Consider the following 114,612-nt stretch of genomic DNA (forward strand, 5'->3'; position numbering starts at 1 on the left):
TCGTCCAACAGCCACACGTACCCGTGCACCACCCCGCGGTGTCGTACGGGGAGACAGATCCGGCCTTTGAAGACCCCGGCCGCCGGATCCGGGGGAATCCGCAGCGGGGACGTGGCGCGGGCGATGCCGAACGCCTCGAACCACGCGCGCACCGCCGCCGAGGACCGCCGCTGGAGGATCGAACGGGTCCGCACCGGGTCCATGACCTCGTCGTCCTCGCTCTCGTGCGCGCCGAACGCGATGAGTCCGAAGTCCCGGTCCTCCAGCGTCGCCGGCGCCCCGAGCGCCGCCGAGATCTCGTCCACCAACTGTTGGTAGTCCCCGCGCACCGCCGCCCGACCCCTCTCCTGTCGCTGCCGTCACCTGCCTCCCATTCTCATACATCTGTCTGAGATGCCGGCCACGAAGGCGTGACAGCTGTCGATGGCCGGAAAGTGGCGAGATCCTTAAATTTCAGGTGGCTCATCTTGCCGCCGCGACCGCCCGATCGGCGTCCGCCCCGGCATTTGTCATCCTGAATCGTGGAGGTGCCCCATGCTGGGTCCCGTGCTCCTCGCCGCCGCGCGCAGCGACAGCATCCGCCGCGTCGTCGCGGCCGCTCCGGTCACCCGCCCCGTGGTCGAGCGGTTCGTCGCGGGCGAGCGATTGGACGAGTCGATGGCGGCCGTGCGGCAGCTGGCCGCCCGCGGCATGGAGGTCACCCTCGACCACCTCGGCGAGGACATCACCGATCCGGCGGAGGCGCTGCGCAACCGCGACGCCTACCTCCAGCTCGCCGGCGCCCTCAAGGAATTGGGGCTCGGCGCCAAGGCCGAGATGTCGGTCAAGCTCTCCGCCTTCGGGCAGGCGCTGTCCGGCGGGCACGACCTCGCCCTGCGCAACGTCACTCCGGTGGTCGAAGCCGCCGCCGAAGCCGGCACCACCGTGACGCTGGACATGGAGGACCACACCACCGTGGACTCCACCCTCGCCATCCTCGGCGCGCTGCGCGAGCGCTTCCCCCAGACGGGCGCGGTGCTCCAGTCCTACCTCTTCCGCACCGAGGACGACTGCCGCGCACTGTCCGGCGAAGGCTCCCGGGTGCGGCTGGTCAAGGGCGCGTACAAGGAGCCCGCGACGGTCGCCTTCCAGGACAAGCAGGAGGTCGACCGGGCCTACGTGCGCTGCCTGAAGATCCTGATGGCCGGGCAGGGCTACCCGATGGTCGGTTCGCACGACCCGCGGATGGTCGCCATCGCCCAGGAGCTGGCGCACCGCAACGGCCGCAAGCCCGCAGACTTCGAGTTCCAGATGCTGTTCGGCATCCGCGAGGCGGAGCAGCAGCGGCTGGTGGAGGAGGGCCACCGGATGCGGGTCTACATCCCCTACGGAACCGACTGGTACGGCTACTTCATGCGCCGCCTCGCCGAGCGCCCGGCCAACCTCGCGTTCTTCCTGCGGTCCCTGGCCACCCGCGGCTGAGGACCTCCCCAGACCTGCGGCCGGGGGCGACCCCGGCCGACCCGCGAGCCGCCTTTACGGTTCTTTTGGGACCGTATGGGTGGATCCTGGGGGACGGGGGAACGTACCGGGACGGCACACCTACCGCCGGTCCCCCCGGCCACCCGCCGTGGCAGCGGCCTCGGCACGACCGACGTACACCGACGTACGACAACGGAAACGATCGCGAACCGACGATCGCAAGCGTAAGGAGACACGGCCACCATGGACGCTGTGACCCAGGTCCCCGTGCCGGTGAACGAGCCGGTGCACAGCTACGCCCCGGGCAGCCCGGAGCGCTTCCGCCTGGAGGCCAAGCTCAAGGAGCTGGCCGGCAACCCCATCGAGCTGCCGATGACCATCGGCGGCGCGCGGCGGATGGGCGGCGGCGAACGCTTCGACGTCGTACAGCCGCACCACCACTCCGCCCGCCTGGGCACGTACGCCAACGCCACCGTCCAGGACGGCCGGGACGCGGTCGACGCCGCGCTGGCCGCCGCCCCCGCCTGGCGCGCGATGTCCTTCGACGACCGGGCCGCGATCATCCTCAAGGCCGCCGACCTGCTGGCCGGCCCCTGGCGCGAGACGTTGGCCGCCGCCACCATGCTCGGCCAGTCCAAGACCGCCCAGCAGGCCGAGATCGACACGCCCTGCGAGCTGGTCGACTTCTGGCGCTTCAACGTCCACTTCGCGCGCCAGATCCTCGCCGAGCAGCCCCCGGTGAACTCGCCGGGCGTCTGGAACCGCTCGGACCACCGCCCCCTCGAGGGCTTCGTCTACGCGATCACGCCGTTCAACTTCACCGCGATCGCCGGCAACCTCCCCACCGCCCCGGCCCTCATGGGCAACGTGGTGGTCTGGAAGCCGTCCCCCACGCAGACCTTCGCCGCGGTGCTGCTGATGCGCCTGCTGGAGGAGGCCGGCCTGCCGCCCGGCGTCATCAACCTCGTCACCGGCGACGGCAAGGACGTCTCCGAGGTGGCCCTGACCCACCCCGAGCTGGCGGGCATCCACTTCACCGGTTCGACGAAGACCTTCCAGTACCTGTGGAAGACCGTCGGCACCAACATCGAGAAGTACAAGACGTACCCGCGCCTGGTCGGCGAGACCGGCGGCAAGGACTTCATCGTCGCCCACCCGTCGGCGGACCGGGCCGTGCTGAAGACCGCCATGACCCGCGGCGCCTTCGAGTTCCAGGGCCAGAAGTGCTCCGCGGCCTCCCGCGCCTACGTCCCGGCGTCCCTGTGGAACGCCGGCTTCAAGGAGGAGTTCGCCGCCGAGGTTGACGCCCTGACCATGGGCGACGTCACCGACCTGGCGCACTTCATGGGCGCCGTCATCGACGAGCGCTCGTTCGCCAAGAACAAGGCGGCGATCGACCGCGCCAAGGCCGACCCGACCGTCGAGGTCGTCGCCGGCGGCACCTACGACGACGGCGTGGGCTACTTCGTCCGCCCGACGGTCCTGGTCTCCACCGACCCGGAGAACGAGATCTTCAAGGACGAGTACTTCGGCCCGATCCTCGGCGTCCACGTCTACGACGACTCCACCGAGGGCGGCTACGAGGCCATGCTCGACCAGATGGAGTCCGCCTCGGCCTACGGCCTGACCGGCGCCGTGATCGCCCAGGACCGCGCGGCCGCCGCCGCCACCTGCGAGAGGCTGCGCTTCGCGGCCGGCAACTTCTACATCAACGACAAGCCCACCGGTGCCGTGGTCGGCCAGCAGCCGTTCGGCGGCGGTCGCGCCTCCGGCACCAACGACAAGGCCGGCGCCAAGCAGAACCTGATGCGCTGGACCTCCACCCGCTCCATCAAGGAGACGCTGGTCCCGCCGACCGACTACCGCTACCCGCACATGGGCTGACGCCCTCCTGCCCGCCCGCGGCCCGGTGCCCCTTCCAGGGGTGCCGGGCCGCGGCCGTGGGGGGAGTCGGACGCGCCCGGAGCCGGCCCGTTCATGATCGCCGTCTCAAATAGTAGGAAGCCCAAGTAATTGTGCAGACATCACGGCCGGGCTGTCCTAGCTTTGTAGGAGCCGAACGTATCGCTCCACCAGCGAATGCGGATGCGGCCCCGGTGCGCCCGCGCAGGTGACCCCTGCGGCGCCGCGGCCCCCGCCCTTGCGGCCACTCGCACCACCCCACCCCTCTTCTTCGACGCACCCCAGCTTTCGCTCTCGGGGCATTGGCATTGGAGACGCGCATCATGGCCGACACCACCGTCCGCAGGACCCGTCACTCCTCCCGTCAGACCAACGACGCCGACCGCCGCAACGCCGCGGCCGCCCTCCAGCGCGCGCTGGACCGCCGGGACAACGGCGGCTCCACCGGTCACTGAGCAGCGCCCACCGCGCACCCGCACGCAAAGGGCGCCCGGGACCGTGGTCCCGGGCGCCCCTGGCGCGGTCGTGCGGGCGGTCAGCCCCGGCGGCGGGAGCGGGTCACCTCGAAGTGGTCGACGCGCTCACCCGACTCGGCGAGGGCGGTGACCGCCATCGTGGGACGGGCGCCCGGGGTGACCTCGACGGCGATGAACGAGTAGCCGGTGTAGCGGACCCGGGACCACTCGACGCTCTCCTTGGTCTTCCCCTGGCCCTTGACCCAGTGGTAGGTGTCCACGTGGTCCAGGTCCTTGACGTGGCCCTCGTAGCTGTCCGGCACGGGGAAGTCGTAGAGCGACTTCCCGGCCCCGCCGGCCGTCACGTAGACGATGCCGTCGTGCGCGGCGTCCACGGTCTCCCCGATCGGGACCCGCTTGGCGACCCGGCCGCCCTTGATGGCGTCGGTGCGCTCGTAGACGTGGTTGTGGCCGTTGACCACCAGGTCCACCTGGTGCTTCTCGAAGAGCGGCAGCCATGCCTCGCGGACCCCGCCCTCGGAGGCGTGCGAGTTGGTGGTGGAGAACGCGCAGTGGTGGAAGAAGACCACCACGAAGTCGATGCCGGCGGTGGCCCGCAGCTCGCCGAGCCGGCGGTCCAGCCAGCGGGTCTGCCGGCCCTGCGTGTAGCCCGCGTTCGCCGGGATCTCGTGGGAGACGTCGTTGGCGTCCAGGGCGACGACGGCGACGTTGCCGTAGGTGAACGAGTAGATGCCGGGCGCCCGCTCCGGGTCCGGGCCGTTGGTCGGCAGCGACCAGCGGGCGGACTGGCCGCCGTAGCCGTTGGGCGAGTACCACGCCTCCATGTCGTGGTTGCCGGTGGTCACCATCCACGGCACCGACTTCGCGACCGTCTCCGTCTGGGCGAGGAACTGGTCCCAGGCGCGGGCGTCGTAGGTGTCGTGCTCGGACCCCTGGCCGTCCGGGTCGGCGTAGCAGATGTCGCCCGCGTGCAGGTGGAACGACGGGTTCTGGCCCAGGATCAACTGGTCGTTGGCGAGGGCGTGGTAGCTGACGCCCTGGTCGCCGAAGGCAGTGAAGACGAACTTCTCGGCGCGCGCCGGCGCGGTGCGGAAGGTGCCGACGGTGGAGAAGTGGCGCACCTCGGCCGGGTCGAAGCCGTCGTGGCCGACCCCGTAGTAGTACGTGGTCCCCGGGCGCAGGCCGTCGAGCGCGGCGTGCAGGTAGAACTGGTCGACCGCCGGCAGCTTGGCGGACAGCGCCGGGGTGTGCAGGTGGCGCACCTCGGCCGGCACCTTGCGGCCCAGGTCCCACGGCGTGAGGCCGACCCGCAGGTACGGCCGCCGGACCGCGAACGGCACCTGCCAGCCGATGCGCATCTGGCTCCGCGGGTCCGCGCCGAAGGCGAGGTGGCGGCCGAACGGGGCCACCAGGTGGCCGTCGACGGCGGTGGTGGCGGGCGCGGACAGCAGCACCGGCCCGGCGGCCTGCGCGGCCGGCGCTGCGAGCAGGCCGCCCCCGGCGACCATGCCGGCGGTCACCGCGGAACTGCGCAGCAGCCCCCGGCGGGTCAGCTTGGTGCGCAGGTACTCGTGTTGCTCGGGCATGGTCATCCGGGCCGCGAGCTGCTCCGGTATGCCGACGCGGGGGGTGTGCGAGGGCAGCGGGCGCTCCCCCCGGGGAAGTGCAGTCATGTGGCCGAATCTCGCAGCGCCGGCAGACGGTCGTGCGGCGCCGGGGTGAACGCGGGATGGCCGCTGCTCGTGCGCCGGGCAACGCTGTCCGCATGTCGGACGTCACGTGTCAATCACTGGGACGGAGAGTAGGGTCCAGGCATGTCTCGCAGCATTCGCCTCGCAGTGATCCCCGGTGACGGTATCGGCCAGGAAGTCGTGGCGCAGGGCCTGAAGGTCCTCACCGCGGTCCTCCCGCAGGACGTCAAGCTGGAAACCAAGGAATACGACCTCGGGGCCAAGCGCTGGCACCGGACCGGCGAGACCCTGCCGGACGCGGAGCTGGAGGCGCTCAAGCAGCATGACGCGATCCTGCTCGGCGCGATCGGCGACCCGACGGTGCCGTCCGGCGTCCTGGAGCGCGGGCTGCTGCTCAAACTCCGCTTCGCCTTCGACCACTTCGTCAACCTGCGCCCCTCGAAGCTGTTCCCGAACACCGCGACCCCGCTCGCCGGCCGCCCCGACATCGACTTCGTCGTCGTCCGCGAGGGCACCGAGGGCCCGTACACCGGCAACGGCGGCAGCCTGCGCACCGGCACCCCGGCCGAGGTCGCCACCGAGGTCAGCGTGAACACCGCCTACGGCGTGGAGCGGGTCGTCCGCGACGCCTACGAGCGGGCCAACGCCCGGCCGCGCAAGAAGCTGACGCTGGTCCACAAGAACAACGTCCTGGTCTACGCCGGCCACATGTGGAAGAACATCTTCGACCGGGTCGGCCAGGAGTACCCCGACGTCACCACCGACTACCTGCACGTCGACGCGGCGACGATCTTCCTGGTCACCCAGCCCGAGCGGTTCGACGTGATCGTCACCGACAACCTCTTCGGCGACATCCTCACCGACCTCGCCGCGGCCGTCACCGGCGGCATCGGCCTGGCCGCCTCCGGGAACATCAACCCCACCGGCGCCTTCCCGTCGATGTTCGAGCCGGTGCACGGCTCCGCACCGGACATCGCGGGCACCGGCAAGGCCGACCCGACCGCCACGATCCTCTCCGTCGCGCTGCTGCTGCGCCACCTCGGCTTCGAGGAGCAGGCCGCCCGCATCGAGGCGGAGGTGGCCACCGACCTGGAGGCCCGGGACGGTGCGGCCCGCACCACCGACGCGATCGGCGACGCGATCGCCGCACGCGTAGCGGGCTGACGCCCGACGCACCAGCAGCACCCACAGCGCCGGGCCGGTCCACGGTCCGGCGCTGTTCGCATTGACCCGGCCCGGACCACCGGCGGGTCGGATGCCACCATCTGACGCGGGCCGCGCACACCGGTTCCGACGGCGGACACCCACGAGCGATAATCGGACGAGGGCCCGCCGTGCGGCGGGAAAGTTGGACGTCCCAGTAACGACCGGTACGACCGACTACCCACAGTGCGCGCGGCCGCTCCCCACCGCACCGGTGCCGCGAGCGGCCAACCTCCCCGACCCCCGGCCGGAGGGCTGGGCCGGCGACCCTCCCCAGCGCACGCTGGTGGGGAGCGCCCCCAGGTATCGGACCACCGCAGTGAAGGACACGCATACATGACGACGCCGACGATCGAGCTCAAGCCCTCCTCGCACCCGCTGCCCGCGGCGGAGCGGGAGCAGATCCTGGCCGCCCCGGGCTTCGGCCGCCACTTCACCGACCACATGGTGACGATCAAGTGGACCGAGGGCCGCGGCTGGCACGACGGGCAGCTCGTGCCCTACGGGCCGCTCTCCCTCGACCCGGCGACCAACGTCCTGCACTACGCGCAGGAGATCTTCGAGGGCCTGAAGGCGTACCGCCAGCCCGACGGCAGCGTCGCCACCTTCCGCCCGGACGCCAACGCCCGCCGCTTCCAGGCGTCCGCCCGCCGGCTGGCCATGCCCGAGCTGCCGGTCGAGACCTTCATCGAGGCCTGCGACCTGCTGGTCCGGCAGGACAAGGACTGGGTGCCGGCGCACGGCGGCGAGGAGTCCCTGTACCTGCGCCCCTTCATGATCGCCACGGAGGTGGGGCTGGGCGTCAAGCCCGCCAGCGAGTACCTCTTCGTCGTGATCGCCTCGCCGGCCGGCGCGTACTTCCCCGGCGGCGTCAAGCCGGTCTCCATCTGGCTGTCCGAGGACCGGGTGCGGGCCGTCCCCGGCGGCATGGGCGACGCCAAGACCGGCGGCAACTACGCCGCGTCGCTGCTCGCCCAGGCCGAGGCCGCGGCGCGCGGCTGCGACCAGGTCGCCTACCTCGACGCGGTGGAGCACACCTGGGTCGAGGAGCTCGGCGGGATGAACCTCTACTTCGTCTACGGCGCCGCGGACAACGAGAAGCCGGTGATCGTCACCCCGAAGCTGACCGGTTCGCTGCTCGCCGGCGTCACCCGCGACTCCCTGCTCTCCGTCGCCCGCGACCTGGGCTTCGCGTCGGAGGAGGGGCGGGTCTCCATCGACCAGTGGCAGAACGACTCCGCCAACGGCACGCTCACCGAGGTGTTCGCCTGCGGCACCGCCGCGGTGATCACGCCGGTCGGCACGGTCAAGCGCGAGGGCGTCGAGTGGACCCAGTCCGGCGGCGAGCCGGGCAAGGTCACGCTGAAGCTGCGCGAGGCGCTGCTGGACATCCAGCGCGGGGTGACCGCCGACGACCACGGCTGGATGCACCGCATCGGCTGACGCGTGGGCCCCTGGTCCGTACGCACACCGAGGCCGCCCCGGCACCGTGCCGGGGCGGCCTTCGTCGATGCGCCGCGCGCCGCGGGAGGCGGTCAGCCGACCTTGGTGGGCGTCTCCGCGGCGGCGGGGGACGGCACGGTGGCCGCCGCCGCGCGCAGCGGCGGGACCGGGCGCGGCTGCCGGGCGACCAGCAGCAGGTAGACGACCGCGGCGGTGGCGGCGGCCAGCAGGAAGCTCATGTCGATCCCGCCGGTGTACTTCAGCAGCGGCCCCTCGTAGGGGGAGCCCACGGCCAGCAGGCCGACCGCGGAGCCCAGCGCCCAGGCGACGGTGGCCTGGACGTTCCAGCCGGCCTTGAACCAGTACACGCCGCCGAGCGTGCCGCGGTTGTAGACCTGGAGCGAGTCCGGGTCGTAGACGCCGCGGCAGCGGACGAACCCGATCACGGTGATGACCGCCCACGGGGTGCCGATGGCGGTCATCAGCAGCACGAAGGCGGTCATCGCGTTCTGCGCGTCCCACAGGAAGTGGCCGACGTAGACGAGCGCGGTGGAGAGCGCGGCGACGACGTAGGTGGCCTGGGTGCGGGTGGCGCGCGGCAGGATCGCGTCCAGGTCCAGGCCCATGCTGTAGAGCATCAGGCCGGAGTTGCCGGCCGAGCCGGCGGAGGCGTTGAGCAGCAGGAAGACCAGGTACCACAGGGGCGCGCCGGCGACCAGCGGCCCGGCGTAGTCGGAGCCGGCGCCGACCGCGAGCGCGCTGAACGTCCCGAACAGCTGCGGCACCAGCAGGCCGAGCACCAGGCCCAGGTAGGTGGCGCCGAAGACCGCCTTGGAGCGGTGCCGGCGGGGGGAGATGTAGCGGCTGTAGTCGCCGAGCAGGGTGATGAAGGCGATCGGGCCGCTCAGGCCGGCGGAGACCGCGGCGAGCAGCCAGGTCTGCCAGTAGCCGCCCAGCGCGTAGTGGACGCCGGGGATCGATCCGGTGCTGAAGTGGTGCGAGAGGGCGAAGACGCCGATCGCCAGCAGGATCGTCAGGCCGATCGAGAGCACCTTGCTCAGCCGCAGCAGCACCTTGTAGCCGTAGACCGCGCCGATGGCGGTGGCGGCGGCCAGCACCGCGTAGACGATCGTGTACGCCGCCCCGTCGGCCGGCAGGCCGATGAGGCGGTGCAGACAGCCGACCATGGCGTCCCCGCCGACCCAGAGGGTCAGCGCGGTGTAACCGAGCGAGAGCAGCAGGCCGATCACCGAGCCGATGAGGCGGCCGCGGACGCCGAAGAAGGCGCCGCTGCTGGTGGAGAGGTTGGTCGCGCTGCGCAGCGAGACCAGCGCGAGCGGTGCGGTCAGCAGCGCGCCGACCAGGGTGCCGGCCGCCAGGGAGCTGACCGAGCCCCAGAAGTCGAGGCCGAAGGAGACGGGTAGCCAGCCGAAGATCACAACGCCGAGTGCGAGGTTCGAGCCGAGCAGGATGGAGACGAGGTCGCGAGGGCTACTGGTGCGCTCCTCGTCCGGGATCGTGTCGACTCCGCGTTGTTCTATCGGCATGAGGGCTCCCCTGAGAGGCCGGAACAGATGTGAGAAGCGGTGCTGGGCGCGGTGCTCCGTCGGTGGACAAGGGCTTCGTTCGGCGGTGCCTACGAAGCGCGTGCTCGCTACTGCGAGATCATTTGAGTGATGCTCTAAAAACGATCAGTTCAAGCCATGTTCTAGAGCGACGCTCAATATGAAGCACAGATGGCGCCTGGGTCAATGCTTTCGGAATGACTGGTTCCGAGTTAGAGTGATGCTCAATTCGAGCGGGAGGAAGGGACAGGATGCGGCTCACCCCCACGGAACGCGACCGGCTGCTGCTGTTCGGTGCGGCCGAACTGGCGCGGGCGCGCCGGGCCCGCGGCCTGAAACTCAACGTCCCCGAGGCGACCGCGTTGATCGCGGACACAGTCTGCGAGGCGGCGCGGGACGGGCGCCGCCTCGCTCAGGCCATCGAGGCGGCCCGCAGCGCGCTGGGCCCCGAGGACGTCCTGCCCGGGGTGGCCGACATCGTCACCGAGGTGCACGTGGAAGCGGTCTTCGACGACGGCTCCCGGCTCGCGGTGGTCACCGACCCGATCGGCGCCGAACCCGCCGCACCGACCGACGGTGCGGCGGCGACGCTCGCGCCCGGCGCCGTGCTGCCCGGCCCGGCCGACCCGGAGGCCCAACCCGCGGCGGTGCTCACCGTCCGCAACACGGCGGTCGTGCCGATCAGCGTGACCTCGCACTTCCACTTCTTCGAGGCCAACCCGCGGCTGGAGTTCGACCGGGCCGCCGCCTACGGCATGCGGTTGTGCGTGCCGGCGGGTTCGTCGGTGCGGTTCGACCCCGGTGGTGCGGCGCAGGTGGGGCTGGTGCCGATCGGCGGGGAGCGGATCGCGATCGGGTTCGCGGGTCTGGTCGACGGGCCGCTCGATGCGCCGGGCGCGAAGAGCGAGGCGCTGCGGCGGGCCGCGGCGTGTGGCTACCTGGGAGCGGAGGAGCAGGCATGAGCCCGGGCATCGATCCTCACGAGTACGCGTCGGTGCACGGTCCGCGCGCCGGTGACCGCGTGGTCCTGGGCGATTCCGGGCTGGTCGTCCGCGTCGAGTCCGACTCGCAGAAGCCGGGTGAGGAGTTCCTGGCGGGTTTCGGCAAGACCGCCCGCGACGGGATGCACCTGAAGGCCGCGTCGCTGCGCGAGACGTGCGACGTGGTGATCAGCAACGTCCTGGTCATCGATGCGGTCCAGGGCATCCGCAAGACGTCCATCGGCATCCGCGAGGGTCGTATTCACGCGATCGGGCGGGCCGGGAATCCCGACACCCTGGACGGGGTCGACGTCGTGGTGGGCACCGGGACGTCGATCGTCTCCGGCGAGGGCATGATCGCCACCGCCGGTGCGGTGGACACCCACGTGCACCTGCTGTCGCCGCGGGTGATGGAGGCTTCGCTGGCCTCCGGGGTGACCACGATCATCGGTCAGGAGTTCGGCCCGGTCTGGGGGGTGGGGGTGAACTCGCCTTGGGCGTTGCGGCATGCGTTCAACGCCTTCGATGCCTGGCCGGTCAACATCGGTTTCCTGGGGCGTGGTTCGTCCTCGGGCGAGGCGCCGTTGGTGGAGGCGTTGGCCGAGGGAGGTGCGCTGGGGTTCAAGGTGCACGAGGACATGGGTGCGCACGCCCGGGCGCTGGACACGGCGCTGCGGGTGGCCGAGGAGTACGACGTACAGGTCGCGCTGCACAGTGACGGTCTGAACGAGTGCCTGACGGTGGAGGACACCCTGCGGGTGTTGGACGGGCGGACCATTCACGCCTTCCACATCGAGGGGTGTGGCGGTGGGCACGTGCCGAACGTGTTGAAGATGGCCGGGGTGGCGAACGTGATCGGCTCCTCGACCAATCCCACGTTGCCGTTCGGGCGGGACGCGGTCGCCGAGCACTACGGCATGATCGTGTCCGTGCACGACCTGAAGACGGATCTGCCCGGTGACGCGGCGATGGCCCGGGACCGGATCAGGGCCGGCACGATGGGTGCGGAGGACGTGCTGCACGACCTCGGGGCGATCGGCATCACCTCCTCCGACGCGCAGGGGATGGGTCGGGCCGGTGAGACGGTGCGGCGGACGTTCGCGATGGCCGGGAAGATGAAGGCCGAGTTGGGCCCGATGGACGGCGACGGCGTGCACGACGACAACGCCCGCGTCCTGCGCTACATCGCCAAGCTGACCATCAACCCCGCCATCGCGCATGGCCTGTCGCACGAGATCGGGTCGATCGAGGTCGGCAAGATGGCGGACGTGGTGTTGTGGAAGCCGCAGTTCTTCGGCGCGAAGCCGCAGTTGGTGTTGAAGTCCGGGTTCCCCGCCTACGGCGTGACCGGTGACCCCAATGCCGCCACCGACACGTGCGAGCCGCTGGTGTTGGGGCCGCAGTTCGGGGCGCACGGGGCGACGCCGGCGGAGATCTCGGTGGCCTTCGTCGCCGGCGCCGCCGTCGAGCAGGGCGGCGATGCGATGCCCACCCGCCGACGCCGCGTCGCGGTCCGCGGCACCCGCGGCATCGGCCCCCGCAACCTCATCCACAACGCCCGGGTCGGCGACGTCCAAGTCGACGAACGCAGCGGACTGGTCACCCTCGACGGCGACCCCATGCGCTCCGAACCCGCCGACACCGTCTCCCTGTCCAGGCTCTACTTCCTCTGACGAGCCCGCCGCAGCCCGGCGGGCACCGACGAGACACCCCCGACGACGCCCGGAGCCGCCGGACCACCCGCCCCGTAACACCGTTACAGGCGCACCGGCAGGCGGCCCCACCCACCCCCTTCCGCTCCGCGACCCCCGCGCGCACCACCCGAGGACCGAGGACCCCGTATGAACACGCCCGCCGCCGACGGCTTCCGCATGCCCCCCGAGTGGGCCCCGCACGAGCGCACCTGGATGGCCTGGCCCGGCCCCAACTTCACCTTCGGCACCGAAGGCGGCGACACCCTCGCCGAGGCCCGCACCGCCTGGGCCGCCGTCGCCCGCGCCGTTGGGCAGTACGAACCCGTCACCGTGGTCGCCGGCCCCGGCCAACTGGACGGCGCCCGCGCCCTCCTCGGCGACGACGTCGACCTGGTCGAACGCCCCCTCGACGACGCCTGGATGCGCGACATCGGCCCCACCTTCCTCACCAACGACCACGGCGAACTGGCCGCCGTCGACTGGGTGTTCAACGGCTGGGGCGCCCAGGAATGGGCCGCCTGGGACCGCGACGCGAAGATAGCCGAACAGGTCGCCGACCTCGCCGGCGCCCGCCGCTACGCCACCTCGCTCGTCAACGAAGGCGGCGGCATCCACGTCGACGGCGAGGGCACCGTGCTCCTCACCGACACCGTGCAGCTCGACCCGGGCCGCAACCCCGGCCGCACCAAGGAAGAGGTCGAGGCCGAGATCCACGCCCACCTCGGCACCACCAAGGCCATCTGGCTGCCCCGCGGCCTGTACGCCGACTACGGCCAGTTCGGCACCCGCGGCCACGTCGACATCGTCGCCGCCTTCGCCCGCCCCGGCGTGGTGATGGTCCACACCCAGCCCAACCCCGACCACCCCGACCACGCGATCTGCAACGAGATCGTCAAGACACTGCGCACGGCCACCGACGCCCGGGGCCGCCAGCTCGAAGTGGTGGAGGTCCCGGCCCCCACCGTCATCGAGGAGGACGGCGAACTCGTCGACTACTCCTACATCAACCACCTGCAGTGCAACGACGGCATCGTCCTGTGCGCCTTCGACGACCCGCGCGACGAGGAAGCAGCCGCCCTCTTCCGCCGGCTGTTCCCCGGCCGCACCGTCACCCTGGTGGACGCCCGTACGATCTTCGCAGCGGGTGGCGGCATCCACTGCATCACCCAGCAGCAGCCGAAGGTCTGAGGCGCCTCGGCACCCACCCCGTCCCGACCCAGGAGGTCCCCGTGTCCGGTCCCGTACGCCGTCCCCGGCGGCGGCTCAGCCAGCCGCGCGAGCAGGTGCTGGCCGCGGCGATGGCCACCATCGCCGCCGAGGGACTGGACCGGCTCACCATGGCGGGACTGGGCCGCGAGGTCGGCATGAGCAGCGGCCACATCCTCTACTACTTCGGCACCAAGGACGAACTACTGCTCCAGACCCTCCAATGGAGCGAGGAGCAGCTCGGCGCCGAACGCCGGGCCGCCCTCGCCCGCCGCGGCCCCGTCCGCGAGCGCCTGGACACCCTCGTCGACCTCTACCTCCCCGTAGGCCACCGCGACCCCCGCTGGACGCTGTGGCTGGAGGTCTGGGTCCGCTCCCAAAACGCCGACGACGAGACCCGCGAACGCCAACTCGACCTGGAACTCGCCTGGCACCGCGACCTGGTCGCCCTCCTCGTCGAGGGCGCCTCCAAGGGCGAGTTCCGGTCCGTCGACGCCGAACGCTTCGCCACCCGCACCCGCGCCCTCCTCGACGGCTTCGGCACCCACCTCGTCGTCGGCCTCCCCGGCACCGACCGCGCCCAGGTGGGCCGCGAGGTCCGCCAGTTCCTCGACGAAGGACTCGCCCCGCCGAAGGACTGACCGCCCCGGCCGGCCCCCCGCCGACGCCCCGCGCCTATGACCACAACGCACGCAAGTAGGCGCGATCGTTGCCGCCCCGACCCTTGCCGAGCGGGCCGCTCTCCGCGACCGTGATCGGCTATGGGACGAGAGCAATGGAAGAAGATCTGGGTCGGCTCGGCCGGCAACATGGTCGAGTGGTTCGACTGGTTCGTCTACGCCAGCTTCGCGGTGTACTTCGCCGACGCGTTCTTCCCCAAGGGGAACGACACCGCCAACCTCATGAACACCATGGGGATCTTCGCCGTCGGCTTCTTCATGCGCCCGGTCGGCGGCTGGCTGCTCGGCCGGATCGGTGACCGCCGGGGCCGCAAGGCCGCACTCACCCTGACCGTGAGCCTGATGTCCGCCTCGGCCGTCCTCATCGCCGTCGCCCCGACCTACGCGGTCGCCGGCTACGGCGGCATCGCCGTGCTCCTCGTGGCCCGCATGCTCCAGGGCCTCTCCGTCGGCGGCGAGTACGCCGCCAGCGCCACCTACCTCACCGAGGCGTCCGCCCCCGACCGCCGCGGCTTCGCCTCCAGCTTCCAGTACGTCTCGATGACCGCCGGCCAACTGGTGGGCCTCGGCCTGCAGATCATCCTGCAACGCAGCATGTCCGAAGAGGCACTGCACAGCTGGGCCTGGCGCATCCCCTTCATCGTCGGCGCACTCGGCGCGGGCATCGTCTTCTACCTGCGCCGCAACATGCTGGAGACCGACGTCTACGCCGACGACGACCACGCCCAGACCGACCCCGACCGCGGCACCATGAAGGCCCTGTGGGCCCACAAGCGCGAGGCGTTCCTCGTCATCGCCCTCACCATGGGCGGCACCGTCGCCTACTACACGTACACCACCTACCTCACCAAGTACCTCTCGGGCACCGCCGGCCTGTCCAAGCCGACCGCCTCCCTGGTCAGCTTCTGCGCACTGTTCCTCTTCATGTGCCTCCAACCGCTGGCCGGCCGGCTCTCGGACCGGATCGGCCGCCGCCCGCTGCTCATCACCTTCGCGATCGGCTCGACCTTCCTCACCGTGCCGATCATGACGCTGCTCAAGCACGCCGGCTCCTTCTGGCCGGCGCTCGGCCTGTCCATGCTGGCCCTGGTCGTGGTCACCGGCTACACCTCGATCAACGCCTGCGTGAAGGCCGAACTCTTCCCCACCGGCATCCGCGCCCTGGGCGTCGCCCTCCCGTACGCCATCGCCAACGCGCTCTTCGGCGGCACCGCCGAGTACGTCGCCCTCTGGTTCAAGAACGGCGGCATCGAATCCGGCTTCTACTGGTACGTCTCCGGCTGCGCGGCGGTCTCCCTGATCGTCTACCTGACCATGCGGGAGACCCGCACCATCGACCTGCAACGGCTCGGCAAGGGCACCGCAGACGGCACCACGGACCGCGTGCTCGCATCCTGAGACGGACCGGATGACGGGGGCGGTCGTGTGCCAGACTGCCCCCGTGCTCACGTTCGCCATGATTATTGGCAGCAGGCGCGCCGGTCCGCAGTGACCGCCCGTACGACCCCCGTACGCAGCGGCCATCGTCGTCCCAGACCCGCGCGCAGACCTCTCGCACCCGCGAGGGGTCTTTTCGTTTCCCGGACCCACCCGACGCCGGGAGCGCAGCGCGAGGGATCATGGAGGGACGGTGGAACCGGGCATTCCGGTAGACCGAGACCCGACAGGAGCCAGACCAGCATGACGGACGCACCCGAAGCCGCCGTCTCCGACGACTTCCACGTTTTCGACACCACGCTGCGCGACGGCGCACAGCGCGAGGGCATCAACCTGACCGTCGCCGACAAGCTGACCCTCGCCCGGCACCTGGACGACTACGGCGTCGGCTTCATCGAGGGCGGCTGGCCGGGCGCCAACCCGCGGGACACCGAGTTCTTCCAGCGCGCCCGCGCCGAACTCGACCTCCAGCACGCCCAACTCGTCGCCTTCGGCGCCACCCGCAAAGCCGGCACCCGGGTCGAGGACGACCCCCAGGTCGCCGCACTGCTGGACTCCCAGGCCCCGGTCATCACCCTCGTCGCCAAGTCCCACCTCGGCCACGTCGAACTGGCGCTGCGCACCACGCCCGAGGAGAACCTCGCCATGGTCCGCGACACCGTCGCGCACCTGCGCTCCCACGGCCGCCGGGTCTTCCTCGACTGCGAGCACTTCTTCGACGGCTACGCCCTGGACCCGGCCTACGCCAAGCAGGTCGTGCGCACCGCCAGCGACGCCGGCGCCGACGTCGTGGTCCTCTGCGACACCAACGGCGGGATGCTCCCGGCACAGGTGACCGCGGTCGTCCGCACCGTCCTCGCCGACACCGGCGCCCGACTCGGCATCCACGCCCAGGACGACACCGGCTGCGCCGTCGCCAACACCCTCGCCGCGGTCGACGCCGGCGCCACCCACGTCCAGTGCACCGCCAACGGCTACGGCGAACGGGTCGGCAACTCCAACCTCTTCCCCGTCGTCGCCGCCCTGGAGCTGAAGTACGGCCGACAGGTGCTGCCGCCCGGCAAGCTCACCGAGACCACCCGGATCTCGCACGCCATCGCCGAGGTCGTCAACCTCACCCCGTCCACCCACCAGCCCTACGTCGGGGTCTCCGCGTTCGCCCACAAAGCCGGACTGCACGCCTCCGCGATCAAGGTGGACCCGGACCTCTACCAGCACATCGACCCCGCCCTGGTCGGCAACACCATGCGGATGCTGGTCTCCGACATGGCCGGCCGCGCCTCCATCGAACTCAAGGGCAAGGAACTCGGGATCGACCTGAGCGACGACCGGGAACTGGTCGGCCGGGTCGTCGCGCGCGTCAAGGAACGGGAACTCGCGGGCTACACCTACGAGGCCGCGGACGCCTCGTTCGAGCTGCTGCTCCGCGAGGAGGTGAGCGGCAAGTCGCTGCGCTACTTCACCGTCGAGTCCTGGCGCGCGATCGTCGAGGACCGCCCCGACGGCACCCACGCCAACGAGGCGACCGTGAAGCTCTGGGCCAAGGGCGAGCGGATCGTGGCCACCGCGGAGGGCAACGGCCCGGTCAACGCGCTGGACCGGGCGCTGCGGGTGGCCCTGGAACGGATCTACCCGCAACTGGCCAGCATGGAGCTGGTGGACTACAAGGTCCGCATCCTGGAGGGCGCCCTGGGCACCGGCTCGATCACCCGGGTCCTGGTCTCCACCAGCGACGGCCGCGGCGAATGGTCCACGGTCGGCGTCGCCGAGAACGTCATCGCGGCGTCCTGGCAGGCACTGGACGACGCCTACGCCTACGGGCTGCTGCGAGCCGGGGTCGAGCCCCAGGCGTGACCGCACCCCTCGCCGCGCGCCACGGTTGTCCACAGGCGCCGGCGAGGGACGTCACGGAGGACTACGTTCGCCGCATGCGCGGTGGAGGTGGGGGAGGGGCCTTGCCGTGGGGGTGGGGGCTCGTGGGGGCTCCGCCGGTTGGGGAGAGGGAGGGGCCCTGCCAGGAAAGCGGCCCGAGCCCACCCCTCCCACCCCCCCTTCACCCCGCCTTCACCGCCGAGATGTCGAACGTCAGCTTGACCTTGTCGCTGACCATCACGCCGCCGGTCTCCAGTGCCGCGTTCCAGGTCAGGCCCCACTCGGAGCGCAGGATCTCGGCGCTGCCCTCGAAGCCGACGCGCTGGGCGCCGTAGACGTCGGTGGCCGCGCCGTTGAATTCCAGGTCGATGGCGAGCGGGCGGGTGACGTCCTTGATCGTCAGGTCGCCGGTGATGCGGTACGTCTCGCCGTCCAGCTGCTCGACGGCGCTGGAGCGGAAGGACATCAGCGGGAACTGCTCGGCGTCGAAGAAGTCGGGGCTCTTGAGGTGCCCGTCGCGGTCGCCGATGCCGGTGTCGATGCTGGCGATCTTGACGTCGAGGCGCGCGGTGGACGCGGCCGGGTTGCCGCCGTCCAGCTTCAGTACGCCCTCGTGCTCGCCGAAGGAGCCGCGGACGTTGGTGACCATCGCGTGCCGGACGGTGAAGCCGATGCTGCTGTGGGCCGGGTCGATGGTGTAGTCGCCGGTCAGGGCGGCCAGTGCGGGGTCCACGTCCAGGACGGCGGCAGCCGCGGGGGCGGCGGCGGGGGCGGCAGGGCGCTTGCGGAACAGCGACATGGGGTTCTCCTCGGGGACGGAGCGGGGGAGGGAGCGGGCGGCGCGTGCCGCCGGTCGTCGAACGTGCCGTGGCCGACCCCATCGCCGACTTGGTTTAACGTTCAACGAGATTCACGGTAGCGGGATCTCGTTCAATTTTCAACCTTTCCTTCCGGGGTTCCTCCGAACGGGTGTCGCGGTCGCACCCCGGCGCGGTCATTGCCGCCCCGCGCGCCCCCGTGCTAGACCATCGGGAACTCCCAAGTGCGCAGCGCCACGGCCCAGTTGACGCCACGGAGAGGAGCGACCATGTCGCCCGCAGCCGCCCCGCCCCCCTGGTCGCGCCGGGGCTTCCTCACCGCCTCCGGCGCGAGCGCCGCGGCACTCGCCCTGGGCGCACCGGCCGGCCGCACCCCCGCCGCGGCCGCCGCCCGCACCACCGGCGCCGCCCCCGACGACCCCTTCGCCACCCTCCGCCGCCGCTGGTGCGACCTCGCCCTCGGCACCGGCTACGACCCGGGCGCCGCCCCCTACGCCACCGCCCTTCAGGAGACCGGCGACCTGGCCACCCGCTACCAGCGCACCCTGGCCCCCGCCGCCGGCTCCCTGTGGCCCGACAGCCCCTACGACCCGCCCTCCGGCATCACCCGCAGCTACGACCGGCTCGCCACCATGGCCCGCGCACACGCCCAACCCGGTACCGGCCGCACCGGCGACCCGGACCTCGCCACCGCCGTCCGCACCGGCCTCGACCACCTCGACCGCACCGTCTACCACCCCGCCACCACCCCCTACGGCAACTGGTGGGAATGGCAGATCGGCAGCCCCAAACTCCTCCTTGACACCCTCGCCGTCCTCGACGAACACCTCCCCGGCGGCAGCGGCGACGACCTCCGCGCCCGCTGCCTCGCCGCCGTCGACCACTTCGTCCCCGACGGCGCCCTCGGCCCGTACACCGGCACCAGCACCGGCGCCAACCGCGTCGACCTCTGCCGCGTCGTCGCCCTCCGCGGGGTCCTCGGCCGCGCCCCCGCCAAGATCGCCCTGGCCCGCGACGCCCTCTCCCCGGTCTTCCCGTACGTCACCCGGGGCGACGGCCTCTACGCCGACGGCTCCTTCGTCCAGCACACCTGGGTCGCCTACTCCGGCACCTACGGCGCCGTCCTGCTCGACGGCCTCGGCCGCCTCTTCACCCTGCTGCGCGGCTCCGCCTGGGAGGTCACCGACCCCCACCGGCAGCTCGTCCTCGACAGCGTCGAGCACGCCTACGCCCCGCTGCTCCACGACGGCCTGATGATGGACAGCGTCAACGGCCGCGCCATCAGCCGCGGCCACCTCCGCGGCGACGAACGCCACGTGCTGCGCAGCGACCACTACCACGGCCACGCCCTGATCGCCGCCGTCGCGCTGCTCGCCGAAGGCGCCAGCAGCGCCGAACGGAACCGCTGGCACGCCATGATCAAGGGCTGGATCGTCCGCGACCGCACCCTGCCGGTGCTCACCGACCGGCAGTACGCCGTCGCCGACCTCGCCCGCCTCGCCGCCGTCGACGCCGGCCCCGCGCCAGCCGCCCCCGAACCCGTCGGCCACCGCCTCTTCCCCGCCATGGACCGCGCCGTCCACCGCCGCCCCGGCTTCACCGCGGCCCTGGCCATGGCCTCCGACCGCATCACGTACTACGAGAACGGCAACGGCGAGAACCGGCGCGGCTGGCACACCGGCGCCGGAATGCTCTACTACTGGCCCGCCGGCCGGGCCGGCGACCAGTACACCGACGCCTTCTGGCCCACCGTCGACCCCTACCGCCTCCCGGGCACCACCGTCTCCACCCGACGGCTGGCCGACAACGAGGGCGGCGGCTGGGGCGAACCCAAACCCGCCGCCCGTTGGGTCGGCGGCACCACCGACGGCACCTACGCCGCCGTCGGCCAGGACCTGCGCGGCCTCGCCGCCACCCTCACCGCCCGCAAGTCCTGGTTCGCCCTCGCCGACTGCGTGGTCTGCCTCGGCGCCGGCATCACCGCCCGCGACGGCGTCCCCGTCGAAACGATCGTCGACAACCGCAACCTGGGGGAGCACGGCACCGCCACCCTCACCGTCGACGGGACGCCCCAGCCCACCGCCGCCGGCCGCAGCACCGTCCGCCGGCGCGCCCACTGGGCCCACCTCGCCGGCCACGGCGGCTACGTCTTCCCCGGCGGTGCCCCCCTTCACCTGCTCCGCGAGGACCGCACCGGCCACTGGTCCGACATCAACACCACCTCCACCACCACCCCCTACACCCGCCGCTACGTCACCCTCTGGCACGACCACGGCACCGACCCCACCGACGCCGGCTACGCCTACCTGCTGATGCCGGGCGCCACCCGCCGTGCCCTCGCCGCCCGCGCCGCCGACCGGCACTGGTTGCGCGTCCTCGCCAACGACGCCGACCGCCAGGCGATCGCCGTGGACCCGCTCGGCGTAACCGCCGCCAACTTCTGGCGGGCCGGCACCGCGGGCCCGCTCACCGCCGACGGCCCGGCCAGCGTGCTGATCCGCGAACGGCGCACCCCCGGCCGACACGACCGGACCGCAACCGTGTGCGTCGCCGCCCCCACCCGCACCGGCGACCCCCTGGCACTCACCTGGTCCCGGCCGGTCCGCGCGGTCCTGCACCACGACCCGGACGTCACCGTCCTGGCCGCCGAGGACGCCCTCCACCTGCGGCTGGCCCCCGGCACCGGCTGCGCCACCCTGACCTGCACCGTGCTGCTGCGCTGAGGGGCCCGGCCCGCCGCAAACCCGCGGACGACACACCATCACCCGGGTGGCGTTTGTCGGCACCGCACAGACGCTGGACACCGCGTCCACCCCGGCACGGCCCAGTAGTCGGGCCGCGTGCAGCGCGGTTCTGTACCGCCTGCCCACGAAATCGCGCTCGACGTTGTACGAAACCGACATCGGTGTGCGGGCCCTCGCCCACGTACCGTCGATACATGACCACTGTCGAAGATGTGCCCGCCGGCGCCAACGATGCCCGCGGGCGCGTCGCCGAACTGCACGCGATCCGTGAGCAGGTGCGGCGAGGCCCCAGCGAGCGAGCCACCGAAGCGCAGCGTGCCAAGGGCAAGCTCACCGCCCGCGAGCGGATCGACCTGCTGCTGGACGAGGGTTCCTTCAACGAGGTCGAGCCGCTGCGCCGGCACCGTGCCACCGGTTTCGGCCTGGAGGCCAAGAAGCCGTACACGGACGGTGTGATCACGGGTTGGGGCACGGTCCACGGCCGGACCGTCTTCGTCTACGCGCACGACTTCCGGATCTTCGGCGGTGCGCTGGGCGAGGCGCACGCCACCAAGATCCACAAGATCATGGACATGGCCATCCAGGCCGGTGCCCCGTTGGTCTCGTTGAACGACGGCGCCGGGGCCCGCATCCAGGAGGGCGTGTCCGCGCTCGCCGGTTACGGCGGCATCTTCCAGCGCAACACCAAGGCGTCGGGCGTCATCCCGCAGATAAGCGTCATGCTCGGCCCGTGCGCCGGCGGCGCGGCCTACTCGCCGGCGCTGACGGACTTCGTGTTCATGGTCCGGGAAACCTCGCAGATGTTCATCACCGGCCCGGACGTGGTCCGCGCGGTCACCGGTGAGGAGATCACCCAGAACGGGCTGGGCGGCGCGGACGTGCACGCCGAGACCTCCGGCGTCGCGCACTTCGCCTACGACGACGAGGTCACCTGCCTCGAAGAGGTCCGCTACCTGCTGTCGCTGCTGCCGGCCAACAACCGGGAGAACCCGCCGGCGGTGGCCTGCGAGGACCCCGCCGACCGCAGCTGCGAGACCCTGCTCGACCTCGTCCCGGCGGACGGCAACCGGCCGTACGACATGCGCAAGGTCATCGAGGAGATCGTCGACGACGGCGAGTACCTGGAGGTCCACGAGCGCTGGGCCACCAACATCATCTGTGCGCTGACCCGCTTCGACGGCCGGGTGGTCGGCATCATCGCCAACCAGCCGCAGTCGCTGGCCGGCGTCCTGGACATCGAGGCGTCCGAGAAGGCCGCCCGCTTCGTCCAGATGTGCGACGCGTTCAACATCCCGATCGTCACGCTGCTGGACGTCCCCGGCTTCCTGCCCGGCGTCGACCAGGAGCACGGCGGCATCATCCGCCACGGCGCGAAGCTGCTCTACGCGTACTGCAACGCCACCGTCCCGCGGATCTCCATCGTCCTGCGCAAGGCGTACGGCGGCGCGTACATCGTCATGGACTCCCAGTCCATCGGCGCGGACCTGACCTACGCCTGGCCCACCAACGAGATCGCGGTGATGGGCGCCGAGGGCGCGGCCAACGTCATCTTCCGCAAGCAGATCGCTGAGGCGGACGACTCCGAAGCCATGCGCACCCGCATGGTCAAGGAGTACAAGTCCGAGCTGATGCACCCCTACTACGCGGCCGAGCGCGGCCTGGTCGACGACGTCATCGACCCGTCGGACACCCGCCACACGCTCGTCCGCGCCCTGGAGATGCTGCGCACCAAGCACGCGGACCTGCCGGCCCGCAAGCACGGCAACCCGCCGCAGTAGTCCCCGCCACGACCGTCCTTCCCCCTCTCACCTCCACGGAGAATCGAGACCGCAGTGAACCCTGCCCATGCCAGTGCCGTCACCGCCGCTCCCATCCGCGTCGAGAAGGGCCAGGCCAGCGAGGAGGAGCTGGCCGCGCTGACCGCCGTCCTGCTGGCCCGCGCCGCGCACCGGCCGACGACCGGCTCGACCGGCCCGCGTCCCACGGCCGCCCGCTGGCGCCGCCTGGAGCGGCAGCTGGGCTTCCACGGCGCCACCAGCTGGCAGCGGTGACGCAGCGCCCGCGCTAGCGCACCACGCGACGGCCCCCACACGTTCGGTGTGGGGGCCGTCGCGCGTGGGGGGCCGCGCCGGGGCGTGTGCCGTTCCGCCGCGGGCCGCCCTCGGCCCGCCGGACCGGCGAAACCCTCAACTCCGCGCCACCGCAACGGGGGAGGCCCCCTCGGGCGACTCCGGCACCCGCACCTCCGCCGGCTTGAGGTACAGCGTCAGCACCGCCGCCACGACGTACAGCCCGGCGAAGATGAGGACCACGCCGGCGGGGCCCAGCGGGTCGAGGAACACGCTGACGATGGCGGGCCCGACGAACGCCGCCCCGCCGGCACCGAGGTTGAGCAGGGCCATCGCGCCGCCCTTGTTCTCGGGTGCGAGCGCCGGCACCAGGGCGGAGATGGGCACGAAGCCGGCGAGGGTGACCCCGTAGAGCATGCCGACGCCCAGGGCGACCCAGTAGTGCGGGCCGACCGCCAGCGGGACGAAGTACAGGGCGAGGGTGGTCACGGCGCAGCCCAGGCCGCCGAAGGTGGCGATCGTGCGCCGCCAGCCGATTTTGTCGCCGATGGCGCCGAAGAGCAGGTTGCAGAAGACGTTGGTGCCGTAGATGACGGCGAGCAGGGTCAGCCAGCGGCCCTCCCCGAAGCCCAGTTCCTTGCCGAAGAACGTGGGCAGGAACACCAGGAAGCCGAACTCCGGTGCGGTGTTGATGATGCGGACGACGCAGCCGACGGCGACCTTGGGATGCGTCCAGGCGATGGAGAGGCTGGAGAGCAGCGATTGGACGGGGTTGACGCCGGGCGGGGCGAGCCGCGCGAAGCCGGTGCGCTCGCGGAGGCCGAGCAGGCAGCAGACGCCGCCCAGGGCGATGATGCCGAGCGCGACCCAGAGGGTGCCCATGGGGCCGAACCAGGGGTTGGTGACGCCGGCGACGAGCGAACCGAGCGTCGGCAGCCCGCCGGTGAAGGCGACGTAGAACCAGCCCACCGCGGTGCCCATCCGGGCCGCGGGCGCGGTGGCGGTGATCCAGACCAGGAAGCCGAACGCGAAGAGCGGGTAGCCGAAGCCGCGCAGGCCGTAGAAGACCAGCATCAGCGGGTAGTTCTGGGGGCCGAGCGCGAGGGTGAGGTAGAGGACGTCGAAGACGATCCAGACGACCAGGCCCAGTTGCATCACCCGGCGCGGGCCCCACAGGTCGGAGAGGGCGCCGGAGAGCCAGGAGGCCAGCATCACCGTGACGCCGTAGGCGGTGATCACGTACGAGGCGCGGACCTCGGTGCCGGCGCCGTGGTCGGCCATGAACGGGGCGATGAAGCCGGCCTCCACCCCGTCGCCGACCATGAACAGCAACACGCCGAGATAGCCGAAGACCAGTGCCTTGGGGATGCCGATCCGGTCGAGGAGAGTGGGTGGTGCCATGGCGCGCCTCCGGCGGTTGCGGGTGGGGCGGGTGTGATGGGAGCAGCATGAATCCTGTGAACTTCACATGCAAGGTGTGATGCATGGGTTTCTTGGCGGCACTTCTCACATAGTTACGGGCTTATGCGCCCGCCAGGGGTGACGTATCTGTGATCTGGGTGTTAAATCCAACAGGGACAGAAACAAAGGAGTGTGCCTGATGACCACCGAACACGCCGGCCTCGGACACCACCCCGAGACCTTCCGCGAGGACTGGCTGGAAGGACTCGCCGACGCCTACGCACGCACGGTGCGCCGGGTCCCGGGCGCCTACGGAGTGGTCGGCCGGCACGCGCCCCGCCCCGGCAAGGTCGCACTCGTCATCGGCGGCGGCTCCGGCCACTACCCCGCCTTCGCCGGCCTCGTCGGCCCCGGCCTGGCCGACGCCGCCGCGATCGGCGACGTCTTCGCCAGCCCCAGCGCCGAGCAGATCTACCGCACCGCCCGGGCCGCGGACGGCGGCGCCGGCGTCCTGCTCAGCTGCGGCAACTACGCCGGCGACGTCATGCACTTCGGCCTGGCCGCCCGCCGGCTCGCCGCCGAGGGCACCGCGACCCGCACCGTGCTGGTCACCGACGACGTGGCCAGCGGGCCGCCGCCCGTCGAGGGCCAACCGATCGACCCGTCCCGCGACCGACGCGGCGTGGCCGGCGACTTCTTCGTCTTCAAGGTCGCCGGCGCGGCCGCCGAACGCGGCGACGACCTGGACGCGGTCACCCGCATCGCCTCCCGCGCCAACGCCCTGACCCGCACCTTCGGCGCCGCCTTCGCCGGCTGCACGCTCCCGGGCGCGACCGAGCCGCTGTTCACCGTCAACGCCGGCACCACCGAACTCGGCATGGGCATCCACGGCGAACCGGGCCTGCGCAGCACCCGCCACCTGACCGCCGCCGAACTCGCCGACGAACTCGTCGGCAACCTGCTCCCGGACCTGCCCGAACCCCCGGCCGGCGGCCGCGGCCGGGTCGCGGTCCTCCTCAACGGCCTCGGCCGCACCAAGTACGAGGAACTGTTCGTGGTCTACCGGCAGGTCAACCGCCGGCTGCGGGCGGCCGGACTGCACCCCTTCCGGCCCGAGGTCGGCGAGTTCGTCACCTCCTTCGACATGGCGGGCGTCTCGCTGTCGCTGATGCTCCTCGACGACGAACTCGCCGCGCTCTACGACGCCCCGTGCGACACCCCGGCGTTCCGCCGCCTGCCGCGGACGCCCGGGGAGGGCGACGACGAGCGGACGGCGGGAGCGGGCGAGCCGCGGCCGGCCGCCGCGACGACCGGACACCCCGGCTCCCTACGGGACGGCGTGGCCCCCGGCGGGGGGCTGCCCGTGACCACGGCGCTGCACGCCGCGCTGGAGCTGGTCGCCGCCAACGAGGACGAGTTGGGGCGGCTGGACGCGGTCGCCGGGGACGGGGACCACGGCATCGGCATCGTGCGGGGGCTGCGCGCGGCCGCCGCGGCGGCCCGCAACGCCGAACCGGGACCGGCCGGTGACCCGCGGTCGGCCGGCGCCGCCCTGCTCGCCGCGGGACTGGCGCTGGCCGACGCCTCCGGCGGCGCCTCCGGGGCGCTGTACGGCGTGCTCCTCGCCGAGACCGGCGCGGCCCTCACCCGGGCCTCCGGGGACGCCGCCGGCGCGCTGCTGCTCGCGGACGCGGTGGACGCCGCCCAACGGGCCGTCGGCGAACTCGGCGGAGCCCAGGTGGGGGAGAAGACCATGCTGGACGCCCTCGACCCGTTCCGGCGCGAGCTGCGCGCCCGCGCCGCCGAGGGCCTGGCCAAGGCGTGGCAGGCCGCCGCGGAGGCCGCCACCCGGGGCGCCGCGGACTCCGCCCACCTCACCCCCGCCCGCGGTCGCGCGGCCCGCATGGGGACCCTCGGCCACGGCCACCCGGACGCCGGCGCGGTCTCGCTCGCCCTGCTCCTCACGGCCGTCGGCACCACGCTGCGCTGACCGCTGACCGCCTGACGCTCGATGCCCGCCGAGCGTCAGGCGGAGCGCTCCCGGGGGCCCTGCCACGCCTTCGGCCAGATCAGCCAGGACTGCGTTCCCGCCGGCCCCCTGAACCACCGCACCGCACTCTGCGGCGACCTGAGGCTGAGGTGCGCCCGGCCGCTGACGCTGATCACCTGCGCCCGCCCGTCCTCGTACGCCAGCCCCCAGGCGGCGATGTGCCCGTCCATCTCCCCGCCCCCGACGGGGTACTGCTGCGCGACGGCGAACAGCCTCGGCGCCAACTCATCGGCCATGGTGACAAGTTCGGGGTGCAGGCTGCCGACCGGGTGCGGGTTGCTGGTGCGCTCGGGGCTGTTGGCCTGTGACGCTACGGTTTCCATGAGTCCTCCTGTGAGGGGTCGAAGCCCTGATGGAGAGTGGCCTTGGTCACAAGGTAGCGATCCAGTGGGATGTAGTCCATTGATTCTGTGGAATAGAGGTCAACGACCCTCGTGTGGGGGATGATTCAACGTGGTGCGAGAGAAGAGAGGGAAGGCCATGCCCCCAAGCGGTGTCCCGCCAACGGCACGACAGCGGCGGCTCGGTCGAGAGCTGCGCAGGCTGCGTGAGCAAACGGACATGACTGCCACGGAGGCAGGGGTATTCCTTGGTGCCTCTCAAGCGCGGATGAGCAGCATCGAGGCCGGACGCTATGCGGTGAGCGCTGACCGGGTCCGTGCGCTCGCCCACCACTACAGCTGCACGGACCAGGAGTTGATCGAGGCCCTGGCTGCAATGACCGGCGGCAGGACGCGCGGATGGTGGGAGGAGTATCGGGAGATTCTTCCGCTTCACATGTTGGATCTCGCTGAACTCGAACACCATGCCATCGCGTTCCGGATTGCTTCGATGCTTGTGGTACCTGGATTGCTGCAAACCACGGAATACGCCCGCGCGATCTTTGCCGCATGCGAGCCACGTTTCCCGCCGCCCGAGGTGGAACACCGCGTCTCGCACCGGATCAAGCGGCAGGCGGTTCTGTATGGGGAACGGCCTCACCCGTTGACCGTCATCCTCCACGAGGCTGCCTTGAGACTGGGTGCCGGCGGCCCTGCGGTCATGCGTGCGCAACTTGAGCACCTGATGGATATGAGTGAACGCGACGACATCACGCTCCTGGTTATCCCCTTCGGTGCAGGGGCGTTGCCCAACTCCGGTCAGTCCATCGTCTACATCGCCGGAGCTCTCCAACAACTGGACACCGTGCAGCTCGACACTGATCACGGGCAGGAACTTGTCGACGCGGAAGCGAAATTGGCGAACTATCGAATCATCTTGGATCGCATGGAATCGAGTGCACTGAAACCGAACGAGTCCCGCAGTCTGATCCATAGCATCGCCCGAGAACTCTGAAAGGGACGGCACATGCCAACGTACGACTGGCAGAAGTCTTCGTTCAGCGGCCAGGCAGCCAACTGCCTCTACGTCGCGGCCCCCGACAACTCCACCATCAAGCTCCGCGAGAGCGACGACCCCGACGTCATCCTCACGACCACCCCCGCCAACCTGAAGGCGTTCATCCTGGCCGTCAAGGCGGGGGAGTTCGACCACCTGGTTGACGACTGAGAGGAACGCGTGCCCGTGTATGAGTGGCAGAAGTCTTCGTTCAGCAACAACGCGGCCCAGTGCCTCTACGTCGCCGCCCCCGACCGCGACACGATCAAGCTGCGCGAGAGTGACGACCCGGACGTCATCCTCACCACGACCCCCGCCAACCTGAAGGCGTTCATCCTGGGCGTCAAGGCGGGGGAGTTCGACCACTTCGTCGAGGAGGGGGGAGCGCGTGGCGGAGGAGAGGTCGCCGGGTGCTCCCGTGCGCCGCACCTGTGACCTTGTCCGTGCCGTTCGCCGACGGTGAGGGTTGAGCGACAGGTCACACCGTGCGGGCGGAAGTGAGGGAACCATGGGAAAAAGGGGCGGGGACCACTCGGGCAAGCCCGACACCTCAGGGAGCGACGGGCACCGCGAGAAGCCGCCGGGCCCGACCAAACCGTACGAGCCCCCGAAGAAGTGACGGTGGGATGACCACTCAGGAGCACCTGGTCCGGACGCTGTGGGGCAAGAAGGTGTTGCCGCCGGAGTGGCAGAAGGCCGTGGCCTCGGTGGATCGTGCCCTCTTCATTCCCGACGTCATCGAAGAGGGCGACGTCACCAGGGACCCCGAGAGGTGGTTGCGGGCGGTCTACTCGGACGCGCCGGTCGTGACACAGGTCAACGGTGGGAAGAGCGCACCGGACGGGGCGTTCCGCCTGTTCACGTCGTCCTCCTCGATGCCCTCGATCATGCTGGAGATGCTGGGGCTGCTCGATGTGCACGAGGGGCACCGGGTGCTGGAGATCGGGACGGGCACCGGGTACAACGCCGCCTGGCTCTCCCACCGGTTGGGGGAGCGGAACGTGACCAGCGTCGAGCTGGACGAGGCCGTGCTGTCCCGCGCTGTGGACAATCTGCGCCGGGCCGGTTTCCAGCCGGCTACCGTGCTGGGGAACGGCCGCGACGGGTACCGCCGGGGCGCGCCGTACGACCGTGTCATCTGCACCTGCACCATGCGCGACGTGCCGGCGGCGTGGTTGGAGCAGTGCCCCGACGGGCGGATCGTCACTCCGTGGGGCAGCAGCTTCTTCAGCGGCTCGTACGCCACGTTGGACGTGGTGGACGGGGTGGGCCGCGGGGCGTTCTCCGGCTATCCGGGCTTCATGTGGGACCGCACCCACCCGGGGGGCGCCGGCCGGGTGGGGGACGTCTACCACCAGGAGCAGGGGGCGAAGAGCAGCACCGACATCGCGCCCCAGCACGTCATCCAGGATGGGCCGGCGTTCTTCACCGGTCTGCGTCTCACGGACGTCTGGTACCGGTGGTGTGCGGCGGACGACGACAGCGGGGAGGCGACGCTGTGGCTCTTCGCCGACGACAGGAAGTCCTGGGCCGCGGTGGAGTACGCACCGGATCAGGAGACGTACGAGGTGGAGCAGTTCGGCACCCGTGCCCTCTGGGACGAGGTGCGGGCGGCGTTCCTCCAGTGGTACGAGCTCGGGCAACCGGACCGGTCGCGGTTCGGCCTGTCGGTCGACGGGACGGGGCAGCGGGTGTGGCTGGACGACCCGGACAACATCGTCGGACGGCCGTAGGCGGGCGCACCGCACGAAAAGAAGCCCCCGTATCCGGCAGTTCGCCGGATACGGGGGCCTTTCGACGTGTGGGGCTGGCTACCGCAGCCGGGCCATCAGCGCGTGCTCGACGAGCGTGATGAGTGCGCTCTTCGCCTCGCTGCGGTGGCGGGCGTCGGTGGTGATGATCGGCGCGTCCGGGCCGATCTGCAGCGCCTCGCGGACCTCGTCCGGGGTGTAGGGCTGGTGGCCGTCGAAGCCGTTGAGGGCGATGACGAACGGCAGGCCGCTGTTCTCGAAGTAGTCGACGGCGGGGAAGCAGTCGGCGAGGCGGCGGGTGTCGACCAGGACGACGGCGCCGATGGCGCCGCGGACCAGGTCGTCCCACATGAACCAGAAGCGGTCCTGGCCCGGCGTACCGAACAGGTACAGGATCAGGTCCTGGTCCAGGGTGATCCGGCCGAAGTCCATCGCCACGGTCGTGGTCGTCTTGTCCGGTGCGTGCGTGAGGTCGTCGATGCCCGCCGACGCGGAGGTCATCACGGCTTCGGTGCGCAGCGGGTTGATCTCTGAGACGGCCCCGACGAACGTGGTCTTGCCCACGCCGAAGCCGCCCGCCACCACGATCTTCGCCGAGGTGGTGGAGCGGGCTGCACCGCTAGAGCTTGCGAAGTCCACTGAGCACCCTTTCGAGCAGTGTCACATCTGGCTGTCCGCCGGCGGTCTCGTCCCCGCCGGGCTGATGGATGGCGACGAGTCCGGCCTCCGCCAGGTCGGCGACGAGGATCCGGGCGACGCCGAGGGGGATGGAGAGGAGGGCCGAGATCTCGGCCACTGATTTGATCTCGCGGCAGAGGTGGCAGATGCGCTGGTGCTCCGGCAGCTGGCCCTGCAGCTTCGCGGGATCGGCGGTCGTGCTGACCAGCGCCTCGATGGCGAGCTGGTAGCGCGGCCGGGTCCGGCCTCCGGTCATCGCGTACGGCCGCACGAGGGGGTTGTTCATCCCGCCCATGGGGGCGGGCTCGGGCGCCGGCCGCGGCGGCTGCACCGGCTGGATGCGCGGCGGCTGCGGCTGGTCGTACGGCGAGGGCTGGGTCGGCCGGGGCCCGTAAGGCTGGGAGCGGTACGGGCCCTGCTGCTGAGCGGGGTGCTGCGGCGGCTGGGGCCGCTGCGGCCTGCGGCTGGGCGCCGACGGGAAGTTGAAGCGGTTGTGATGGGTCTCGCCCTGGGGGCCGGACTGCTGTCCGGATCCATACGGGTAGCCGCTCGGGGGCGTTGCCACGTCTCCTCCTCCAACTTGCCTGTCTGACGCCGGTCGCGCCACCGAACCCTATGGTGCGGTGGCGGGAAACGCACTGCCTGTCTGCTAGTTGAGAAGGCTCCCCTGCAGTTCTGCGCGCAGGTCGGGCGTCAGGACGCTGCCCGCGCGGTCGACCAGGAGGGCCATCTCGTAGCCGACGAGGCCGATGTCGCACTCGGGGTGCGCCAGTACGGCCAGCGAGGATCCGTCGGAGACGGACATGATGAAGAGGAAGCCGCGCTCCATCTCCACCACGGTCTGGTTGACCGTCCCGCCCTCGAAGATGCGGGACGCGCCGGAGGTCAGCGACGTCAGGCCGGAGGCCACCGCCGCCAGCTGATCCGCTCTGTCACGGGGGAAGCCTTCGGACATCGCGAGGAGGAGACCGTCCGCGGAGACCACGACCGTGTGGGACACCCCGGGGGTGTTCTCCACGAAGTTGGTGATCAACCAGTTCAGATTCTGCGCCGCCTGGCTCATCGGGCTCACACTAACGCTCCTGATCGTAGGTGCTGCCGGGGCCGAAGCCCTGTTGGTCATTCTGGGGGACCCCCGAGGAGGGGTCCGTGCCGGTACCGGCGCTGCGCCCCTGCTGGACACCGCGGCGCAGATTGCTCAGCCTGCCGCGGACGTCCTCCGGAGCGCGGGAGACCTGGGGGCCGCCCTGCGTACTCTGCTCCGCGGTGCCTTCGACCAAGTTGGCCTTGGGCACCCGCCGAGGGAGGCCGGAAGCGGTGACCCCGCCCGCCGACGGCTGGCGCAGTCGCCCGGCCCGCTGCCAGCGCTCGTCGTTCTCGCTGCGCCAGGTGGAGCCCTCGTTCTGGCCGGCCTCCGGTGCGGATTCCGGCTGACCGTGCGGCGAGTCGGCTCCGCGGCGCGGAAGACCGGCGTCGGTCAGCGAGTGGATCACGCTCGCGGCGGGGTCGGGACGGTCGAATGTTACGCGCTCAGACGCATCAGCGGGAGCGGCAGTTGCATTCCGGTCAGATTCCGCTTCGGTTCCGAAGTGGCCGTCGTACGCCGGGGGTTCGCCCCAGCCGCCGTGCTGGCCGGTGTCTTCGGGGGCGTAGGGGTACTGACCGGTGTCTTCGGGGGCGTAGGCGTACTGGCCGGTGGTGTCGGCGGCGGTCGGTTCGCCGAACGCCTCGGCGCCGTAGGAACGGTCGTCGTAGAGCGGCTGTCCGGACTCCGCATACCCGGCGGGAGCCGGCTGGTACGGCGCGAACGGGTCCTGCGGGCCGTCCACCGGCAGCTCGTCGCGGAACAGCGGCCGGTGGTCCAACGGCTCGGCCGCGGGCTGCCCGGTCGTCTGGGCCTCCAGCGCCGCCCGGCGCTCCTCGCGCAGCAGCGAGCGGCCCACCGGGTCCATCTCGGACGGGGTCCCGGGGTGCCCGTGGAGCCCGTCGTCGAAGCCCAGTTCGGCGGCGGTGCGGTGGTCGCCCTCGTAGACGTTCTGCTGGTGCTCGGGGACGATCCGGGAGACGGTGAAGGTGTCGTCGACCTGCCCGTCGCCGCCACCGCCGTGCGTGATCGCCTCCGGCAGCATGACCAGCGACGTGGTGCCGGCCTGCTCGCCCGAGGGGCGCAGCTGGACCCGGATGCCGTGCCGGTCGGCCAGCCGGCCGACCACGAACAGGCCCATCCGCTGGGAGATCGCGGCGTCCACGCTCGGCGGGTTGGCCAGCTTGTGGTTGATGTCCGCGAAGTCCTCGGGGGTCAGCCCGATGCCCTTGTCGTGGATCTCGATCATGATCCGGCCGTCCGGCAGCCGGGTCGCGGCCACCTTCACCTTGGTCTGCGGCGAGGAGAACGTGGTGGCGTTCTCCAACAGCTCCGACAGCAGGTGGATGAGGTCGGTCACGGTCGTGCCGTGGATCTCGCTCTCCGGGACGCCGCTGAGTTCTATTCGCTCGTACGACTCCACCTCGGAGGTGGCCGCCCGCAACACGTCGATCAGCGGCACCGGCTGGTTCCAGCGGCGGCCGGGCTCCTCGCCCGCGAGGATCAGGAGGTTCTCACCGTTGCGGCGCATGCGCGTGGCGAGGTGGTCGAGCCGGAAGAGGTTCTCCAGCTGGTCCGGGTCGGCCTCGTTGTTCTCCAGGTGGGTGATGAGCTCCAACTGGCGCTCGATCAGGCCCTGGTTGCGGCTGGAGAGGTTGGTGAAGATCGCGTTGACGTTGCCCCGCAGCAGCGCCTGCTCGGCGGCGAGCCGGACCGCCTCGCGGTGCACCTGGTCGAAGGCGCGGGCGACCTCGCCGATCTCGTCCGTGGTGGCGATCGGGATCGGCGCCACCCGGGTGTCGACGCGGCCCGGGTCGGTGCGGGAGAGCTGGTCGACCAGCATCGGCAGCCGCTGTTCGGCGACGCCGAACGCCGCATTGCGCAGCGCCCGCATGTTGCGGCTCATCCGGCGGGCCATCAGCCCGGCCACCACGAACGCGATGGCGAGCGCGGCCAGCACGATGCCGGAGTCGATGAAGGTGGACTGCTTGGCGTCCGAGGAGATCTGCGCGGCCTCGTTGACCGCCTTGTTCGCGAGGTCGTTCTCGATGGACCGGTACATGTCGAACTTGCCGGTGGCGGCCTGGAAGTACGCGTCCGGCGTGACGCCCTTGAGGGCCAGCTCGTCCGGTGCCGCGCCGGAGGCGATCAGGGTGGACATCTGGTCCATCGACGGCGGGGCGTGGAACGTCTGGCCGGCCGCCTCCGCCTGCGACTTCGCCCGGGCGACCTGCTGCTGCGCGGACTGCTGGAGCTTGGCGGCGTCCGACTTCAGCCGTGCCACGTCCTCGGGCATGCCGCCGGAGGTGTACTCGCCGATGGCGATGCCCTCCAGGTAGCGGTACGACGCGAACGCGGTCAGCTGGAGCTTGTGCTCCTTGCCGCCCTGCGGGGACGCCGGGTCGACCAGGAGGTGGGTGCCGATCGAGCGCTCCAGCGACTCGGCGGCCTTCGCCAATGCGACGGCGTAGACGGTGCGCCCGTAGGAGGTGATGTTGCCGGTGCCCAGGCCGAGTTCGTTGGCGAACTCCATCAGCGGGTGCTGGATCTCGACGTAGCCCTCTTCGGTCTGCACGCCGGGGAGCTTGGCGGTGAAGGCGACCTGCCGCAGCTGCGCCAGCTTGGGCTCGGTCTTCTCGAACAGCGCGAGCCGACGCTTCAGGCCCGGCTTGTCCGGGATGTGCTTGGCGGCGTCCTGGAAGGCCCGGCCGGCGGCGTCGGTGGTGTCCCGCGCCTCCTGGACCGCCGGGTCGTCCTTGTGGCCCTTCAACAGCGGGGCGGCGGTGCGGTCCCGCTCGTCGATCAGGGCGTTGCTGTAGGAAAGCGCGGCGCGCACGAGCTTCGCCGTGTTCTCCGCGTCCTGGGCCTCCTGCCACGTGGCGAAGGAGTTGTTGACCCGCAGGCCGCCGAAGACCAGACCGACGAGGACGGGGATCAGCAGGATGGCGTTGAGTCGGGTGGCCACCCGCCAGTTGCGGGGCGCGTACTTGCCGCCGCTGACCGGGGGCTTCGCGGCCGGGTTCGCGGGCGCGTCGGAAGCCGGAGCGCCACCCTCACGGGGTGGCGGCGTGAAGTTGCCCCGCCGCGGTTCCTGCGGCTCGGGGCTCGTCGTGCTTCGCCTCACTCGACCAACAACCTCTCGGCGACGGCACGGTCGTGCAGTGCCGTTTCTTCTGGGCGTTACTACTCCGGAGTTCAGCGAATTTCAGCACGTCAGGGCTGTGCGTTCCAAACACCGGACAGAGCCGGAGGGACCCTCCAAGAGCGCCAGATAAAAGGGGCGTTAAGGGCGAGGCGCGCCAAATGGCGGGAGAAGTGTGAGCGCAGCGAAGCCGCACATGCGCGTGCGGTGTCGAAGTCGACCCGATTCACTGTCGAAACGTTATGAAGGCCCGAACAGGCGTGTCGAAGGACACAGATCACGTTCCCCGAGAGTGGGAACCGGCCGCGGGCAGGCGTCAGGAACCCCCTACGACGCCTGCCGCATGGCCCGCACCGGACGGCGCGGGCCATGCGGCGGCCGTTACCGCAGCCGGGCCATCAGCGCGTGCTCGACGAGCGTGATGAGCGCGCTCTTCGCCTCGCCGCGGTGGCGGGCGTCCGTGGTGATGATCGGGGTCGCCGGACCGATCTGGAGGGCCTCGCGGACCTCGTCCGGGGTGTGGACCTGGTGGCCGTCGAAGCCGTTGAGGGCGATGACGAACGGCAGGCCGCTGTTCTCGAAGTAGTCGACGGCGGGGAAGCAGTCGGCGAGGCGGCGGGTGTCGACCAGGACGACGGCGCCGATGGCGCCGCGGACCAGGTCGTCCCACATGAACCAGAAGCGGTCCTGGCCCGGCGTACCGAACAGGTACAGGATCAGGTCCTCGTCGAGGGTGATCCGGCCGAAGTCCATCGCCACGGTCGTGGTCGTCTTGTCCTGGACGTGGCTCAGGTCGTCGATCCCCGCCGACGCGGAGGTCATCACGGCCTCGGTGCGCAGCGGGTTGATCTCCGAAACGGCGCCCACGAACGTGGTCTTGCCCACGCCGAAGCCGCCCGCCACCACGATCTTCGCCGACGTGGTGGAACGGGCCTGGCCCTGGTCGGGGCCGGCGTCAGAGCTTGCGAAGTCCACTGAGCACCCTCTCCAGCAGGGTCACGTCCGGCGTGCCGCCGGCCTCGCCGCTGCCGCCCGGCTGGTGGATGGCCACCATCCCGGCTTCCGCCAGGTCCGCCACCAGGATCCGCGCCACGCCGAGCGGGATGTGCAGCAGCGCGGAGACCTCCGCGACCGACTTCACCTCGCGGCACAGGTGGCAGATCCGCTGGTGCTCGGGCAGCAGGCCGGGCAGCTGGGACGGGTCGGCGGTCGTGCTGACCAGCGCCTCGATGGCGAGCTGGTAGCGCGGCCGGGTCCGGCCTCCGGTCATGGCGTAGGGGCGCACCAGCGGCTGGTCACCTTCGCTCCCGTACGGCGCTGAACTGTAGGCGCCGTACGGGCCGGAAGTGGCGGGTGGCGGGGTCATGGGTCCTCCGGACGGGACAACTGACTGTCGTCGGGTTGGGCCGGTGGGGGGTACGGCTCGGATGGATGAGGGGTCACCGGCTGCGGTGCGGCGCTGCGGACGCCGCGGGCACTCAGTTCAGCAGACTGCCCTGAAGCTCGGCGCGCAGGTCGGGCGTCAGCACCGTGCCCGCGCGGTCGACCAGGAGGGCCATCTCGTAGCCGACGAGGCCGATGTCGCACTCGGGGTGCGCCAGTACGGCCAGCGAGGATCCGTCGGAGACGGACATGATGAAGAGGAAGCCGCGCTCCATCTCCACCACGGTCTGGTTGACCGTCCCGCCCTCGAAGATGCGGGACGCGCCGGAGGTCAGCGACGTCAGGCCGGAGGCCACCGCCGCCAGCTGATCGGCACGGTCGCGAGGGAAGCCCTCGGACATCGCGAGGAGCAGTCCGTCCGCGGAGACCACCACCGTGTGGGACACCCCGGGGGTGTTCTCCACGAAGTTGGTGATCAACCAGTTCAGATTCTGCGCCGCCTGGCTCATCGGACTCAACTAACGCTCCTGCTGGTGTGTGGGATCGACAATGCCGTGGTTGCCGGTGGACGACGTCCCGGCCTGTCGGCCCTGCTGGATGCCCCGACGGAGATTGGTCAGCCGGCCGCGCACGTCGCCGGGGGCGCGGGAGACCTGCGGACCGCCCTGCGGGGCTTGCTGCTGCGCGGTGCCGGCGACCAGGTTGGCGCGCGGCACCCGACGGGGCAGACCGGACGTGGTGACGCCGCCCGAGGCCGGCTGGCGGATCTGCTCCGCCTGTCGCCACGCCGCGTCGTTCGGCGAGGTCCGCCACTGCGCGTCGGGGTCGGCCGGGGCGCCCTCGCGGGCACCGCCCGTCGGCACGCGGTCCGTCGGTGCGCCACCGGCCGGCGCCCCACCGGGTGCGGCACCGTCCTGGCCGCCCTCGCGGCGCGGCAGCGGTGGCACACCGGCGGCCGCCGCGGCCGGGGTGTTGAACCAGTTGGACTCGATGGTGTCGAAGATCGGTGTGCGGGCGTCGCCGGCCCGGTCGTCCGGGGCGCCGAGCGGACCGCCGCCCAGCGGGTCGCGGAGCGGATCGGCACCCAACGGGTCCCGGCCCGCCGGGGCCCGGTCGACGTCGGGCCGCCGGACCTGCCCGGTCTGCTCGCCCTCGGGGCGCGGGAACTGACCGGTCGTCTCGAACGGGCCGGTGCCCTCCAGCTGACGGGCGTCGAACTGGCCGGTGGTGAACTGGCCGGTGTCGACGTCGGGTCGGGGGAACTGTCCGGTGTCGAACTGCCCGGTGTCGAACTGTCCGGTGTCGGTGTTCGGCCGCGGGAACTGCCCGGTGCCCTCCGACTGGCCGTGCGTCTCGAACGGCCCGGTGCCGAACTGGCCGGTGTCGAACTGGCCCGTGTCGGCGTCCGGTTGACGGAACTGGCCGGTGTCCCCGGGGCCGCCGGCCGGCCGGCCCGGCCCGCGGCCGGCGGTCGGGACGTCGTCCCTGGCGGCGCCGGGCCGCGGCCCGTTGAAGTCGGGCCGGGGGAACGCGGCGGTGTCACCGGGGCCGGCGGCCGGCGCGGGCCGCTCGAAGCTGCCGGTGCTCTCCGGCTCCTCGTGGCCCCGCGGCCCGTCCTGCGCCTCACGGGGCGCCAGCGGCCAGTCGTCGTCCACACCGCGGTCGCGGCGCACGCCCAGGGGCGCGCCGCCCGGCCGCTGCTCGGTGCCCGCGGGCGTCGAGCCGGCCCCGCGGCCCGGCAGTTCGGGGGCCGCCGGGGAGTTCCGCGCCGGCAGCTGCGGGCGCTCCTCGCGCGGGGGCAGGCCGGCGGGCGGCGCCACGGTCGGGGTGCGGCCGTCGTCGGCGCCGCGCGGGGAGTCCGCGCCGCGCTGGGGGTCCGCACCGCGGACCGGCAGTGCGGGTCGGGCGCCACCGGCGGCCGGCGCGTCGTCGCGGGCCGGGGTGGCCGGTGCGGGGCGGCCGCCGGGAGCCGGCGCGCCGAAGGCGTTCGGGGCACCACCAGGTGCACCGCCCGGTGCGCCGCGACCGGGCAGCGCGGGCCGCCCGCCGGGGCCGGAAGCGACCTGGCCGCGCGGCTGGAGCCCGGCCAGCCGGCTGGTGGGCGCGCCACCGCCCTCGGCAGGGCTCTTGGCGGTGCTCGGCGCCGGCTTCTTGCCGCCCTGGGCGACGTCGACCGGCAGCATGACCAGGGCGGTGGTGCCGCCGGAGTCGGACGGCCGCAGCTGGATGCGGATGCCGTGCCGCAGCGACAGCCGGCCGACCATGAACAGGCCCATCCGCCGGGACACCGAGACGTCCACGGTCGGCGGGCTGGCCAGCCGCTCGTTGATCGCCGACAGGTCCTCGGGGGAGAGGCCGATGCCGGTGTCGTGGATCTCGACCAGCACGCGGCCGTCGGGCAGCGCGTGACCGGTCACCTTGACCTTGGTCTGCGGGGAGGAGAACGAGGTGGCGTTCTCCAGCAGCTCGGCCAGGAGGTGCACCAGGTCGTTGACGACCCGGCCGGCGACCTCGGTCTGCGGGACCGCGCTCAGTTCGATCCGCTCGTACTGCTCCACCTCGGACGCGGCGGCCCGCAGGACGTCGACCAGCGGCACCGGCCGGGTCCACCGGCGACCCGGCTCCTCACCGGCGAGGACCAGGAGGTTCTCGCCGTTTCGGCGCATGCGGGTGGCGAGGTGGTCGAGCTTGAAGAGCGAGGAGAGCTGGTCCGGGTCGGCCTCGCGGGACTCCAGTTCGGAGATCAGCGAGAGCTGACGCTGGATCAGGCCCTGGGAGCGGCGCGAGAGGTTGGTGAACATCGCGTTGACGTTGCCCCGCAGCAGCGCCTGCTCGGACGCCAGCCGGACCGCCTCGCGGTGGACCTCGTCGAACGCCGCGGCCACCCGGCCGATCTCGTCCCGGCTGTGCACGCCGACCGACTCGACGGAGGTGTCCACGTCCTGCGGGTCGGCCTCGGACAGCTGCTTGACCAGTTCGGGCAGCCGGTCCTGGGAGACCCTCTGGGCGGTGTCCTGCAACCGGCGCAGCGAACGCACCATGGAGCGGGCCACGACGAACGCGCCGACCAGCGAGACGCCGAGGACCAGCAGGATCACCACACCGTTGATGATCGCGTCCTGGGTCGCGGCGTTGCGCAGCTCGCGGGACTTCTGGTCCATCTCGGACAGCAGCGAGGTCTCGATCCGCGACATCTCGTCGATCTTGACGGTGTCGGAGTCGTACCAGTCGAGGTACTTGTACTCCTGGCTGCGGATGCCGTTGGCGCTGGCGAAGGCGCGGTGCGCGAACGCGTAGGCCGCCTTGATCTCGTCGTTGTTGCCGTCCAGACCGCGGGTGAGCGCCCCGGCGTTGCCGCTGTAGATCTGGGAGAAGCGGTCCCGGGCGGCCTTCTCGTTGTCCTCGGCGCTCCGGCCGAACTGCCGGTCGTTGGCCGAAAGCTGCGGCCCGCCCGGGTGCGCCAGACCGGCGCTGACCAGGGCGCGCTGGATCGACGCGTACTCCTTGGCGGACGAGAACGCCGCCAGCGCACGGGTGCTGCGGATCATCTCCGGGTTGCTGGTGGCCTGCGCCATGTCCTGCGAGAGGTCCAGCAGGGAGGCGATCAGCTGGTTGTAGGCGGTGACGGTCTGCGCGGCGTTGTTGTCGTCCTTGTAGGCGTTGGAGCGGATCTCGTTCAGGGTGTTGAGCTGGCGACCGATCTCCAAGATGGTCGCCCGGACGCCCGCCATGGTGGCGTCGTCCGGCTTGATGTCGCCGGTGGCCTGGTTGAACGAGGTCTTGGCGCGGTCGGTGGCCTCGCGCGGGGCCACCACGCTGGCGTCGTCCTTGACGTTGCCGGTGCCGGCCAGCGGCCCGGCGGACTTGTCGCGCTCGACCTGGAGGGCGTCGGCCAGCTCGGTGGCCTGCCGGGTCATCTCCGTGAGCAGCTGCATCTTGTCGAGCTGGTCGATGTTGTCCAGCTCGGTGTTGACGCGCAGGGCGCCCAGGGTCGTCGCCGCGACGACGGGCAGCGCCAGCAGGGAGACCAGACGGGTGCTGATGCGCCAGTTGCGCAGCGCTATTCGACTGCCTGGCCCACTGGGGCCGTTCTTGGGCTTGCCGCCGTCCGCGGCGTCTTCGCCCGGAGTCTGGCCGCGGTCTGTCCCGCCGCGCAGCTCCGGGTCCGCCGCAGCGTTGCCATCCCTCTTGAAACGTCCCTGCACTAGCTTCGCAACCTCTGGACCAGGCGCCCCACCGCGCGAACGGCGGGACGGTGTCGAGTCGAAGGGGGACCGCGAAGTCCCCCGTGGCGGTCGTGAGTGACCGGCGGGCCGTCCCCTCTGGCCGAGAGAGCGGCACCACCGCGCGGCGCTCCTTCGCACCCTGCGCGCCGGTGGAAAAGTGCGGCGGTCCGTGGAATTCCAGCACAGTGCCGGATCTCCAACAAGAGCGGAGCCAGCCGCCTTGCCGCGAGTGACGCACGGTGCGGAGCACGTCACGACCGGTAGAAGACGCTGCGCAAGATTTCGGACTTTTGCCCGCGAGTCGCCCGCCCTCGCACCCTGTCCCAGGTGCGGTGATCAGGAGCGGAACATGCTGTTCAATCCGGCAATGTCCGTTTCGACCACGGATGTTGATCAAGGTAAATGCGGCATATGTCACATCCCTCGTGAGGAAACTCACAGGGAGATCGTCGAGTTTCCCGCTGATACGCAGGGAATAGCGCGCTTAGCCTGACGCTTTACGCGGTTGCGTAAAACGACAACGTGCAGAAATGCAACGTTCGGCAACTCTTCCCGACCAGACGCGAGGCATACCGCAGTGAAGACGACGATGATGTTCCGCAACATAGCCAACCCGCGGCGCACCACCCTGGCCCACCTGAAGGACGCCGAGGAACTCGACGCCCCCGAGACCCAGGAACACACCGTCGACCTGCCCCGCCAGACCGCCAACCCCCGCCGCACCGTCCTGAACGAACTCCCGAAGCAGGACGTCCCGGCCTAAAGCGACGGCGATTCGCCCAGGTCCCCGCGATAGCCTGGAGTGTCAACTCCGGCCAATGATCATGAGGGGCAGCGGCAACCCGTGCGCATCGCCAGATTCTCCATCGACGGCAACGTCGGCTTCGGCGTCCTCGAACGCGACGAACTCGACGTCATCAAGGGGCATCCGTTCGCGGAATTCGAGCGCTCGGGCCAAAAGGTCCCCCTCGACAAGGTGCGGCTACTGCCGCCGGTCCTTCCCAACAAGGTCGTGGGCGTGGGCCGCAACTACGCCGAGCACGCCGCCGAACTGGGCAACGAGGTCCCCGAGGCGCCGGTCATCTTCTTCAAGCCGTCGACGTCGGTGATCGGCCCCGGCGACCCCCTCGCCTACCCCTCCTTCTCCCAGGAGGTGCACCACGAAGCGGAGCTGGCCGTCGTCATCGGCCGGATGTGCCGCGAGGTGCCCCGCGAGCGGGTCAAGGACGTCATCCTCGGCTACACCTGCGCCAACGACGTCACCGCGCGCGACGTCCAGCGCCGCGAGAAGCAGTGGGCCCGGGCCAAGGGCTTCGACGGCTCCTGCCCCCTGGGCCCCTGGATCGAGACGGACCTCGACCCGAGCGACGTCACCATCCAGTGCACCGTCAACGGCGAACAGCGCCAACTCGGCCGCACCAGTGACATGGTCCGCCCGATCGAGGACCTGATCGTGCACATCACCGAGGCGATGACGCTGCTCCCCGGCGACGTCGTCCTCACGGGCACCCCGGCCGGAGTCGGCCCGCTCAACGTCGGCGACACGGTCGCCGTCACCATCGAAGGCATCGGCACTCTCACCAACAAGGTGATCAAGCGTGGCTAACGCGACCCCCGTCCGCGTCCGTTTCTGTCCCTCCCCGACCGGCAACCCGCACGTCGGGCTGGTCCGCACCGCCCTGTTCAACTGGGCCTACGCCCGGCACACCGGCGGCCAGCTGGTCTTCCGGATCGAGGACACCGACGCGGCCCGCGACTCCGAGGAGTCCTACAACCAGCTGCTGGACGCGTTCCACTGGCTCGGCTTCGACTGGGACGAGGGCCCCGAGGTCGGCGGCCCGCACGCGCCCTACCGCCAGTCGCAGCGGATGGACCTCTACAAGGACGTCGCCGAGAAGCTGCTCGCCGCCGGCCACGCCTACCCCTGCTACTGCACCACCGAAGAGCTCGACGCCCGCCGCGAGGCCGCCCGCAAGGCCGGCAAGCCCTCCGGCTACGACGGCACCTGCCGTGACCTGAGCGCCGAGCAGAAGGCCGCCTACGAGGCCGAGGGCCGCTCCTCGATCGTCCGCTTCCGGATGCCCGACGAGCCGATCACCTTCACCGACCTGGTCCGCGGCGAGCTGACCTTCACCCCGGACAACGTCCCGGACTACGGCATCGTCCGCGCCAACGGCGCCCCGCTCTACACCCTCGTCAACCCGGTCGACGACGCCCTGATGGGCATCACCCACGTCCTGCGCGGCGAGGACCTGCTCTCCTCCACCCCCCGCCAGGTCGCGCTCTACCGGGCCCTGATCGAGCTGGGCCTGGCCTCGGCGGTCCCCGCCTTCGGCCACCTGCCCTACGTCATGGGCGAGGGCAACAAGAAGCTCTCCAAGCGCGACCCCCAGGCCAACCTCAACCTCTACCGGGAGCGCGGCTTCCTCCCCGAGGGCCTGCTGAACTACCTGTCCCTGCTGGGCTGGTCGTTCTCCGCCGACGAGGACCTCTTCACCATCCCCGAGATGATCGAGAAGTTCGACATCGCGGACGTCAACGCCAACCCGGCCCGCTTCGACCTCAAGAAGGCCGAGGCGATCAACGCCGAGCACGTCCGCCGCCTGGACCTCAAGGACTTCATCGCGGCCTGCGAGCCCTGGTTGACCGCCCCGTTCGCCAACTGGGAGCCGGAGGACTTCGACCGGGCCGCGTGGGAGGCCATCGCCCCGCACGCGCAGACCCGCCTCACCGTCCTCTCCGACATCACCGCCAACGTCGACTTCCTCTTCCGCAAGGAGCCGGTCGACGACGAGGCGTCCTGGACCAAGGCGATGAAGGGCGACCCGGTGGCCCTGCTCACCACCGCCCGCGCCAACCTCGCCGCCGCCGACTGGACCGCCGGCCCCGAGTCCCTCAAGCAGGCCGTCCTCGCCGCCGGCGAGGAGCACGGGCTCAAGCTCGGCAAGGCCCAGGCCCCGGTCCGGGTCGCCGTCACCGGCCGCACCGTCGGTCTCCCGCTCTTCGAGTCCCTGGAGATCCTCGGCAAGGAGCGCACCCTCGCCCGCATCGACGCGGCGCTGGCCCGCCTCGCCGCCTGACCCGCCCGCACCCCACGGGACCCCGGGCCCGGAAGCCACCGCGCTTCCGGGCCCGCCCCCTTTTTCTGCCGACGTTCCCCCGCCCACCCACCAGGCAATTCCCTCGCCCTCCCGCCCGACGGCCACTAGATTCCCTGGCATGCCCCTGCGTGCCGTCCTCTGGGACCTCGACGACACCCTCTTCGACTACACCGGGTCCGACCGCACCGGCGTACTGCGTCACCTGCGGACCGAAGGGTTGCTGGCCTCCTACGGCGGCGAGACGGCGGCACTGACCCGCTGGCGCCAGGCGATGGAAACCGAGTTCGCCCGCTTCCTCGCCGGCGAACAGGGCTTCCTGGACCACCGCAGGGCCCGCGCCCGCACCTTCCTCGGCACCCCGCTGGGCGACGCCGAGGCCGACGCCTGGTTCGGCCGCTACATCGCCCACTACGAGGCGTCCTGGCGACTCTTCCCGGACTCCGTGCCGGCCCTGGAGGCGCTGACCCCCCTGGTGCGCCAGGCCGTCCTGTCGAACGCCGCCACCGCCAACCAGGAGCGCATGCTCACCACCCTGGGCATCCGCGGGCACTTCGAGGCGGTGCTCTGCGCCGACACCCTGGGCCACGCCAAACCCGCCCCCGAGGCGTTCCGAGGCGCCTGCGCCGCCCTCGACCTCCCACCGGCCGACGTGCTCTACGTCGGAGACCGCCTCGACATCGACGGCCTGGGTGCCCGGGACGCCGGTCTGACGGCCGTGTGGCTGGATCGGGCGGGCGCCGAAGAGCCGCTCCCGCCCGGGGTGCACCGCATCCGTGGGCTGGCCGAGCTCCCCGAGCTGGTGCGCGGGGTTATCGGTTTTGGAGCACCCTCCACGATCAGGTAATGTTCTTCCTGCGCCGCCCGAGAGAGCCGAAAGGCCCGGACCGGAAAGCGCAGATCAAGGCAAAGCCCCCGCCTGGGGGTTGCACTTTGATGGCCTATGGTGTAATTGGCAGCACGACTGATTCTGGTTCAGTTAGTCTTGGTTCGAGTCCAGGTAGGCCAGCTCGCAGAGCTCATCTGCAAGGCCCCCGTTGTGTAGCGGCCTAGCACGCCGCCCTCTCAAGGCGGTAGCGCCGGTTCGAATCCGGTCGGGGGTACAGATCCTTCTCGGGGAGGCAGTCAGGGTCGCACCCGCTGCCACTCACGCAGGATCGCTAGGGCCCCCGTTGTGTAGCGGCCTAGCACGCCGCCCTCTCAAGGCGGTAGCGCCGGTTCGAATCCGGTCGGGGGTACTGGTCTACACCACCATGGCCTATGGTGTAATTGGCAGCACGACTGATTCTGGTTCAGTTAGTCTTGGTTCGAGTCCAGGTAGGCCAGCTCGCAGAGCTCATCTGCAAGGCCCCCGTTGTGTAGCGGCCTAGCACGCCGCCCTCTCAAGGCGGTAGCGCCGGTTCGAATCCGGTCGGGGGTACATCGAGAAAGGCCCTCCGCATCACGCGGAGGGCCTTTCTGCTGTGTCGAGAACCTTCGCTGACGGGCGGCCAACGGCGTTGCGCGGTCGGGGAGTTCGCTGCGCTGCGGCGGCAGCGGCTCGCGGCGTGCGGAGAGTTGGGCAGTTGGCCCCGCGGTGTCAAGACGCGGACCGGCCGGCCGCCGCGGGGGAGCGGGGCCGGCCGGTGGGGTGCGCGGCGGGGGCCTACGAGCCGTTGCGGCGCAGGCCCTCGGAGAGGCGGGCGGCGGCGTCGATGACCGCCTGGGCGTGCATGCGGCCCGGGTGGCGCGTCAGGCGCTCGATCGGGCCGGAGACCGACACGGCGGCCACCACGCGGTTGGAGGGGCCGCGGACCGGCGCGGAGACGGAGGCCACGCCGGGCTCCCGCTCGCCGATCGACTGGGCCCAGCCGCGGCGCCGCACGCCGGAGAGCGCGGTGGCGGTGAAGCGGGCGCCCTGCAGGCCGCGGTGCAGGCGCTCCGGCTCCTCCCAGGCCATCAGGATCTGGGCCGAGGAGCCCGCCTTCATCGTCAGCGTGGAGCCGACCGGCACGGTGTCCCGCAGTCCGGACAGCCGTTCCGCCGCTGCCACGCAGATCCGCATGTCGCCCTGCCGGCGATAGAGCTGGGCGCTCTCGCCCGTCACGTCGCGCAGGTGCGTGAGCACCGGTCCTGCCGTGGCCAGGAGTCGGTCCTCGCCGGCCGCCGCGGACAGCTCGGAGAGCCGCGGGCCGAGGATGAACCGGCCCTGCATGTCCCTCGCCACCATCCGGTGGTGTTCCAGAGCCACGGCCAGCCGGTGGGCCGTGGGTCGTGCAAGCCCGGTCGCCGCGACCAGCCCGGCGAGGGTGGCCGGACCGGACTCCAGAGCGCTCAAAACCAGAGCTGCCTTGTCGAGAACGCCGACGCCGCTAGAGTTGTCCATGCAACGATACTCGCGTCTCACACTGTGAAACGCAAGTTCAATTTTCCAGCGAAGTCGTCACTCTGTAAGTGCGGCCCTCGACCAGGGTCCGGCGTCACGCCCGCCAGGGGATATTCGCGGGTCACCGCGCACAGACGAGCAAGGCCGGCACAGCGGCCGGCCGGAGGGAATGCGATGGGACGGACACTTGCGGAGAAGGTCTGGGACGACCACGTCGTCCGGCGCGCGGAAGGCGAGCCCGACCTCCTCTTCATCGATCTGCACCTGCTGCACGAGGTCACCAGCCCGCAGGCCTTCGACGGCCTGCGCAAGGCCGGCCGCCAGGTGCGACGCACGGACCTGACCATCGCCACCGAGGATCACAACACCCCGACCCTCGACATCGACAAGCCGATCGCCGACCCGGTCTCGCGCACCCAGCTGGAGACCCTGCGCAAGAACTGTGCGGAGTTCGGCGTCCGGCTGCACTCGCTGGGCGACGTCGAGCAGGGTGTCGTCCACGTCGTGGGACCGCAGTTGGGACTGACCCAGCCCGGCACCACCGTGGTCTGCGGTGACAGTCACACCTCCACCCACGGCGCCTTCGGCGCGCTGGCGTTCGGTATCGGCACCAGCCAGGTCGAGCACGTCCTGGCGACCCAGACGCTGCCGATGGCGCCGTTCAAGACCATGGCGATCACCGTCGAGGGCGAACTGCCCGAGGGCGTCACCGCCAAGGACCTGATCCTGGCGATCATCGCCAGGATCGGCACCGGCGGCGGCCAGGGCTACGTCATCGAGTACCGCGGCTCGGCCATCGAGAAGCTGTCGATGGAAGCCCGGATGACCATCTGCAACATGTCGATCGAGGCGGGCGCCCGGGCCGGCATGATCGCCCCCGACCGGACCACCTTCGACTACCTCCAGGGCCGCGACCACGCCCCCAAGGACGAGGACTGGGACGCCGCCGTCGCGTACTGGAAGACGCTGCGCACCGATGACGACGCGGTCTTCGACGCCGAGGTCGTCATCGACGCCGCGAAGCTGTCGCCGTTCGTCACCTGGGGCACCAACCCGGGCCAGGGCGCACCGCTTTCGGCGAACGTCCCCGACCCGGCTTCGTACGAGGACGCCTCGGAGCGGTTCGCCGCCGAAAAGGCCCTGGAATACATGGGGTTGACGGCGGGTCAGCCGCTGCGCGAGATCTCCGTGGACACCGTCTTCGTAGGTTCGTGCACCAACGGCCGGATCGAGGACCTGCGCTCCGCGGCGGCGATCCTGGAAGGCCGTTCGGTCGCCGAGGGCGTGCGCATGCTGATCGTTCCCGGCTCGGTCCGGGTCGCGCTGGAAGCCGTTGCGGAGGGGCTGGACAAGGTCTTCACCGCGGCCGGCGCCGAATGGCGGCACGCGGGTTGCTCGATGTGCCTGGGCATGAACCCCGACCAGCTGGCGCCGGGTGAGCGCTCCGCTTCCACCTCCAACCGCAACTTCGAGGGTCGGCAGGGCAAGGGCGGCCGCACCCACCTGGTCTCGCCGCAGGTGGCTGCCGCAACGGCCGTTCTCGGCCATCTGGCCTCACCGGCCGACCTGTCCGACGTCGACGTCGCTACGCCCGCGGGAGTCTGAGAACCATGGAAGCTTTCACCACCCACACCGGCCGGGCCGTTCCGCTGCGCCGCAGCAACGTCGACACCGACCAGATCATCCCGGCCCACTGGCTGAAGAAGGTCACCCGGGACGGCTTCGAGGACGGGCTGTTCGAGGCCTGGCGCAAGGACCCGGAGTTCGTCCTCAACCAGGAGGCCCACAAGGGCGCCACCGTCCTGGTCGCCGGCCCCGACTTCGGCACCGGCTCCTCCCGCGAGCACGCCGTCTGGGCGCTGCAGAACTACGGCTTCAAGGCCGTCATCTCCTCGCGGTTCGCGGACATCTTCCGCGGCAACTCCCTCAAGAACGGCCTGCTGACGGTGGTCCTGCCGCAGGAGACCGTGGACCGGCTGCAGAAGCTGGTCGAGGCCGACCCCACCGCCGAGGTCACCGTGGACCTGGTGGCCCGCGAGGTCCGCGCGGCCGGCGTCACCGCCGACTTCGAGTTGGACGAGAACGCACGTTGGCGGCTGCTGGAGGGTCTGGACGACATCAGCCTCACCCTTCGGGAGGAGTCCGCCATCGACACCTTCGAGGCGAACAGGCCCTCGTTCAAACCGCGTACCATCGAGGTCTGACCTCGGGTTTTATGGCTCAAAGGCTTATTGCGTACGATGCGCCCCCTGTGCAGTTGGCGGGGGGCGCTTCGGCTTGTCGGGGCCAGTGTTGAGGCCCCGTGAAGCGACAACTCGCCGCAGATGGCACAATTAGCGCATGGAACGCGACGACCAACTCGAGCTCTACGGTTTCGTCGCCGACCGACTCAAGGACGCACACGCAAGAGTGCGGACACTGCAAGTCCCGGAGGGCGTACGGATGGCGCTGACCCGGAAGCTGCTCGTCATCACGGCTGCGGCTAAACACGATCTTGCGGACGCGGCAAGGCGTCTGGAGAGGTTCATGCGCGACCTTGACGAAGGTCGTTATCCCGAAGATGTGCATGCCGAAGGAAGTCCGTGAAGGTCGAGTCCGTTGCGGCACAAGGGTGATTAGCCCGTTTCGTGTTTGATTTGCGGTATATATCTGCCTAACGTGCGAAAAAGCTTGGACACTTTCGTTCCAGCAATGTCTCCGAAGGGGAAGACGTGAACAAGGCGCAGCTCGTAGAGGCCATTGCCGACAAGCTCGGTGGCCGTCAGAACGCCGCGGACGCGGTGGACGCCGTACTGGACGCCGTCGTCCGTGCAGTTGTCGCCGGCGACCGCGTTTCGGTCACCGGATTCGGCTCGTTCGAGAAGGTGGACCGCCCGGCCCGCTACGCGCGCAACCCGCAGACGGGTGAGCGGGTCCGGGTCAAGAAGACCTCGGTGCCCCGTTTCCGCGCCGGTCAGGGCTTCAAGGACCTGGTGAGCGGCTCGAAGAAGCTCCCCAAGGGTGGCGAGGTCGCCGTCAAGAAGGCGCCCAAGGGCAGCCTGACCGGCGGTACCGCCATCAAGAAGGCCGCGGCGAAGAAGGCCGTCGCCAAGAAGGCCGCGGCCAAGAAGGCGGCGCCCGCAAAGAAGACGGTGGCGAAGAAGGCCACCGCGGTGAAGAAGGCCACCGCGAAGAAGACCACCGCGAAGAAGGCGGCGCCGGCGAAGAAGGCCACGGCGAAGAAGACCACCGCGAAGAAGGCGGCGCCGGCGAAGAAGGCCACGGCGAAGAAGACCGCGCCCGCGAAGAAGACCACGGCGAAGAAGGCTCCCGCCAAGAAGACCACGGCGCGCAAGACCACCGCCAAGAAGACCACCGCCCGCAAGCGGTAATTCCGCGGCGGCGACGCAACGCCAGGCGCCGGGCCGGTCTCCCTCCGGGGAGCCCGGCCCGCGGTGCGTTCCGGCCCCGAGCCCCGTCTACGCTGGGCCCATGCAGGCCACCGCGTACACCTACGACGAGACCACCCGTTCCGGCAGCGTGCTGCTGGACGACGGGACCCCGCTGCCCTTCGACGCGGCGGCCTTCGACGCCGGCGGCCTGCTCCTGCTCCGCCCCGGCCAGCGGGTGCGGATCGAGACCACCGGCGACGGTGCCGACCAGCGGATCGTCCTCGTCACGCTCCAGACGCTCTGACCTGCGGCGGTACCGTACGGCCCGAGGCGGCCGGCAGTTCCACGGCCCCCAGCGCGATCGAGCGGCCGGCCGGGCTCAGCGCGCCGGCCCACTCCGCCCACCCTGGCACCCGCGGCGCCTGCCGCGCGGTGTGCGGCCCCACGCCCAGCGCCAGCGCGGCCCGCAGGTCCTCCCCGGTGTCCACGTCCCGGCGCACCGACGGCACGTCCGGCACGGAGATCTCGTGCGCCCCGGACGACCGGTGCCGAGCCCGTGACGGGCCCCCGAAAGCCGGTTCCAATTCCGTACCGGAAGTCGCGGACAGAAGTGTTGTCCCGATATCCGCCGCATCCGCGAGAAATGCCCGTGGAAATAGCGCGGCGGAATGGAGCACCCGCGTCAGCTCGGCCGGGCGCAGCGCCGGAAGGTCGGCGTTCAGCGCGGCGACGGCCGCACCGGGCCGGCGGGCCCGCACGACGGCCGCACCATGGGCCAGCGCGGCGTTCAGCCCGTTGGCCGGAGCGTCCGGCACGATGCGCGCCCCCAACGCCGCCAAGTGCTCCCCGGCCACCGGATCGTCCGTGACAACCGCCACATCCCCTACGTCCGCGCAGGCCAGCGCGGCCGCCACGGTGTCCAGGGCGAATGCCAGAGCCAACTTCGGCCGGAACTCCTCACCTGCGGCCTCAGAGAGCCTGCTCTTGGCCCGCACCAGCGGTTTCAGCGGCACTACGAGGCTCCAGCTCACATCCGCTCCGTCTCTTCGCGTCCGGATCATTCTCACCCGCCGCCGGAACCTTTCCGGAGTGGCGGGGTTACGGTGTTCTCGACATAGCGGGTACGCGGGGCGACACTTGTGCGGCTGCCGGCTCGCAGCAGCTTCGCAGGTCCCCACAAGGAGGGTGTCCCAGTGTCCCGCCGCAGAATCGGCTTCTGGTACCGCACGGCCGCGGTCATCTGCAAACCGCCGCTCTTGGTTCTGTTCAAGCGGGACTGGCGGGGAATGGAGCACATTCCAGCCGACGGCGGTTTTATTACCGCGGTCAACCACAACTCGTATCTTGATCCGCTCTCCTATGCGCACTATCAGTACAACACCGGGCGGGTCCCTCGATTCCTCGCCAAGGCCGGGCTCTTCAAGAGCGGCTTTGTCGGCATGATGATGCGCGGAACGGGGCAGATCCCGGTCTACCGGGAAACCACCGACGCCGCCACCGCCTTCCGCGCCGCCGTGAACGCCATCGAGAAGGGCGAATGCGTCGCCTTCTACCCGGAAGGCACCCTCACCCGCGACCCGAAGATGTGGCCCATGCAGGGCAAGACCGGCGCCGCCCGGGTCGCGCTGCTGACGAAGGCACCGGTCATCCCCGTCGCCCAGTGGGGCGCCAACGAGGCGATGCCGCCGTACGCCAAGGAGCACAAGCTCCAGCTCTTCCCGCGCAAGACGCTGCGGGTCCAGGCCGGTCCGCCCGTCGACCTCAGCGAGTTCTACGGCCAGGAGCCCACAGCCGAGGTGCTGCGCGCCATCACCGAGAAGATCATGGCCGCGATCACCGACGAGCTCGCCGGCATCCGCGGCGAGAGGGCGCCGGCCGAACCGTTCGACTACCGCAAGGAAATCGCCCGGGAGCGCCGTGCCGCCCGCGAGGCCGCCCGGGCCGCCGCGGCGTCCGGCACCGGCGACGCCGCCCGGGAACCGGCCGAGGCCACCGCACCGGCCGCCTCCGCGCAGCCGGCCCGAAACAACCGACAGACACAGGAGGATGAAGGCAAGTGACGCGCTGCGCCGTCTTCGGCACGGGGTCCTGGGGCACCGCATTCGCGATGGTGCTCGCCGACGCGGGCTGCGAGGTGACCCTGTGGGCGCGCAGAGCGGCCCTCGTCGACGCCATCAACACCGGCCGCACCAACCCGGACTACCTGCCGGGCGTCGAACTCCCCGAGGGCGTACGGGCCACCACCGACCCGGCCGAGGCCGCCCGCGGTGCTGACTTCACCGTCCTCACCGTGCCCTCCCAGACGTTGCGCGCCAACCTCGCCGAGTGGGCGCCCCTGCTGCCCTCCGACACGGTCCTGGTCTCCCTGATGAAGGGCGTCGAACTGGGCACCGCCAAGCGCATGAGCGAGGTCATCGAGGAGGTCGCCAAGGTCCCCGCGGAACGCGTCGCGGTGCTGACCGGACCCAACCTCGCCAAGGAGGTCGCCGCCCGGCAGCCCGCCGCCGCCGTCGTGGCCTGCGTCGACGAGGACGTCGCCCGGCGCCTCCAGGCCGCTTGCCACACCCCGTACTTCCGCCCGTACACCAACACCGACGTGGTGGGCTGCGAACTGGGCGGCGCGGTCAAGAACGTCATCGCGCTGGCCGTCGGCATCGCCACCGGCATGGGCCTGGGCGACAACGCCAAGGCGTCGCTGATCACCCGCGGACTGGCCGAGACCACCCGGCTCGGCCTGGCCATGGGCGCCGACGCGCACACCTTCGCGGGCCTGGCCGGCATGGGCGACCTCGTCGCGACCTGCTCCTCGCCGCTGTCCCGCAACAACACCTTCGGCACCAACCTCGGCCGGGGCATGTCGCTGGCGGAGACGATCGCGGTCACCAAGCAGACCGCCGAGGGCGTCAAGTCCTGCGAGTCGGTGCTGGATCTGGCCCGCCGGCACGGCGTCGACATGCCGCTGACCGAGACCGTGGTGGAGATCGTCCACGAGGGCAAGCCGCCGCTGGTCGCGCTCAAGCAACTCATGTCCCGCAGCGCCAAGCCCGAGCGGCACTGAGCGCCCGCCCGCCGTCCGACCGCGCGCCGGGCGGCGGCCCCGTTCCACGTCGCCACGCCACCGATGGCCGCCGCGGCACTGACGCACCTCCTACCAGCAGGTACCCTCAACCCGTTATGAGCAGCGAGACCTCCTCCCACAAGCCCCGCGTCGCCGTCGTGTTCGGCGGCCGCAGCTCCGAGCACGCCATCTCGGTGGTCACCGCCGGAGCCGTGCTGGCCGCCATCGACCGTGACAAGTACGACGTACTGCCCATCGGCATCACGACCGACGGCCGGTGGGCGCTGACCGCCGACGATCCGGCGCGGATGGCGATCACGGACCGGAAGCTGCCCAGCGTGGCCGAACTCGCCGAGGGCGGGGACGGTGCGGTGGTGCTCTCCGCGGACCCCACCACCCGCGAGGTCGTCTACAGCGAGCCGGGCGCGGTCCCCAAGGCCCTCGGCGAAGTCGACGTCGTCTTCCCGGTGCTGCACGGCCCGTACGGCGAGGACGGCACGCTCCAGGGCCTGCTGGAACTGTCCGGGGTGCCCTACGTCGGCTCCGGCGTGCTCGCCTCGGCCGTGGGCCAGGACAAGGACTACATGAAGCGGGTGTTCACCTCCTTCGGGCTGCCGGTCGGCCCCTACGAGGTCGTCCGCCCGCGCGAGTGGGACGCGGACCCCGCGGCCGCCCGCAAGAAGATCGTGGAATTCGCCGGCGAGCACGGCTGGCCGTTGTTCGTGAAGCCCGCCCGGGCCGGTTCGTCCATGGGCATCAGCAAGGTCGACGACCTCGCCGGACTGGACGCGGCCATCGAGGAGGCGCGGCGCCACGACCCCAAGATCATCGTGGAGTCGCTGCTGCGCGGCCGCGAGATCGAGTGCGGGGTGCTGGAGTTCGAGGACGGTCCGCGGGCCAGCGTGCCGGCCGAGATCCCGCCGGTCACCGCCCACGACTTCTACGACTTCGAGGCCAAGTACATCGACTCGGCCGCCGGGATCGTGCCGGCGCCGCTGACCGAGGAGCAGACCGCCGAGGTCCGGGCGCTGGCCGTCGCGGCCTTCGACGCGGCGTCCTGCGAGGGCCTGGTCCGCGCGGACTTCTTCCTGCAGGACAACGGCGAGTTCGTGATCAACGAGATCAACACGCTGCCCGGCTTCACGCCCATCTCGATGTACCCGCGGATGTGGCAGGAGAGCGGCGTCAGCTACCCGGAACTCGTCGACCGGCTCCTTCAGGCGGCCCTGCGCCGCTCGACGGGGTTGCGCTGAGGCGCGCCGCGCCTTCGGGGGCGGGCGAACGGATCCCCTAGGGGGTGCGCGCGCCCCCTGTGGGGCCACAACGCGGCTGGGCCGGAAGGCATTCCGTCCCGTGCGGCGCTGTGGCCCGTGCGCCATCCCGGACGATGCACCCCGGGCGCGGTCGCGGGCGCGGTCCGGTCGGCAGCGCGGGTGCCGGGCCGGCAGTGGGCCCGGCCGGCCGGCGGACGCCCGCTACACCCCGGCCGGAATGGCCTTCTGCACCGCCCCCGCGAGGTCGGGCAGCACGTTGACCTCCGGGGCGTACTTCCCCGGCACGGTCACCTCCACGTAGACCTTCCGCAGGACCGTCGTGAAGCGGTAGCCGTCGTCCTGCTTCTCGAAGAGCCACTGGACGCCGTCGACTTCCGCCGAGTCGGGGTTGGGGTTGTAATGTTCACTCCCGTGCCTGAGCACCTCCGGCTTGGGCACCCCGCAGCGCAGCTCCACGGCAGGATCGCCCCATATGGCAGTGAAGTCCGAGACCGGCTCGGCGGTACCCCGCTTCAGCCCGTCCACGGTCCGCGGCAGGTCCTGATGGAGCGCCCGGCAGTGCTGCACGGCCTCGCCGGTGGGGGAGGGCGCCGCCACCTGCGCGGCGGACGAACAGCCCGCCACCGCGCAGACCGCGGTGAGCAGGGGAAAGGCAGCCAAGTACCGGCGTCTCGCGCGTATCACCCGGCCGAGCATACGGGGGAGCTAGAGGTGGACCACCGGGCAGGTGAGCGTCCGCGTGATCCCGTCCACTTGCTGGACCTTCGCGACCACCATGCGACCCAGCTCGTCGACGGTGTCCGCCTGGGCGCGCACGATGACGTCATAGGGGCCGGTCACGTCCTCGGCCGTCAGCACACCGGGGATCTTCGCGATCACCTCGGCCACCGCCGAGGCCCTGCCGACCTCGGTCTGGATCAGGATGTAAGCCTGTACCACGGAACCTCCAGGGCGGCTACGAGGATCATGTGGGAAGAAGGGACGCCACGGTACCGCGTCACCGAGCGGAGCGGGGAGACCCGCGCGGTGGACACGGCCGGTGCGGCGCACTCGTCAGCCACGTACGGACCGTCCGTACACATGGGAAGGGCAACAGCATGAAGGGCACCGTGGGCGAGCTGGGGGAATTCGGGCTTATCAGAGAGCTCACCTCCCGGCTCACCTCCACTCCCGCCGTACGGATCGGGCCGGGGGACGACGCCGCGGTGGTCACCGCGCCGGATCGCAGGGTCGTCGCCAGTACGGACATTCTCCTCGAAGGACGGCACTTCCGCCGGGACTGGTCCACCGCCTACGACGTCGGCCGCAAGGCCGCCGCGCAGAACCTCGCCGACATCGCGGCGATGGGCGCGGTGCCCACCGCGATCCTGCTCGGCCTGGTGGTCCCCGCGGAACTCCCGGCGACCTGGGCGACCGAGCTGATGGACGGGCTGCGGGACGAGTGCCAGGTGGCCGGTGCCGCGGTGGTCGGCGGGGACGTGGTCCGCGGCGACACCATCACCGTCGCCATCACCGCCCTCGGTGACCTGCGCAACCAGGAGCCGGTGACCCGCGCCGGCGCCCAGCCCGGCGACGTGGTCGCGGTGACCGGCTGGCTCGGCTGGTCCGCCGCCGGCCACGCGGTGCTCACCCGCGGCTTCCGCTCCCCGCGCGCCTTCGTGGAGGCGCACCGCCGTCCCGAACCGCCGTACCACGCGGGCCCGGCCGCCGCGGCACTCGGCGCCACCGCCATGACCGACGTCAGCGACGGACTCGTCGCCGACCTCGGGCACATCGCCGAGGCCAGCAAGGTCCGCATCGACCTGCGCTCGGCCCTCATCGACATCCCCTCGCAGATGTCCGACATCGGCACGGCGGTCGGCGTCGACCCGATGCAGTGGGTGCTCAACGGGGGTGAGGACCACGCCATCGTGGCCACCTTCCCGTCCGACGTGAAGCTGCCGGCCCGCTGGAAGGTGATCGGCGAGGTCCTCAACCCCTCGGCGCTGCCCCAGGTGACGGTCGACGGCGCCCCCTGGGCCAAGGCCGGCTGGGACCACTTCGGCGACACCGGGGACCCCGAGTAGATTCGCGGCATGCAGACACCTCCCCGCGTGCTCACCGTCGCCGGCTCCGACTCCGGCGGCGGTGCCGGCATCCAGGCCGACCTGAAGACGATGCTGGCGCTGGGCACCCACGGCATGAGCGTGCTCACCGCCGTCACCGCGCAGAACTCCCTGGGCGTCCAAGGAGCGTGGGAACTGCCCGCCGAGGCGGTGCGCGCCCAGTTCCGCAGCGTCGTCGACGACATCGGCGTCCAGGCCGTGAAGACCGGCATGCTCTCCTCGGCCGCACTCGTCGAGACCGTCGCGGAGCTGCTCGCCGGCCTCACCGTGCCGGTCGTCGTCGACCCGGTGGGCGTCTCCAAGCACGGTGACGCGCTGCTGGCGGCCTCCGCGCTGGACGCGGTCCGCCACGAGCTCCTGCCGACCGCGACGGTCGCCACCCCCAACCTCGACGAGGTGGCGCAGCTCACCGGAGAACGGGTCGATACCGCCGACGCGATGCGGCGGGCCGCCGACGCCGTGCTGGCCTTCGGGCCGCGCTGGGTGCTCATCAAGGGCGGGCACCTCCCGAACGACGCGGCGGACGCCGCCGGCGAAGCGGTGGACCTGCTCACCGACGGCAGCGCCGCGCACTGGCTGCGCGCCCCCCGGCACGACAACCGCCACACTCACGGCACCGGCTGCACCCTCGCCAGCGCCCTCGCCGCCCGGCTCGCCCTGGGGGACACCGTCCCGCAGGCCGCCGCGGCGGCGAAGGAGTACGTCACCGGCGCGATCGAAGCCGGCTTCCGCCTGGGCGCCGGCATCGGCCCGGTCGACCACGGGTGGCGGCTGCGCACCGCCCCGTGACCGCCGGGGCCGCACCGACGTCCCGCGGTGCGGCCCCGTAGGACAATGGCAGAAGCCGGCCCACCCTGAGGTGGACCGGCTTCTCGAGCAACCGGCGGGGCTGCGCTACGGCTAAGGCGTCAGCGCGAGACCTTGCCGGCCTTGATGCACGAGGTGCAGGCGTTCAGCTTCTTCGGCGTGCGCCCGATCACTGCACGAACCGTCTGGATGTTGGGGTTCCAACGACGGTTGGTGCGGCGATGCGAGTGCGAGACACTCTTGCCGAAGCCCGGCCCCTTGCCGCAGACGTCGCAGTTGGCAGCCACGGGTCACTCCAAAGACTTCAGATGCACTTACGGAAAACCTGTCGGGTCGAGTGCATAGCCGTGCCGACGGCGACAGGAGAGGAATGGCCCGATTTTCATCGGGCAACCGGAGCAGCATACAACGGCCACTCCCGCAGGACGAAACTACCACGCACCCACCGGACCCGAGCCGGCCTCCCCGGCGTCCCGGCGACTACTGTGCGGGTGCATCCCGCGACCCCCAGGAGGACCACGTGCCCTACCCGCTCGACGCCGCCGCCGTCCGCACCTGGTGCGGACTGGCCCTGGAGGCGCTGGGGCGGGAACGCGAGCGGATCGACGCGATCAACGTCTATCCGGTCGCCGACGGCGACACCGGCACCAACCTCTACCTGACGCTGGAATCGGCCGCCCGCGCGGTCGAGGCCGCCTTCGACGGGCACGGTTCCGCCGGCACGCAGCCGGACCTCGCCGCCACCATGGGCGCCATGGCGCACGGCGCCCTCATCGGGGCGCGCGGCAACTCCGGCACCATCCTGGCCCAGCTGCTGCGCGGCATGGCCCAGGAGCTCGCGGCCGCTCCCACCGGTGGCGGCGCCGCCGCGGACGCCCTGCGCCGGGCGCTGCGCCGGGCCGCCACCGCGGCGTACGAGGCGGTCGCGCATCCCGTGGAGGGGACCGTACTGACCGTGGCGACGGCCGCCGCCGACGCTGCCGAGCAGACCGCCGGTGAGGCCGCCGAGGTCGCCCGGGCCGCCCACCAGGGCGCGGCCAGGGCGCTGCGGGCCACTCCCGGACAGCTCGCGGTGCTGGGACGGGCCGGGGTGGTGGACGCCGGCGGCTGCGGGCTGGTGGCCCTGCTGGGCGCGCTCGCCGACGCACTGTCCGGGGAGGTGAGCGCCGGGCCCGTCGCCGTACGGGCCGGTGGGCCGGTTCCGGAGGCGGCGGGCTGCGCGGTGACGGCACCGGAGGCGGACGGTTGCGCCGATCCGCACGCCGGTGGGCCCGCCTTCGAGGTGATCTACCTGCTGGAGGCCGGCGACGCCGACGTGGCCCGGCTGCGGGCCCGGCTCGACCGGCTCGGCGACTCCCTGGTGGTGGTCGGCGGGGACGGCCTGTGGAACGTGCACGTCCACGTGGACGACGCCGGGGCCGCGGTGGAGGCCGGCATCGAGGCCGGCCGGCCCTACCGGATCCGGATCACCCACTTCGGCGCGGGGCCACGCGCCAAGGAGCCGGCGCTGGCGGCCCGGGCCGTGGTCGCGGTGGTGCCGGGCGCCGGGCTCGCCGCGCTGTGCGCCGACGCCGGCGCGACCCCGGTGACGGTCCGCCCCGGGGAGCCGCCGGCCAGTGGCGAACTGGTCCAGGCGATCCGGCAGGCGCACGCCCGCGAGGTGATGCTGCTGCCCAACGACCCGGAGCTGCGGCACACCGCGGCGGCCGCCGCCGAGCAGGCCCGGGCCGAGGGCGTGCGGGTCGCGCTGATCCCGACCCGCTCCGCCGTCCAGGGACTCGCGGCGCTGGCCGTGCACGAGCCGGGCCGCAGCTTCGATCAGGACATGGTCGCGATGACCGCGGCGGCCGGCGCCACCCGCTACGCCGAGCTGGCCGTCGCCGAGCACCGGTCCTGGACGATGGCCGGGGTCTGCCAGGCCGGCGACGTGCTCGGCCTCATCGACGGCGACGTCGTGGTGATCGGGCCGGACCTCGGCCGCACCGCGATGACGGTGCTCGACCGGATGCTCTCCGCCGGCGGCGAACTGGTCACCCTGGTGCTCGGCGCGGACGTCCCCGCTTCCCTCGCCGAACGGTTGGAACGACACGTCCGACAGCGCCACCTCGCGGTGGACACCGTCGTCTACGAAGGCGGCGCCTACGCGGCGCCCCTGTTGATCGGCGTGGAATAGCGCGCCGCGGGCGTCGGTACGGCCGGCCCCATTGCCGGCCGGTCGGGAATTCCCGGCGGCGGAAGGCGACGGTGGTGGCTCGTTGTCAGTGCCGTGGTGTGCAATGGAACGCGTGGCAGCGCTCGACGAACCCCTGAAGAAGATCCTCGGTGGCACCACCGCGAAGGTCCTGGCCGAGCACCTCGGCCTGGAGACGGTCGGCGACCTGCTGCACCACTATCCGCGGCGCTACGCCGAGCGCGGTGAGCTGACCCGGCTGTCCGACCTGCCGTTGGACGAACACGTCACGGTCGTGGCCCGGGTCGCCGACGCCCGCGTGCTGACGTTCAACCACGGCCGCGGGCAGCGGCTGGAAGTGACCCTCACGGACGGCAGCGGCCGGCTCCAGCTGGTGTTCTTCGGCAAGGGCATCCACAAACCGCACAAGGACCTGCTGCCCGGCAAGCGCGCGATGTTCGCCGGCAAGGTCTCGGTCTTCAACCGCAAGCTCCAACTGGCCCACCCGGAGTACGAACTCCTCGACCGGGACGCCGACACCGACGCCGTGGACGCCTTCGCCCACCAGCTCATGCCGATCTACCCGGCGTGCCAGCAGATGGCCTCCTGGAAGATCACCAAGGCGGTCGACGCGGTGCTGCCCAGCGCCCAGGACGCCGTCGACCCGCTGCCCCCGGGACTGCGCGAGGGACGCGGACTGGTCCCGCTCACCGAGGCGCTGCTGAAGGTCCACCGCCCCGGCAGCAAGGCCGACGTCGCCGACGCGCGGGCCCGGCTGAAGTGGGACGAGGCGTTCGTGCTCCAGGTCGCGCTCGCCCGCCGCCGCTTCACCGACGCCCAACTCCCCGCCGTGCCACGCCGGTTGACCCCCGGCGGCATCCTCGACGCGTTCGACGCCCGGCTGCCGTTCACCCTCACCGAGGGACAGACGAAGGTCAGCCGGGAGATCTTCGACGACCTGGCGACCGAGCACCCGATGCACCGCCTCCTCCAGGGCGAGGTCGGCTCCGGCAAGGCCCAACCGCTCGACGCCCTGGTCCTCACCCCGCGCGGCTTTCGCCCCATGGGACGGCTCGCGGTCGGCAGCGAAGTGGTGGTGCCCAGCGGGGCCACCGCCCTGGTGGACGGGGTGTTCCCGCAGGGCGAGCGGGAGGTGTGGCGACTGGTGCTCGGTGACGGCAGCACCGTCGAGTGCGACGACGAGCACCTGTGGATCGTCTCCTCCCGCGCCACGGGGGAGCGGGTGCTGACCACCCGCGAGCTGCGGACCGCGCTGCTGGACGACGACGACGGCCGGCCGCGCTGGTCGATCGCCCCGGCCACCCCCGTGGACCTCGACGACGGCGGGCACCGCCCGCTCGACCCGTACGCACTGGGGCGGACGCTGGGTGCGGGCGGCCACGGGCCGGCCGGCGCGAGCGTCCCCGCCGCCTACCGCAACGCCCCCGTCAAGGACCGCCGGGCGCTGCTGGCGGGCCTGCTGGCCGCCGCCGGCGAGCCCGCGGGCAGCGGCACGCTCGTCCGCGCCGTCCCGGAGCCGCTGGCCGCCGACCTCGCCTGGCTGGCCCGCTCGCTGGGCGGCACCGCCCGCACCACCCCGGTGGACGGCGGCCATGACGTCACGGTGGCGACGCCCGAGGAAGGCGGCGCCGGCGACGCGGACGACGGAGCCTTCCACCGCACCGTCCGGGCCGTCGAGCACGTCGGCCGCAAGCCCGTCCAGTGCATCAGCGTCGCGCACCCCTCCCACGCCTACGTGACCGACCACTTCACGGTCACCCACAACACCATGGTCGCGCTGCGCGCCATGCTCGGCGTCGTCGACAGCGGCGGCCAGGCCGCGATGCTCGCACCGACCGAGGTGCTGGCCCAGCAACACCACCGCTCCGTCACGGAGATGATGGGCGACCTCGCCGAGGGCGGCATGCTGGGCGGCGCCGAGCGGGGCACCAAGGTGGTGCTGCTGACGGGGTCGATGGGGGCCGCGGCCCGCCGCCAGGCGCTGCTGGACCTGGTCACCGGCGAGGCCGGGATCGTGATCGGGACGCACGCCCTGATCGAGGACGTGGTGCAGTTCCACGACTTGGGCCTGGTCGTCGTCGACGAGCAGCACCGCTTCGGCGTCGAGCAGCGCGACGCGCTGCGCGCCAAGGGGAAGCAGCCGCCGCACCTGCTCGTGATGACCGCGACGCCGATCCCGCGGACGGTCGCCATGACCGTCTTCGGCGACCTGGAGACCTCGGTCCTGGACCAGCTCCCCGCCGGCCGCTCGCCGATCGCCAGTCACGTGGTCCCCGCCAAGGACAAGCCGCACTTCCTCGCCCGCGCCTGGGAGCGGGTCCGCGAGGAGGTGACCGCCGGCCACCAGGCCTACGTGGTCTGCCCACGGATCGGCGACGACGAGGACGCCGCCGCACCCAAGGGGAAGAAGGCCAAGGACGCCCCGGCGGAGCCGAGTTCACCGGAGGACCTGGCCGAGAAGCGCCCCCCGCTGGCGGTCCTGGACATCGCCGAGCAGCTGCGCAAGGGCCCGCTCACCGGCCTCCGGGTGGCGGTGCTGCACGGCCGGATGGCCCCCGACGACAAGGACGACGTGATGCGCCGGTTCGCCGCCGGCGAGCTGGACGTGCTGGTCGCCACCACCGTCATCGAGGTCGGCGTCAACGTCCCCAACGCCACCGCCATGGTGATCATGGACGCGGACCGCTTCGGCGTCTCCCAGCTCCACCAGCTCCGCGGGCGGGTCGGCCGCGGCTCGGCGCCCGGCCTGTGCCTGCTGGTCAGCGAGATGCCCGAGGCCAGCCCGGCCCGCGCCCGGCTCGCCGCGGTCGCCGCCACCCTCGACGGCTTCGAGCTCTCCCGCATCGACCTCGAACAGCGGCGCGAGGGCGACGTCCTCGGCCAGGCACAGTCCGGCGCCCGGTCCTCGCTGCGGATGCTCGCGGTCATCGAGGACGAGGAGGTGATCGCGGCGGCCCGCGAGGAGGCCACCGCCCTGGTCGCCGCCGACCCCGAACTGACCGACTGCCCCGAACTGCGGACCGCACTGTCCGCCTTGCTGGACGACGAACGGGAGCAGTATCTGGACAAGGGCTGACCCGCGGGCCCGTACCGCTCGCGGCCCGTGCCGTGAGAACGATCACGGTCGGCCCGAGCCGAGCGCGGACCCGCCCCCCGGGGGACGGACATATCGTGGGAGGGCGGAGCCCGCCGGGCGCCCGCCCCTTCGACCACCGCGCAACGTTAAGGACGGGCCCATGACCCGCGTGATCGCCGGTACGGCCGGCGGCCGCCGCCTCGCCGTACCGCCGGGCAACGGCACCCGCCCGACCTCCGACCGGGCGCGCGAGGGCCTGTTCTCCACGTGGGAGTCGCTCGACGGCCCGCTGACCGGCGCCCGCGTGCTCGACCTCTACGGCGGTTCCGGCGCGGTCGGCCTGGAGGCCCTCTCCCGCGGTGCCGCGCACGTCCTGCTGGTCGAGGCCGACGCCCGGGCCGTCCGCACCATCCGGGAGAACGTCAAGGCGGTCGGTCTGCCCGGCGTCGACGTCCGGGTCGGCAAGGCCGAGCAGATCGCCGCGACCCCGGCCCCCGGAGCCCCCTACGACGTCGTCTTCCTCGACCCGCCGTACGCGGTCGGCGACGACGACCTCCGCGAGATCCTGCTCACACTCCGTGGTCAGGGGTGGCTTGCCGAGGAGGCACTCGTCACCGTGGAGCGGAGCACCCGGGGCGGCGCCTTCGCCTGGCCGGACGGATTCGAAGCGATCAGGGCCCGTCGCTACGGCGAGGGGACGCTTTGGTACGGTCGCGCCGCTTCGGCGTCCGCCGAACCGACGTCAGCAACCGTGTCATGAACGGACCGGAGAGCGAGGAGACGAAGTTGCGCCGCGCCGTCTGTCCGGGGTCCTTCGACCCCATCACCAACGGGCACCTGGACATCATCGCCCGGGCCTCCAAGCTGTACGACGTCGTCCACGTCGCCGTCATGATCAACAAGTCCAAGCAGGGCCTGTTCACGGTCGAGGAGCGGATCGACCTGATCCGACGGGCCACCGCCGAATACGGCAACGTCGAGGTCGAGGCGTTCCACGGCCTGCTCGTCGACTTCTGCAAGCAGCGCGACATCCCGGCCATCGTCAAGGGCCTGCGCGCGGTCAGCGACTTCGACTACGAACTCCAGATGGCCCAGATGAACAACGGCCTCTCCGGGGTGGAGACGCTCTTCGTGCCGACCAACCCCACCTACAGCTTCCTCTCCTCCAGCCTGGTCAAGGAGGTCGCGGCCTGGGGCGGCGACGTCTCCCACCTGGTCCCGCCGTTCGTCCTGGACGCGCTGACCGAACGGCTCAGCAAGCAGTCGTGACCCGGCATCCGGTGCGGTAGGACCGACGCCTGCCTGACGGGTCGTCAGCAGGTGTCGGGGCGGGGGCTCCTGGCCGTACAGTCGACCCGTTCCGTCCTTCCGATCCTGCAGAGAGTGGCGAGTCCAAGGTGGACGTCCAGAAGAAGCTCGACGACATCGTCGCAGCCGTCGGCAGCGCCCGGTCCGTACCCATGTCGGCCTCGTGCGTGGTCAACCGCGCCGAGCTGCTCGCCCTGCTGGAGGAGGTGCGCGGCGCACTGCCCGGCTCCCTCGCGCAGGCCCAGGAACTCCTCGGCGGACGCGAGCAGATGGTGGAGCAGGCGCGCGTCGAGGCCGAGCGGATCATCGAGTCCGCGCACAGCCAGCGCGGTTCGCTGATCTCGGACACCGAGGTGGTCCGGCAGTCCCAGGACGAGGCGGACCGGATCCTGGCCGAGGCCCGCCAGGAGGCCGACGAGGTCCGCGTCCAGGCCGACGACTACGTCGACAGCAAGCTCGCCAACTTCGAGGTCGTGCTGACCAAGACCATCGGCTCCGTCGACCGCGGCCGCGAGAAGCTGCTGGGCCGCGGCCCCGGCCTCGACGAACTGGGCCACGAGGACGTCGAGGCCCCCGAGCGCAGCGCCGACCCGGAGACTCTCAAGCAGCGCGCCGACATCTACGTGGACGCCAAGTTCGGCGCCTTCCAGGCCGTGTTGACCAAGACCCTGGAGGCGGTCGGCCGCGGCCGGGAGAAGCTCCAGGGCGCCCGCCCGGTGGACGAGCTCGGCGCCCACCTCGCCGTGCAGAGCGACCCGCAGACCGGCGCCCCGCTCCAGGCCGACGCCGACTACCTCGCCGGCCTGGCGGGCGTCACCACCTTCCAGGAGGCCGAGCAGCCGGCACCCCAGGAGGTGCCGCAGGCCCCGCAGCCCGGTTACTACGACGGCCAGGCTGCCGCCTACCAGCAGCCGGACCCCTACCCCTACCCGCAGCAGCCCGAACAGCTCCCCTACACCCAGCACCAGGACCCCTACGGCTACGACTGGCAGCAGGCCCAGCAGCCGGCCGCGCAGCTCCCCCAGCAGGGCTACGACCCCGGCGCCGGCTACCAGGTGCCGCAGGTGCCCGGACAGCCCCAGCACGCCCCCCAGCCCCAGGGCGCCCAGCCCGGCGCCCTGGACGAGACCAGCCTCTTCGACACCAGCCTGATCAACCTCGACCAACTCCGGCAGTACGAGGAAGGCCGGCACTAGGTCCGGCCCACCGGCCCCACCGGCCCCACCGGCCGGGCCGGGAGGGTCGCGGAGGCGGATTGGGCCTATCGGGGGCCGTCCAGTATCCTGGCTCTTCGGTCGCGTGTATGCCCGTGATCACTGCTGCCCGCAGGTCGTATTCCGGCCGTGGACAGCTGTTACCGCAGTACAGAAAGCAGGAAAGCCATCAACGCCCGCCTCGACCACCGTTCCCCGCTCGTGTTCGACACACGCGAGCTGGGTCGTCGTCCCGGCACGCTCAAGCGGCTCTCCCGCTCCGTCGAGGCCCCCGCGGACCTCGGCAACGAGGTCATCGGAGTGCCCGTGGGCGGTCCGATGGAACTCGACCTCCGCCTGGAATCGGTCATGGACGGGGTGCTCGTAACGGGTACCGCCCGTGCGACCGTGGCGGGGGAGTGCGTAAGGTGTCTGGAGCCGCTGGAGCGAGTGCTCGAAGCGGACTTCCAGGAGCTGTTCGCCTACCCCGACGCCGACGCCCGGACCACTGAGTCCGGCGACGACGCCGAGGACGAGGAAGACAGCTTTCACCTCGAGGACGACCTGTTCGACCTCGAACCCGTGCTGCGGGACGCGGTGGTGCTCGCACTGCCGCTGCAGCCGGTGTGCCGGGAGGACTGCCCGGGTCTGTGCCCCGATTGCGGAGCGCGGCTCGTGGACGATCCGGACCACCGCCACGATGCCGTCGACATGCGCTGGGCGGCATTGCAAGAACTCGTCGAGTCCAACCAGGACCGCGAGAAGGACGACGTACCCCGCGACGGCGGGGATGAACCTCAGGAGAAGTAGCCGTGGCTGTTCCGAAGCGGAAGATGTCGCGCAGCAACACGCGCCACCGCCGGTCGCAGTGGAAGGCTGCGGTCCCCACCCTGGTTGCGTGCGAGCGCTGCCAGGAGCCGAAGCAGCAGCACATCGCGTGCCCGAGCTGCGGCACCTACAACAAGCGCCAGGTCATCGCGGTCTGAGCGGCTGGTGACAGGCACTGTGTCTAGCCCGAAGAAGGCAGTAGACGCCCCCTCGTCGGACACGGCCTCGTCTCTCTCGCTTCTGGAAGGGCGGCTCGGGTACACACTTGAGTCCGCCCTTCTGGTGCGTGCATTGACGCACCGCTCGTTCGCCTACGAGAACGGCGGCCTGCCCACCAACGAGCGGCTCGAATTCCTCGGGGATTCGGTCCTCGGCCTGGTGGTCACGGACACGCTGTACCGCATCCACCCCGACCTGCCGGAAGGCCAACTGGCCAAACTGCGGGCCGCGGTGGTCAACTCGCGGGCGCTCGCCGAGGTGGGCCGCGGCCTCGACCTCGGCGCCTTCATCCGCCTCGGACGGGGCGAAGAGGGCACGGGCGGCCGAGACAAGGCCTCCATCCTCGCCGACACCCTGGAAGCGGTGATCGGCGCGGTCTATCTCGACCAGGGCCTCGACGCGGCCGGCGAGCTGGTACACCGGCTCTTCGACCCGCTCATCGAGAAGTCCTCCAGTCTGGGCGCCGGCCTCGACTGGAAGACGAGTCTCCAAGAGCTCACCGCGACCGAGGGCCTCGGTGTGCCGGAATACCTGGTCACCGAGACCGGCCCGGACCACGAGAAGACCTTTACTGCTGCTGCCCGCGTCGGTGGTGTCTCGTACGGCACCGGCACCGGCCGCAGCAAGAAGGAAGCCGAGCAACAGGCTGCCGAGTCCGCATGGCGCGCGATCCGCGCCGCGGCGGACGAGGCGGCGGGGAAGGCGCCGGACGGCGACGACCCGGCTCCGGCTTCCGGCGACACCGCGTCGCCGGCGAACTGAAATCCCGCTTCTGACCCCTCCCGGGCGGCCCGACGGCCGCTCCGGGCGGGGTCAGAAGTCTTTTCCGAGAGTCCTGTGACTCTTCGTTGAGGAGCGTGAGGAGCACCTGTGCCCGAGCTGCCCGAGGTCGAGGTCGTCCGCCGCGGACTGGAGCGCTGGGTCACCGGCCGCACCATCGACACCGTCGAGGTCCGCCATCCGCGCGCGATCCGGCGGCACACCGCCGGTGCGGACGACTTCGCCGCCCGGCTCAAGGGACTGCGCGTCGGCCCGGCCCGGCGCCGCGGCAAGTACCTCTGGCTCCCGGTGGCCGGCGGCGGCCCGGCCGCGCAGAGCGCCGCCGAGGGCATCACCCCGGTCCTCACCCCGTCCGTCACGCACGGCCTGGCGATCCTCGCCCACCTCGGGATGAGCGGACAGCTGCTGGTCCAGCCGCAGGACGCCCCCGACGAGAAGCACCTGCGGATCCGGATCGGCTTCCTCGACGCCGGCACCCCCGCCGAGGCCGCCGGCACCGAGCTGCGCTTCGTCGACCAGCGCACCTTCGGCGGCCTCTCGCTGCACGACACCGTGCCCGGCGACCCCGACCTGCTCCCCGACGTGATCGCGCACATCGCCCGGGACCCGCTCGACCCGGCCTTCGACGACGCCGCCTTCCACGACGCGCTGCGCCGCCGCCGCACCACGATCAAGCGCGCGCTCCTCGACCAGACCCTGATCAGCGGCGTCGGCAACATCTACGCCGACGAGGCGCTCTGGCGCTCCCGGCTCCACTACGACCGGCCGACCGCCACCTTCACCCGCCCCCGCACCGCCGAGCTGCTCGGGCACGTCCGGGACGTGATGACCGCCGCACTGGCCGTCGGCGGCACCAGCTTCGACAGCCTCTACGTCAACGTCAACGGCGAGTCCGGCTACTTCGAACGGTCGCTGGACGCCTACGGCCGCGAGGACGAACCCTGCCGCCGCTGCGGCACCCCCCTTCGCCGCCGGCCCTGGATGAACCGGTCCAGCTACTTCTGCCCCCGCTGCCAACGCCCGCCGCGCCCGAGCTGACCGTGGCCGGGCGGGTCCGTGGCGAGGGGCGTCAGAAGCCGAAGTCCTGCGTCCACCACGGGCCGCCCGGACCGAAGTGGGCGCCGACGCCGAGGGTCTTGTACTCGCAGTCGAGGATGTTGGCGCGGTGCCCGGGGTCGTCCATCCACGAGTCCATCACGGACCGGGCGTCGGCCTGTCCCCGGGCGATGTTCTCCCCGCCGAGATCGGCCACGCCCTGGGCGCGCGCCCGGTCCCAGGGAGTGTGGCCGTCGGGATCGGTGTGGCCGAAGAAGCCGCGCCGCGCCATGTCGTCGCTGAACCGCTGTGCCAGACCGGCCAGTTCACCGCTGGTGGTGACCGGGGAGCAGCCCGCCCCGGCGCGTTCCTGATTGACCAGCGAGAGCACCTCGGCCTCGGCCGCGGACTCCGGGCCCCCACTGGTGGCCGCGGGGACGGTCGGGGACGCCGAGGGCCCGGGCGTCGCGGTGGTCGCCCCGTCGGTGGGGCGCGCGGAGGGCCGGTCGTCGGTCGCGGGGGACGGGGACGCCGAGGGCCCGGGCGCCGACGGGGAGGCGCCGGGGGAGTGGGGGGAGGAGGCCACGGAGCCCGGGGCGTCGGGGGCGTCCGGCACGGGCGTCCGGTCGGTGCCCCGGGACGCGGGGTCGCCGGCGCCGCGGCCGGCCGCGACCGTGGCCCCGGGTATCGGCGCCGCGGAGCCCTCCTGCGGCTGGGCGTCCGGCAGCGCACCGGCGCGCACCCGCTCGGTGGGGCCGCCGCCGCTCACCTCGAACCGGCCGCCGCCGGGGGCCAACCCGGACGCCACCGCCACCGCGCCCATCGCCACCGCGGCGGAGGCGCCGAGCAGTCCGGTGCGCACCGGCGCGGTCCTACGGGCCGCCCGGTGACCGCGGTGCCCGGCGGGCGCGCCCGCACCTGTCGGTCCGTCAACCTGCCCTGGACGCAGGTGTTCCGGAGCGTGCGGAGCAGAGCGTCGATGGCGGCCCATCCGTGGGAGTTCCTTCCGTGCAGCGCCGAAGGTGACTCACTCGAAAGGGTGAGCCCTCGCTGTCGGGGGACTGTACGCCACGGCGTCAGGGGCGGATGTGCTTGCTGAGCAATTGGCCGGTTAACGTGCACACATGGAAGAAGAGGTGCGGATGACCGCGTGGGTACGCGGGTTGGTCCAGGAAGTGGGGTTCCGCTGGTTCACCCGAGCGAACGCCTTGCGCATCGGCGGGCTCGCCGGTTTCGCCGTGAATCTCGGTGACGGACGCGTCCAGGTCGTCGCCGAGGGGGCGAAGGACCGTTGCGATCAGCTCCTGGAGTGGCTCCGCACCGGGGACACGCCCGGGGCCGTCGACGGCGTCACTGAGATTTGGGCCACTCCGCGAGGCGGCTACGACGGCTTCGAGATCCGCTGACCGGGCCCGAAAAGGCCCCCCGGACGGGCGTGTCAAGGGCTTCGGCCGGTGCGTCACCCTGAGCTACTTGCGGGAGATAAGCCCTGGTGGTTGCCAACTCGGCCGACCCGTGCAAGGCTGCCGCTGTACGGATGATCTCCACACCCCGCGGGTCCTTTCTGGAGAGTCGGCGCCCTTTCGTGGCTGCTGCGCACTCTCGGGCGCCCGAGGATACGGGGTGTGATCGTGTTGACCGCCCATCCGTTTGGTGAGACTCTGGAATCCCCGCGCACCTTAGCTGTTTGGCATTGAGTACACCTGGAGAATGACAAGCACCGCGGGTGCGAATCCCTCACGACCCACACCGCTTCGGTCGGTCACTCATTGTGGAGGACCATCCATCATGGCAAAGGCGCTTCTCGGTTACGTCGGCGGCTCCGACCCCCGAGTCCTCGCCGAGATGCGACGGCTTCAGCAGCGCGTCCAGGACCTCGAATCCGAACTCATTCGGATGCAGGCCGAGAATGACATGCTCTCCGCTGCCACGCGTCGCGACGACTCGGTACTCGACATCGACGTACCCCAGGCGGAGCCCGCGCTCACCTGACCCCGATCGCCTCACCCGATCCACGTTCCGAGATCACGGTCGGACGGGCTGCATGCCAGCCGCTTGAGGCACCGCTCTTCAAGATCTGCAAGGGACGCTTCGGCGTCCCTTCGTCGTTGTCCCCGTTCCGTCCGCGCCGTCTTCGGCGATCTTCGCGGTCGTGCGCCGTGCCTTTGCCGCGGTCTTTTCGCGCCGTTCGACACCTCGGTGCCCTTCGGTCACTTCCGTCGCGCGGTGTTTCCCCAGCCCCTTGGTTCGTCCTTACCGCATGATGTGCCCCTCCCCTTACCCGGTGAAACCGCAGCCCGCTTTTCCCGGTGAACCGGCGGCCAACGGCGGTCCACGTCAGGGAGCCGCAGGGGGAGCGGGGCGGTCGCCGGAATGTTGCGGAGGGGCCCCGAGGGGCGGCCGGTAGAGTTCAACGGCGTGCATCTGAAGAGTCTGACCCTGCGAGGCTTCAAGTCCTTCGCCTCCGCCACGACGCTCCGGTTCGAACCGGGCATCACCTGCGTCGTGGGCCCCAACGGTTCCGGCAAGTCCAACGTCGTGGACGCGTTGTCGTGGGTCATGGGGGAGCAGGGCGCCAAGTCGCTGCGCGGCGGGAAGATGGAGGACGTCATCTTCGCCGGGACGACCGGGCGGCAGCCGCTCGGTCGCGCCGAGGTCTCGTTGACGATCGACAATTCCGACGGGGCGCTGCCCATCGAGTACGCCGAAGTCACGCTGACCCGGATCATGTTCCGCAACGGCGGCAGCGAGTACCAGATCAACGGTGACACCTGTCGGCTGCTGGACATCCAGGAGCTCCTCTCCGATTCCGGCATCGGCCGCGAGATGCACGTGATCGTCGGGCAGGGCCAGCTCGATTCCGTCCTGCACGCCGATCCGATGGGCCGCCGGGCGTTCATCGAGGAGGCCGCCGGGGTGCTCAAGCACCGCAAGCGCAAGGAGAAGGCGCTGCGGAAGCTGGAGGCGATGAAGGCCAATCTCGCCCGGGTGCAGGACCTCACCGACGAGCTGCGGCGGCAGCTCAAGCCGCTGGGGCGGCAGGCCGCGGTCGCCCGGCGGGCCGCCGTCATCCAGGCCGACCTGCGGGACGCCCGGCTGCGCCTGCTCGCCGACGACCTGGTCGTGCTGCGCCGGGCGCTGGCCGCCGAGATCGCCGACGAGGCGGCGCTGAAGGAGCGCAAGGAGGCGGTGGAGGCGCGGCTGCGCGCCGCACAGCAGCGTGAGGCGGCCATGGAGGCGGAGGTGCGCGCCCTCGCGCCGCGGGTGCAGCGGGCCCAGCAGACCTGGTACGCGCTGTCCCAGCTCGCCGAGCGGGTGCGGGGCACCGTGTCGTTGGCCGAGGCCCGGGTCCGTAGCGCCGCGGTGGCCCCGCCGGAGGAGCGGAGCGGTCGGGAGCCCGAGGACCTGGAGCGGGAGGCCGCCCGGATCCGTGAGCAGGAGGCGGAGTTGACGGCCGCGCTGGAGGCGGCGAGCCGGGCGCTGGAGGACACCGTCGAGCACCGGGCCGCGCTGGAGCGGCAGTTGGCGGCCGAGGAGCGGCGGTTGCGGGACGTCGCGCGGGCCCTGGCGGACCGGCGCGAGGGCCTGGCCCGGCTGAGCGGACAGGTCACCGCGGCCCGCGGCCGGGCGGCTTCGGCGCAGGCGGAGATCGGGCGGCTGGTCGAGGCCCGGGACGGCGCCCGGAGCAGGGCGGTCGGCGCCCAGGAGGAGTACGAGCAGCTCAAGGTCGAGGTCGACGGGCTGGACGCGGACGACGCGGAGGTCACCGGGCGGTACGAGGCGGCCCGGCAGGAGCTGGCGGCGGCCGAGACGGACGTCACCTCCGTGCGGGAGGCGCTGAGCGCGGCCGAGCGGGAGCGGGCCGCGACCGCCGCCCGGCACGACGCGCTCGCCCTCGGGCTGCGCCGCAAGGACGGCACCGGTGCGCTGCTGGCCGCCGCGGACCGGATCGGCGGGGTGCTCGGACCGGCCGCCGAACTGCTGACGGTCACACCGGGCTTCGAGGTGGCGGTGGCGGCCGCGCTGGGTGCCGCGGCGGACGCGGTGGCGGTCACCGATCCGGCCGCCGCGGCGCAGGCGCTGCGGCTGCTGCGGAAGGAGGACGCCGGGCGGGCGGCGATGGTGCTGGGCGGCACCCGGCCGGCGCGGGTGCCGGCGCCGGCACGGGCGCGGGACGCCGTGGTGGCGGTGGAGGTCGCCGAGCGGGCCGGCGGCGAGTCGTCGGTCGGGGCCGGTGGGGCCGCCGGGAGTGGTGCGGCCGGCGGGTCGGGGAGCGTCGACGGGCCGGTTCCCGCCCATGAACTGGTGCACGGTCCGCGGGAGTTGACCGCATCGCTGGCCCGGCTGTTGCGGGACGTGGTGGTGGTCGGGTCGCTGGCGGAGGCCGAGGAGCTGGTGGTGGCGCGGCCGGAGCTGATCGCCGTCACCGCGGAGGGCGACCTGCTCGGGGCGCACTTCGCGCAGGGCGGGTCGGCCGGGGCCCCCAGCCTGCTGGAGGTCCAGGCGTCGGTCGACGAGGCGGCCGCGGAACTCACCGGGCTGGCGGCCCGCTGCGACGCCCTGGCCGAGGAGCGGCGGGCGGCGGAGCGGCGGCGGACCGAGTGCGCCGCGCTGGTCGAGGAGCTGGACGGTCGGCGGCGCGCCGCCGACCGGGAGAAGTCGAAGGTCGCAGGGGACCTGGGGCGGCTCGCCGGGCAGGCGCGGGCCGCCGCCGGCGAGGCGGAACGGTCCGCCGCCGCGGCCGCGCGGGCCGAGGAGGCGCTGGCGCGGGCCACCGAGGAGGCCGAGGAACTGGCCGCGCGGCTGGTCGCGGCCGAGGAGGCCCCGGGTGCGGACGACGAGGAGCCCGACACCTCGGTGCGCGACCGGTTGGCGGCCGATGGGGCCAATGCCCGGCAGACGGAGATGGAGGCCAGGCTCCAGGCCCGGACGCACGAGGAGCGGGTCAAGGCGCTCGCCGGGCGGGCGGACGGGCTGGACCGGGCGGCGCGGGTGGAGCGCGAGGCACGGGCCCGTGCCGAGCAGCGGCGGGCCCGACTGCGCCACGAGGCCGCGGTGGCGGGGGCGGTGGCCGCGGGCGCGCGGCAGCTGCTGGCGCACGTCGAGGTGTCGGTCGTCCGGGCCGAGGAGGAGCGGGCCGGGGCGGAACGGGCCAAGGAGGAGCGGGAACTGACCCTGGCCACCGAGCGCGAGCAGGGCCGGGAGCTGACGAGCGAGCTGGACAAGCTGACCGATTCGGTGCACCGCGGCGAGGTGCTGGGGGCCGAGAAGCGGCTGCGGATCGAGCAGTTGGAGGCCCGGGCGCTGGAGGAGCTGGGGGTGGAGCCGGCCGCGCTGGTGGCGGAGTACGGCCCCGACCAGCCCGTCCCGCCGTCCCCGGCGGCCGAGGGCGAGGCGCTGCCCGAGGACCCGGAACACCCGCGGAACCAGCCGGTTCCGTACGTCCGGGCCGAGCAGGAGAAGCGGTTGAAGGCCGCCGAGCGGGCGTATCAGCAGCTCGGGAAGGTGAACCCGCTCGCGCTGGAGGAGTTCGCGGCGCTGGAGGAGCGGCACCAGTTCCTCAGCGAACAACTTGAAGACTTGAAGAAGACCCGCTCCGACCTGCTGCGGGTGGTCAAGGAGGTCGACGAGCGGGTCGAGCAGGTCTTCACCGAGGCGTACCACGACACCGCGCGGGAGTTCGAGGGTGTCTTCGCGCGCCTCTTCCCGGGCGGCGAGGGACGGCTGGTGCTGACGAACCCGGACGACATGCTGGCGACCGGGGTGGACGTGGAGGCGCGCCCGCCGGGGAAGAAGGTCAAGCGGCTCTCCCTGCTGTCGGGCGGTGAGCGGTCGCTGACCGCGGTGGCACTGCTGGTGTCGATCTTCAAGGCGCGGCCCAGCCCGTTCTACGTGATGGACGAGGTCGAGGCCGCGTTGGACGACACCAACCTGCAGCGGCTGATCCGGATCATGGAGGAGCTCCAGGAGAGTTCGCAGCTGATCGTGATCACGCACCAGAAGCGGACGATGGAGGTCGCCGACGCGCTCTACGGCGTGTCGATGCAGGGGGACGGCGTCTCGAAGGTGATCAGTCAGCGACTGCGGTGAGCCGGTCCGGTGGCTCCGTCGCACCGAGGCCGGTGACCGGTCCTTCCATTCCCTGAAGATCAATTCAGAACTTGAATGAAGCCTGCGGTAGTCGGGTGAGGAAGACGTCAGCTTTGGGGTATTGACTTCGAAACTTAAAGGCATAGTCTCTGCAACGTTGCTTTTACCTTCAAGTGGTGGGTACCCCCAACGTGTGCACCACTTGTAGGGCCAGCCCCCTACGCCCGGCAGCGCAGCCGGGCCACTGGAGTTCACGTTGACCAGCACCGCGCAGCCGACGGTCCCGGAAGGCCGCAAGGCCCAGCCGGACCACCTCGGCCATGTCATCTTCATCACCGCGGCTGCCGCGATGGGCGGCTTTCTCTTCGGCTACGACAGCTCCGTGATCAACGGCGCGGTCGAGGCGATCCGCACTCGCTACGACGTCGGCTCCGCCGTCCTCGCGCAGGTGATCGCCATCGCCCTGATCGGCTGCGCCATCGGTGCCGCCACCGCCGGCCGGATCGCCGACCGGATCGGGCGGATCCGGGTCATGCAGATCGCCGCGGTGCTGTTCACCATCAGTGCCGTCGGCTCCGCGCTGCCGTTCGCCCTGTGGGACCTGGCGATGTGGCGCGTCCTGGGCGGCATCGCGATCGGCATGGCCTCGGTCATCGGCCCGGCCTACATCGCAGAGGTCTCGCCGCCCGCCTACCGCGGACGGCTCGGCTCCTTCCAGCAGGCCGCCATCGTCGTCGGCATCGCCATCTCCCAGCTCGTGAACTGGGGCATCCTCAACCTCGCCAACGGTGAGCAGCGCGGCAAGATCGCCGGCCTGGAAGCCTGGCAGTGGATGCTCGGCGTGATGGTCGTCCCCGCCATCCTCTACGGCCTGCTCTCCTTCGCGATCCCCGAGTCGCCGCGCTTCCTGATCTCCGCCGGCCGGCTCGACCGCGCCAAGGAGGTGCTCTCCGAGGTCGAGGGCCGGACCGTGGACCTCGACGCCCGGGTCTCCGAGATCCAGGACGCGATGCGCCGCGAGCACAAGTCGACCTTCAAGGACCTGCTCGGCGGCAAGGGCGGCTTCCTGCCGATCGTCTGGGTCGGCATCGGGCTCTCCGTCTTCCAGCAGCTGGTCGGCATCAACGTCGCCTTCTACTACTCCTCGACGCTGTGGCAGTCGGTCGGCATCAACCCCGAGAGCTCGTTCTTCTACAGCTTCACCACCTCGATCATCAACATCATCGGCACCGTGATCGCGATGATCTTCGTCGACCGGATCGGCCGCCGACCGCTGGCGCTGATCGGTTCGGCCGGCATGGCCGTCGCGCTCGCCCTGGAGGCGTGGGCCTTCTCCGCCAAGACCGCGGCCGGCACGCTGCCCTCCACCGAAGGCACCGTGGCCCTGATCGCCGCGCACGGCTTCGTCCTCTTCTTCGCCCTCTCCTGGGGCGTCGTGGTCTGGGTCTTCCTCGGTGAGATGTTCCCCAACAAGATCCGGGCCGCCGCGCTGGGCGTCGCCGCCTCCGCGCAGTGGATCGCCAACTGGGCGATCACGGCCAGCTTCCCCAGCCTCTCGGACTGGAACCTGTCCGGCACCTACGTGATCTACATGGTCTTCGCTCTGCTCTCGATCCCCTTCGTGCTCAAGTACGTGAAGGAGACCAAGGGCAAGGCGTTGGAGGAGATGGGCTAACCCCCCGCCAGCCCTCTCCTCAGTTGTCGCTGCTGCCCCGGCTCATCCGAGCCGGGGCAGCGGTGGTTCGTGCGGGCGGGCGCAGCGGGCCCGCACTACGCCAGGAGGGGGCTGCCCGCGGGTATCTCCACCCAGCGGTGCGGCGGCCCGCTCACCGGCCGCGGGCCCGTCACCCGTAGGCCGGCCGCCGCGGCGGCGTACCCCAACGCGCCGGCGCCGTACCGCTCCTGCGGTCGGGACCGGCTCCAGAAGCGATAGCGCCAGTGCCCCTCGGGCTCGTCGCCGTACGGCGGGAGGCCGATCTCCTCGGTCGGCTCGGTGCGGCCGTCGCGGGAGAGGGTGCCGAAGGTGCCGCCGCCGGGGTTGAAGTACAGGCCGTACGCGGTGGCGCCGGCGGAGAGCGCGGCCAGCGCCGCATCGGTGCCCAGCAGATACGAGCCCGGCTGGAGCAGGACGCAGCCGCCGGCCACCCCCGTCACCCCCACCCGGCGGTGGGCCGCCGCGGGGTCGTGGGGGACCGCGCTGGCGTCCGGCGGCCCCGCCGTGCCGTCGTGCGGGTCCCGCCCCAGCCGCCGGACCGCCTCGGCCTCGTCGATCCCCGCCACGAACGCCACCGAGACGCCCTCGGTGTGCACCCCTCGGAACACCGCTGCCCGGGCGTCCGCCTCCCGCTGGGCGGCGCGCTCCCCGGGCGTCAACGGCACCGCCCCCGGCAACCCGGCGAAGAGCGGGGCCAGCTCGCAGGTCAGCGCCAGTCGGCCGGGGGAGCGGTCGCCGAGCTGCGGGGTCCAGGCGTCGGCGCCGGCCCGCAGCAGCTCCGCGTTCTCCCCGGCGCCGTGGCGTCCGGCCAGATCTCCCGCGCCTCGCCGGCGGCCGCCCGCAGCGGTCCGGCGTCGAGCACGGTGACGGTCTCGGGCACCTGCGCGTCCGGCCACTCGACGACCAGCTGGGTGACGCCGGCGGGCGGCAACTGCGAGAGGTGCAGCTCCAGTTCGTAGTGGAAGGCGCCGCCGCTGCCGCCGCTCAGCCGCAGCGTCGGGCGGGCGGGCCCGGCGAGCGGCAGGGACGGCCCGTCGAGCGTGGTGACCTTCCGCCCGTCCGCCAGCAGCAGCCCGCAGCGCAGCGCCCCGCTGCCCGGAGGGCCGTACGGCGACGTCCGCCCGCCGGCCCCGATCCGCCGCAGGAAGACCGACAGCCGCATCGTCACCGACCCCGGCCAGACCTGCCAGCCGGTGAGCACGATCCGGACGTCCGGCCCCGCGCCGGCCTCGGCGACCTGCGCGAGCTGCGCCGGCACGAACCAGTGCGAGGGCGCGAACTCCTCGTCCGACCCGGGTGCGTAGGAGCCCAACTCCAGGGTGTCGTCGAGGGGTTCGAGCGGCGGGTCGAAGGCGGGCAGTCCGTCGAAGAAGCTCATGCCTCGATCGTGGCACCGGCCACTGACAATCGACCGTGCCACCGCGCCGCCCGGCGCATCAGTCCGTCAGCCGCGGAAGCACCTCCTGCGCGAACAGCCGCAGCGAACGCCACCCCTCCTCGACGGGCATCCCGCCGCACAGCGGATGCAGGATCAACGTGCCCCGGGCGCCGTCCTCTTGGGCCAGCTTGACGCACTCGTCCGGGGTGACGATGCGGTACACGCCCTCCGCGCGCAGCGCCGCGACGTCCTGCGCGGTGGACCGCACCGCGGAGCGGGCGTCGGCCGACTGCCAGGCCGCGTACCGCTGCGCCTCGTACAGCAGGTGGCCGCCGTGCGCGGCCCAACTACGGTCCGGGTCCTCACAGACGTGCAACAGGCAGGTGCGCGGCGGGGGTTGGAGCACCCAGCCCTCGGTCCCGGCCGCGGCGCACTGCTCGTGGTAGTAGCGCACCAGCTCCGGCAGGTGGGCGCTGGGGAAGAACGGCAGCCCCAGGCGCGCCGCGCGTCGGGCCGCCGGCCGCGAGGCGCCCCCGACGAGCAGCGTCGGATGAGGCCGTGAGTACGGGCGCGGGGTGACCTGGACCGTGCGCCCCCGATAGCGGAACGGTTCACCGGTCCAGGCGTCCAGGAGCGTCTGGAGCACCTCGTCCTGGAGGGCGCCGCGGCGCTGCCAGTCCTTGCCGTGGGCCGCGTACTCCTCGGGTCGGTAGCCGAGTCCGGCGACGGTGACCAGGCGGCCGGCGCCGAGCAGGTCGAGCACGGCGAGGTCCTCGGCCAGCCGCAGCGGGTCGTGCAGCGGGCTCAACAGGGCCGAGACGGTCACGCCGATCCGGCTCGTGGTGCCGAGGACGGCGCCCGCGAAGGCGAGCGGGGAGGGCATCCAGCCGTTGTCGGTGGCGTGGTGCTCCTCGGTCTGGACCATGCCCACGCCGTGCGCGTCCGCGTACGCGGCCATCTCGACGGCGGCCCGGTAGCGGGCGGACAGCTCCTCGGGTGCGACCGGCGGGCCGGCGAGGTTGAAGCGCACGACCGTGGTGGGTGAGGTGTTGCCGGCGGACATGACGGATCCCCTTCGCCGGAGCAGGTGGCGAAGGGGACCGTAGCTGACGATACGTCAGTTGACCAGGTGGGTGGTCGAGAACCGGCCGGGGATCAGCCGACCTCCACCGCCGGGCGCTCCTCGGTGCCCTCCGTCGCGGGGGCCGGGGCCGGGGCCTCGTTCTCCCGGGCGGCCGGCAGGGCCACGAAGACCACCGCGGCGATCAGGATGGTGACCACCCAGCCCAGGCCGTTCTCGCCGATCCAGGTGTCGGCGAGCGGGCCGGAGAACCACTGCACCTTGGTGAAGCACAGGCCCACGATCAGCGCGATCGCCCAGGCCGACAGGGCCTGCCAGCAGAACCCGCCCTTGTACCAGTACCGGCTGCTGGGCCCGATGGTCATCAGGCTCTCCGGGTGGTAGCGGACCGCCATCTTCCGGCGGCGGACCATGTCCATGGCGTAGACGCCGATCCAGGCGGAGAAGGAGACCGCGAGCAGCGTCAGGAAGGCGATGAACTGGCCCACGAAGTCCTTGGCCACCAGCATCATGAACAGCCCGCCGATCAGGCTGATGGCGGCGTTGATGCTGACCGCCAGGGCGCGCGGCAGCTTGACGCCCATGGTCTGCGCGGTGAAGCCCGCGGAGTACATCGACAGGCTGTTGATCAGCATCATGCCGATCAGCGCGGTGATCAGGTACGGGATCGCGATGGCCGACGGCAGCACCTGGCCGAGGAAGGACATCGGGTCGGTGTTCTGGTTGGCCAGCTCCGGGTTGGAGACGGCCATCACGCCACCCATGACCACCATCGGGACCAGTACCAGGGCGGCGCCCGAGACGGTGGTGCCGACGATCTTCTTGCCGGAGGCGGAGTGCGGCAGGTAGCGCGCGAAGTCCGGACCGGTGGGCACCCAGCTGAGGCCGCCGGCCGCGATGGTGCCGATGCCCGCGATCATCATCGCGCCGCTGCCCGGCGACTTGGCGAAGATGGCGCCCCACGGCATCTCGACGATCAGGTAGACCAGGACGACGACGCTGATCAGGCTGAAGAGGTACGTGGAGTACTTGTTGCAGACGTTGAGCGCCTTGCGGCCCATCCCGCTCACCAGGAAGGTGCAGGCGACGAAGCCCAATAGGGTCACGACGACCAGCGCGTTGTTGGCCTTGATGCCGAACACCAGGTGGAGCACGGTCAGGATCGCGTAGGCGCCGCTGACCGCGTTGATGGTCTCCCAGCCGAAGCGGGCGACCCACAGGATCGCGCCCGGGAAGTAGTTGCCGCGCACGCCGAAGGCGGCCCGGGAGAGCATCGCGCCCGGTGCGCCGCCCCACTTGCCGGAGACCGACAGCAGGCCGACGATCCCGAAGGAGAGGCAGGAGGCGATGGCCGCGACCACCAGCACCTGCCAGAAGTTCAGGCCGTTGTTGATCACCAGTGAGGCGCCCATGGTGAGCAGCAGCACGCTGATGTTGGCCGCCACCCAGGTGGGGAAGAGCTCGCGCACCCGCCCTCGGCGTTCGTGATCCGGAACCGGCTCGATGCCGCGCGTCTCGACGGCGCCGTCGACTTCCGGGGTGGACGTGGATGCGGACGTGGTGCTGGTGCCCATGGGTGCAGCTGTCTCCGTGCGGGGGTCTGGGGGCACCCCCGGGAGCGGGGGTGTAGGCAACGGCTGTGGTGCCTGGCCAGAAAGTGGTTGCCAGGACTCTACGCGCGTTGCGCAGCCGTCCACCATCGTACTTTGATCCAACTTCTACCGGTCCGCCCCCTTGGACTCCCTGACGATGACACGGACCGCACGCTCTTGTCGATGAATCCAGTCACACCGCCCTGATCAGGACATACGGCGCGCACTGGACCGCTGCAAGGTGAAGCGGAGACTCCACTTCCGCCGTAGCGGGCCGTTCCGCCGTCTCGTCGGGGGCCCGTCGGAGAGACGCATGTCTCGTTTGAGCGCCGTCGAGCGGCCGTGGCCGGGGCGTCGCCGGGACCCGCCGCGGCGGGTTGTCCACACCCCGGGCACGGCGCACCGGATGTGGTGCAAGGTGAGCTGGATGAACGACAGCGAACGCCCGCAGGAGGCCGACGTGTCCGGTGTGTCCGGCAAGACGTGTCAGTGGTGCCAGGGCACCGGCTATGTGTCCCAGGCCCTGGCCTACGCCCCCGGCGTCGACCCGTTCCGGGGCCCCTACGAGACCGTCCAGCGGGCCGGCGAGTGCCGGCACTGCCGGGGATCGGGCACCTACGACTCCCACTGCGACCCCACCTTGGAGCGCTGGCGCACGGAGGAGAGCCGGGAGTCCTGACGCCGCGCGCGCAGCGGCCGCCGGGCCCCGGGACACCCCGCCGAGGCCCGGAGCCGAGCCCCGGGCGCGTGCGGCTGTTCGCAGCGGGGTGTGGCTGATACTGGAGGGGTTATGGAAACCGTCATCCTTGCCGTAGTCATCGCCGTGGTCGTGCTCGGCGCGATCAGCGGGCTCGTCGTCAGCGGCCGCAAGAAGAAGCAGCTGCCGCCCCCGACGGCCGCCCCCAAGCCCTCCGTCACCGCGCCCCCCGCCGAACCGCACGTCGGCGAGGAGGCCGAAACCCCCCGCGACGAAGAACGTCGCACCATCGAAGAAGTCGAACTGCCGACGGCCGAGGCCCCCGCGGCCGAGGCCGAGGCGCCGGTCGCCGAGCCGGAGGCGCCCGCGGCGCCCGAGATCGAGGTCCCCGAGCCCACCGCCGGTCGCCTGGTGCGGCTGCGCGCCCGGCTCGCCCGCTCCCAGAACACCCTCGGCAAGGGCCTGCTGACCCTGCTGTCGCGGGAACACCTCGACGAGGACACCTGGGAGGAGATCGAAGACACCCTGCTGACCGCGGACGTCGGCGTCACCCCCACCCAGGAACTCGTCGAGCGGCTCCGCGAGCGGGTCAAGGTGCTGGGCACCCGCACCCCCGAGGACCTGCGCCAGTTGCTGCGCGAGGAACTGCTCGCCCTCATCGGCACCGACGCCGACCGGACGGTGCACACCGACGGCGCCGTCGGCAACGGCGGCACCGAGATCCCCGGCGTCGTGATGGTCGTCGGCGTCAACGGCACCGGCAAGACCACCACCACCGGCAAGCTCGCCCGCGTGCTGGTCGCCGACGGCAAGTCCGTCGTCCTGGGTGCGGCGGACACCTTCCGCGCCGCCGCCGCCGAGCAGCTCCAGACCTGGGGCGAGCGGGTCGGTGCCCGCACGGTCCGCGGCCCGGAGGGCGGCGACCCCGCCTCCATCGCCTTCGACGCGGTCAAGGAGGGCATCGCCGAGTCCGCCGACGTGGTCCTGATCGACACCGCCGGCCGGCTGCACACCAAGACCGGTCTGATGGACGAGCTCGGCAAGGTCAAGCGGGTCGTCGAGAAGCACGGACCGGTCGGCGAGGTGCTGCTCGTCCTGGACGCCACCACCGGTCAGAACGGCCTCGTGCAGGCCCGGGTCTTCGCCGAGGTCGTGGACATCACGGGCGTGGTGCTCACCAAGCTCGACGGCACGGCCAAGGGCGGCATCATCATCGCCGTCCAGCGCGAACTGGGCGTTCCGGTCAAGCTGGTCGGCCTGGGCGAGGGGCCGGACGACCTGGCACCGTTCGAGCCCGAGGCGTTCGTGGACGCGCTGATCGACTGATCCCGCGGCCCGGCACGACGGCGGCGGCCCCCGGTACCTGTGGATGACGGGTACGGGGGCCGCCGCCGTTTCCGTAGGTGGGGTGGGGTGAGGTGGCGCGGAGCCCGGCCCCGGCCGCACCGCCTGCGGCGTCCGAAGGCGTATGGAGGCCTGTGGAAGCCTGTGGAGGCGTGCGGATCAAGCCAAGACGCAGGTCCGGGTGCGTCAACCCGCTGACGAAACGATCTGCCTCCGGCTCAGCACGGCGGTGGGCCGGGCACCGCCGCGTCGGTGGCTCCCCGGCCGCCCGCCGACCGGTGGCACACGTACGCCAGGGTCCCCAGCAGTAACCGGGCCTGCGGCGGTCGACTGGCGGTCTCCAGGGTCGGCGGGCGCAGCCAGCGCATCGGCCCGTGGCCGCCGAAGTCGGACGGCGGGGCGGCGACGTGGTCACCGCGCCCCAGTGGACGCAGGTCCAGGTCCGCGTCGTCCCACCCCATGCGGTAGCGGAGGTCGGGCAGCGCGGCGGCCGCGCCCGGGGCGACGAAGAACAGGGCCCGCCCGGTCGGCGTGGCCGCCACCGGCCCCAGCGGCAGCGCCATCCGCTCCAACCGCACCAGCGCGCCCCGCCCGGCGTCCTCCGGCACGTCGAGGACGTCGAAGGAGCGGCCCACCGGGAGCAGCACCGCCGCGCCCGGCGTCTCGCCCCAAGCGGCCAGCGCCTTCTCCAGCGTCGCGCCCGCCGGCACCTCCCGGGCGAAGGAGAGCGGGTGCGCGCCGGGGGACGGGCAGTCGGCGTCCCCGCACGAACACTCCGTCCGGCCACCGGCCCGGACCGCGCGGGCCCCCGGGACGACGTCCCACCCCCACAGTCCCGTGTACTCGGCCACTGCGGTGCCCTCGGCCGAGCGGACGCGACGGCGCGTTCCGGAACGGAGGTCCCGGATGCCGCCGATCGTGAAACCCATGCCCCCTCCAACGGGTGGTGCGTACGAGTGGTGACGAGTCGGGGAGTTGACGAGGAGACGGTTCTTCACTCTGGTGTTCACGCTCCGTCGACGGGCCGTGGAACCGGTGGTGTGCCGTCGTACGCCGGGTGGTGCGACGCGGTGTGCGCGCCGCGGCGTGCTCCGCTCCGCCCGTTCCCGTACGACCTGTGTCAAGTCAATCGCGAGAGCGGGCCGGGGAGTTCACGCAAAGGGGTGGCGAATGGTGGCGTTTCCGCAATCGACCTCCCGACGGGCGTGATCGTAGGATTACTTTCAGTGCACGAACCCCGGAGGGGCATTCTTCGTACGGGTATGCCGGTGGCAAGGCCAGGGGGCGGCGACCCAAGGTGTGGCCGGAATCCGCGGTCGGGTAGATGTACCGCGGAACGGGCGCTGCAACAGGCGGCATCCTGTGGGGGGTTCGCGGACGAGAGCTATCGGAATGGGGGCATCCCTGTGGGCGGCACTGGTGGCACCGCCGGCTCCAACAGCACGGACGGCACGGACGGCGCGGACGCCGTCAAGCGTCCCAACGCGCAGTTGGGTTCGTGGTTCATGCGCAGCGGCTGGTCCAAGGGCGAGCTGGCGCGGCAGGTCAACCGCCGGGCGCGTCAGATGGGCGCCCACCACATCAGCACCGACACCTCCCGGGTGCGCCGCTGGCTGGACGGCGAGCAGCCGCGGGAGCCCATCCCACGGATCCTCTCCGAGCTCTTCTCCGAACGCTTCGGCTGCGTGGTCGGCATCGAGGAGCTGGGGCTGCGCTCGGCCCACCAGTCGCCGTCCGTCTCCGGCGTCGACCTCCCCTGGGCCGGCCCCCAAACCGTCCACCTCATCGGCGAGTTCACCCGCAGCGACCTGATGCTGGCCCGTCGGGGTTTCCTGGGCACCTCCCTGGCCCTCGCCGCCGGCCCCACCCTGATCGAGCCGATGCAGCGCTGGTTGGTGCCGGTGCCCGTGGGCCCGACCGAGGCCGCGGCGCAGCCCGAGCGGGCCCGCCGTCCGGCCCGCCTCTCCGACCCGGAGCTGGACCTGCTGGAGGCGACCACCGCGATGTTCCGGCAGTGGGACGCCCAGTGCGGCGGCGGCCTGCGGCGCAAGGCGGTGGTCGGTCAGCTCCACGAGGTCACCGACCTCCTCCAGGAGCCCCAGCCGCCGGCGGTCGCCAAGCGCCTCTTCAAGGTCGCCGCCGAACTCGCCGAACTCGCCGGCTGGATGAGCTACGACATCGGCCTCCAGCCGACCGCCCAGAAGTACTTCGTGCTGGCCCTGCACGCCTCCAAGGAGGCCGGCGACCGCCCCCTGGGCTCGTACATCCTCTCCAGCATGAGTCGGCAGATGATCCACCTCGGCCGGCCCGACGACGCGCTGGAGCTGATCCACCTCGCCCAGTACGGCAGCCGGGAGACCGCCACCGCGCGCACCCAGGCGATGTTGTATGCGATGGAGGCGCGCGCCTACGCGGGCATGGGCCAGCCCAGCAAGGTCAAGCGGGCGGTGCGGATGGCCGAGGACACCTTCTCCGACGCCACCCCCGGCGAGCCGGAGCCGGACTGGATCCGCTTCTTCTCCGAGGCCGAACTCAACGCCGAGAACGCCCACTCCTACCGCGACCTCGCCTACGTGGCCGGTCGCAGTCCCACCTACGCCTCGCTTGCAGAACCCGTCATGCAGCGCGCCGTCGAACTCTTCGGCAAGGACCCCGAGCACCAGCGCTCGTACGCCTTCAACCTCATCGGGATGGCCACCGTCCACCTGCTCCAGAAGGAGCCCGAGGCGTGCGCCGTGATGGCGCAGCAGGCGATACCGTTCGCCCGGCAGGTCCGGTCCGAACGGGTCAACACCCGGTTGCGCAAAACGGTGGACACCGCGGTGCGCGAGTTCGGCAGCGTCCCCGAGGTGATCCAGCTCGGCGACGAACTCTCCCGGCAGCTTCCGGAGACCGCCGTCGCAGGCTGACCGGGCCCGACCGCCGGACCTCGCAATTCACCGGCGCGTAACACTCCGGACGGCTTCGTCACCCCGGTGAAACACCGGCAAGGTTTGGCCGAAACGGCGCTGCGACACCCTCATCGCGAAGCCGGCCCACCCACACCCGCACGGGCCGCATCGACGACGAGGAGACGCCGATGCCCCCAGGCATCCTTACGCTCGCAGACGGCCTCGCGGAAAAAGCCACGCTCAGCCCCGCCAACACCGGGTTCATGCTCATCTGCTCCGCCATGGTGATGCTCATGACCCCGGGCCTGGCCTTCTTCTACGGGGGCATGGTCCGGGTCAAGAGCGTCCTGAACATGCTGATGATGAGCTTCATCAGCCTGGGCATCGTCACGGTCCTGTGGGTGCTCTACGGCTTCGGGCTCACCTTCGGCACCGACGCCGGCGGCGTCATCGGCTGGAACGGCGACTTCGCCGGCCTCGGCCACATCGGCCTGACCCAGCTGTGGGGCACCACCACCATCCCCATCTACGTCTTCGCCGTCTTCCAGCTGATGTTCGCGGTGATCACCCCCGCGCTGATCAGCGGCGCCCTCGCCGACCGGGTGAAGTTCACCGCCTGGGCGCTGTTCGTCGCGCTGTGGGTGACCGTGGTCTACTTCCCGGTCGCGCACTGGGTGTGGGCCGACGGCGGCTGGCTCTTCAAGCTCGGCGTGATCGACTTCGCCGGTGGCACCGCCGTCCACATCAACGCCGGCGCCGCGGCGCTCGGCGTGCTCCTCGTCGTCGGCAAGCGCATCGGCTTCAAGAAGGACCCGATGCGGCCGCACAGCCTGCCGCTGGTGATGCTCGGCGCCGGTCTGCTGTGGTTCGGCTGGTTCGGCTTCAACGCCGGCTCCTGGCTCAACAACGACGACGGCGTCGGCGCGGTGGCCTTCGTCAACACCCAGGTCGCCACCGCCGCCGCGATGCTCGGCTGGCTGGCCTACGAGAAGCTGCGGCACGGTTCGTTCACCACCCTGGGCGCCGCGTCCGGAGCCGTCGCCGGCCTGGTCGCCATCACCCCCGCCTGCGGCGCGGTCAGCCCGCTCGGTGCCCTCGCGGTCGGTGCGATCGCCGGCGTGCTCTGCGCCATGGCCGTCGGCCTCAAGTACCGGTTCGGCTACGACGACTCGCTCGACGTGATCGGCGTCCACCTCGTCGGCGGCATCGTCGGCTCCCTGCTGATCGGCCTCTTCGCCACCGGCGGCGTGCAGAGTCACGCCAAGGGGCTCTTCTACGGGGGCGGCTTCGGCCAACTCGGCAAACAGGCCATCGGAGTGGTCTGCGTCCTGCTGTACTCGCTCGTCGTCTCCTACGTCCTTGCCAAGGCCATCGACGTGGTGATGGGCTTCCGGATCGGCGAGGACGAGGAGATCACCGGCGTCGACCAGGCCGCGCACGCCGAGACGGCGTACGACTTCGCCGGCGCGGGCGGCGGCACCGCGGCCCGCAGGACCACGGCACTGGGCGAATCCCCGACCAAGAAGGTGGACGCGTGAAGCTCATCACGGCAGTAATCAAGCCGCACCGGCTCGACGAGGTGAAGGAGGCCCTGCAGGCGTTCGGCGTGCACGGCCTGACCGTCACCGAGGCCAGCGGCTACGGGCGGCAGCACGGGCACACCGAGGTGTACCGGGGCGCCGAGTACACCGTGGACCTGGTGCCCAAGATCCGGATCGAGGTGCTGGTCGAGGACGCGGACGCCGAGGAACTCGTGGAGGTCGTCGTCCAGGCCGCCCGCACCGGCAAGATCGGCGACGGGAAGGTGTGGAGCGTCCCCGTCGAGGAGGCGGTGCGGGTGCGGACCGGGGAGCGCGGACCCGACGCGCTGTGAGCCGCGGGCCGCGGGCGGCGGGGGCGGACCGGAGCGCGGTGGGGGACAACACGACCGAGGAGAGCCCGAGTTGACCGAGAGCGCCGAGCACACCGCAGCACCCGTCACCGCCGCCCCCGCGGGCGGCGGCTACCCCGCCGCCCGCCTGCGGCTCCTCCAGGACGTCGGCCCCACCGGCCCCACCGGCCCCGACCGCCGCGCCGCCCTCGCCGGGCTCACCGACGCGTGGCTCGCCGCCCTGCTGGCGGGGGCGACCGCGCCGGCCGCCCCCGGCACCGCACTCGTGGCGGTCGGCGGCTACGGCCGCGGCGAACTCTCCCCCCGCAGCGACCTCGACCTCCTGCTGCTGCACGACGGCCGCGCGAGCGCCGCCGACCTGGCGGCCCTCGCCGACCGCCTCTGGTACCCGGTCTGGGACCTCGGCCTGGACCTCGACCACTCCGTCCGCACCCCCGCCGAGGCCCGCCGGGCCGCCCGCGACGACCTCAAGGTGCAGCTGGGCCTGCTCGACGCCCGCCACCTCGGCGGGGACCCCGACCTGACCGCCGCGGTCCGCACCGCCGCCTACGCCGACTGGCGGGAGAGCGCCCCCAAGCGGCTGCCCGAACTCCGCGAACTGTGCCGGGACCGCGCCGCCCGCCAGGGCGAACTCCAGTACCTCCTGGAACCCGACCTCAAGGAGGCGCACGGCGGCCTGCGGGACGCCACCGCCCTGCGCGCCATCGCCGCCTCCTGGCTCGCCGACGCCCCCCGCGACGGCTTGGAGACCGCGCGCACCCGGCTCCTGGACACCCGGGACGCCCTCCACCTCACCACCGGGCGCGCCACCGACCGGCTCTCCCTCCAGGAGCAGGACCAGGTCGCCGGCGCCCTCGGCCTGCTCGACGCGGACGCCCTGCTCCGCCGGACCTACGAATCGGCCCGCACCATCGCCTACGCCGCCGACGTCACCTGGCGCGAGGTCGGCCGGGTGCTGCGCGCGCGGTCCGTCAAACCCGTGCTGCGCGGGCTGCTGGCCGGTCGCACCGCCGGCCGCGGCGAACGCTCGCCGCTCGCCGACGGCGTCGTCGAACTCGACGGCGAGGCGGTGCTGGCGCGCACCGCCCGCCCCGAACGGGACCCCGTCCTGCTGCTGCGCGCCGCGGCCGCCGCAGCCCAGGGCGGAGTGCCGCTGGCCACCCACGCGATCCGCCGCTGCGCCGCCGCCGCGCCCCTGCCGGTGCCGTGGCCGGCCGAGGCCCGCGAGCAACTGGTCACCCTCCTGGGCGCGGGCGCGCCCACCGTGCCCGTGTGGGAGGCGCTGGAGGCCGAGGGCGTCATCGCCCGGTGGCTGCCGGACTGGGAACGCGTCCGCTGCCGCCCCCAGCGCAACCCCGTGCACACCTGGACCGTGGACCGCCACCTGGTCGAGACCGCGGTCCGCGCCGCCGCGCTGACCCGCCGCGTCCACCGGCCCGACCTGCTGCTGGTCGCCGCCCTGCTGCACGACATCGGCAAGGGCTGGCCGGGTGACCACGCGGTGGCCGGCGAGACCATCGCCCGCGACGTCGCCGCCCGGCTCGGCTTCGGGCCCGGCGACACCGCGGTGATCGCCGCCCTCGTCCGCCACCACCTCCTGCTCGTCGAGACCGCCACCCGGCGCGACCTGGACGACCCGGACACCGTCGGCGCGGTCGCCGACGCCGTCGGCAGCCCCGGCACCCTGGAACTCCTGCACGCCCTGACCGAGGCCGACGCGCTCGCCACCGGGCCCGCCGCCTGGAGCACCTGGCGCGCCGGACTCGTCGCCACCCTCGTCCAACGCGTCGCCGACCGGCTCGCCGGGGAGCCCGCACCGGACCCCCGCGACACCGACCTGCCCACCGCCGAGCAGGAACGCCTGGCCTGCGAGGCCGCCCGCACCGGCGGCCCGGTGCTGACCCTGCGCCCCCGCCCCGAGGACGGCCCGCCCGGCCCCGTGGACGGCACCGCCGCCCCCACCGGTAACGGCGTCCCCACCGGTGACGACGCCCGCGAACCGGTCGGCGTGGAACTCCTCATCGCCCTCCCGGACCGCCCCGGCGTGCTGCCCGCCGCGGCCGGCGTCCTGGCCCTGCACCGCCTCACCGTCCGCGCCGCCGACCTGCGCACCCTGGACCCCCTCGACCGGGGCCCGGTGCTGCTGCTGAGCTGGCGGGTCGCCGCCGAGTACGGGTCGCTGCCCGAGGCCGGTCGGCTCCGCGCCGACCTGGTCCGCGCCCTGGACGGTTCCCTGGACGTCCCCGGCCGGCTCGCCGAACGCGAACGCGCCTACGCCCGTCGCTCCCGCACCGCCCCGACCCCGCCGCCCCGCGTCACCGTCGCCGCCGGCAGCTCCCGTACCGCCACCGTCATCGAGGTCCGCGCCCAGGACGCGCACGGCCTGCTGCACCGGATCGGACGGGCCCTGGACGCGGCGGGGGTCCGCGTGCGCAGCGCCCACATCAGCACGCTGGGCGCCAACGCCGTGGACGCCTTCTACGTCACCGGCCCGGACGGGGCTCCGCTGCCCGAGGCGGTGGCCCGGGAGGTGGCCGCGGCGGTGGAGTCCGCGCTCCAGTAGACCGGGCGCACCACCCGGCCGGCGCCCCGCTGCACCGGGTGGGAGCGGGCGAGGGCGGGTTCGCTTGCGTGGCCGGATACCCTAGAACCCGACTGACCTACGCCCCCGACCCCGAGGATCGACGACCGCCGTGTTCGATACGCTTTCCGACCGCTTGGCGAGTACTTTCAAAAACCTCCGGGGCAAGGGCCGCCTGAGCGAGGCGGACATCGACGCCACCGCGCGGGAGATCCGGATCGCCCTGCTGGAAGCCGACGTCGCCCTGCCGGTCGTCCGTGCCTTCATCAAGCAGGTCAAGGAGCGCGGCCTGGGCGCCGAGGTCAGCCAGGCGCTGAACCCGGCCCAGCAGATCATCAAGATCGTCAACGAGGAGCTCGTCGGCATCCTCGGCGGCGAGACCCGGCGCCTGCGCTTCGCCAAGCAGCCCCCGACCGTGATCATGCTCGCCGGCCTCCAGGGCGCCGGCAAGACCACCCTCGCCGGCAAGCTCGGCCGCTGGCTCAAGAGCCAGGGCCACACCCCGCTGCTGGTCGCCTGCGACCTCCAGCGCCCCAACGCCGTCAACCAGCTCCAGGTCGTCTCCGAGCGCGCCGGCGTCGGATTCTACGGTCCCCAGCCGGGCAACGGCGTCGGCGACCCGATCCAGGTCGCCAAGGACTCGATCGAGTACGCCCGCACCAAGCAGTTCGACGTCGTGGTCGTCGACACCGCCGGCCGCCTCGGCATCGACGCCGAGATGATGCAGCAGGCCGCCGACATCCGGGACGCGGTCAGCCCGGACGAGGTCCTCTTCGTCGTCGACGCGATGATCGGTCAGGACGCGGTCAACACCGCCGAGGCGTTCCGCGACGGCGTCGGCTTCGACGGCGTGGTCCTCTCCAAGCTGGACGGCGACGCCCGCGGTGGTGCCGCGCTCTCCATCGCGCACGTCACCGGCAAGCAGGTCATGTTCGCCTCCAACGGCGAGAAGCTGGACGAGTTCGACGCGTTCCACCCGGACCGCATGGCGTCCCGCATCCTCGGCATGGGCGACATGCTCTCGCTGATCGAGAAGGCCGAGCAGACCTTCAGCCAGCAAGAGGCCGAGAAGATGGCGGCCAAGCTGGCGAAGGGCCCCAAGGAGTTCACCCTCGACGACTTCCTGGCCCAGATGGAGCAGGTCCGGAAGATGGGCTCGATCTCCAAGCTGCTCGGCATGCTGCCCGGCATGGCGCAGATGAAGGACCAGATCAACAACCTCGACGAGCGCGAGGTCGACCGCACCGCCGCCATCATCAAGTCGATGACCCCGGCCGAGCGCCAGGACCCGACGATCATCAACGGCTCGCGCCGGGCCCGCATCGCCCGGGGTTCCGGCGTCGACGTCAGCACCGTCAAGGGCCTCGTCGAGCGGTTCTTCGACGCCCGCAAGATGATGTCGCGGATGGCCCAGGGCGGCGGACTCCCGGGCATGCCCGGGATGCCCGGCATGGGCGGCGGCGCCTCCCGCAAGAAGAAGCAGATCAAGCAGGCCAAGGGCAAGCGCAAGAGCGGCAACCCGATGAAGCGCAAGGCCGACGAGGAGGCCGAGGCGGCGCGCCGCGAGGCGGCCGCGGCCGGCAACCCGCTGGGTCTGCCGCAGGGCGGCGACCAGGACCCGCAGAACTTCGAACTCCCCGACGAGTTCAAGAAGTTCATGAACTGACGCGACGCCGTACGCACTACGGGCGAGCCCCCGACCCTCCCGGAGGGTCGGGGGCTCGCCCGTAGTGCGTACGGCCCCGGCTAGGGGGTGCGCGCGATCAGGTACCGGAAGACGTTCGCCATCCAGACCGTGCCGTCCGCCTGCTGGTACGGATGGAGCGCCTCGGCCAGTTCCTTCTCCACCTGCCGCGGGCCGGCCACCTCCAGCGCCGCGTCGAACAGCCCCGTCGACAGCATCCCGCGCACCGCGCTCGCCAGGTCCGCGTACCCGAACGGGCAGGCCACCCGCCCCGATCCGTCGGGCCGCAGTCCGGCCCGGGCCGCCAACTCCTCCAGGTCGTCCCGCCCGGCCGGCCGCCATCGGGCACCGAAGCCCGCCGCCGGGGCGGTCAGCCGCTCCGCCACCCGCAGCACCCCGGTCGCGGCACACCGCTCGACCGGGCCCCAGCCTCCCAGCACCACCGCGCTGCCGCGCTCGGCCAGCGCCGCCGCCGAGGTCAGTGCCCCGGTGAGCTCCTCGGCGTCACCGCCGCAGCCCACCGGGTGGAACGCAGTGATCACGGTGAACGCGGTGTCCTTGGGGGCGGCGTCGGCCAGCCCGCCGCTGACCAGGCGGGTGACCTCCGGCATGCCGTCCGGCGTGAGCCGTTCGCGGGCCAGCTCCAGCCGGCACTCGTCCGCGTCCACGCCGCTGACCTGCGCCCCGCGCGCCGCCGCGAGCAGCAGCGCCAGCCCCGACCCGCAGCCCAGCCCCAGCAGCCGGGTGCCGGGACCGATGCCGAGCCGGTCGTACGCGGCCTCGTAGAGGGGCACCAGCATCCGCTCCTGGATCTCCGCCCAGTCGCGGGCGCGGACCCCGGCCGGCGCGGTCGGCGCGGCCGGGCCGTCGGCGCGCCCGGTCCCGGTGTTCGGTAGCTGGTGCCGCACGAGCGTGGGTGACATCGAAAGCGCCCCTATTCGCCGAGAACCCGAAGCTGATCCGTACCGTCCGCCCCCGTGTTTCCGAGCGTTGTGCGCCCCCGCGATCCAGACAACTGCGCTTCCGCCCGGCCGTCCAGAGGGTGCGCCGGGATTGGCTCCCGCGCGCCCCTGCGTGCGCCGGCCCCCGTGCCCCCGGAGCGCCGTTCCAGGGTGCCTTGGGGAGTGCGGTCGCGCCACGGCAGGCGCCCGGCCCCGGCGCGCCGGCCGCACGCATCCCCCCTGCGAACGCCCCGTCCCCCTGCCCTACCGTGGGGGACGGGGCCGATGTCCGCAGCATTTCCTACCGTCGGTAACATCGGCGCGCGCCCGTCCCCCGACGTGCGGACGGCTTACGCCATGTGGCGTACGCGGGGGTACGTGCCCTACGTACCGGCTTGCCGCTCTCAGGTGTCTTCTCCTCAGATCGGCGCACCGCGTACGAGCCACGCCCCTCGCCCAGAAACTGACTGGTACGTGCAAAATATTTGGGATGCCCCGGAATCGGAACACTGGGCGACTCCGACTCGTTGTCACGACGTGAGCACGACACCGCCTGTTCTCGCCGCCGAGCTGGCGCTCGCGTGGGCCGACATTCAACGGCACCACCCCGAGCTGCCGGACCTGGCCGCGCCCGAATCCCTGATCGGAGAGTCCTCGTCCGCCTGCGGCGCCGAACTCTCCTTCGAACGGCTGCTCCACGAGGCAGTCCACGGCATCGCCGCCGCCCGCGGCATCCGCGACACCTCCCGGGCAGGCCGCTACCACAACCGCCGGTTCCTGGCGATCGCCGAGGAGCTGGGCCTGGACCACTCCGACGAGCCGCATCCCAGCAGCGGCTTCTCGCTGGTCACGCTCAACCCCGAGGCGAGACGGCGCTACCGCCCCACCATCGAGCGGCTGACCAGAGCCCTCAAGGCGCACAGCGCCGCCACCGCCACCGACACCACCCGCAGCTTCCGCGGCCCGGCCGCCCGGCACGGCTCCTCCGGGGGCGGCGTGCGCGTCAAGGCCGTCTGCGACTGCGGGCGCAACGTCCGGGTCGTCCCGTCCGTACTGGCCCAGGCACCCATCGTCTGCGGTGGATGCGGCAAGCCCTTCCGGATCCCCGAGGTGGCCGCGGTCGGCTGACCTTCGAGCGTGTGGCACAATTGCCTGCTGTACTCGACAGTCGCACAGGACCCCTCTCTCCTCCGGCTGACGCGTCCATCGGGGCCCCGAGTACCGCAACCCCACGTGGCATCTCGTTGTGCCCCACCACGTCAAGACCAGGAGACACCACTCCAGTGGCAGTCAAGATCAAGCTGAAGCGTCTGGGCAAGATCCGTTCGCCTCACTACCGCATCGTCGTCGCCGACTCCCGCACCCGCCGGGACGGCCGCGCGATCGAGGAGATCGGCCTGTACCACCCGGTGCAGAACCCGTCCCGCATCGAGGTCGACGCCGAGCGCGTCGCCTACTGGCTGGGCGTCGGCGCGCAGCCGACCGAGCCCGTGATGGCCATCCTCAAGGTCACCGGCGACTGGCAGAAGTTCAAGGGTCTGCCGGCCCCGGCGCCGATGAAGGTCGCCGAGCCGAAGGCCGACAAGCGCGCCCTCTTCGAGGCTGCCGCCAAGGCTTCCGGTGACGAGCCGAAGGGTGAGGCGATCACCCCGAAGGCGAAGAAGGCCGACAAGAAGGCGGACGAGGCCGCGGCTGAGTCCACCTCCGAGTCCACCGAGGCCTGAGCGTGCTTGAGGAGGCCCTTGAGCACCTCGTCAAGGGCATCGTCGACAACCCCGACGACGTGCAGGTGGCTTCGCGCACCCTGCGTCGCGGGCGCGTGCTGGAGGTCCGGGTCCACCCCGACGACCTCGGCAAGGTGATCGGCCGCAACGGCCGGACCGCCCGCGCACTGCGGACCGTCGTCGGTGCCATCGGCGGCCGGGGCATCCGCGTCGACCTCGTCGACGTGGACCAAGTTCGCTGATCAAGTTGAACACCGGCTCGGGCCGGGGAGGGCCTCACGGTCGTCCCCGGCCCGTGCTCGTATGCCACCGTGGAACCACGGCCCCGTCCGTTCCACACCCCATGGGACCCACCGCCGTCACCCTGGAGGAACCCCGGCGTTCCTCCACCCCCGTCCGCGCGAGCGGCGGCGGTTTAGCCGCAAAGAGGAGCACAGTGCAGCTGGTAGTCGCCCGGATCGGCCGCGCCCACGGCATCAAGGGCGAGGTCACCGTAGAGGTGCGCACCGACGAGCCGGAACTCCGGCTCGCCCCGGGCGCCGTCCTCGCCACCGAACCGTCCGCCGTCGGGCCGCTGACCATCGCCACCGGCCGGGTCCACAGCGGCCGGCTGCTGCTGCGCTTCGAGGGCGTCGCGGACCGCACCGCCGCCGAGGCGCTCCGCAACACCCTGCTGATCGCCGAGATCGACCCCGAGGAACTCCCCGAGGACCCCGAGGAGTTCTACGACCACCAGCTGATCGACCTCGACGTCGTCACCCGCGACGGCACCGTCGTCGGCCGGATCGCCGAGGTCTCCCACCTGCCCTACCAGGACCTGCTGGTCGTCACCCGCCCCGAGGGCGGCGAGGTCATGATCCCGTTCGTCAGCGAGATCGTGCCCGAGATCGACCTGGAGGAGCAGCGCGCGGTCATCGACCCGCCGCCCGGCCTCCTCGACGACGCCCAGGCGGAGATCGCCTCCAGCCGCGAGGACAGCTGATGCGGCTCGACGTCGTCACGATCTTCCCCGAGTACCTGGAACCGCTGAACGTCTCGCTGGTCGGCAAGGCCCGTGCCCGCGGACAGCTCGACGTCCGCATCCACGACCTGCGGGAGTGGACGCGCGACAAGCACCACACCGTCGACGACACCCCCTACGGCGGCGGCCCCGGCATGGTGATGAAGCCCGAGCCGTGGGGCGCGGCGCTCGACGACGTCCTGGCGTCCGGGGAGGGCGAACCCGTCCTCGTCGTGCCCACCCCCAGCGGCGTGCCCTTCACCCAGGAACTCGCCGTCGAGCTCTCCGGCAAGCCCTGGCTGGTCTTCACGCCGGCCCGCTACGAGGGCATCGACCGCCGCGTCATCGAGGAGTACGGCGACCGCCTGGACGTCCGCGAGGTCTCCATCGGCGACTACGTGCTCGCCGGCGGCGAGGCCCCGGTCCTGGTCATGGTCGAGGCGGTGGCCCGGCTGCTGCCCGGCGTCCTCGGCAACGCCGCCTCCCACCAGGACGACTCCTTCGCCCCCGGGGCGATGGCCGACCTCCTGGAGGGCCCCGTCTACACCAAGCCCCCCGAGTGGCGCGACCGCACCATCCCGGAGGTGCTGCTCAGCGGCCACCACGGCAAGATCGCCCGCTGGCGCCGGGACGAGGCGTTCCGGCGCACCGACCGCAACCGCCCCGATCTGATCGAGCGCGCCGACCCCGCCGCCTTCAACAAGAAGGACCGGGAAATCCTCTCCATACTGGGCTGGGCCCCGCGCGAGGACGGCCGATTTGGGCGGACGAGTCAGTCCGTGGAAGAATGAGCCGCTGCTGACTCCGCCCGGCGCGCGCCCCTGCCACAGGGGGAACGACGTCCGCCCGGCGATCTGACAGCGAACCAACTTTTCCGATGATTCCGCTGATGACCTGTGGCATCAGCGAAGAAAGCAGTGGGTCATGAACCTCCTCGACTCTGTCGACTCCGCGGCGCTGCGCAGCGACGTCCCCGCCTTCCGCCCGGGTGACACCGTCAACGTCCACGTCCGCGTCATCGAGGGCAACCGCTCTCGTGTGCAGCAGTTCAAGGGCGTCGTCATCCGCCGTCAGGGCGCCGGCGTGCGCGAGACCTTCACGGTCCGCAAGGTCAGCTTCTCGGTCGGCGTCGAGCGCACCTTCCCCGTGCACACCCCGATCGTCGAGAAGATCGAGGTCGTCACCCGCGGTGACGTCCGTCGCGCCAAGCTCTACTACCTCCGCGAGCTGCGCGGCAAGGCCGCCAAGATCAAGGAGAAGCGCGAGCGCTGAGCCGCGCCGCACCGGGCCGCGGGAGACCGCCCCGGTGCACCGCGAGGCCACGCTCGCGGCCGGCGTCCGGGCCAGGCCGGATAGGCTCTGGACCCCATGGACACCGACGCACAACTCACGGAGCGCGACCCCGCTTCCGACCCCGTCGAGGGTTCGGGACGGCGGTCGCGCTTCGCGCGTTTCCGGGCCGTGGCGGCGCAGCTGCGGTACCGGCCGGTCACCCTCTTCGCGCTGTGCCTGGCCTTCCTGTTCCTGCTCAGCAACTTCGTGGTGCAGCCGTTCCTGATCCCCAGTACCTCCATGGAGAACACCCTGCAGGTCGGCGACCGGGTCCTGGTGAACAAGCTGGCCTACCGCTTCGGTGCCACCCCGCAGCGCGGCGACGTCATCGTCTTCGACGGCACGGGATCTTTCGTTCACAGGGAGTCGGGGGAGAATCCCGTGACGGGACTGCTGCGCAAGGCCGGTGCGGCACTGGGCCTGGCCCGGTCCGACGACACCGACTACGTCAAGCGCGTCATCGGCGTCGGCGGGGACCACGTGACCTGCTGCGACAAACGGGGGCGGATCAAGGTGAACGGAGTGCCGGTGACCGAGGGCTACCTCCATCCCGGGGACGCGCCCTCCGCCGTCCCCTTCGACATCGTGGTGCCGAAGGGCCGGCTCTGGGTCATGGGCGATCACCGCGCCCGGTCCAGCGACTCCCGCGACCACCTGGGCGAGGCCGGCGGCGGCACCGTCCCGGTCGACCGGGTCATCGGCCGCGCCGACCTGATCAGTTGGCCGTTCGACCGCTGGAGCACCCTCACCACCCCCGGCGACCTGGCCCGCATACCGGTGCCGGCAGGCCCCCATGGGTAGCCGCGGGCGGCCCCGCCACGGGCACGAATCCCTCCCCGACGACGGGACGCAGGACGGCGACCTCCTCGATGGGGCACCGGCGGTCGGGGCGGACGACGGCGAGCCGGACGCCCGGGCGGCGACCGGTGGGCGGGCCGAGCGGCGCCGCCAGGCCCAGCGCATCAAGCGCCGCAGACGCCGCTCCTACCTCAAGGAGATCCCGATCCTGATCGGGGTGGCGCTGGCCATCGCGCTGGTCCTGAAGACCTTCCTGGTCCAGGCGTTCGTGATCCCGTCCGGCTCCATGGAACAGACCATCAAGATCGGCGACCGGGTGCTGGTCGACAAGCTCACCCCGTGGTTCGGCGCCGAACCGCACCGCGGCGACGTCGTCGTCTTCAAGGACCCCGGCGGTTGGCTCAAGGGCGAGCAGAACCAGTCCACCGGGGGCTCCGGCCCGATCAACGACGTCCTGACCTTCATCGGGCTGCTGCCGTCCGCCAACGAGCAGGACCTGATCAAGCGCGTGGTCGCGGTCGGCGGGGACAGCGTGCACTGCTGCGACACCAAGGGCCGGATCACGGTCAACGGCACCCCGCTCACCGAGCCGTACGTGCACCCCGGAAACCCGCCCTCCGAGCTGAAGTTCACGGTCAACGTCCCCACCGGACGGATCTTCGTCATGGGCGACCACCGCTCCAATTCGGCGGACTCGCGCTACCACCTCGACGAGCCGTACCGCGGCACGGTGTCGGAGGACAACGTCGTGGGTCGGGCCGTGGTCATCGCCTGGCCGTTCAGCCACTGGCAGTTCCTGAAGGAGCCCGACACCTTCGCCGACGTGCACGACGCGCCGGGTGCGAAGGCGTCGGCGGCTGGCGCAGCGCATAGGGTGTCATCCGAGAGTTTGGCGGTACTCCCGACCCCTGCGGAACTCCCGCTCGTTATGGGAGTGGTGGGCCTGCACCGGTTGACGGGCGGGCGAGAGCGCGGAGTGAGGAGCAGATGTGGGGGACTTGGCGGTCGGCGCGCGGTCCGGAACCGAAGAGCCCGAAGAGCCCGCAGGGCGCGGTGAGTCCGCGCAGCAGGCGACGAGTTCCGTGCATCAGCCACAGGCGCAGTCAGGCGGGTCCGCACCGGCCGGACCGCACACCGATCCATCGAAGCAGTCGGACCAGGCGGCCGACGAGGAGGCGACCGGCAGCGTGACCAAAGGCAAGAAGCCGCGTGCCTTCTGGAAGGAGCTGCCGATCCTCATCGGCATCGCCCTGCTCCTCGCCCTGCTGATCAAGACGTTCCTGGTACAGGCGTTCTCCATCCCGTCCGACTCCATGCAGGACACCCTCCAGCGCGGCGACCGGGTGCTGGTCGACAAGCTCACCCCGTGGTTCGGCGCCAAGCCGCAGCGCGGCGAGGTCGTCGTCTTCCACGACCCGGGCGGCTGGCTCAACGAGACGCCCACGCCGCAGCCCAACCCGATCCAGAAGGTCCTCAGCTTCATCGGCCTGATGCCCTCGGCCGAGGAGAAGGACCTGATCAAGCGGGTCATCGCGGTCGGCGGCGACACCGTCGAATGCCAGGGTGTCGGCCCGGTCAAGGTCAACGGCAAGGTCCTCAAGGAAGATTCCTACGTCTTCCCCGGCGCCACCCCCTGCGGTGACCGCCCGTTCGGCCCGATCCACGTCCCCAAGGGCCGGATCTGGGTGATGGGTGACCACCGCGACGACTCCCTCGACTCCCGGTACCACCAGAACCTCCCCGGCAACGGGACGGTCTCCGAGAACGAGGTCGTCGGTCGCGCCTTCACCATCGCCTGGCCCATCAACCGCTGGTCGACCCTCCCCGTACCGGACACCTTCGACCAGCCCGGGATCAACAAGGCCATGGGTGCCGCTCCGGCCGCACTGGGTCTGGCCGGCGCGGTTCCGCTGGTGATCTGGCGGCGCCGGAAGCTGACCGCAGGGCGTAACCCCAGGTAAGGTGCCGTCCCGGATCTTCGACGCGGGCCCACCCCGCGGGGCGGGAGCGCTGGGATGAGCAGCAGTACGGAACGTACGACGGACGGCCGCGGCCGGACCACGGGCAGTGTGCTGTCCGGTCTGGCCGTGGCCGTCGGCTGTGTGCTGTTCCTGGGGGCATTCGTCTGGGGGGCGCTGCTCTACCGCCCCTACACGGTGCCGACCGACTCCATGTCGCCGACCATCGCCCCGGGCGCCCGCGTGTTGGCCGAAAAGGTCGGTGGCTCCGCGATACGCCGCGGCGACGTCGTCGTCTTCAAGGACAGCACCTGGGGCGACCTGCCGATGGTCAAGCGGGTGGTCGGCGTCGGCGGCGACAAGGTCGCCTGCTGCACGAAGAAGGGCCTGCTGACGGTCAACGGAACCCCCGTACAGGAGCCCTACCTCCAGGGCGACGGCCCCGCCTCGCCCATCGGCTTCAAGGCCGTCGTGCCCACTGGCCAGCTCTTCCTCCTCGGCGACCACCGCAACGACTCCCTCGACTCCAGGGTCCATCTCACCGACGGCGACCACGGGGCCGTCCCGCGCAGCGCCGTGGAAGCCCGGGTCGACGCCCGCGCCTGGCCGCTCGACAGCCTCGGCGTGCTCCAGCGCCCCGAAAGCTTCGCCGCGCTTCCCGGCGGCACCTCGCAGCCGGGGCCGGTCCAGCCTCTCGTCCTCGCGGTCGTCGCCGGCGCCGTGCTGATCCTCGGGGGTGCGGCGTACGGGCCGATCGCGCGGCGGAAGGGGCGTGGACGTGGATGAGCGGGCGCGGGAGAGGGCAGCGCGGCAGGGGGGTCAGGGAGGGGTCGGGGCAGTTCCTGAGATGGATGGCGGGGTGACTGATGAGAGCGCCGTGGGGGGTGCTGGAGGGGCAGATTCAGGCCACCGGGCGGAGGGTGCGGAAGGCGGAGCCGCTGGCGCCCTTGCGGCGGACGGGGGTGCTTTCGGGGGCGGCGCTGCCGGTGCTGCGGACGGCGGTGCTGCCCGGAGCGGCACTGCCCGGAGTGGCGCTGCCGGTGCGGTTGAGGAAGCCGTCGAGGTGCGTCAGGTGTCCCGGGTCCTGCTGCTCGATCCGGAGGACCGGATCCTGCTGCTGCACGGCTTCGAACCGGACCGTCCGGCCGAAACCTGGTGGTTCACCCCCGGCGGCGGTCTGGAGGGCACCGAGACCCGCGAGGAGGCGGCCCTCCGTGAGCTCGCCGAGGAGACCGGCATCCGCGGGGTCACCCTCGGGCCGCTCCTGTGGAAGCGCCGCTGCGGCTTTCCCTTCGACGGGCGACGCTGGGAGCAGGACGAGTGGTACTTCCTGGCCCGGACCGATCGGACCGCCACCGACACCGCCGGCCACACGGACCTGGAACGGCGCAGCGTGTCGGGGTTGAAGTGGTGGACCTCGGAGGAACTGTCGGCGTCGCATGAGACGGTGTACCCGACCAGACTCGCCGAGCTGCTGCGCACACTGCTCGACGAAGGGCCCCCGAGTGCGCCGGTGCTCCTGGAGACCGAGAGGGTCTGACGCACAATAGGGGGACGCACGGCTGAAGGGGATCTGCCATGAGCGCCGAGGACCTCGAAAAGTACGAGACCGAGATGGAGCTGAAGCTCTACCGGGAGTACCGAGACGTCGTCGGGCTGTTCAAATACGTGATCGAGACCGAGCGGCGCTTCTACCTCACCAACGACTACGAGATGCAGGTGCACTCGGTCCAGGGTGAGGTTTTCTTCGAGGTCTCGATGGCTGACGCCTGGGTGTGGGACATGTACCGGCCGGCCCGCTTCGTCAAGCAGGTGAGGGTGCTCACGTTCAAGGACGTGAACATCGAAGAGCTGAACAAGAGCGATCTCGATCTTCCGGGGAGCTGACGGGCTCCTGCGGGGCGGGGCGGGGCGGGGCGGGTTCGGAGTCCGGGTCGGGGCCGCGGCTGGAGCTGGGCTGGGCGGGCTGTACTGGGCTTTCGGCGTCGCTGTGTGGTGCGCACGCGGGGTTGCCAGTTCGACCAGGCCGCCGCTGTGAGTCGCCCTGGCGGGTGACCGAGTTATCCACAGCCAGGCGGTTATCCACCAAGATCCAATAGATCTGCGCGGAGGCGTCACTGTCGGTGCCGGAGGTGGTACCGAATGAACGCCACAGAGAGCGGCCGTCGCGCCGTGGACACCGGACGCAGCGGGAAGCGGACACCGGGGGACGCCTGCGCCGCGCCCCGGGCAGCCCGTGGGGCGGGCACAGCCCCGACGACGCGAGCAGCAGCGAAGACGAAACGACCGGCCGCGCCGACGACGTCCCGCACCGCGCTGGGAAGGTATGGAGAGGACCTGGCCGTCCGGCGCCTCACCGAGGCCGGCATGCGGATCCTCGACCGCAACTGGCGCTGCCGTGACGGAGAGATCGACATCGTCGCCGTCGACGGCGACGCCCTGGTCGTCTGCGAAGTCAAGACCCGTCGGGCGGGCTGGTACGAACACCCCATGGCCGCCGTCCGAGCCGAGAAGACCGCGCGACTGCGCCTCCTCGCCGAGCGCTGGCTGGAACGGCACGGCGGACCACCACCCGGGGGTGTCCGCATCGACGTCATCGGAATCCTGCTGCCCGCCCGCGGCGCCCCCGTGGTCGAGCACGCCAGGGGGGTGGCGTGATGGGATTCGCCCGCACCTGCTCCGTGGCCCTCGTGGGCGTCGAAGGAGTCGTCGTCGAGGTCCAGGCCGACCTGGAACCCGGCGTGGCGGCCTTCACCCTCGTCGGGCTCCCCGACAAGAGCCTGGCCGAGTCCCGGGACCGCGTCCGCGCCGCGCTCGTGAATTCGGGCGCCGAGTGGCCCCAGAAGAAGCTCACGGTCGGCCTCAGCCCGGCCTCCGTACCCAAGAGCGGCAGCGGCTTCGACCTCGCCGTGGCCTGCGCGGTCCTGGGCGCCGCCGAACGCCTCGACCCCCGCGAACTCACCGACCTGATGATGATCGGCGAACTCGGCCTCGACGGTCGCGTCCGCCCCGTCCGCGGCGTACTGCCCGCGGTCCTCGCCGCCGCCGACGCCGGATACCGCCAGGTCGTCGTGCCGGAGCCGACCGTCGCAGAGGCTTCACTCGTTCCCGGCGTCTCCGTCCTCGGCATCCGCAGCCTGCGACAACTCATCGCCGTCCTCACCGACGAACCGGTCCCCGATGAGGAGGAGCCGTCCGGCGAGGGCCGCCCCGACCCCCTGCTGGCCGGCCTCGTCATGCCCGGTATGAGCGCCACGGCGGGACTGCCAACGGATGGCCACGCCCTCGACCTCGCCGACGTCGTGGGCCAGCACAACGCTCGGCGCGCTCTGGAAGTGGCCGCCGCCGGACGCCACCACATCTTCTTCAAGGGCCCACCGGGCGCCGGCAAGACCATGCTCGCCGAACGCCTCCCCGGACTCCTGCCACCGCTGACACCCAAGGCGTCCCTGGAAGTGACCGCCGTCCACTCGGTCGCCGGCACCCTCCCTCCGGGGCAGCCGCTGGTCCACCGCCCGCCCTACTGTGCCCCGCACCACTCCGCGACCACGGCCTCCCTGGTCGGCGGCGGAACCGGACTGCCCCGCCCAGGAGCCGTCTCGCTGGCTCACCACGGCGTGCTCTTCCTGGACGAAGCGGCAGAATGCAGCCCGCGAGTCCTGGACGCCTTACGCCAACCACTCGAATCCGGCCACGTCGTCGTGGCCCGCGCAGGCGGCATGATGCGGATGCCCGCCCGCTTCCTGCTCGCGCTCGCCGCCAACCCCTGCCCGTGCGGCCGGCACGGCACGACCGCGGGCGGCTGCGAATGCCGCCCCTCATCCATCCGTCGCTATCGCGCCCGGCTCTCCGGGCCGTTGATGGACCGGGTGGACCTGCGGATCGCCGTGGAACCGGTCGCCCGTCGTGAACTCCTCGCGCTCGGCCACGCCAGCGAATCCACCGCCACCGTCGCCGAGCGCGTCCGAGCCGCCCGGCAGCGCGCCGCGGCACGCCTCGCCGACACCCCCTGGCAGACCAACAGCGAAGTTCCGGGCCACGAACTCCGCACCCGTTGGCCCGTACAACCCGGCGTACTCGCCCAGGCCGAACGCGACCTGGATTGCGGCCTCCTGACGGCCCGCGGCCTCGACCGCGTCCTCCGCGTCGCCTGGACCGCCGCGGACCTTGCCGGCCGCGACCGCCCGACGAAGGAGGACGTCAACTGGGCTCTGGAACTCCGCACGGGGGTACGCCGCGGTGCGGTGGCGGTGGGAACGGCAGCAAGGACGGTCGCAGGTACGGCAGCAGTAGCGGCTGCTCGCGCCGGAACGGGTGAGTCCGCGACGGCCGGGACGCACGGGCCGGCGCGAGCCTTTCCTCGGGCGAGCGCACCGGACGAAAGGGAGCCGGGAGCAGGGAGGGGCCAACAAACGACGGCGGGGGAGAAGAGGCCGCGAACGCCAGGGGCCATGGCGGAAACGCCGACCGCGCCAGCGCCGGGCGAACGGCTCCGCACGACACCGGATTCCCGTCCGTGCGTCGCACTCGTCCGCCCCGTGCAGAGCCGAGGTGAACGATGAACTCCCTCGACGAATGGGGCTTCGTCACGCACGAGGCGGGGCCCACACGGCCGCATCGCTCGCAGCCAGCACCGCAGCCGGGCGCGAATGCGGAAGCCCGGCAGAAAGGGACATCGGCGGCAGGGGGTGGAGAGTCGACACCGGCGGATGTGCATTCCATCGGGCCTGGTGGACGGTGCCCCACCCGCCGGGCCTTGGCGGGCCTCAACGACGCCAGCGCCCCAAACCCTCCGCCTGCCCTGGCTCGGAAACGCCCCGCCGCCCGCCGGGCACTGGCCGAACAGCGCAGCTACGAACCACACCGAGCGGCTCGCGCCGCACTCACCCGCATCATCGAACCCGGCGACGAGACCGCCGGTCGCTGGCTCCGCGAAATGGGCCCGGTAGCGCTCTGGCACGCGCTGTCCCAAGACGACGTGCCCCCGCCCATCGGCGCGAGCCCGACCAAGGTCGCAGGACTCCGGCTGCGCGCCGCGCGGGCTCGCCCCGCAGTCGACCTCGCCGCCGTCGCCACGCTCGGAGGTCGTTTCCTCTGCCCGGGCGACGACGAATGGCCCGGTCAGCTGGACGACCTCGGCGACGCTCGCCCCATCGGACTCTGGGTCCGAGGCCGGGCCAACCTGCGGATCTGGGCGCTGCGCTCAGTGGCCGTGGTCGGCGCACGTGCCTGTACCGACTACGGTGCCCACCTCGCCACCACGCTCGGTGCCGGACTCGCCGACCGCGGCTGGACCATCGTCTCCGGAGCCGCGTACGGCGTCGACGGCGCTGCCCATCGGGGTGCGCTCGCCGCGGACGGACCGACCGTCGCCGTGCTCGCCTCCGGCGTCGACCACCCCTACCCGCGCGGACACACCGAGTTGATCGACCGCATCGCCGAACAGGGCCTGGTGGTAGCCGAGTTGCCGCCCGGCGACCATCCCACCCGCAGTCGGTTCGTCCAGCGCAACCGTGTCATTGCCGCCCTCACGCGCGGCACGGTCGTCGTGGAGGCCGAACTCCGCAGCGGGTCACTGGTCACCGCGCGGCGCGCGCTGGCCCTGGGGCGCTTCACGATGGGCGTGCCGGGCCCCGTCACCAGCGGGCTGTCCGCCGGAGTGCACCAACTCCTGCGCGGTGAAGCGGCGGTGGTCACCGACGCCGACGAGGTGGTCGAACTCGTCGGCAGCATCGGAGACCTCGCCCCAGAGCGTCGAGGTCCGACCCTTGCCCGCGACCTGTTGGACCCGGTCGCCCGCCGCGTGCTCGAAGCGCTGCCCGCACGCGGTGGCGCGGATGCCGACCATCTGGCTCGAGAGTCGGGCACACCCCGCGACCTCACCCGCGACAAGCTCTTCGAGCTGCAATCGCTCGAATTCGTTCAAAGGTGCGGTGGGCGCTGGGAGTTGGTGCGACGGGCCAACTCGACCGAAGGTTCCCGGCGAGGCGGTACTTGACCTGGCGCGAACGGGTGAAAGGGTGAGGGGAATGACCGCAGAATCCAGATTTGGCGTGCTTCGGTGCGTGTGGCCGGTCCGTTGTGTGTCGGCGGTGCGACCCGGTACGCGCACGGGTTCCCGCCGGACGCATCGACACCTCCGTCCGCGCCACCCTCCCGGGGTGCGTGTCCGGCGAGCGTGTCTCCGGCGCCCCTTCCGGGTGCCGCCGTGTTGCGCGAAGTAACCCTGGGGTGCGGGCAGCGGAACGTATCTGCGTACACCCAACCTGCCTTCCTCGCACACCGCGACGTCACGGTCACGCTACGCTCACGACAGTTCAAGCCCCATACATCCATCCACCCCCGTCTCGGCAGAACGGCTCAAGGCGACGAATGCCCCAGCACACCTCCGGGTCTGACCGTGCGGCAGTACCACCCGCCGCGCGCGGCAGCGTGCGCCCCGCCCCGCCCACCTCGGTCGACGAGCTGTGGCGCTCCTACAAGGCGTCCGGCGACGGACGCCTGCGGGAACAGCTGATCCTGCATTACTCACCGCTGGTCAAATACGTGGCCGGCCGGGTCAGCGTAGGACTGCCGCCCAACGTCGAACAGGCCGACTTCGTCTCTTCCGGAGTCTTCGGACTGATCGACGCCATCGAGAAGTTCGAGCCAGAACGCTCCATCAAGTTCGAGACGTACGCGATCACCCGCATCCGCGGCGCAATGATCGACGAACTCCGTGCGCTGGACTGGATCCCCCGATCCGTACGGCAAAAGGCGCGCGCCGTGGAGCGTGCCTACGCCACCCTCGAAGCGCAGCTGCGCCGGACGCCGACCGAGGCGGAGGTCGCCGGCGAGATGGGCATCCAGCTGGAGGAACTCCACGGCGTCTTCAGCCAACTGTCCCTGGCGAACGTCGTCGCGTTGGAGGAGCTCCTCCACGTTGGCGGTGAAGGCGGCGAACGCCTCAGCCTCATGGACACGCTGGAGGACACCGCTGCCGAGAACCCCGTCGAAATCGCCGAGGACCGCGAACTGCGGCGGCTACTGGCGCGCGCCATCAACACCCTGCCCGACCGCGAGAAGACCGTGGTCACCCTCTACTACTACGAGGGCCTCACGCTCGCCGAGATCGGCAACGTTCTGGGCGTCACCGAGAGCAGGGTCAGTCAGATCCACACCAAGTCCGTGCTCCAGCTCCGCGCGAAGCTGGCAGATGTGGGGCGCTGAGAGCCGGAGGTCTGTGTGGGGCCGAGGCGACTGGTGGGGTGGCTAGGAGGAGAGTCCGGGTGCGCGCGACAAAACCGATTCTCGGGCCCCGGGCCGGGGCGTGGTCAGGGGTGGTGGGGTGAGCGCGGTGCGAGGAAGAACCAGTGGTGGTGCGGGACCTGATCCGAGGGTGTGAGGGGGCGGCAAGGCATAGGGGTCCTGATCGCCCCGCCCTGATCGGTCGACGGTTCTCTCGTCTGTGCGGATGGCGTCTGTTTGAGAGCGGCGGGCCAAACGGACTCCACGGAGTGCATCGGCGGCGAGGTGTGTTGCGATGCGGCGTGCCATGGCGAGGACGCCATCCGTAGAGTGGTGGCGTGCCCAGGATTCGAGCGGCCTCGGTGGCCGAGCACCGGACGATGCAGCGCGGCGCCCTCTTGGACGCCGCCCGCACCTTGCTGTCCGAGGGCGGAACGGAAGCGCTGACCTTCCCTGCTCTCGCCGAACGGACGGGGCTCGCGCGCTCCTCCGTATACGAGTACTTCCGCTCCCGAGCAGCCGTCGTCGAAGAACTGTGCGCCGTCGACTTCCCCGTGTGGGCCGCCGAAGTCGAGACCGCGATGGAGGGCGCCGAGACGCCCGAGGCAAAAGTCGAAGCGTATGTGCGTCGACAACTGGCACTGGTGGGAGACCGCCGTCACCGAGCCGTCGTCGCCATCTCCGCAGGGGAACTGGACGCGGGCGCCCGGGAGAAGATCCGTGCGGCGCACGGCGGACTGATCGCCATGATCGTCGAAGCGCTGGCCGCCCTCGGCCATGCCCAGCCCCGGCTCGCGGCGATGCTGCTCCAGGGCGTGGTGGACGCAGCAGTTCGCCGCATTGAACTCGGTGCCGCCGAAGACCCGGAAGAGATCGTTGAGGCAGCGGTGGCTATGGCCCTCACTGGGGTCCGCGGCTGAAATCCTGCCGACCGGTGAGGCACGGCCGGCCCTGTGTGGGACTGGCGGGTGATTGGGGGATGTCGGCCTACGGTGTGGTTGCTGATGGGGCGTCGGGCTGGGTTGCTTGATCGCCCCGGTCCCTCCCCTGGGCCCCTCCCCCCACCCCGCCCCTCCCCACCGGTAACGCTCGTTTGCCCCGCAGCCCGCAGCCCGCAGCCCGCAGCCCGCAGCCCGCAGCCCGCAGCCCGCAGCCCGCAGCCCGCAGCCCGCAGCCCGCAGCCCGCAGCCCGCAGCCCGCAGCCCGCAGCCCGCAGCCCGCAGCCCGCAACGAGCTGGAGTCGGTTCGTTGCCCCGTTCGACAGGTGCGTGTTTTCGGGCGTCGCATTGGGGCGTACTCGTTCAAGCCGTCCGCGTCGGCGTCTCCTCTCTACGTTGGGCCTGCCCTTCTTTGCGGGTGGGGTCGTCGCTTGTGCGGCCTGGCCGTCTCCTTCGGTTCGGCATGCCTATGGCGGGGTCATGTCTCCTGGCTGCAGGTTTCCGTCTTGGTTCGCGGTGGAGGCGGCCCAATGCCCACAGCGTGGTGGCGGTGAGTGTGATCGCGCCGAGTAGGGCTGCGCTTGTGGTGTCTCGTGGCGAGTCCTGTGCGGTGTGGGCCGTGGGTGCTGGTTGATCAGAATGTGGATGGATGAGTCCGGGGTTCGGGACTGATTTTGGCTCGGGGACGTCGAAGACCGGCAGGAGTCGTGAGGGGCCTTTGCGGAGTGCGGTTGGCGGCAGCAGTGCGAGGGGGTTCAGGTAGGTCGTGCCGCGTCGTAGGCCCCAGTGGAGGCACGGTTCGCGGCAGTGGTAGGGGCCTTCCTCCAGTAGGCCGACGGGTTGGCCGGCGGTGACGTGCTGGCCTTTGTGGGTGGTGGCGCGGATCGGCTCGTAGGTGGTGCGTAGCGGGGGGCGGCCCGAGTCGGACACTTCGATGGTGAGGACGCCGCGGCCGGCGACGGTGCCGGCGAACGTGATCTGTCCGGGCGCGGCGGCTTTGACGGTGGTGTCTTTGGCTGCCGCCAGGTCCACGCCGCGGTGCCCTGCTGCCCAGGGGGTCGGTGGAGGTTCCCAGCCGCGCAACAATTTGGGTGGTGTCCCCGCTGGGCCGGTGACGGGCCAAGAGCGGTCTGGTGTCGGAGCTGCCGGGGTGGTGCTCTGTCCGGCGTTGACGCGTGGGGAAGCCGCCTCGGCCACGTTTGGCGCGCCGGCTGCTGCCGCTATCGGCACGGTGTGCAGGACACACAGGGCGAGGGCGGGGAGGGGACTTCGTCCACTCCGGCGGACTCGAGTCCCAGGCCGCCGCGACCGCGTCAACAGTGTGGGAGTGGGGGGCGGGTCCTCTGGTGGGCTCGGTGGGTGTCTGGGGTGTCGATTCGCAGGCAGGGGGTGGTGCGGGCTGCCGCGTTGCCTGCCGAGGGGCCGGTCCAGTGGTGCGGCAGGGTGTGTTCGTCGTTGCCGCTCGGTGTCCCGTTCCCACGTGGGGGTGGAGTCGTGCGGGTGGGGCAGCGGCTTTCGTGGAGGCGGAAGCCGGGCGGGGAGGGGGCGGTCGGATTGCTGCTCGGTGTGGTCGGTGCGTCGTTGCATGTGTTGACGATGGCGGATGCCGGACGGGCGTGGGGATCTTGGTGAAAAGCTGTGGATGACGGACCGCTTGTGGACAACGGCGTCACCCTGCAGGGGCGCGAAATGGTGCGTGTCGCCCGGTGCATCGCCCGTCCCGTACACTTCTGATGGCGATCCGGGTCACCGGGTCGACTTCGCACGCCCCGCCACCTGTGCACCAGTCCCGTTCGGGCAGCACATGGCCGCGCTCTCGGTCCTCGGAAGGTTCCGCTCGGTTCCTCCCCTGGCAGGCGCGTCGGGGCGTCAGGCACTGCGGCCGACCGGTCGCGGTGGAACCGAGAACAACGAGGAGTACGGCCATGGCCGTCGTCACGATGCGGGAGCTGCTGGAGAGCGGCGTCCACTTCGGGCACCAGACCCGCCGCTGGAACCCGAAGATGAAGCGCTTCATCTTCACCGAGCGCAACGGCATCTACATCATCGACCTGCTCCAGTCGCTGTCGTACATCGACCGCGCCTACGAGTTCGTCAAGGAGACCGTTGCCCACGGCGGCTCCGTCATGTTCGTCGGTACGAAGAAGCAGGCCCAGGAGGCCATTGCTGAGCAGGCGACGCGCGTGGGCATGCCCTACGTGAACCAGCGCTGGCTCGGCGGCATGCTGACCAACTTCTCGACCGTCTACAAGCGTCTGCAGCGCCTCAAGGAGCTCGAGCAGATCGACTTCGAGGACGTGGCCGCCTCCGGCCTCACCAAGAAGGAGCTCCTGGTCCTCTCGCGCGAGAAGGCCAAGCTGGAGAAGACCCTCGGTGGTATCCGCGAGATGCAGAAGGTGCCCAGCGCCGTCTGGATCGTGGACACCAAGAAGGAGCACATCGCCGTCGGCGAGGCGCGCAAGCTCAACATCCCGGTCGTCGCGATCCTCGACACCAACTGCGACCCGGACGAGGTCGACTACAAGATCCCGGGTAACGACGACGCGATCCGCTCCGTCACCCTGCTCACCCGCGTGATCGCCGACGCCGTCGCCGAGGGCCTGATCGCCCGTTCCGGTGCCGCCACCGGCGACCAGAAGCCGGGCGAGAAGGCCGGCGAGCCGCTGGCCGAGTGGGAGCGCGACCTGCTCGAAGGCGACAAGAAGTCCGACGACGAGGCTGCCAAGGTTGAGGCTCCGGCCGCTGAGGCTGAGGCTCCGGCCGCTGAGGCCGAGGCTCCGGTCGCCGAGGCTGAGACTCCGGCCGCTGAGGCCGAGAAGCCGGCCGAGCAGGGCTGACCTCCAAGACCGGTTGATGACGGCGGGGGAAGGTGCCACAAGCACCGCCCCCGCCGTCCACCCGTAGATCTTTCGACTTTCGCGATTCCGAGAAGAGATTCACAGACCATGGCGAACTACACCGCCGCTGACGTCAAGAAGCTCCGCGAGCTCACCGGCGCCGGCATGATGGACTGCAAGAAGGCCCTGGAAGAGGCCGAGGGCAACGTCGACAAGGCCGTCGAGGTCCTGCGCGTCAAGGGTCAGAAGGGCGTCGCCAAGCGCGAGGGCCGCTCCGCCGAGAACGGCGCCGTGGTCTCCCTGATCGCTGACGACAACACCTCCGGCCTGATCCTCGAGCTGAAGTGCGAGACGGACTTCGTCGCCAAGGGCGAGAAGTTCCAGGCCGTCGCCAACGCCCTCGCCGCGCACGTTGCCAAGACCAACCCGGCCGACCTCGAGGCCCTGCTCGGCTCCGAGATCGAGGCCGGCAAGACCGTCCAGGCCTTCGTCGACGAGGCCAACGCGAACCTCGGCGAGAAGATCGTCCTGGACCGCTTCGCGCAGTTCTCCGACGGCTACGTCACGGCATACATGCACCGCACCATGCCTGACCTGCCGCCGCAGATCGGTGTCCTCGTCGAGCTCGACAGGGAGAACGCCGAGGTCGCCAGGGGCATCGCGCAGCACATCGCCGCCTTCGCCCCGAAGTACCTGGCCAAGGACGACGTTCCGGCCGAGGTCGTCGAGGCCGAGCGTCGCGTCGCCGAGGAGACCACCCGCGCCGAAGGCAAGCCCGAGGCTGCGCTCCCGAAGATCGTCGAGGGTCGCCTCAACGGCTTCTTCAAGGACGCGACGCTGCTCGGTCAGCCCTACGCGCTCGACAACAAGAAGTCCGTCGAGAAGGTCCTCCAGGAGGCCGGTGTCACCCTGAAGCGCTTCTCGCGCATCAAGGTCGGCATCTGAGCCTGCCGCGAGGCAGCGAATGACTTGCGGCCCCGCTAGGGTCGTACGCAGTCGGCCGCTCATCGGTCGGCCGCAGATGTGACGAGGAGGCCATTGCCGGACAGGGATCTGACCCAGACCCACGGCAATGGCCTTCTTCGTATGTGCACGAGGAGAGCTCAATGAATCACGGTGCCGACGGCGCGGACACACACAAAGCCGGGAACGGCGGCAGGCGCCGCTTCCTTCTGAAGCTGTCGGGCGAGGCCTTCGCCGGTGGCGGCGGACTGGGTGTCGACCCCGATGTGGTGCACGCCATCGCCCGCGAGATCGCCGCGGTGGTGCGTGACGGCTACGAGATCGCCATCGTGATCGGCGGCGGCAACTTCTTCCGCGGCGCCGAACTGCAGCAGCGCGGCATGGACCGGGCACGCTCCGACTACATGGGCATGCTCGGCACGGTCATGAACTGCCTGGCCCTCCAGGACTTCCTGGAGAAGGAGGGCATCGACTCCCGCGTCCAGACGGCGATCACCATGGGCCAGGTCGCGGAGCCGTACATCCCGCTGCGCGCGGTGCGCCACCTGGAGAAGGGCCGGGTCGTCATCTTCGGCGCCGGCATGGGCATGCCGTACTTCTCCACCGACACCACCGCCGCCCAGCGCGCCCTGGAGATCGACGCCGAGGCCATGCTGATGGGCAAGAACGGCGTGGACGGGGTCTACGACTCCGACCCGAAGCAGAACCCGGACGCGGTCAAGTTCGACGCCCTCGAATACGGCGAGGTCATCACCCGCGACCTGAAGATCGCCGACGCCACCGCCATCACGCTGTGCCGGGACAACAAGCTCCCGATCCTCGTGTTCGAGCTGCTCGCCGAGGGGAACATCGCGCGTGCGGTGAAGGGTGAGAAGATCGGCACGCTCGTCAGCGATCAGAACACCCGGGCCTGACGGCCTCAACTGCCGTGATTCCGTAGGGGCGTCGGCCCGTACGGGCGGCAACCCCCGGTCGTGGGAAGACCTCGGTACGGGGATGGACAACCGCCTGCCGGTCGGACACCGTGCAGGAGAAGACGCGCGGCAGGGGCGAGGCTCTGCTTCTTACCGATAAGACCAGGAGCAAGTGGTGATCGAAGAGATCCTCCTCGAAGCCGAGGAGAAGATGGAGAAGGCCGTCGTGGTCGCCAAGGAGGACTTCGCCGCGATCCGCACCGGGCGTGCGCACCCGGCGATGTTCAACAAGATCGTGGCGGACTACTACGGCGCCATGACGCCCATCAACCAGCTGGCGTCGTTCTCGGTTCCGGAACCGCGGATGGCCGTGGTGACCCCGTTCGACAAGAGCGCGCTGCGCAACATCGAGCAGGCGATCCGTGACTCGGACCTCGGCGTCAACCCGAGCAACGACGGCAACATCATCCGCGTGAACTTCCCGGAGCTGACCGAGGAGCGCCGTCGCGAGTTCATCAAGGTCGCCAAGAACAAGGCCGAGGACTCCAAGATCTCGATCCGTAGCGTGCGTCGCAAGGCCAAGGAGTCGCTCGACAAGCTGGTCAAGGACAAGGAGTCCGGCGAGGACGAGGTGCGCCGCGCCGAGAAGGAGCTCGACGACGTCACCGCGAAGTACGTCGCGCAGGTGGACGAGCTCCTCAAGCACAAGGAATCCGAGCTCCTAGAGGTCTGATGAACGAGTCATCCTGGGGGACCCCGCCCGGCTCCGGCCAGTGGGGACCGCCCGACCACGGACCGGCCGCCTCGCTGCGCGGGGCGGCGCCTCCCGTCCCGGCGGGTCCCGTGCACGACGGAGGCGGCGCGGCGCAGACCCGGCCCATGCCCCTCGTGCCCGAGCCGGGCGGACACCAGGACGACCATCGGGACATCCGGGACATCTCGGACAACCGGGGGGCTGCTCGCCTGAGCGGCCCCCTGTTCCGCGACGACAGGCCGCAGGAGCCCATGCCCACCTCGCTCCCCGGGTCCGACAACGACCCAGTGAAACCGCAGAAGAAGAGCGCGGGACGCAACCTGCCCGCCGCCATAGGGGTCGGCGCCGGGCTCGGCGTGGTCATCGTCGCCTCGCTCTTCGTCTACAAGCCGGTGTTCATCGGTGTCATAGCGATCGCCGTCGTCGTGGGCCTGTGGGAGCTGACCTCGCGGCTGGCCGAGCGCAAGGACATCCGGGTCCCGATGGTCCCGCTCGCGCTCGGCGGTACCGCCATGGTGGTCGCCGGGTACGTGCGCGGCGCCGAGGGGGCCTGGGTGGCGATGGCGCTCACCGCGCTCGCCGTCCTCGTCTGGCGGATGACCGAGGCGCCCCAGAACTACCTCCGCGACGTCACGGCCGCCATCTTCGCGGCCTTCTACGTCCCCTTCCTGGCGACCTTCGTGGCGCTGATGCTGGCGGCCGAGGCGGACGGACCGCAGCGGGTGCTGACCTTCCTGCTGCTGACGGTCGTCAGCGACACCGGCGCCTACGCGGTCGGCTGGCGCTTCGGCAAGAAGAAGCTCGCGCCGCGGATCAGTCCCGGCAAGACCCGCGAGGGACTCGTCGGGGCGGTGCTCTTCGCGATGGTGGCGGGCGCGCTGTGCATGCAGTTCCTGATCAAGGGCGGCATCTGGTGGCAGGGACTGCTGCTCGGCCTGGCGGTTGCGGTCAGCGCCACCCTCGGTGACCTCGGTGAATCCATGATCAAGAGGGATCTGGGCATCAAGGACATGGGCACCTTGCTGCCTGGTCACGGCGGCATCATGGACCGGTTGGACTCGCTCCTGCCGACCGCTCCTGTGGTCTGGCTGCTGTTCGTGATCTTCGTGGGATCGGGCTGAGCGTCGCCGGTTACCCTTGAGGGGCGCGTCGCTCGATCGCGGCGCGCCCTTTCCGTCCTCGCGACCGCGGGGACGATCCGTGAGGTCTCCCGGTTCCGGCCCGTCCGGACCCTGGTCACGCGTCGGCAGAAGCCGCCCGGCCTTGTCGCACAGAGGAGTTTCCGCCCATGGCACGCCCGGCCCCGGGAGAACTGACGTTCGTCGCCCCCCGCGGCGCCAAGAAGCCACCTCGGCACCTCGCCGACCTCAACCCGGCCGAGCGCCGTGAGGCGGTGGCGGCGATCGGTGAGAAGCCGTTCCGCGCCAAGCAGCTGTCGCAGCACTACTTCGCCCGCTACGCGCACGACCCCGCCCAGTGGACCGACATCCCCGCGACGGCGCGCGAGAAGCTCGCCGCCGAACTGCTGCCGGACCTGATGTCCGTGGTGCGGCACATCTCGTGCGACGACGACACCACCCGCAAGACGCTGTGGCGCCTGCACGACGGCACCCTCGTCGAGTCCGTCCTGATGCGCTACCCGGACCGGGTCACCATGTGCATCTCCTCGCAGGCCGGCTGCGGCATGAACTGCCCGTTCTGCGCCACCGGCCAGGCCGGCCTGGACCGGAACCTCTCCACCGCCGAGATCGTGCACCAGATCGTCGACGGGATGCGGGCGCTGCGCGACGGCGAGGTGCCCGGCGGACCGGCCCGGCTGTCCAACATCGTCTTCATGGGCATGGGCGAGCCGCTCGCCAACTACAAGCGGGTGGTCGGCGCCATCCGGCGGCTGACCGACCCCGAGCCGGACGGGCTGGGCCTCTCCCAGCGCGGCATCACCGTCTCCACCGTCGGGCTGGTCCCGGCGATGCTGCGGTTCGCCGACGAGGGCTTCAAGTGCCGGCTCGCGCTGTCGCTGCACGCGCCCGACGACGAGCTGCGGGACACCCTCGTACCGGTCAACACCCGCTGGAAGGTCCGTGAGGTGCTGGACGCGGCGTGGGAGTACGCCGAGAAGTCCGGCCGCCGGGTCTCGATCGAGTACGCCCTGATCCGCGACATCAACGACCAGGCGTGGCGCGGTGACCTGCTGGGACGGCTGCTCAAGGGCAAGCGGGTGCACGTCAACCTCATTCCGCTCAACCCGACGCCCGGCTCGAAGTGGACCGCCTCGCGGCCCGAGGACGAGCTGGCGTTCGTGCGGGCCATCGAGGCGCACGGCGTGCCCGTGACCGTGCGGGACACCCGGGGCCAGGAGATCGACGGCGCCTGCGGACAGCTCGCGGCCTCGGAGCGCTGAGCCACCCGCTGGTACGGTGTCGTCGAACAAATGCACATTCCGACAGGGGAGCGCCACAGCGCTGAGAGTGCGGACACGTCGTAGCCCTACGGCGCCGCAGACCCTTGAACCTCGCCCGGGTCATTCCGGGTAGGAAGTTCGGTCATCACTCATGCTGTTGCGCCCTGCCCACCGTCCGCTGCCGAACGTCTCCGACGAAGAACGCAACGCAGCGGGCACCGGGCGGGGCCGCGTCTCTTCCTGGCCAGCCAGGAGGAAATCAGTGAGCACCACCAGAAGGATCACCGCGGCAGCGCTCGCCGCCGCGGCCGGCATGACCGCACTCGCCGGGTGCGGCAGCGCCGGCGACAGCAGCGCCGACACCAAGACCGTCACGCTCGTCAGCCACGACTCGTTCAACGCCTCCAAGTCCGTCTTGGCCGCCTTCGAGAAGGAGAGCGGCTACAAGGTCAAGGTGCTCAGGGGCGGGGACGCCGGCGAAGCCGTCAACAAGGCGATCCTCTCCAAGGACAACCCGCAGGGCGACGTCTTCTTCGGCATCGACAACACCCTGCTCTCGCGCGGGCTGAACGCCGGGCTCTTCACCCCCTACAAGGCCAAGGGCCTGGACAGCGTGCCGGCTGACCTCCAGCTCGACAAGGGCGGCCACCGGGTCACGCCCCTCGACTACGGCGACATCTGCGTCAACTACGACCGCGCCTACTTCACCCAGCACAAGCTCGCGCCGCCGCAGACCTTCGACGACCTGCTCAAGCCGCAGTACAAGGGCCTGCTCGTCACGGAGAACTCCGCCACCTCCTCCCCAGGGCTCGCCTTCCAGCTCGGCACCATCGCCGCCCAC

General features: G+C 71.5%; 103 protein-coding genes, 5 tRNA genes and 2 pseudogenes (2 of these 110 running past the window's edge). 82 read left to right on the forward strand and 28 right to left on the reverse strand.

Annotated elements, in window-relative coordinates:
- Positions 1-329, reverse strand: the 5' end (the start) of a protein-coding gene (locus ABD385_RS06950) for a helix-turn-helix domain-containing protein (RefSeq protein ID WP_344574117.1). The gene continues 973 nt to the left of window position 1, outside the view; only the first 329 of its 1,302 coding nucleotides appear in the window; its start codon is at positions 327-329; the stop codon falls past the left edge of the window.
- Between the two features lie 205 nt (positions 330-534).
- Between ABD385_RS06950 and ABD385_RS06955 the strand changes: the two genes are divergently transcribed.
- The 3 genes from ABD385_RS06955 to ABD385_RS06965 all read left to right on the forward strand — a co-directional run bounded on the left by ABD385_RS06955 (position 535) and on the right by ABD385_RS06965 (position 3,818).
- Positions 535-1,461, forward strand: coding sequence for a proline dehydrogenase family protein (locus tag ABD385_RS06955; RefSeq protein ID WP_344574119.1), 927 nt, complete (start codon positions 535-537; stop codon positions 1,459-1,461).
- Positions 1,462-1,704: 243 nt separating this feature from the next.
- Positions 1,705-3,345 (forward strand): L-glutamate gamma-semialdehyde dehydrogenase, encoded by a 1,641-nt coding sequence (gene pruA / locus ABD385_RS06960; protein ID WP_344574121.1) that lies wholly within the window; start codon positions 1,705-1,707, stop codon positions 3,343-3,345.
- 341 nt (positions 3,346-3,686) lie between these two features.
- Positions 3,687-3,818: a hypothetical protein gene (locus tag ABD385_RS06965; RefSeq protein WP_344574122.1), complete on the forward strand. Its 132-nt coding sequence runs from the start codon at positions 3,687-3,689 to the stop codon at positions 3,816-3,818.
- A gap of 80 nt (positions 3,819-3,898) precedes the next feature.
- Here ABD385_RS06965 and ABD385_RS06970 read toward each other — a convergent pair whose 3' ends face one another.
- Positions 3,899-5,512 carry a purple acid phosphatase family protein gene (locus ABD385_RS06970; RefSeq protein WP_344574123.1) on the reverse strand — a complete coding sequence of 538 codons (1,614 nt, stop codon included), beginning with the start codon at positions 5,510-5,512 and terminating at the stop codon, positions 3,899-3,901.
- A gap of 141 nt (positions 5,513-5,653) precedes the next feature.
- On the opposite strand from ABD385_RS06970, the gene ABD385_RS06975 reads away from it, so the two are divergent.
- Together ABD385_RS06975 and ABD385_RS06980 are read left to right on the forward strand one after the other, a co-directional pair.
- Complete coding sequence (locus tag ABD385_RS06975) at positions 5,654-6,694, forward strand: 3-isopropylmalate dehydrogenase (RefSeq protein ID WP_344574124.1); 1,041 nt, start codon at positions 5,654-5,656, stop codon at positions 6,692-6,694.
- Between the two features lie 375 nt (positions 6,695-7,069).
- Entirely contained in the window at positions 7,070-8,176 is a 1,107-nt protein-coding gene (locus ABD385_RS06980) for a branched-chain amino acid aminotransferase (RefSeq protein WP_344574125.1), read from the forward strand.
- Positions 8,177-8,268: 92 nt separating this feature from the next.
- Here ABD385_RS06980 and ABD385_RS06985 read toward each other — a convergent pair whose 3' ends face one another.
- Entirely contained in the window at positions 8,269-9,723 is a 1,455-nt protein-coding gene (locus ABD385_RS06985) for a cytosine permease (RefSeq protein WP_344574126.1), read from the reverse strand.
- 269 nt (positions 9,724-9,992) lie between these two features.
- Here ABD385_RS06985 and ureA point away from each other — a divergent pair, with 269 nt between their 5' ends.
- From ureA to cimA, 6 genes are all read left to right on the forward strand, one after another.
- Positions 9,993-10,703 (forward strand): urease subunit gamma, encoded by a 711-nt coding sequence (ureA, locus tag ABD385_RS06990; protein ID WP_344574127.1) that lies wholly within the window; start codon positions 9,993-9,995, stop codon positions 10,701-10,703.
- Positions 10,700-12,394 carry an urease subunit alpha gene (locus ABD385_RS06995; RefSeq protein WP_344574129.1) on the forward strand — a complete coding sequence of 565 codons (1,695 nt, stop codon included), beginning with the start codon at positions 10,700-10,702 and terminating at the stop codon, positions 12,392-12,394. Before ureA ends, ABD385_RS06995 begins: the two co-directional genes overlap by 4 nt.
- Before the next feature lie 168 nt (positions 12,395-12,562).
- Complete coding sequence (locus tag ABD385_RS07000) at positions 12,563-13,603, forward strand: agmatine deiminase family protein (RefSeq protein ID WP_344574130.1); 1,041 nt, start codon at positions 12,563-12,565, stop codon at positions 13,601-13,603.
- A gap of 41 nt (positions 13,604-13,644) precedes the next feature.
- A complete protein-coding gene (locus ABD385_RS07005) occupies positions 13,645-14,262 on the forward strand; it encodes a TetR/AcrR family transcriptional regulator (protein ID WP_344574131.1) in 618 nt (205 codons plus the stop codon).
- Positions 14,263-14,382: 120 nt separating this feature from the next.
- On the forward strand, positions 14,383-15,699 hold the full coding sequence (locus ABD385_RS07010; RefSeq protein ID WP_344574132.1) for an MFS transporter: 1,317 nt from the start codon (positions 14,383-14,385) through the stop codon (positions 15,697-15,699).
- Positions 15,700-15,981: 282 nt separating this feature from the next.
- Positions 15,982-17,592, forward strand: coding sequence for a citramalate synthase (gene cimA, locus ABD385_RS07015; RefSeq protein ID WP_344574133.1), 1,611 nt, complete (start codon positions 15,982-15,984; stop codon positions 17,590-17,592).
- Positions 17,593-17,791: 199 nt separating this feature from the next.
- Here the strand turns inward: cimA and ABD385_RS07020 are convergent, their stop codons facing one another.
- Positions 17,792-18,409 (reverse strand): YceI family protein, encoded by a 618-nt coding sequence (locus tag ABD385_RS07020; RefSeq protein WP_344574134.1) that lies wholly within the window; start codon positions 18,407-18,409, stop codon positions 17,792-17,794.
- Between the two features lie 288 nt (positions 18,410-18,697).
- Here ABD385_RS07020 and ABD385_RS07025 point away from each other — a divergent pair, with 288 nt between their 5' ends.
- The 3 genes from ABD385_RS07025 (at position 18,698) to ABD385_RS07035 (ending at position 23,223) form a co-directional block, all read left to right on the forward strand.
- On the forward strand, positions 18,698-21,151 hold the full coding sequence (locus ABD385_RS07025; RefSeq protein ID WP_344574135.1) for a polysaccharide lyase 8 family protein: 2,454 nt from the start codon (positions 18,698-18,700) through the stop codon (positions 21,149-21,151).
- A gap of 215 nt (positions 21,152-21,366) precedes the next feature.
- Positions 21,367-22,950, forward strand: coding sequence for an acyl-CoA carboxylase subunit beta (locus ABD385_RS07030; RefSeq protein WP_344574136.1), 1,584 nt, complete (start codon positions 21,367-21,369; stop codon positions 22,948-22,950).
- 54 nt (positions 22,951-23,004) lie between these two features.
- Positions 23,005-23,223, forward strand: a complete 219-nt coding sequence (locus tag ABD385_RS07035; RefSeq protein ID WP_344574137.1) for an acyl-CoA carboxylase epsilon subunit — start codon at positions 23,005-23,007, stop codon at positions 23,221-23,223.
- A gap of 135 nt (positions 23,224-23,358) precedes the next feature.
- On the opposite strand, the gene ABD385_RS07040 is transcribed toward ABD385_RS07035, so the two are convergent.
- A complete protein-coding gene (locus ABD385_RS07040; protein ID WP_344574138.1) occupies positions 23,359-24,642 on the reverse strand; it encodes an MFS transporter in 1,284 nt (427 codons plus the stop codon).
- A 199-nt stretch (positions 24,643-24,841) separates the two neighbouring features.
- Here ABD385_RS07040 and ABD385_RS07045 point away from each other — a divergent pair, with 199 nt between their 5' ends.
- Entirely contained in the window at positions 24,842-26,632 is a 1,791-nt protein-coding gene (locus tag ABD385_RS07045; protein ID WP_344574139.1) for a dihydroxyacetone kinase family protein, read from the forward strand.
- Between the two features lie 35 nt (positions 26,633-26,667).
- Here ABD385_RS07045 and ABD385_RS07050 read toward each other — a convergent pair whose 3' ends face one another.
- Positions 26,668-27,015 carry a hypothetical protein gene (locus ABD385_RS07050; protein WP_344574140.1) on the reverse strand — a complete coding sequence of 116 codons (348 nt, stop codon included), beginning with the start codon at positions 27,013-27,015 and terminating at the stop codon, positions 26,668-26,670.
- Positions 27,016-27,172: 157 nt separating this feature from the next.
- Between ABD385_RS07050 and ABD385_RS07055 the strand changes: the two genes are divergently transcribed.
- The 4 genes from ABD385_RS07055 to ABD385_RS07070 all read left to right on the forward strand — a co-directional run bounded on the left by ABD385_RS07055 (position 27,173) and on the right by ABD385_RS07070 (position 29,802).
- On the forward strand, positions 27,173-28,027 hold the full coding sequence (locus ABD385_RS07055; RefSeq protein ID WP_344574297.1) for a helix-turn-helix domain-containing protein: 855 nt from the start codon (positions 27,173-27,175) through the stop codon (positions 28,025-28,027).
- A 12-nt stretch (positions 28,028-28,039) separates the two neighbouring features.
- On the forward strand, positions 28,040-28,240 hold the full coding sequence (locus tag ABD385_RS07060) for a DUF397 domain-containing protein (protein WP_344574141.1): 201 nt from the start codon (positions 28,040-28,042) through the stop codon (positions 28,238-28,240).
- 15 nt (positions 28,241-28,255) lie between these two features.
- Complete coding sequence (locus ABD385_RS07065; protein WP_344574142.1) at positions 28,256-28,504, forward strand: DUF397 domain-containing protein; 249 nt, start codon at positions 28,256-28,258, stop codon at positions 28,502-28,504.
- 191 nt (positions 28,505-28,695) lie between these two features.
- Entirely contained in the window at positions 28,696-29,802 is a 1,107-nt protein-coding gene (locus tag ABD385_RS07070) for a methyltransferase domain-containing protein (protein WP_344574143.1), read from the forward strand.
- A 78-nt stretch (positions 29,803-29,880) separates the two neighbouring features.
- On the opposite strand, the gene ABD385_RS07075 is transcribed toward ABD385_RS07070, so the two are convergent.
- From ABD385_RS07075 to ABD385_RS07110, 8 genes are all read right to left on the reverse strand, one after another.
- Positions 29,881-30,459: a GTP-binding protein gene (locus ABD385_RS07075; protein ID WP_073447656.1), complete on the reverse strand. Its 579-nt coding sequence runs from the start codon at positions 30,457-30,459 to the stop codon at positions 29,881-29,883.
- A complete protein-coding gene (locus tag ABD385_RS07080; RefSeq protein ID WP_344574144.1) occupies positions 30,440-31,063 on the reverse strand; it encodes a DUF742 domain-containing protein in 624 nt (207 codons plus the stop codon). Before ABD385_RS07080 ends, ABD385_RS07075 begins: the two co-directional genes overlap by 20 nt.
- A gap of 84 nt (positions 31,064-31,147) precedes the next feature.
- A complete protein-coding gene (locus ABD385_RS07085) occupies positions 31,148-31,561 on the reverse strand; it encodes a roadblock/LC7 domain-containing protein (RefSeq protein ID WP_020963651.1) in 414 nt (137 codons plus the stop codon).
- A gap of 10 nt (positions 31,562-31,571) precedes the next feature.
- Positions 31,572-34,706, reverse strand: a complete 3,135-nt coding sequence (locus ABD385_RS07090; RefSeq protein ID WP_344574145.1) for a sensor histidine kinase — start codon at positions 34,704-34,706, stop codon at positions 31,572-31,574.
- A gap of 399 nt (positions 34,707-35,105) precedes the next feature.
- Positions 35,106-35,699 (reverse strand): GTP-binding protein, encoded by a 594-nt coding sequence (locus ABD385_RS07095; protein WP_016576236.1) that lies wholly within the window; start codon positions 35,697-35,699, stop codon positions 35,106-35,108.
- A complete protein-coding gene (locus tag ABD385_RS07100) occupies positions 35,680-36,090 on the reverse strand; it encodes a DUF742 domain-containing protein (RefSeq protein ID WP_016576235.1) in 411 nt (136 codons plus the stop codon). The genes ABD385_RS07095 and ABD385_RS07100 overlap by 20 nt, the downstream gene beginning before the upstream one ends.
- Positions 36,091-36,202: 112 nt before the next feature.
- Positions 36,203-36,616, reverse strand: coding sequence for a roadblock/LC7 domain-containing protein (locus ABD385_RS07105; RefSeq protein WP_221909680.1), 414 nt, complete (start codon positions 36,614-36,616; stop codon positions 36,203-36,205).
- 9 nt (positions 36,617-36,625) lie between these two features.
- Positions 36,626-40,312, reverse strand: coding sequence for a sensor histidine kinase (locus tag ABD385_RS07110; RefSeq protein WP_344574147.1), 3,687 nt, complete (start codon positions 40,310-40,312; stop codon positions 36,626-36,628).
- Between the two features lie 598 nt (positions 40,313-40,910).
- Here ABD385_RS07110 and ABD385_RS07115 point away from each other — a divergent pair.
- The 9 genes from ABD385_RS07115 to ABD385_RS07155 all read left to right on the forward strand — a co-directional run bounded on the left by ABD385_RS07115 (position 40,911) and on the right by ABD385_RS07155 (position 44,851).
- Positions 40,911-41,096, forward strand: coding sequence for a hypothetical protein (locus ABD385_RS07115; RefSeq protein ID WP_020930116.1), 186 nt, complete (start codon positions 40,911-40,913; stop codon positions 41,094-41,096).
- Positions 41,097-41,177: 81 nt separating this feature from the next.
- Positions 41,178-41,939, forward strand: a complete 762-nt coding sequence (locus ABD385_RS07120) for a fumarylacetoacetate hydrolase family protein (protein WP_344574149.1) — start codon at positions 41,178-41,180, stop codon at positions 41,937-41,939.
- Positions 41,932-43,413 carry a glutamate--tRNA ligase gene (gene gltX, locus ABD385_RS07125; RefSeq protein WP_344574150.1) on the forward strand — a complete coding sequence of 494 codons (1,482 nt, stop codon included), beginning with the start codon at positions 41,932-41,934 and terminating at the stop codon, positions 43,411-43,413. Before ABD385_RS07120 ends, gltX begins: the two co-directional genes overlap by 8 nt.
- 139 nt (positions 43,414-43,552) lie before the next feature.
- Positions 43,553-44,278, forward strand: a complete 726-nt coding sequence (locus ABD385_RS07130) for an HAD family hydrolase (RefSeq protein ID WP_344574151.1) — start codon at positions 43,553-43,555, stop codon at positions 44,276-44,278.
- Positions 44,279-44,368: 90 nt separating this feature from the next.
- Positions 44,369-44,440, forward strand: a tRNA-Gln gene (locus ABD385_RS07135).
- A 21-nt stretch (positions 44,441-44,461) separates the two neighbouring features.
- Positions 44,462-44,534, forward strand: a tRNA-Glu gene (locus ABD385_RS07140).
- A 62-nt stretch (positions 44,535-44,596) separates the two neighbouring features.
- Positions 44,597-44,669 (forward strand) — tRNA-Glu (locus ABD385_RS07145).
- A 16-nt stretch (positions 44,670-44,685) separates the two neighbouring features.
- Positions 44,686-44,757: transfer RNA gene (locus tag ABD385_RS07150), tRNA-Gln, on the forward strand.
- 21 nt (positions 44,758-44,778) lie between these two features.
- Positions 44,779-44,851, forward strand: a tRNA-Glu gene (locus tag ABD385_RS07155).
- Positions 44,852-45,076: 225 nt separating this feature from the next.
- Here ABD385_RS07155 and ndgR read toward each other — a convergent pair.
- Positions 45,077-45,796 carry an IclR family transcriptional regulator NdgR gene (gene ndgR / locus ABD385_RS07160; protein WP_016571139.1) on the reverse strand — a complete coding sequence of 240 codons (720 nt, stop codon included), beginning with the start codon at positions 45,794-45,796 and terminating at the stop codon, positions 45,077-45,079.
- Between the two features lie 174 nt (positions 45,797-45,970).
- Between ndgR and leuC the strand changes: the two genes are divergently transcribed.
- The 5 genes from leuC (at position 45,971) to ABD385_RS07185 (ending at position 49,471) form a co-directional block, all read left to right on the forward strand.
- Positions 45,971-47,401 (forward strand): 3-isopropylmalate dehydratase large subunit, encoded by a 1,431-nt coding sequence (gene leuC / locus ABD385_RS07165; RefSeq protein ID WP_344574152.1) that lies wholly within the window; start codon positions 45,971-45,973, stop codon positions 47,399-47,401.
- Between the two features lie 5 nt (positions 47,402-47,406).
- Positions 47,407-48,000, forward strand: a complete 594-nt coding sequence (leuD, locus tag ABD385_RS07170; protein ID WP_344574153.1) for a 3-isopropylmalate dehydratase small subunit — start codon at positions 47,407-47,409, stop codon at positions 47,998-48,000.
- 136 nt (positions 48,001-48,136) lie between these two features.
- On the forward strand, positions 48,137-48,382 hold the full coding sequence (locus ABD385_RS07175) for an SCO5555 family protein (RefSeq protein ID WP_344574154.1): 246 nt from the start codon (positions 48,137-48,139) through the stop codon (positions 48,380-48,382).
- 125 nt (positions 48,383-48,507) lie between these two features.
- Entirely contained in the window at positions 48,508-49,167 is a 660-nt protein-coding gene (locus tag ABD385_RS07180) for an HU family DNA-binding protein (protein WP_344574155.1), read from the forward strand.
- A gap of 100 nt (positions 49,168-49,267) precedes the next feature.
- Complete coding sequence (locus ABD385_RS07185) at positions 49,268-49,471, forward strand: hypothetical protein (RefSeq protein WP_344574156.1); 204 nt, start codon at positions 49,268-49,270, stop codon at positions 49,469-49,471.
- Here the strand turns inward: ABD385_RS07185 and cofC are convergent.
- Positions 49,452-50,198 carry a 2-phospho-L-lactate guanylyltransferase gene (cofC, locus tag ABD385_RS07190; protein WP_344574298.1) on the reverse strand — a complete coding sequence of 249 codons (747 nt, stop codon included), beginning with the start codon at positions 50,196-50,198 and terminating at the stop codon, positions 49,452-49,454. The genes ABD385_RS07185 and cofC overlap by 20 nt on opposite strands.
- 162 nt (positions 50,199-50,360) lie before the next feature.
- Between cofC and ABD385_RS07195 the strand changes: the two genes are divergently transcribed.
- From ABD385_RS07195 to ABD385_RS07205, 3 genes are all read left to right on the forward strand, one after another.
- Entirely contained in the window at positions 50,361-51,227 is an 867-nt protein-coding gene (locus tag ABD385_RS07195) for a lysophospholipid acyltransferase family protein (protein WP_344574157.1), read from the forward strand.
- Positions 51,224-52,225, forward strand: coding sequence for an NAD(P)H-dependent glycerol-3-phosphate dehydrogenase (locus ABD385_RS07200; RefSeq protein ID WP_275462783.1), 1,002 nt, complete (start codon positions 51,224-51,226; stop codon positions 52,223-52,225). Before ABD385_RS07195 ends, ABD385_RS07200 begins: the two co-directional genes overlap by 4 nt.
- Before the next feature lie 116 nt (positions 52,226-52,341).
- On the forward strand, positions 52,342-53,478 hold the full coding sequence (locus ABD385_RS07205) for a D-alanine--D-alanine ligase family protein (RefSeq protein ID WP_344574159.1): 1,137 nt from the start codon (positions 52,342-52,344) through the stop codon (positions 53,476-53,478).
- A gap of 222 nt (positions 53,479-53,700) precedes the next feature.
- Here the strand turns inward: ABD385_RS07205 and ABD385_RS07210 are convergent, their stop codons facing one another.
- Together ABD385_RS07210 and ABD385_RS07215 are read right to left on the reverse strand one after the other, a co-directional pair.
- The gene (locus tag ABD385_RS07210; protein WP_344574160.1) at positions 53,701-54,195 is read right to left on the reverse strand and encodes a DUF3515 domain-containing protein; all 495 of its coding nucleotides are present in this window, start codon (positions 54,193-54,195) and stop codon (positions 53,701-53,703) included.
- A gap of 9 nt (positions 54,196-54,204) precedes the next feature.
- Positions 54,205-54,438, reverse strand: a complete 234-nt coding sequence (locus ABD385_RS07215; RefSeq protein WP_016571149.1) for an Lrp/AsnC family transcriptional regulator — start codon at positions 54,436-54,438, stop codon at positions 54,205-54,207.
- A gap of 158 nt (positions 54,439-54,596) precedes the next feature.
- Between ABD385_RS07215 and ABD385_RS07220 the strand changes: the two genes are divergently transcribed.
- Both ABD385_RS07220 and thiD read left to right on the forward strand, forming a co-directional pair.
- Positions 54,597-55,565, forward strand: a complete 969-nt coding sequence (locus ABD385_RS07220; protein WP_344574161.1) for a thiamine-phosphate kinase — start codon at positions 54,597-54,599, stop codon at positions 55,563-55,565.
- 9 nt (positions 55,566-55,574) lie between these two features.
- Entirely contained in the window at positions 55,575-56,393 is an 819-nt protein-coding gene (gene thiD, locus ABD385_RS07225) for a bifunctional hydroxymethylpyrimidine kinase/phosphomethylpyrimidine kinase (protein ID WP_344574162.1), read from the forward strand.
- 119 nt (positions 56,394-56,512) lie between these two features.
- Here thiD and rpmB read toward each other — a convergent pair whose 3' ends face one another.
- Positions 56,513-56,698 (reverse strand): 50S ribosomal protein L28, encoded by a 186-nt coding sequence (gene rpmB / locus ABD385_RS07230; protein ID WP_006602870.1) that lies wholly within the window; start codon positions 56,696-56,698, stop codon positions 56,513-56,515.
- 233 nt (positions 56,699-56,931) lie between these two features.
- Here rpmB and ABD385_RS07235 point away from each other — a divergent pair, with 233 nt between their 5' ends.
- The 9 genes from ABD385_RS07235 (at position 56,932) to mutM (ending at position 67,044) form a co-directional block, all read left to right on the forward strand.
- The gene (locus ABD385_RS07235; RefSeq protein ID WP_344574163.1) at positions 56,932-58,584 is read left to right on the forward strand and encodes a DAK2 domain-containing protein; all 1,653 of its coding nucleotides are present in this window, start codon (positions 56,932-56,934) and stop codon (positions 58,582-58,584) included.
- 103 nt (positions 58,585-58,687) lie between these two features.
- Positions 58,688-61,678, forward strand: a complete 2,991-nt coding sequence (locus ABD385_RS07240) for a helicase-related protein (protein WP_344574164.1) — start codon at positions 58,688-58,690, stop codon at positions 61,676-61,678.
- Positions 61,679-61,838: 160 nt separating this feature from the next.
- Positions 61,839-62,438, forward strand: a complete 600-nt coding sequence (gene rsmD / locus ABD385_RS07245; protein WP_344574166.1) for a 16S rRNA (guanine(966)-N(2))-methyltransferase RsmD — start codon at positions 61,839-61,841, stop codon at positions 62,436-62,438.
- Positions 62,435-62,947, forward strand: coding sequence for a pantetheine-phosphate adenylyltransferase (gene coaD, locus ABD385_RS07250; RefSeq protein ID WP_020930121.1), 513 nt, complete (start codon positions 62,435-62,437; stop codon positions 62,945-62,947). The genes rsmD and coaD overlap by 4 nt, the downstream gene beginning before the upstream one ends.
- 128 nt (positions 62,948-63,075) lie before the next feature.
- Complete coding sequence (locus tag ABD385_RS07255) at positions 63,076-64,182, forward strand: cell division initiation protein (RefSeq protein ID WP_344574167.1); 1,107 nt, start codon at positions 63,076-63,078, stop codon at positions 64,180-64,182.
- Between the two features lie 219 nt (positions 64,183-64,401).
- A complete protein-coding gene (locus ABD385_RS07260; protein WP_344574168.1) occupies positions 64,402-64,989 on the forward strand; it encodes a YceD family protein in 588 nt (195 codons plus the stop codon).
- A gap of 2 nt (positions 64,990-64,991) precedes the next feature.
- Positions 64,992-65,165: a 50S ribosomal protein L32 gene (rpmF, locus tag ABD385_RS07265; RefSeq protein WP_016578620.1), complete on the forward strand. Its 174-nt coding sequence runs from the start codon at positions 64,992-64,994 to the stop codon at positions 65,163-65,165.
- Positions 65,166-65,172: 7 nt separating this feature from the next.
- On the forward strand, positions 65,173-65,988 hold the full coding sequence (gene rnc / locus ABD385_RS07270; protein ID WP_344574169.1) for a ribonuclease III: 816 nt from the start codon (positions 65,173-65,175) through the stop codon (positions 65,986-65,988).
- 108 nt (positions 65,989-66,096) lie between these two features.
- Positions 66,097-67,044 (forward strand): bifunctional DNA-formamidopyrimidine glycosylase/DNA-(apurinic or apyrimidinic site) lyase, encoded by a 948-nt coding sequence (gene mutM, locus ABD385_RS07275; protein ID WP_344574170.1) that lies wholly within the window; start codon positions 66,097-66,099, stop codon positions 67,042-67,044.
- Between the two features lie 31 nt (positions 67,045-67,075).
- On the opposite strand, the gene ABD385_RS07280 is transcribed toward mutM, so the two are convergent.
- Complete coding sequence (locus tag ABD385_RS07280; protein ID WP_425585361.1) at positions 67,076-68,032, reverse strand: CAP domain-containing protein; 957 nt, start codon at positions 68,030-68,032, stop codon at positions 67,076-67,078.
- A 133-nt stretch (positions 68,033-68,165) separates the two neighbouring features.
- On the opposite strand from ABD385_RS07280, the gene ABD385_RS07285 reads away from it, so the two are divergent.
- The 4 genes from ABD385_RS07285 to ABD385_RS07300 all read left to right on the forward strand — a co-directional run bounded on the left by ABD385_RS07285 (position 68,166) and on the right by ABD385_RS07300 (position 74,806).
- Positions 68,166-68,447: an acylphosphatase gene (locus tag ABD385_RS07285; protein ID WP_344574173.1), complete on the forward strand. Its 282-nt coding sequence runs from the start codon at positions 68,166-68,168 to the stop codon at positions 68,445-68,447.
- 382 nt (positions 68,448-68,829) lie between these two features.
- Positions 68,830-69,033, forward strand: a complete 204-nt coding sequence (locus ABD385_RS07290) for a hypothetical protein (RefSeq protein WP_344574174.1) — start codon at positions 68,830-68,832, stop codon at positions 69,031-69,033.
- Between the two features lie 426 nt (positions 69,034-69,459).
- A complete protein-coding gene (locus ABD385_RS07295; RefSeq protein WP_344574175.1) occupies positions 69,460-73,131 on the forward strand; it encodes an AAA family ATPase in 3,672 nt (1,223 codons plus the stop codon).
- A gap of 256 nt (positions 73,132-73,387) precedes the next feature.
- A complete protein-coding gene (locus tag ABD385_RS07300) occupies positions 73,388-74,806 on the forward strand; it encodes a sugar porter family MFS transporter (RefSeq protein ID WP_344574176.1) in 1,419 nt (472 codons plus the stop codon).
- Positions 74,807-74,901: 95 nt separating this feature from the next.
- Here ABD385_RS07300 and ABD385_RS07305 read toward each other — a convergent pair whose 3' ends face one another.
- The 4 genes from ABD385_RS07305 to ABD385_RS07320 form a co-directional block, all read right to left on the reverse strand.
- A complete protein-coding gene (locus tag ABD385_RS07305) occupies positions 74,902-75,510 on the reverse strand; it encodes a hypothetical protein (protein WP_344574177.1) in 609 nt (202 codons plus the stop codon).
- Positions 75,511-75,551: 41 nt separating this feature from the next.
- Positions 75,552-76,223 (reverse strand): hypothetical protein, encoded by a 672-nt coding sequence (locus ABD385_RS07310; protein ID WP_344574178.1) that lies wholly within the window; start codon positions 76,221-76,223, stop codon positions 75,552-75,554.
- A 58-nt stretch (positions 76,224-76,281) separates the two neighbouring features.
- A complete protein-coding gene (locus tag ABD385_RS07315) occupies positions 76,282-77,286 on the reverse strand; it encodes an LLM class flavin-dependent oxidoreductase (RefSeq protein ID WP_344574179.1) in 1,005 nt (334 codons plus the stop codon).
- Between the two features lie 92 nt (positions 77,287-77,378).
- A complete protein-coding gene (locus ABD385_RS07320) occupies positions 77,379-78,878 on the reverse strand; it encodes a purine-cytosine permease family protein (protein WP_344574180.1) in 1,500 nt (499 codons plus the stop codon).
- A 445-nt stretch (positions 78,879-79,323) separates the two neighbouring features.
- On the opposite strand from ABD385_RS07320, the gene ABD385_RS07325 reads away from it, so the two are divergent.
- Both ABD385_RS07325 and ftsY read left to right on the forward strand, forming a co-directional pair.
- Positions 79,324-79,575 (forward strand): hypothetical protein, encoded by a 252-nt coding sequence (locus ABD385_RS07325; RefSeq protein ID WP_344574181.1) that lies wholly within the window; start codon positions 79,324-79,326, stop codon positions 79,573-79,575.
- Between the two features lie 111 nt (positions 79,576-79,686).
- Positions 79,687-80,919 carry a signal recognition particle-docking protein FtsY gene (gene ftsY, locus ABD385_RS07330; RefSeq protein ID WP_344574182.1) on the forward strand — a complete coding sequence of 411 codons (1,233 nt, stop codon included), beginning with the start codon at positions 79,687-79,689 and terminating at the stop codon, positions 80,917-80,919.
- Between the two features lie 236 nt (positions 80,920-81,155).
- Here the strand turns inward: ftsY and ABD385_RS07335 are convergent, their stop codons facing one another.
- Positions 81,156-81,866, reverse strand: coding sequence for a bifunctional DNA primase/polymerase (locus tag ABD385_RS07335; RefSeq protein WP_344574183.1), 711 nt, complete (start codon positions 81,864-81,866; stop codon positions 81,156-81,158).
- A 477-nt stretch (positions 81,867-82,343) separates the two neighbouring features.
- Between ABD385_RS07335 and nsdA the strand changes: the two genes are divergently transcribed.
- The 5 genes from nsdA to ffh all read left to right on the forward strand — a co-directional run bounded on the left by nsdA (position 82,344) and on the right by ffh (position 89,966).
- Positions 82,344-83,846, forward strand: a complete 1,503-nt coding sequence (nsdA, locus tag ABD385_RS07340; protein WP_425585362.1) for a transcriptional repressor NsdA — start codon at positions 82,344-82,346, stop codon at positions 83,844-83,846.
- Positions 83,847-84,016: 170 nt separating this feature from the next.
- Positions 84,017-85,366, forward strand: a complete 1,350-nt coding sequence (locus ABD385_RS07345; RefSeq protein WP_344574184.1) for an ammonium transporter — start codon at positions 84,017-84,019, stop codon at positions 85,364-85,366.
- Positions 85,363-85,701: a P-II family nitrogen regulator gene (locus tag ABD385_RS07350; RefSeq protein WP_016571362.1), complete on the forward strand. Its 339-nt coding sequence runs from the start codon at positions 85,363-85,365 to the stop codon at positions 85,699-85,701. Before ABD385_RS07345 ends, ABD385_RS07350 begins: the two co-directional genes overlap by 4 nt.
- A 70-nt stretch (positions 85,702-85,771) precedes the next feature.
- Positions 85,772-88,282, forward strand: a complete 2,511-nt coding sequence (locus ABD385_RS07355) for a [protein-PII] uridylyltransferase (RefSeq protein WP_344574185.1) — start codon at positions 85,772-85,774, stop codon at positions 88,280-88,282.
- A 130-nt stretch (positions 88,283-88,412) separates the two neighbouring features.
- The gene (gene ffh / locus ABD385_RS07360) at positions 88,413-89,966 is read left to right on the forward strand and encodes a signal recognition particle protein (protein WP_344574186.1); all 1,554 of its coding nucleotides are present in this window, start codon (positions 88,413-88,415) and stop codon (positions 89,964-89,966) included.
- Between the two features lie 80 nt (positions 89,967-90,046).
- Here the strand turns inward: ffh and ABD385_RS07365 are convergent, their stop codons facing one another.
- Entirely contained in the window at positions 90,047-90,907 is an 861-nt protein-coding gene (locus ABD385_RS07365; RefSeq protein WP_344574187.1) for a methyltransferase domain-containing protein, read from the reverse strand.
- 555 nt (positions 90,908-91,462) lie between these two features.
- On the opposite strand from ABD385_RS07365, the gene ABD385_RS07370 reads away from it, so the two are divergent.
- The 10 genes from ABD385_RS07370 (at position 91,463) to lepB (ABD385_RS07415) (ending at position 98,523) form a co-directional block, all read left to right on the forward strand.
- Positions 91,463-92,053 carry a hypothetical protein gene (locus ABD385_RS07370; RefSeq protein ID WP_016571358.1) on the forward strand — a complete coding sequence of 197 codons (591 nt, stop codon included), beginning with the start codon at positions 91,463-91,465 and terminating at the stop codon, positions 92,051-92,053.
- 155 nt (positions 92,054-92,208) lie between these two features.
- The gene (gene rpsP, locus ABD385_RS07375) at positions 92,209-92,649 is read left to right on the forward strand and encodes a 30S ribosomal protein S16 (RefSeq protein WP_016571357.1); all 441 of its coding nucleotides are present in this window, start codon (positions 92,209-92,211) and stop codon (positions 92,647-92,649) included.
- 2 nt (positions 92,650-92,651) lie between these two features.
- Positions 92,652-92,891 (forward strand): RNA-binding protein, encoded by a 240-nt coding sequence (locus ABD385_RS07380; protein ID WP_003980229.1) that lies wholly within the window; start codon positions 92,652-92,654, stop codon positions 92,889-92,891.
- 194 nt (positions 92,892-93,085) lie between these two features.
- Positions 93,086-93,631 (forward strand): ribosome maturation factor RimM, encoded by a 546-nt coding sequence (gene rimM / locus ABD385_RS07385; protein ID WP_344574189.1) that lies wholly within the window; start codon positions 93,086-93,088, stop codon positions 93,629-93,631.
- Complete coding sequence (gene trmD, locus ABD385_RS07390) at positions 93,631-94,440, forward strand: tRNA (guanosine(37)-N1)-methyltransferase TrmD (RefSeq protein WP_344574190.1); 810 nt, start codon at positions 93,631-93,633, stop codon at positions 94,438-94,440. The genes rimM and trmD overlap by 1 nt, the downstream gene beginning before the upstream one ends.
- A gap of 133 nt (positions 94,441-94,573) precedes the next feature.
- Positions 94,574-94,921, forward strand: coding sequence for a 50S ribosomal protein L19 (rplS, locus tag ABD385_RS07395; RefSeq protein ID WP_016571354.1), 348 nt, complete (start codon positions 94,574-94,576; stop codon positions 94,919-94,921).
- A gap of 96 nt (positions 94,922-95,017) precedes the next feature.
- The gene (gene lepB / locus ABD385_RS07400; RefSeq protein WP_344574191.1) at positions 95,018-95,782 is read left to right on the forward strand and encodes a signal peptidase I; all 765 of its coding nucleotides are present in this window, start codon (positions 95,018-95,020) and stop codon (positions 95,780-95,782) included.
- The gene (gene lepB / locus ABD385_RS07405) at positions 95,775-96,836 is read left to right on the forward strand and encodes a signal peptidase I (RefSeq protein ID WP_344574194.1); all 1,062 of its coding nucleotides are present in this window, start codon (positions 95,775-95,777) and stop codon (positions 96,834-96,836) included. Before lepB (ABD385_RS07400) ends, lepB (ABD385_RS07405) begins: the two co-directional genes overlap by 8 nt.
- Positions 96,778-97,740, forward strand: coding sequence for a signal peptidase I (gene lepB / locus ABD385_RS07410; protein WP_344574300.1), 963 nt, complete (start codon positions 96,778-96,780; stop codon positions 97,738-97,740). Before lepB (ABD385_RS07405) ends, lepB (ABD385_RS07410) begins: the two co-directional genes overlap by 59 nt.
- 54 nt (positions 97,741-97,794) lie before the next feature.
- Complete coding sequence (lepB, locus tag ABD385_RS07415) at positions 97,795-98,523, forward strand: signal peptidase I (RefSeq protein ID WP_344574195.1); 729 nt, start codon at positions 97,795-97,797, stop codon at positions 98,521-98,523.
- Between the two features lie 115 nt (positions 98,524-98,638).
- Here the strand turns inward: lepB (ABD385_RS07415) and ABD385_RS07420 are convergent, their stop codons facing one another.
- Positions 98,639-98,860 (reverse strand): hypothetical protein, encoded by a 222-nt coding sequence (locus ABD385_RS07420; RefSeq protein WP_344574307.1) that lies wholly within the window; start codon positions 98,858-98,860, stop codon positions 98,639-98,641.
- Here ABD385_RS07420 and ABD385_RS07425 point away from each other — a divergent pair.
- The 7 genes and pseudogenes from ABD385_RS07425 (at position 98,801) to ABD385_RS07455 (ending at position 105,884) form a co-directional block, all read left to right on the forward strand.
- Positions 98,801-99,277: an NUDIX hydrolase gene (locus tag ABD385_RS07425; protein WP_344574196.1), complete on the forward strand. Its 477-nt coding sequence runs from the start codon at positions 98,801-98,803 to the stop codon at positions 99,275-99,277. The genes ABD385_RS07420 and ABD385_RS07425 overlap by 60 nt on opposite strands.
- A gap of 38 nt (positions 99,278-99,315) precedes the next feature.
- A complete protein-coding gene (locus ABD385_RS07430) occupies positions 99,316-99,624 on the forward strand; it encodes a DUF2469 domain-containing protein (protein ID WP_003980220.1) in 309 nt (102 codons plus the stop codon).
- Between the two features lie 417 nt (positions 99,625-100,041).
- Positions 100,042-100,395 (forward strand): annotated as a pseudogene (locus tag ABD385_RS07435) (YraN family protein); the annotation flags it as partial.
- Positions 100,395-102,005 (forward strand): annotated as a pseudogene (locus ABD385_RS07440) (YifB family Mg chelatase-like AAA ATPase); the annotation flags it as partial. The pseudogenes ABD385_RS07435 and ABD385_RS07440, both read left to right, overlap by 1 nt.
- A 488-nt stretch (positions 102,006-102,493) precedes the next feature.
- A complete protein-coding gene (gene dprA, locus ABD385_RS07445; protein ID WP_425585364.1) occupies positions 102,494-103,735 on the forward strand; it encodes a DNA-processing protein DprA in 1,242 nt (413 codons plus the stop codon).
- A 374-nt stretch (positions 103,736-104,109) separates the two neighbouring features.
- The gene (gene whiG / locus ABD385_RS07450; RefSeq protein WP_275462750.1) at positions 104,110-104,946 is read left to right on the forward strand and encodes an RNA polymerase sigma factor WhiG; all 837 of its coding nucleotides are present in this window, start codon (positions 104,110-104,112) and stop codon (positions 104,944-104,946) included.
- A gap of 398 nt (positions 104,947-105,344) precedes the next feature.
- Positions 105,345-105,884, forward strand: a complete 540-nt coding sequence (locus ABD385_RS07455) for a TetR/AcrR family transcriptional regulator (RefSeq protein WP_344574303.1) — start codon at positions 105,345-105,347, stop codon at positions 105,882-105,884.
- 381 nt (positions 105,885-106,265) lie between these two features.
- Here the strand turns inward: ABD385_RS07455 and ABD385_RS07460 are convergent, their stop codons facing one another.
- On the reverse strand, positions 106,266-107,489 hold the full coding sequence (locus tag ABD385_RS07460) for a murein hydrolase activator EnvC family protein (protein ID WP_344574304.1): 1,224 nt from the start codon (positions 107,487-107,489) through the stop codon (positions 106,266-106,268).
- A gap of 338 nt (positions 107,490-107,827) precedes the next feature.
- Here ABD385_RS07460 and rpsB point away from each other — a divergent pair, with 338 nt between their 5' ends.
- The 7 genes from rpsB to ABD385_RS07495 all read left to right on the forward strand — a co-directional run.
- Positions 107,828-108,739, forward strand: coding sequence for a 30S ribosomal protein S2 (gene rpsB, locus ABD385_RS07465; protein ID WP_344574197.1), 912 nt, complete (start codon positions 107,828-107,830; stop codon positions 108,737-108,739).
- A gap of 108 nt (positions 108,740-108,847) precedes the next feature.
- Positions 108,848-109,684 carry a translation elongation factor Ts gene (gene tsf / locus ABD385_RS07470; protein WP_344574198.1) on the forward strand — a complete coding sequence of 279 codons (837 nt, stop codon included), beginning with the start codon at positions 108,848-108,850 and terminating at the stop codon, positions 109,682-109,684.
- Between the two features lie 161 nt (positions 109,685-109,845).
- Positions 109,846-110,616 (forward strand): UMP kinase, encoded by a 771-nt coding sequence (gene pyrH, locus ABD385_RS07475; RefSeq protein WP_344574199.1) that lies wholly within the window; start codon positions 109,846-109,848, stop codon positions 110,614-110,616.
- A 175-nt stretch (positions 110,617-110,791) separates the two neighbouring features.
- Positions 110,792-111,349: a ribosome recycling factor gene (gene frr / locus ABD385_RS07480; RefSeq protein ID WP_344574200.1), complete on the forward strand. Its 558-nt coding sequence runs from the start codon at positions 110,792-110,794 to the stop codon at positions 111,347-111,349.
- A complete protein-coding gene (locus tag ABD385_RS07485) occupies positions 111,349-112,491 on the forward strand; it encodes a phosphatidate cytidylyltransferase (protein ID WP_344574201.1) in 1,143 nt (380 codons plus the stop codon). The genes frr and ABD385_RS07485 overlap by 1 nt, the downstream gene beginning before the upstream one ends.
- 167 nt (positions 112,492-112,658) lie before the next feature.
- The gene (rlmN, locus tag ABD385_RS07490) at positions 112,659-113,771 is read left to right on the forward strand and encodes a dual-specificity RNA methyltransferase RlmN (protein ID WP_344574202.1); all 1,113 of its coding nucleotides are present in this window, start codon (positions 112,659-112,661) and stop codon (positions 113,769-113,771) included.
- Between the two features lie 262 nt (positions 113,772-114,033).
- Positions 114,034-114,612: the 5' portion of a thiamine ABC transporter substrate-binding protein gene (locus tag ABD385_RS07495; RefSeq protein ID WP_344574203.1), read on the forward strand. It continues 498 nt past the right edge of the window; 579 of the gene's 1,077 nt are visible here — the first part of the coding sequence; it begins with the start codon at positions 114,034-114,036; its stop codon lies beyond the right edge, outside the window.

The organism is Streptomyces lunalinharesii, assembly GCF_039532155.1.
GTDB classification, from domain to species: Bacteria; Actinomycetota; Actinomycetes; order Streptomycetales; family Streptomycetaceae; genus Streptomyces; species Streptomyces lunalinharesii.

Excerpts from the sequence above, each read along its gene's own strand:
- ABD385_RS07210 (WP_344574160.1), bottom strand. The coding sequence starts at position 54,195 with ATGCTCGGCCGGGTGATACGCGCGAGACGCCGGTACTTGGCTGCCTTT.
- ABD385_RS07025 (WP_344574135.1), top strand. The coding sequence starts at position 18,698 with ATGTCGCCCGCAGCCGCCCCGCCCCCCTGGTCGCGCCGGGGCTTCCTC.
- lepB (WP_344574191.1), top strand. The coding sequence starts at position 95,018 with ATGGACACCGACGCACAACTCACGGAGCGCGACCCCGCTTCCGACCCC.
- thiD (WP_344574162.1), top strand. The coding sequence starts at position 55,575 with ATGCAGACACCTCCCCGCGTGCTCACCGTCGCCGGCTCCGACTCCGGC.
- ABD385_RS07130 (WP_344574151.1), top strand. The coding sequence starts at position 43,553 with ATGCCCCTGCGTGCCGTCCTCTGGGACCTCGACGACACCCTCTTCGAC.
- leuD (WP_344574153.1), top strand. The coding sequence starts at position 47,407 with ATGGAAGCTTTCACCACCCACACCGGCCGGGCCGTTCCGCTGCGCCGC.
- ABD385_RS07280 (WP_425585361.1), bottom strand. The coding sequence starts at position 68,032 with ATGGGCCGCCATCGACGCTCTGCTCCGCACGCTCCGGAACACCTGCGT.
- ABD385_RS07220 (WP_344574161.1), top strand. The coding sequence starts at position 54,597 with ATGAAGGGCACCGTGGGCGAGCTGGGGGAATTCGGGCTTATCAGAGAG.
- ABD385_RS06995 (WP_344574129.1), top strand. The coding sequence starts at position 10,700 with ATGAGCCCGGGCATCGATCCTCACGAGTACGCGTCGGTGCACGGTCCG.
- lepB (WP_344574194.1), top strand. The coding sequence starts at position 95,775 with ATGGGTAGCCGCGGGCGGCCCCGCCACGGGCACGAATCCCTCCCCGAC.
- ABD385_RS07050 (WP_344574140.1), bottom strand. The coding sequence starts at position 27,015 with ATGGAAACCGTAGCGTCACAGGCCAACAGCCCCGAGCGCACCAGCAAC.
- pruA (WP_344574121.1), top strand. The coding sequence starts at position 1,705 with ATGGACGCTGTGACCCAGGTCCCCGTGCCGGTGAACGAGCCGGTGCAC.
- ABD385_RS07185 (WP_344574156.1), top strand. The coding sequence starts at position 49,268 with ATGCAGGCCACCGCGTACACCTACGACGAGACCACCCGTTCCGGCAGC.
- ABD385_RS07205 (WP_344574159.1), top strand. The coding sequence starts at position 52,342 with ATGAGCAGCGAGACCTCCTCCCACAAGCCCCGCGTCGCCGTCGTGTTC.
- ABD385_RS07320 (WP_344574180.1), bottom strand. The coding sequence starts at position 78,878 with ATGGGCACCAGCACCACGTCCGCATCCACGTCCACCCCGGAAGTCGAC.
- cimA (WP_344574133.1), top strand. The coding sequence starts at position 15,982 with ATGACGGACGCACCCGAAGCCGCCGTCTCCGACGACTTCCACGTTTTC.
- pyrH (WP_344574199.1), top strand. The coding sequence starts at position 109,846 with ATGAATCACGGTGCCGACGGCGCGGACACACACAAAGCCGGGAACGGC.
- whiG (WP_275462750.1), top strand. The coding sequence starts at position 104,110 with ATGCCCCAGCACACCTCCGGGTCTGACCGTGCGGCAGTACCACCCGCC.
- rsmD (WP_344574166.1), top strand. The coding sequence starts at position 61,839 with ATGACCCGCGTGATCGCCGGTACGGCCGGCGGCCGCCGCCTCGCCGTA.
- ABD385_RS07345 (WP_344574184.1), top strand. The coding sequence starts at position 84,017 with ATGCCCCCAGGCATCCTTACGCTCGCAGACGGCCTCGCGGAAAAAGCC.
- ABD385_RS06955 (WP_344574119.1), top strand. The coding sequence starts at position 535 with ATGCTGGGTCCCGTGCTCCTCGCCGCCGCGCGCAGCGACAGCATCCGC.
- trmD (WP_344574190.1), top strand. The coding sequence starts at position 93,631 with ATGCGGCTCGACGTCGTCACGATCTTCCCCGAGTACCTGGAACCGCTG.
- ABD385_RS07325 (WP_344574181.1), top strand. The coding sequence starts at position 79,324 with ATGAACGACAGCGAACGCCCGCAGGAGGCCGACGTGTCCGGTGTGTCC.
- ABD385_RS07365 (WP_344574187.1), bottom strand. The coding sequence starts at position 90,907 with ATGTCACCCACGCTCGTGCGGCACCAGCTACCGAACACCGGGACCGGG.
- ABD385_RS07055 (WP_344574297.1), top strand. The coding sequence starts at position 27,173 with ATGCCCCCAAGCGGTGTCCCGCCAACGGCACGACAGCGGCGGCTCGGT.
- ABD385_RS07240 (WP_344574164.1), top strand. The coding sequence starts at position 58,688 with ATGGAACGCGTGGCAGCGCTCGACGAACCCCTGAAGAAGATCCTCGGT.
- ureA (WP_344574127.1), top strand. The coding sequence starts at position 9,993 with ATGCGGCTCACCCCCACGGAACGCGACCGGCTGCTGCTGTTCGGTGCG.
- ABD385_RS06975 (WP_344574124.1), top strand. The coding sequence starts at position 5,654 with ATGTCTCGCAGCATTCGCCTCGCAGTGATCCCCGGTGACGGTATCGGC.
- ABD385_RS06965 (WP_344574122.1), top strand. The coding sequence starts at position 3,687 with ATGGCCGACACCACCGTCCGCAGGACCCGTCACTCCTCCCGTCAGACC.
- ABD385_RS07105 (WP_221909680.1), bottom strand. The coding sequence starts at position 36,616 with ATGAGCCAGGCGGCGCAGAATCTGAACTGGTTGATCACCAACTTCGTG.
- ABD385_RS06985 (WP_344574126.1), bottom strand. The coding sequence starts at position 9,723 with ATGCCGATAGAACAACGCGGAGTCGACACGATCCCGGACGAGGAGCGC.
- ABD385_RS07430 (WP_003980220.1), top strand. The coding sequence starts at position 99,316 with ATGAGCGCCGAGGACCTCGAAAAGTACGAGACCGAGATGGAGCTGAAG.
- ABD385_RS06970 (WP_344574123.1), bottom strand. The coding sequence starts at position 5,512 with ATGACTGCACTTCCCCGGGGGGAGCGCCCGCTGCCCTCGCACACCCCC.
- ABD385_RS07485 (WP_344574201.1), top strand. The coding sequence starts at position 111,349 with ATGAACGAGTCATCCTGGGGGACCCCGCCCGGCTCCGGCCAGTGGGGA.
- ABD385_RS07040 (WP_344574138.1), bottom strand. The coding sequence starts at position 24,642 with ATGGCACCACCCACTCTCCTCGACCGGATCGGCATCCCCAAGGCACTG.
- ftsY (WP_344574182.1), top strand. The coding sequence starts at position 79,687 with ATGGAAACCGTCATCCTTGCCGTAGTCATCGCCGTGGTCGTGCTCGGC.
- ABD385_RS07060 (WP_344574141.1), top strand. The coding sequence starts at position 28,040 with ATGCCAACGTACGACTGGCAGAAGTCTTCGTTCAGCGGCCAGGCAGCC.
- ABD385_RS07290 (WP_344574174.1), top strand. The coding sequence starts at position 68,830 with ATGGCAAAGGCGCTTCTCGGTTACGTCGGCGGCTCCGACCCCCGAGTC.
- ABD385_RS07100 (WP_016576235.1), bottom strand. The coding sequence starts at position 36,090 with ATGACCCCGCCACCCGCCACTTCCGGCCCGTACGGCGCCTACAGTTCA.
- ABD385_RS07030 (WP_344574136.1), top strand. The coding sequence starts at position 21,367 with ATGACCACTGTCGAAGATGTGCCCGCCGGCGCCAACGATGCCCGCGGG.
- leuC (WP_344574152.1), top strand. The coding sequence starts at position 45,971 with ATGGGACGGACACTTGCGGAGAAGGTCTGGGACGACCACGTCGTCCGG.
- tsf (WP_344574198.1), top strand. The coding sequence starts at position 108,848 with ATGGCGAACTACACCGCCGCTGACGTCAAGAAGCTCCGCGAGCTCACC.
- ABD385_RS07455 (WP_344574303.1), top strand. The coding sequence starts at position 105,345 with ATGCAGCGCGGCGCCCTCTTGGACGCCGCCCGCACCTTGCTGTCCGAG.
- ABD385_RS07460 (WP_344574304.1), bottom strand. The coding sequence starts at position 107,489 with ATGCAACGACGCACCGACCACACCGAGCAGCAATCCGACCGCCCCCTC.
- ABD385_RS07045 (WP_344574139.1), top strand. The coding sequence starts at position 24,842 with ATGACCACCGAACACGCCGGCCTCGGACACCACCCCGAGACCTTCCGC.
- lepB (WP_344574195.1), top strand. The coding sequence starts at position 97,795 with ATGAGCAGCAGTACGGAACGTACGACGGACGGCCGCGGCCGGACCACG.
- ABD385_RS06980 (WP_344574125.1), top strand. The coding sequence starts at position 7,070 with ATGACGACGCCGACGATCGAGCTCAAGCCCTCCTCGCACCCGCTGCCC.
- ABD385_RS07335 (WP_344574183.1), bottom strand. The coding sequence starts at position 81,866 with ATGGGTTTCACGATCGGCGGCATCCGGGACCTCCGTTCCGGAACGCGC.
- ABD385_RS07085 (WP_020963651.1), bottom strand. The coding sequence starts at position 31,561 with ATGAGCCAGGCGGCGCAGAATCTGAACTGGTTGATCACCAACTTCGTG.
- rplS (WP_016571354.1), top strand. The coding sequence starts at position 94,574 with ATGAACCTCCTCGACTCTGTCGACTCCGCGGCGCTGCGCAGCGACGTC.
- ndgR (WP_016571139.1), bottom strand. The coding sequence starts at position 45,796 with ATGGACAACTCTAGCGGCGTCGGCGTTCTCGACAAGGCAGCTCTGGTT.
- ABD385_RS07285 (WP_344574173.1), top strand. The coding sequence starts at position 68,166 with ATGGAAGAAGAGGTGCGGATGACCGCGTGGGTACGCGGGTTGGTCCAG.
- ABD385_RS07315 (WP_344574179.1), bottom strand. The coding sequence starts at position 77,286 with ATGTCCGCCGGCAACACCTCACCCACCACGGTCGTGCGCTTCAACCTC.
- ABD385_RS07175 (WP_344574154.1), top strand. The coding sequence starts at position 48,137 with ATGGAACGCGACGACCAACTCGAGCTCTACGGTTTCGTCGCCGACCGA.
- ABD385_RS07020 (WP_344574134.1), bottom strand. The coding sequence starts at position 18,409 with ATGTCGCTGTTCCGCAAGCGCCCTGCCGCCCCCGCCGCCGCCCCCGCG.
- ABD385_RS07310 (WP_344574178.1), bottom strand. The coding sequence starts at position 76,223 with ATGAGCTTCTTCGACGGACTGCCCGCCTTCGACCCGCCGCTCGAACCC.
- ABD385_RS07010 (WP_344574132.1), top strand. The coding sequence starts at position 14,383 with ATGGGACGAGAGCAATGGAAGAAGATCTGGGTCGGCTCGGCCGGCAAC.
- rlmN (WP_344574202.1), top strand. The coding sequence starts at position 112,659 with ATGGCACGCCCGGCCCCGGGAGAACTGACGTTCGTCGCCCCCCGCGGC.
- ABD385_RS07070 (WP_344574143.1), top strand. The coding sequence starts at position 28,696 with ATGACCACTCAGGAGCACCTGGTCCGGACGCTGTGGGGCAAGAAGGTG.
- coaD (WP_020930121.1), top strand. The coding sequence starts at position 62,435 with ATGAACGGACCGGAGAGCGAGGAGACGAAGTTGCGCCGCGCCGTCTGT.
- rpsB (WP_344574197.1), top strand. The coding sequence starts at position 107,828 with ATGGCCGTCGTCACGATGCGGGAGCTGCTGGAGAGCGGCGTCCACTTC.
- ABD385_RS07000 (WP_344574130.1), top strand. The coding sequence starts at position 12,563 with ATGAACACGCCCGCCGCCGACGGCTTCCGCATGCCCCCCGAGTGGGCC.